The sequence below is a fragment of the Mycobacterium sp. WUMAC-067 genome (assembly GCF_020217485.1).
Classification (GTDB): domain Bacteria; phylum Actinomycetota; class Actinomycetes; order Mycobacteriales; family Mycobacteriaceae; genus Mycobacterium.
In genome coordinates, this window is record NZ_JAEKMI010000006.1 from 1 (window position 1) to 115,343 (window position 115,343).

Annotated in this window: 98 protein-coding genes and 2 pseudogenes (1 of these 100 running past the window's edge); 53 read left to right on the forward strand and 47 right to left on the reverse strand. The window is 68.8% G+C overall.

The annotated features are described in order from the left end of the window. Positions 1–42: 42 nt before the first annotated feature. A complete protein-coding gene (locus JF781_RS05600; protein WP_225329204.1) occupies positions 43–1,239 on the reverse strand; it encodes a cysteine desulfurase-like protein in 1,197 nt (398 codons plus the stop codon). A gap of 129 nt (positions 1,240–1,368) precedes the next feature. On the opposite strand from JF781_RS05600, the gene JF781_RS05605 reads away from it, so the two are divergent. From JF781_RS05605 to JF781_RS05635, 6 genes and pseudogenes are all read left to right on the forward strand, one after another. After that, positions 1,369–3,342 (forward strand): DUF6541 family protein, encoded by a 1,974-nt coding sequence (locus JF781_RS05605; protein ID WP_225329203.1) that lies wholly within the window; start codon positions 1,369–1,371, stop codon positions 3,340–3,342. An 81-nt stretch (positions 3,343–3,423) separates the two neighbouring features. Then, positions 3,424–3,873, forward strand: a complete 450-nt coding sequence (locus JF781_RS05610) for a bacterial proteasome activator family protein (RefSeq protein WP_225329209.1) — start codon at positions 3,424–3,426, stop codon at positions 3,871–3,873. Between the two features lie 20 nt (positions 3,874–3,893). After that, entirely contained in the window at positions 3,894–4,691 is a 798-nt protein-coding gene (locus JF781_RS05615) for an ABC transporter ATP-binding protein (protein ID WP_225329202.1), read from the forward strand. Continuing rightward, positions 4,688–5,593 (forward strand): annotated as a pseudogene (locus JF781_RS05620) (glycosyltransferase); the annotation flags it as partial. The gene JF781_RS05615 and the pseudogene JF781_RS05620, both read left to right, overlap by 4 nt. A gap of 176 nt (positions 5,594–5,769) precedes the next feature. Then, the gene (locus JF781_RS05630; protein ID WP_225329201.1) at positions 5,770–6,600 is read left to right on the forward strand and encodes an ABC transporter permease; all 831 of its coding nucleotides are present in this window, start codon (positions 5,770–5,772) and stop codon (positions 6,598–6,600) included. Positions 6,601–6,642: 42 nt separating this feature from the next. Continuing rightward, a complete protein-coding gene (locus tag JF781_RS05635; protein WP_225329200.1) occupies positions 6,643–8,103 on the forward strand; it encodes an HNH endonuclease signature motif containing protein in 1,461 nt (486 codons plus the stop codon). A 12-nt stretch (positions 8,104–8,115) separates the two neighbouring features. Here the strand turns inward: JF781_RS05635 and JF781_RS05640 are convergent, their stop codons facing one another. Together JF781_RS05640 and JF781_RS05645 are read right to left on the reverse strand one after the other, a co-directional pair. After that, the gene (locus JF781_RS05640; protein WP_225329199.1) at positions 8,116–9,789 is read right to left on the reverse strand and encodes a YhgE/Pip family protein; all 1,674 of its coding nucleotides are present in this window, start codon (positions 9,787–9,789) and stop codon (positions 8,116–8,118) included. Beyond that, on the reverse strand, positions 9,786–10,484 hold the full coding sequence (locus JF781_RS05645; protein ID WP_225329198.1) for an ATP-binding cassette domain-containing protein: 699 nt from the start codon (positions 10,482–10,484) through the stop codon (positions 9,786–9,788). The genes JF781_RS05640 and JF781_RS05645 overlap by 4 nt, the downstream gene beginning before the upstream one ends. 124 nt (positions 10,485–10,608) lie before the next feature. Here JF781_RS05645 and JF781_RS05650 point away from each other — a divergent pair, with 124 nt between their 5' ends. From JF781_RS05650 to JF781_RS05720, 15 genes are all read left to right on the forward strand, one after another. Beyond that, complete coding sequence (locus JF781_RS05650) at positions 10,609–11,088, forward strand: GreA/GreB family elongation factor (protein ID WP_225329197.1); 480 nt, start codon at positions 10,609–10,611, stop codon at positions 11,086–11,088. A gap of 41 nt (positions 11,089–11,129) precedes the next feature. Beyond that, the gene (locus tag JF781_RS05655; RefSeq protein ID WP_225329196.1) at positions 11,130–11,552 is read left to right on the forward strand and encodes a GtrA family protein; all 423 of its coding nucleotides are present in this window, start codon (positions 11,130–11,132) and stop codon (positions 11,550–11,552) included. A gap of 32 nt (positions 11,553–11,584) precedes the next feature. After that, positions 11,585–12,967, forward strand: coding sequence for an FAD-binding oxidoreductase (locus JF781_RS05660; protein WP_225329195.1), 1,383 nt, complete (start codon positions 11,585–11,587; stop codon positions 12,965–12,967). Positions 12,968–12,978: 11 nt separating this feature from the next. Then, on the forward strand, positions 12,979–13,743 hold the full coding sequence (locus tag JF781_RS05665; protein WP_008263064.1) for a decaprenylphospho-beta-D-erythro-pentofuranosid-2-ulose 2-reductase: 765 nt from the start codon (positions 12,979–12,981) through the stop codon (positions 13,741–13,743). Between the two features lie 2 nt (positions 13,744–13,745). Continuing rightward, positions 13,746–15,626, forward strand: a complete 1,881-nt coding sequence (locus tag JF781_RS05670; RefSeq protein WP_225329194.1) for a galactan 5-O-arabinofuranosyltransferase — start codon at positions 13,746–13,748, stop codon at positions 15,624–15,626. Between the two features lie 6 nt (positions 15,627–15,632). Continuing rightward, positions 15,633–18,911, forward strand: coding sequence for an arabinosyltransferase domain-containing protein (locus JF781_RS05675; protein ID WP_225329193.1), 3,279 nt, complete (start codon positions 15,633–15,635; stop codon positions 18,909–18,911). A 57-nt stretch (positions 18,912–18,968) separates the two neighbouring features. Then, a complete protein-coding gene (locus JF781_RS05680) occupies positions 18,969–19,292 on the forward strand; it encodes a helix-turn-helix transcriptional regulator (RefSeq protein WP_225329192.1) in 324 nt (107 codons plus the stop codon). Further along, entirely contained in the window at positions 19,289–19,777 is a 489-nt protein-coding gene (locus tag JF781_RS05685; RefSeq protein ID WP_225329191.1) for an SRPBCC family protein, read from the forward strand. The genes JF781_RS05680 and JF781_RS05685 overlap by 4 nt, the downstream gene beginning before the upstream one ends. Next, complete coding sequence (locus tag JF781_RS05690; RefSeq protein WP_225329190.1) at positions 19,774–20,397, forward strand: maleylpyruvate isomerase family mycothiol-dependent enzyme; 624 nt, start codon at positions 19,774–19,776, stop codon at positions 20,395–20,397. Before JF781_RS05685 ends, JF781_RS05690 begins: the two co-directional genes overlap by 4 nt. A 57-nt stretch (positions 20,398–20,454) precedes the next feature. Further along, positions 20,455–23,781, forward strand: coding sequence for an arabinosyltransferase domain-containing protein (locus JF781_RS05695; RefSeq protein ID WP_225329189.1), 3,327 nt, complete (start codon positions 20,455–20,457; stop codon positions 23,779–23,781). Continuing rightward, positions 23,778–26,987: an arabinosyltransferase domain-containing protein gene (locus JF781_RS05700; RefSeq protein ID WP_225329188.1), complete on the forward strand. Its 3,210-nt coding sequence runs from the start codon at positions 23,778–23,780 to the stop codon at positions 26,985–26,987. Before JF781_RS05695 ends, JF781_RS05700 begins: the two co-directional genes overlap by 4 nt. 183 nt (positions 26,988–27,170) lie before the next feature. Continuing rightward, complete coding sequence (locus tag JF781_RS05705) at positions 27,171–27,686, forward strand: hypothetical protein (RefSeq protein ID WP_225329187.1); 516 nt, start codon at positions 27,171–27,173, stop codon at positions 27,684–27,686. Between the two features lie 18 nt (positions 27,687–27,704). Beyond that, entirely contained in the window at positions 27,705–28,163 is a 459-nt protein-coding gene (locus JF781_RS05710; RefSeq protein ID WP_225329186.1) for an FHA domain-containing protein, read from the forward strand. Positions 28,164–28,169: 6 nt separating this feature from the next. Then, positions 28,170–28,811 carry a Crp/Fnr family transcriptional regulator gene (locus JF781_RS05715; RefSeq protein ID WP_225329185.1) on the forward strand — a complete coding sequence of 214 codons (642 nt, stop codon included), beginning with the start codon at positions 28,170–28,172 and terminating at the stop codon, positions 28,809–28,811. 10 nt (positions 28,812–28,821) lie between these two features. Next, positions 28,822–30,600 carry an acyl-CoA dehydrogenase family protein gene (locus JF781_RS05720; protein WP_225329184.1) on the forward strand — a complete coding sequence of 593 codons (1,779 nt, stop codon included), beginning with the start codon at positions 28,822–28,824 and terminating at the stop codon, positions 30,598–30,600. Here JF781_RS05720 and JF781_RS05725 read toward each other — a convergent pair. The 11 genes from JF781_RS05725 to glf all read right to left on the reverse strand — a co-directional run bounded on the left by JF781_RS05725 (position 30,597) and on the right by glf (position 49,951). Then, positions 30,597–32,162, reverse strand: coding sequence for an acyl-CoA carboxylase subunit beta (locus JF781_RS05725; protein WP_225329208.1), 1,566 nt, complete (start codon positions 32,160–32,162; stop codon positions 30,597–30,599). The genes JF781_RS05720 and JF781_RS05725 overlap by 4 nt on opposite strands. Before the next feature lie 8 nt (positions 32,163–32,170). Beyond that, positions 32,171–37,468: a polyketide synthase Pks13 gene (gene pks13 / locus JF781_RS05730; protein WP_225329207.1), complete on the reverse strand. Its 5,298-nt coding sequence runs from the start codon at positions 37,466–37,468 to the stop codon at positions 32,171–32,173. Positions 37,469–37,571: 103 nt separating this feature from the next. Further along, on the reverse strand, positions 37,572–39,470 hold the full coding sequence (gene fadD32, locus JF781_RS05735) for a long-chain-fatty-acid--AMP ligase FadD32 (RefSeq protein WP_225329183.1): 1,899 nt from the start codon (positions 39,468–39,470) through the stop codon (positions 37,572–37,574). A gap of 303 nt (positions 39,471–39,773) precedes the next feature. Beyond that, complete coding sequence (locus JF781_RS05740) at positions 39,774–40,784, reverse strand: cutinase family protein (protein ID WP_225329182.1); 1,011 nt, start codon at positions 40,782–40,784, stop codon at positions 39,774–39,776. 96 nt (positions 40,785–40,880) lie between these two features. Next, on the reverse strand, positions 40,881–41,783 hold the full coding sequence (locus tag JF781_RS05745) for an esterase family protein (protein ID WP_225329206.1): 903 nt from the start codon (positions 41,781–41,783) through the stop codon (positions 40,881–40,883). 163 nt (positions 41,784–41,946) lie between these two features. Further along, on the reverse strand, positions 41,947–42,990 hold the full coding sequence (ag85A, locus tag JF781_RS05750; protein WP_225329181.1) for a diacylglycerol acyltransferase/mycolyltransferase Ag85A: 1,044 nt from the start codon (positions 42,988–42,990) through the stop codon (positions 41,947–41,949). A gap of 392 nt (positions 42,991–43,382) precedes the next feature. Beyond that, on the reverse strand, positions 43,383–45,365 hold the full coding sequence (aftB, locus tag JF781_RS05755; protein ID WP_275254019.1) for a terminal beta-(1->2)-arabinofuranosyltransferase: 1,983 nt from the start codon (positions 45,363–45,365) through the stop codon (positions 43,383–43,385). After that, positions 45,352–46,269, reverse strand: a complete 918-nt coding sequence (locus tag JF781_RS05760) for a decaprenyl-phosphate phosphoribosyltransferase (protein WP_225329179.1) — start codon at positions 46,267–46,269, stop codon at positions 45,352–45,354. The genes aftB and JF781_RS05760 overlap by 14 nt, the downstream gene beginning before the upstream one ends. Continuing rightward, a complete protein-coding gene (locus JF781_RS05765; protein ID WP_225329178.1) occupies positions 46,266–46,814 on the reverse strand; it encodes a phosphatase PAP2 family protein in 549 nt (182 codons plus the stop codon). Before JF781_RS05765 ends, JF781_RS05760 begins: the two co-directional genes overlap by 4 nt. Further along, positions 46,807–48,693: a glycosyltransferase gene (locus JF781_RS05770; protein ID WP_225329177.1), complete on the reverse strand. Its 1,887-nt coding sequence runs from the start codon at positions 48,691–48,693 to the stop codon at positions 46,807–46,809. Before JF781_RS05770 ends, JF781_RS05765 begins: the two co-directional genes overlap by 8 nt. Positions 48,694–48,742: 49 nt before the next feature. Then, on the reverse strand, positions 48,743–49,951 hold the full coding sequence (gene glf, locus JF781_RS05775; protein ID WP_225329176.1) for a UDP-galactopyranose mutase: 1,209 nt from the start codon (positions 49,949–49,951) through the stop codon (positions 48,743–48,745). Positions 49,952–50,202: 251 nt separating this feature from the next. On the opposite strand from glf, the gene JF781_RS05785 reads away from it, so the two are divergent. Together JF781_RS05785 and JF781_RS05790 are read left to right on the forward strand one after the other, a co-directional pair. Further along, the gene (locus JF781_RS05785; protein ID WP_308014220.1) at positions 50,203–51,237 is read left to right on the forward strand and encodes a PirG; all 1,035 of its coding nucleotides are present in this window, start codon (positions 50,203–50,205) and stop codon (positions 51,235–51,237) included. Positions 51,238–51,369: 132 nt separating this feature from the next. Beyond that, complete coding sequence (locus tag JF781_RS05790) at positions 51,370–53,013, forward strand: N-acetylmuramoyl-L-alanine amidase (protein ID WP_374109670.1); 1,644 nt, start codon at positions 51,370–51,372, stop codon at positions 53,011–53,013. Positions 53,014–53,031: 18 nt separating this feature from the next. Here JF781_RS05790 and JF781_RS05795 read toward each other — a convergent pair whose 3' ends face one another. Genes JF781_RS05795 through JF781_RS05810 form a run of 4 tightly spaced genes read right to left on the reverse strand, consistent with a single transcriptional unit; the run spans position 53,032 to position 56,216 of the window. After that, a complete protein-coding gene (locus tag JF781_RS05795; protein ID WP_225329656.1) occupies positions 53,032–53,844 on the reverse strand; it encodes an HAD family hydrolase in 813 nt (270 codons plus the stop codon). Positions 53,845–53,863: 19 nt separating this feature from the next. After that, positions 53,864–54,649, reverse strand: a complete 786-nt coding sequence (locus tag JF781_RS05800; RefSeq protein WP_225329623.1) for a 1-acyl-sn-glycerol-3-phosphate acyltransferase — start codon at positions 54,647–54,649, stop codon at positions 53,864–53,866. A gap of 13 nt (positions 54,650–54,662) precedes the next feature. Next, on the reverse strand, positions 54,663–55,442 hold the full coding sequence (locus JF781_RS05805) for a 1-acyl-sn-glycerol-3-phosphate acyltransferase (RefSeq protein WP_225329624.1): 780 nt from the start codon (positions 55,440–55,442) through the stop codon (positions 54,663–54,665). A gap of 3 nt (positions 55,443–55,445) precedes the next feature. After that, the gene (locus JF781_RS05810) at positions 55,446–56,216 is read right to left on the reverse strand and encodes a 1-acyl-sn-glycerol-3-phosphate acyltransferase (RefSeq protein ID WP_225329625.1); all 771 of its coding nucleotides are present in this window, start codon (positions 56,214–56,216) and stop codon (positions 55,446–55,448) included. 131 nt (positions 56,217–56,347) lie between these two features. Here JF781_RS05810 and JF781_RS05815 point away from each other — a divergent pair, with 131 nt between their 5' ends. Together JF781_RS05815 and JF781_RS05820 are read left to right on the forward strand one after the other, a co-directional pair. Beyond that, positions 56,348–57,898, forward strand: a complete 1,551-nt coding sequence (locus tag JF781_RS05815; RefSeq protein WP_225329626.1) for an MBL fold metallo-hydrolase — start codon at positions 56,348–56,350, stop codon at positions 57,896–57,898. Then, positions 57,895–58,236 (forward strand): hypothetical protein, encoded by a 342-nt coding sequence (locus tag JF781_RS05820; protein WP_225329627.1) that lies wholly within the window; start codon positions 57,895–57,897, stop codon positions 58,234–58,236. Before JF781_RS05815 ends, JF781_RS05820 begins: the two co-directional genes overlap by 4 nt. Here the strand turns inward: JF781_RS05820 and JF781_RS05825 are convergent. Beyond that, positions 58,233–59,795: an NAD(P)/FAD-dependent oxidoreductase gene (locus JF781_RS05825; protein WP_225329628.1), complete on the reverse strand. Its 1,563-nt coding sequence runs from the start codon at positions 59,793–59,795 to the stop codon at positions 58,233–58,235. The two genes, JF781_RS05820 and JF781_RS05825, sit on opposite strands and share 4 nt — an antisense overlap. A 49-nt stretch (positions 59,796–59,844) precedes the next feature. Next, positions 59,845–60,492, reverse strand: coding sequence for a TetR/AcrR family transcriptional regulator (locus tag JF781_RS05830; protein WP_225329629.1), 648 nt, complete (start codon positions 60,490–60,492; stop codon positions 59,845–59,847). Positions 60,493–60,579: 87 nt separating this feature from the next. On the opposite strand from JF781_RS05830, the gene JF781_RS05835 reads away from it, so the two are divergent. Further along, complete coding sequence (locus JF781_RS05835) at positions 60,580–61,077, forward strand: DUF2834 domain-containing protein (RefSeq protein ID WP_225329630.1); 498 nt, start codon at positions 60,580–60,582, stop codon at positions 61,075–61,077. On the opposite strand, the gene JF781_RS05840 is transcribed toward JF781_RS05835, so the two are convergent. After that, positions 61,074–61,643, reverse strand: a complete 570-nt coding sequence (locus JF781_RS05840; RefSeq protein WP_225329631.1) for a class I SAM-dependent methyltransferase — start codon at positions 61,641–61,643, stop codon at positions 61,074–61,076. The genes JF781_RS05835 and JF781_RS05840 overlap by 4 nt on opposite strands. A 55-nt stretch (positions 61,644–61,698) precedes the next feature. On the opposite strand from JF781_RS05840, the gene JF781_RS05845 reads away from it, so the two are divergent. Then, positions 61,699–62,448: a helix-turn-helix transcriptional regulator gene (locus JF781_RS05845; RefSeq protein WP_225329632.1), complete on the forward strand. Its 750-nt coding sequence runs from the start codon at positions 61,699–61,701 to the stop codon at positions 62,446–62,448. On the opposite strand, the gene serS is transcribed toward JF781_RS05845, so the two are convergent. Continuing rightward, complete coding sequence (serS, locus tag JF781_RS05850) at positions 62,449–63,708, reverse strand: serine--tRNA ligase (RefSeq protein WP_225329633.1); 1,260 nt, start codon at positions 63,706–63,708, stop codon at positions 62,449–62,451. Positions 63,709–63,819: 111 nt separating this feature from the next. Here serS and JF781_RS05855 point away from each other — a divergent pair, with 111 nt between their 5' ends. From JF781_RS05855 to JF781_RS05865, 3 genes and pseudogenes are all read left to right on the forward strand, one after another. After that, the gene (locus tag JF781_RS05855) at positions 63,820–65,178 is read left to right on the forward strand and encodes a septum formation family protein (RefSeq protein ID WP_225329634.1); all 1,359 of its coding nucleotides are present in this window, start codon (positions 63,820–63,822) and stop codon (positions 65,176–65,178) included. A gap of 3 nt (positions 65,179–65,181) precedes the next feature. Next, positions 65,182–65,584 (forward strand): annotated as a pseudogene (locus tag JF781_RS05860) (metallopeptidase family protein). Beyond that, positions 65,581–65,772 carry a hypothetical protein gene (locus JF781_RS05865; protein ID WP_008262971.1) on the forward strand — a complete coding sequence of 64 codons (192 nt, stop codon included), beginning with the start codon at positions 65,581–65,583 and terminating at the stop codon, positions 65,770–65,772. Before JF781_RS05860 ends, JF781_RS05865 begins: the two are co-directional and overlap by 4 nt. 8 nt (positions 65,773–65,780) lie before the next feature. On the opposite strand, the gene JF781_RS05870 is transcribed toward JF781_RS05865, so the two are convergent. Next, a complete protein-coding gene (locus JF781_RS05870) occupies positions 65,781–66,467 on the reverse strand; it encodes a histidine phosphatase family protein (RefSeq protein WP_225329635.1) in 687 nt (228 codons plus the stop codon). Then, on the reverse strand, positions 66,464–67,414 hold the full coding sequence (gene pheA / locus JF781_RS05875; RefSeq protein ID WP_225329636.1) for a prephenate dehydratase: 951 nt from the start codon (positions 67,412–67,414) through the stop codon (positions 66,464–66,466). The genes JF781_RS05870 and pheA overlap by 4 nt, the downstream gene beginning before the upstream one ends. 90 nt (positions 67,415–67,504) lie before the next feature. On the opposite strand from pheA, the gene JF781_RS05880 reads away from it, so the two are divergent. Both JF781_RS05880 and JF781_RS05885 read left to right on the forward strand, forming a co-directional pair. Beyond that, positions 67,505–68,293, forward strand: a complete 789-nt coding sequence (locus JF781_RS05880) for a DUF2470 domain-containing protein (protein ID WP_225329637.1) — start codon at positions 67,505–67,507, stop codon at positions 68,291–68,293. A 281-nt stretch (positions 68,294–68,574) separates the two neighbouring features. Next, positions 68,575–69,516: an LCP family protein gene (locus tag JF781_RS05885; RefSeq protein WP_308011590.1), complete on the forward strand. Its 942-nt coding sequence runs from the start codon at positions 68,575–68,577 to the stop codon at positions 69,514–69,516. A gap of 11 nt (positions 69,517–69,527) precedes the next feature. On the opposite strand, the gene JF781_RS05890 is transcribed toward JF781_RS05885, so the two are convergent. Further along, positions 69,528–70,352, reverse strand: a complete 825-nt coding sequence (locus tag JF781_RS05890) for a glycerophosphodiester phosphodiesterase (protein WP_225329639.1) — start codon at positions 70,350–70,352, stop codon at positions 69,528–69,530. 4 nt (positions 70,353–70,356) lie between these two features. Continuing rightward, entirely contained in the window at positions 70,357–71,406 is a 1,050-nt protein-coding gene (locus JF781_RS05895) for a DUF4328 domain-containing protein (RefSeq protein ID WP_225329640.1), read from the reverse strand. Between the two features lie 449 nt (positions 71,407–71,855). On the opposite strand from JF781_RS05895, the gene JF781_RS05900 reads away from it, so the two are divergent. The 9 genes from JF781_RS05900 to rraA all read left to right on the forward strand — a co-directional run bounded on the left by JF781_RS05900 (position 71,856) and on the right by rraA (position 77,542). Then, positions 71,856–72,011: a hypothetical protein gene (locus tag JF781_RS05900; protein ID WP_008262955.1), complete on the forward strand. Its 156-nt coding sequence runs from the start codon at positions 71,856–71,858 to the stop codon at positions 72,009–72,011. 148 nt (positions 72,012–72,159) lie between these two features. Then, on the forward strand, positions 72,160–72,783 hold the full coding sequence (locus tag JF781_RS05905) for a superoxide dismutase (protein WP_008262954.1): 624 nt from the start codon (positions 72,160–72,162) through the stop codon (positions 72,781–72,783). Positions 72,784–72,977: 194 nt separating this feature from the next. After that, positions 72,978–73,511, forward strand: coding sequence for a peptidase (locus JF781_RS05910; protein ID WP_225329641.1), 534 nt, complete (start codon positions 72,978–72,980; stop codon positions 73,509–73,511). A gap of 594 nt (positions 73,512–74,105) precedes the next feature. Continuing rightward, positions 74,106–74,504, forward strand: a complete 399-nt coding sequence (locus JF781_RS05915) for a secretion protein EspR (RefSeq protein ID WP_008262950.1) — start codon at positions 74,106–74,108, stop codon at positions 74,502–74,504. A gap of 152 nt (positions 74,505–74,656) precedes the next feature. Next, complete coding sequence (locus JF781_RS05920; protein WP_225329642.1) at positions 74,657–75,313, forward strand: DUF6474 family protein; 657 nt, start codon at positions 74,657–74,659, stop codon at positions 75,311–75,313. 28 nt (positions 75,314–75,341) lie between these two features. Next, the gene (locus JF781_RS05925; RefSeq protein ID WP_225329643.1) at positions 75,342–76,004 is read left to right on the forward strand and encodes a YcnI family protein; all 663 of its coding nucleotides are present in this window, start codon (positions 75,342–75,344) and stop codon (positions 76,002–76,004) included. Continuing rightward, complete coding sequence (locus JF781_RS05930; protein ID WP_225329644.1) at positions 76,001–76,501, forward strand: copper resistance CopC family protein; 501 nt, start codon at positions 76,001–76,003, stop codon at positions 76,499–76,501. The genes JF781_RS05925 and JF781_RS05930 overlap by 4 nt, the downstream gene beginning before the upstream one ends. An 88-nt stretch (positions 76,502–76,589) precedes the next feature. Beyond that, the gene (locus JF781_RS28535) at positions 76,590–77,030 is read left to right on the forward strand and encodes a nucleoid-structuring protein H-NS (RefSeq protein WP_275254017.1); all 441 of its coding nucleotides are present in this window, start codon (positions 76,590–76,592) and stop codon (positions 77,028–77,030) included. A 26-nt stretch (positions 77,031–77,056) separates the two neighbouring features. Continuing rightward, the gene (gene rraA / locus JF781_RS05940; RefSeq protein ID WP_225329645.1) at positions 77,057–77,542 is read left to right on the forward strand and encodes a ribonuclease E activity regulator RraA; all 486 of its coding nucleotides are present in this window, start codon (positions 77,057–77,059) and stop codon (positions 77,540–77,542) included. On the opposite strand, the gene JF781_RS05945 is transcribed toward rraA, so the two are convergent. Further along, positions 77,539–79,008 (reverse strand): NAD(P)/FAD-dependent oxidoreductase, encoded by a 1,470-nt coding sequence (locus JF781_RS05945; protein WP_225329646.1) that lies wholly within the window; start codon positions 79,006–79,008, stop codon positions 77,539–77,541. The two genes, rraA and JF781_RS05945, sit on opposite strands and share 4 nt — an antisense overlap. Positions 79,009–79,084: 76 nt before the next feature. Between JF781_RS05945 and JF781_RS05950 the strand changes: the two genes are divergently transcribed. The 3 genes from JF781_RS05950 (at position 79,085) to JF781_RS05960 (ending at position 81,883) form a co-directional block, all read left to right on the forward strand. Continuing rightward, positions 79,085–79,723: a TetR/AcrR family transcriptional regulator gene (locus JF781_RS05950; protein ID WP_225329647.1), complete on the forward strand. Its 639-nt coding sequence runs from the start codon at positions 79,085–79,087 to the stop codon at positions 79,721–79,723. A gap of 30 nt (positions 79,724–79,753) precedes the next feature. Beyond that, positions 79,754–80,968, forward strand: a complete 1,215-nt coding sequence (gene dinB / locus JF781_RS05955) for a DNA polymerase IV (RefSeq protein ID WP_225329648.1) — start codon at positions 79,754–79,756, stop codon at positions 80,966–80,968. A gap of 159 nt (positions 80,969–81,127) precedes the next feature. Further along, entirely contained in the window at positions 81,128–81,883 is a 756-nt protein-coding gene (locus tag JF781_RS05960; RefSeq protein WP_225329649.1) for a YoaK family protein, read from the forward strand. Positions 81,884–81,891: 8 nt separating this feature from the next. Here JF781_RS05960 and JF781_RS05965 read toward each other — a convergent pair whose 3' ends face one another. Continuing rightward, entirely contained in the window at positions 81,892–82,899 is a 1,008-nt protein-coding gene (locus tag JF781_RS05965) for a PHP domain-containing protein (protein WP_225329650.1), read from the reverse strand. Between the two features lie 23 nt (positions 82,900–82,922). Next, on the reverse strand, positions 82,923–83,363 hold the full coding sequence (locus tag JF781_RS05970) for a hypothetical protein (RefSeq protein WP_225329651.1): 441 nt from the start codon (positions 83,361–83,363) through the stop codon (positions 82,923–82,925). 51 nt (positions 83,364–83,414) lie between these two features. On the opposite strand from JF781_RS05970, the gene JF781_RS05975 reads away from it, so the two are divergent. Beyond that, positions 83,415–84,266 carry an LLM class F420-dependent oxidoreductase gene (locus tag JF781_RS05975; RefSeq protein ID WP_225329652.1) on the forward strand — a complete coding sequence of 284 codons (852 nt, stop codon included), beginning with the start codon at positions 83,415–83,417 and terminating at the stop codon, positions 84,264–84,266. A 392-nt stretch (positions 84,267–84,658) separates the two neighbouring features. Here JF781_RS05975 and JF781_RS05980 read toward each other — a convergent pair whose 3' ends face one another. Both JF781_RS05980 and gltB read right to left on the reverse strand, forming a co-directional pair. Then, positions 84,659–86,134 (reverse strand): glutamate synthase subunit beta, encoded by a 1,476-nt coding sequence (locus tag JF781_RS05980; protein WP_225329653.1) that lies wholly within the window; start codon positions 86,132–86,134, stop codon positions 84,659–84,661. Next, positions 86,127–90,710, reverse strand: coding sequence for a glutamate synthase large subunit (gene gltB, locus JF781_RS05985; RefSeq protein ID WP_225329654.1), 4,584 nt, complete (start codon positions 90,708–90,710; stop codon positions 86,127–86,129). The genes JF781_RS05980 and gltB overlap by 8 nt, the downstream gene beginning before the upstream one ends. A gap of 624 nt (positions 90,711–91,334) precedes the next feature. On the opposite strand from gltB, the gene JF781_RS05990 reads away from it, so the two are divergent. Beyond that, positions 91,335–92,510: a MinD/ParA family protein gene (locus JF781_RS05990; RefSeq protein ID WP_225341150.1), complete on the forward strand. Its 1,176-nt coding sequence runs from the start codon at positions 91,335–91,337 to the stop codon at positions 92,508–92,510. Here JF781_RS05990 and sigI read toward each other — a convergent pair. Beyond that, on the reverse strand, positions 92,507–93,385 hold the full coding sequence (sigI, locus tag JF781_RS05995) for an RNA polymerase sigma factor SigI (protein WP_225330569.1): 879 nt from the start codon (positions 93,383–93,385) through the stop codon (positions 92,507–92,509). The two genes, JF781_RS05990 and sigI, sit on opposite strands and share 4 nt — an antisense overlap. Positions 93,386–93,493: 108 nt before the next feature. Between sigI and JF781_RS06000 the strand changes: the two genes are divergently transcribed. Both JF781_RS06000 and JF781_RS06005 read left to right on the forward strand, forming a co-directional pair. Continuing rightward, on the forward strand, positions 93,494–94,345 hold the full coding sequence (locus tag JF781_RS06000; RefSeq protein ID WP_225330570.1) for an NAD(P)H-binding protein: 852 nt from the start codon (positions 93,494–93,496) through the stop codon (positions 94,343–94,345). Between the two features lies 1 nt (position 94,346). Then, positions 94,347–94,787 (forward strand): nitroreductase family deazaflavin-dependent oxidoreductase, encoded by a 441-nt coding sequence (locus tag JF781_RS06005; protein ID WP_225330571.1) that lies wholly within the window; start codon positions 94,347–94,349, stop codon positions 94,785–94,787. 8 nt (positions 94,788–94,795) lie between these two features. Here the strand turns inward: JF781_RS06005 and eccA2 are convergent, their stop codons facing one another. The 14 genes from eccA2 to JF781_RS06075 all read right to left on the reverse strand — a co-directional run bounded on the left by eccA2 (position 94,796) and on the right by JF781_RS06075 (position 109,471). Beyond that, complete coding sequence (gene eccA2, locus JF781_RS06010) at positions 94,796–96,646, reverse strand: type VII secretion system ESX-2 AAA family ATPase EccA2 (RefSeq protein ID WP_225330574.1); 1,851 nt, start codon at positions 96,644–96,646, stop codon at positions 94,796–94,798. A 112-nt stretch (positions 96,647–96,758) separates the two neighbouring features. Continuing rightward, a complete protein-coding gene (gene eccE, locus JF781_RS06015) occupies positions 96,759–98,381 on the reverse strand; it encodes a type VII secretion protein EccE (protein WP_225330572.1) in 1,623 nt (540 codons plus the stop codon). Then, complete coding sequence (mycP2, locus tag JF781_RS06020; RefSeq protein ID WP_225341151.1) at positions 98,378–100,039, reverse strand: type VII secretion system ESX-2 serine protease mycosin MycP2; 1,662 nt, start codon at positions 100,037–100,039, stop codon at positions 98,378–98,380. Before mycP2 ends, eccE begins: the two co-directional genes overlap by 4 nt. Next, a complete protein-coding gene (gene eccD / locus JF781_RS06025) occupies positions 100,024–101,553 on the reverse strand; it encodes a type VII secretion integral membrane protein EccD (RefSeq protein ID WP_225327812.1) in 1,530 nt (509 codons plus the stop codon). Before eccD ends, mycP2 begins: the two co-directional genes overlap by 16 nt. After that, positions 101,550–102,575 (reverse strand): MinD/ParA family protein, encoded by a 1,026-nt coding sequence (locus JF781_RS06030; protein ID WP_008262890.1) that lies wholly within the window; start codon positions 102,573–102,575, stop codon positions 101,550–101,552. Before JF781_RS06030 ends, eccD begins: the two co-directional genes overlap by 4 nt. 122 nt (positions 102,576–102,697) lie before the next feature. Further along, positions 102,698–103,528, reverse strand: coding sequence for an ESX secretion-associated protein EspG (locus JF781_RS06035; protein WP_225327811.1), 831 nt, complete (start codon positions 103,526–103,528; stop codon positions 102,698–102,700). Between the two features lie 114 nt (positions 103,529–103,642). Beyond that, positions 103,643–103,930 (reverse strand): WXG100 family type VII secretion target, encoded by a 288-nt coding sequence (locus JF781_RS06040; RefSeq protein ID WP_008262888.1) that lies wholly within the window; start codon positions 103,928–103,930, stop codon positions 103,643–103,645. Between the two features lie 51 nt (positions 103,931–103,981). Next, the gene (locus JF781_RS06045) at positions 103,982–104,296 is read right to left on the reverse strand and encodes a WXG100 family type VII secretion target (RefSeq protein WP_008262887.1); all 315 of its coding nucleotides are present in this window, start codon (positions 104,294–104,296) and stop codon (positions 103,982–103,984) included. A gap of 102 nt (positions 104,297–104,398) precedes the next feature. Next, positions 104,399–105,571 (reverse strand): PPE family protein, encoded by a 1,173-nt coding sequence (locus JF781_RS06050; protein ID WP_225327810.1) that lies wholly within the window; start codon positions 105,569–105,571, stop codon positions 104,399–104,401. A 31-nt stretch (positions 105,572–105,602) separates the two neighbouring features. After that, on the reverse strand, positions 105,603–105,908 hold the full coding sequence (locus JF781_RS06055; protein ID WP_255641170.1) for a PE domain-containing protein: 306 nt from the start codon (positions 105,906–105,908) through the stop codon (positions 105,603–105,605). 264 nt (positions 105,909–106,172) lie between these two features. After that, positions 106,173–106,571, reverse strand: a complete 399-nt coding sequence (locus tag JF781_RS06060; protein WP_225327809.1) for a VOC family protein — start codon at positions 106,569–106,571, stop codon at positions 106,173–106,175. A 39-nt stretch (positions 106,572–106,610) separates the two neighbouring features. Next, positions 106,611–107,207, reverse strand: a complete 597-nt coding sequence (locus JF781_RS06065; protein WP_225327808.1) for a TetR/AcrR family transcriptional regulator — start codon at positions 107,205–107,207, stop codon at positions 106,611–106,613. Further along, entirely contained in the window at positions 107,204–108,025 is an 822-nt protein-coding gene (locus tag JF781_RS06070) for an enoyl-CoA hydratase/isomerase family protein (protein WP_225327807.1), read from the reverse strand. The genes JF781_RS06065 and JF781_RS06070 overlap by 4 nt, the downstream gene beginning before the upstream one ends. 117 nt (positions 108,026–108,142) lie before the next feature. Next, entirely contained in the window at positions 108,143–109,471 is a 1,329-nt protein-coding gene (locus JF781_RS06075; RefSeq protein WP_225327806.1) for a HAMP domain-containing sensor histidine kinase, read from the reverse strand. A 219-nt stretch (positions 109,472–109,690) separates the two neighbouring features. On the opposite strand from JF781_RS06075, the gene JF781_RS06080 reads away from it, so the two are divergent. The 4 genes from JF781_RS06080 (at position 109,691) to JF781_RS06095 (ending at position 113,800) form a co-directional block, all read left to right on the forward strand. Further along, positions 109,691–110,341, forward strand: coding sequence for a TetR/AcrR family transcriptional regulator (locus JF781_RS06080; RefSeq protein WP_225327805.1), 651 nt, complete (start codon positions 109,691–109,693; stop codon positions 110,339–110,341). Continuing rightward, positions 110,338–111,549, forward strand: a complete 1,212-nt coding sequence (locus JF781_RS06085; protein ID WP_225327804.1) for an acyl-CoA dehydrogenase family protein — start codon at positions 110,338–110,340, stop codon at positions 111,547–111,549. The genes JF781_RS06080 and JF781_RS06085 overlap by 4 nt, the downstream gene beginning before the upstream one ends. Before the next feature lie 68 nt (positions 111,550–111,617). Then, positions 111,618–112,835, forward strand: coding sequence for a GNAT family N-acetyltransferase (locus JF781_RS06090; RefSeq protein ID WP_225327803.1), 1,218 nt, complete (start codon positions 111,618–111,620; stop codon positions 112,833–112,835). A 17-nt stretch (positions 112,836–112,852) separates the two neighbouring features. Beyond that, on the forward strand, positions 112,853–113,800 hold the full coding sequence (locus tag JF781_RS06095) for an FAD-binding oxidoreductase (protein WP_225327802.1): 948 nt from the start codon (positions 112,853–112,855) through the stop codon (positions 113,798–113,800). A gap of 85 nt (positions 113,801–113,885) precedes the next feature. On the opposite strand, the gene JF781_RS06100 is transcribed toward JF781_RS06095, so the two are convergent. Then, complete coding sequence (locus JF781_RS06100) at positions 113,886–114,164, reverse strand: hypothetical protein (protein WP_225327801.1); 279 nt, start codon at positions 114,162–114,164, stop codon at positions 113,886–113,888. A 183-nt stretch (positions 114,165–114,347) separates the two neighbouring features. Between JF781_RS06100 and JF781_RS06105 the strand changes: the two genes are divergently transcribed. Next, a protein-coding gene (locus JF781_RS06105) for an MFS transporter (protein ID WP_225327800.1) crosses the window boundary here: on the forward strand, positions 114,348–115,343 show its 5' portion. It continues 222 nt past the right edge of the window; the window shows 996 of its 1,218 coding nt (coding positions 1–996); its start codon is at positions 114,348–114,350; the stop codon falls past the right edge of the window.

The window sequence follows — 115,343 nt, forward strand, 5'->3', positions numbered from 1 at the left end:
GGCCGTATTTTCGCCGTGGCGTTACGCTCGCGGCCAAAAGGGTCAGCCCAGGGACGCCAGCGCGCGCACCAACTGGTCGACCTCGGCCGTCGTCGAATAGTGCGCCAGCCCGACGGTGACCGCGCCGCCGATGTCGTTGACCCCCAGCACGTCGAGCGCGCGGGAGCTTTCGTTGGTGACGGCCAGAATCCCGTTGTCCGCCAACCGCTGCACCACTCGTTCGGCGGGCACGCCGTTCAGGGCGAAACTGACCACCGGGATCCGCACCTCGGGACGGCCGATGACCATCACCAACGGCAACGAGCGCAACGACACCATCAGGTAGTCGTAGATCCGGTTCAGATACGAGGTGGCGGATTGCATCGAGACCGCCAGGCGTTCGCGCCGGGTGCCGCGGGCGGATTCGTCGAGCGACGCCAGGTACTCGATGCTGGCGACCACCCCGGCCAGGAGTCCGAACTGGTGCGCGCCGATCTCCAGGCGCGCCGCGCCCGTCGCTTTGGGGTCGGTCGGGATGGAACTGAACGAGTTGAGCAGCGCCGGATCGCGGAACACGATCGCCCCGATCGGCGGGCCGCCCCACGCGGCGGCGTTCACCGCCACCACGTCGGCGTCGGTTTCCTTCATGTCGAGCAGCCGGTAGGGCGCCGCGGCGGAATGATCGACGACCACGAGGCCGCCGACGTCGTGCACCAGCTTGGTCATCGCGCGCAGGTCGGTGACCGTGCCCATCGTCGCGGACGCCGAGGCGACGGCGACCAGCCGAGTGGACTTACCGATCAGGCCCTCCCACTGCCACGTCGGCAGTTCGCCCGTCTCGATGTCGATCTCGGCCCACTTGACCTTGGCCCCGTACCGGTGCGCCGCCCGCAGCCACGGGGCGATGTTGGCCTCGTCGTCGAGGCGGCTGACGACGACCTCGTAGCCCAGGCCGGCCCGCGACGACGACGCCTCGGCCAGCGCGGACAGCAAGATCGCGCGATCGGCGCCCAGGACCACGCCCGCGGGCTCGACGTTGAACAGATCGGCCACCGCCGCCCGGGCCGCCTCCAAGATGGCGGCGCTGCGCTGCGCCGACGGGTGCGCCCCCACGGTGGTGGGGCCGGACCTGCGGAAAGCCGTCGACACCGTCGTCGCGACGGAGTCGGGAATCAGCATCCCGGCGGGAGCGTCGAAGTGTACCCATCCGTCACCCAGTGACGGATGCAGTCCGCGCACCCGGGCGACGTCGTATGCCATGTGGGCCACCTTAGGCTTCCGCGTTTTTTGCGAAACTGTGACGGTAGCGGGTGCCCTGAATGGCTCCAAGCCGTGCCGGTCAATCGGTGGCCTCCCGAGCCAGGGCACCCGGCCAGCCATACTAGTCGAGTGGGGCTCTGGTTCGGAACGCTCATTGCATTGTTTTTGCTGATAGCGCCCGGGGCGATCATCGCACGTATCAGTCAGCTGTCGTGGCCGGTCGCTGTTGCGGTGGGTCCGGCGCTGACCTACGGCGTGGTGGCGCTCGCCATTATTCCGTTTGGTGCCATCGGAATACCGTGGAACGGCTGGACCGCGCTGGCGGCGCTGGCCGTGATGTGCCTGGTGATGATCGGTTTCCAGCTGCTGCTCGGCCGCTACCGCGACCGCGACGCCGAGACCCGCAGGGTCGGCCGCTGGCCGGCGATCACGGTGGCCGCCGGGGTGGCGCTGGGGGCCCTGCTCATCATGTGGGCCGCCTACCGCGGCCTGGACGGCCATTGGCAGACCATCCCGAGCACCTGGGATGCGGTCTGGCACGCCAATGAGGTGCGGTTCATCCTCGACACCGGCCAGGCGTCGTCCACCCACATGGGCGAGCTGCGCAACGTCGAGACACACCACACGCTGTACTACCCGTCGGTGTTCCACGCCCTGGCCGCGGTGTTCTGCCAGCTGACCGGGGCGGCGCCCACCACCGGCTACACGTTGAGCTCGGTCGCCGCCTCGGTGTGGCTGTTTCCGACCGGCGCGGCGATGCTCACCTGGCGCCTGCTCCGCCCGACCTGGGGCGAATGGCGCTCCGCGGGAGCCGCCGCGACCGCCGCCACGCTGGCGGCATCGTTCACCGCGGTCCCCTACGTCGAGTTCGCCGTCGCCGCGATGCCCAACCTGGCGGCCTACGGCGCCGCGGTGCCGGCGTTCGTGTTGATCACCTCCACGCTGCGCCACCGCGACCGCATCCCCGCGGCCGTGCTGGCGCTGGTGGGCGTCATGTCGGTGCACATCACCGGCGGTGTGATCGTGCTGTTGCTGCTGCTGGCCTGGTGGCTCCTGGACGCGCTGTGGCACCCGGTGCGCGGCAGGCTGGCCGACGTGGCGGCCCTGGCCTGCGTCGCGGTGGTGTCCGGGTTGATCCTGTTGCCGCAGTTCATCAGCGTGCAGGAGCAGGAAGACATCATCGCCGGGCACTCCTTTCTCACCTACCTCAGCAAGAAGCGGGGGCTTTTCGACGCCGTCTTCCAGCACTCCCGCCACCTCAACGACTTCCCGGTCCAGTACGGGCTGATCGGGCTGGCCGCCATCGGCGGCGTCATCCTGCTGGTCAAGCGGATCTGGTGGCCGCTGGCCCTGTGGCTGCTGCTGATCGTGGTGAACGTCGACGCCGGAAATCCGATCGGCGGCCCGATCGGCGCGGTGGCAGGAATGTTCGGCGAATTCTTCTACAAGGATCCGCGCCGGATCGCGGCCGCCACCACCTTGCTGCTGGAGCCGATGGCCGGCATCGCGTTGTTCGCGATCGTGCTGGGCGTCGTCGCCGCGGCCCGACGGGTGTCGGGCCGGTACAAACCGTTGCCGGCCCCGGTCTGGGTGTCGGCCACCGCCGTTCTGCTGGTGGCGACCACGCTGCTCAGCGCGCGCCACTACCTCTACCGGCATCTGTGGTTGTTCGGCGACAAATACGACTCGGTGATGATCGACCAACGCGACCTGATGGCCATGGCTTACCTGGCCAAGCTGCCGGGGGCCCGCGAGACCCTGATCGGCAACGCCAACACCGACGGCACCGCGTGGATGTACGCCGTCGCCGACCTGCACCCGCTATGGACGCACTACGACTACCCGCAACAGATGGGCCCGGGCCCCAACCGGTATATCTTCTGGACCTCGGCGCGCCGGGGCGATTCCGATCCGAGGGTCCTCGCGGCAATCAAAGCGCTCAATATCCGGTACATCTACACGAGCTCGCCGACTGTCCGGGGGTTCGCCGTACCCGAAGGACTAGTGTCACTGGATAAGTCGAAGTCGTGGGCGCTGATCTACGACAATGGCGGTGCCCGAATTTATGAATGGCGACCAAGCGGCACGCCGCCACACCCATAGTCCACAAAGGATGGTGAAGTATTGAGTACCCGCAACGATGATGACGACGTCGAAGTCATCGGCGGTGTCGACCCGCGGATCATGGCGATCGCCGACGACGACTCCGACGAGCGCTCCCTGACCGATCTGGTCGAGCAGCCCGCAAAGGTGATGCGGATCGGAACCATGATCAAGCAACTGCTCGAGGAAGTGCGCGCCGCGCCGCTGGACGACGCCAGCCGCAACCGGCTGCGCGAAATCCACGCGACCAGCATCCGGGAACTGGAAGAGGGCTTGGCGCCGGAACTGCGTGAGGAACTCGACCGCCTCACCCTGCCCTTCAACGAGGACGCCGCGCCGTCGGACGCCGAATTGCGCATCGCCCAAGCGCAGTTGGTCGGCTGGCTGGAAGGACTCTTCCACGGCATCCAGACCGCGCTGTTCGCCCAGCAGATGGCCGCCCGCGCCCAGCTGGAGAAGATGCGCCAGGGCGCGCTTCCCCCGGGCGTGGGTAAGCCGGGCGGGGCGCCCGGGCACGGCCAGTACCTGTAAGCGACCTCGGGTAGTTCACGGTGTCGGGTCCTCACATCAAGACGCACAACGCGTGGGTGGAATTTCCCATCTTCGACGCGAAGTCGCGCTCGTTGAAGAAGGCAGTCTTGGGCAGGGCGGGCGGCACGATCGGACGCAACAACTCCAACGTGGTCGTCGTCGAAGCGTTGCGGGACATCACCATGTCCCTCGAGCTGGGCGACCGGGTCGGTCTGGTCGGGCACAATGGGGCGGGGAAATCGACTCTGCTGCGCCTACTTTCGGGCATCTACGAGCCCACCCGGGGCTGGGCGCAGGTCACCGGGAGGGTGGCGCCGATCTTCGACCTCGGCGTGGGGATGGACCCGGAGATCTCCGGCTACGAGAACATCATCATCCGGGGCCTGTTCCTCGGGCAGACCCGAAAGCAGATGCAGTCCAAGGTCGACGAGATCGCCGAGTTCACCGAGCTGGGCGACTACCTGTCGATGCCGCTGCGGACCTATTCCACCGGCATGCGGGTCCGGCTGGCGATGGGCGTGGTCACCAGCATCGATCCCGAGATCCTGTTGCTCGACGAGGGCCTGGGCGCGGTGGACGCCGACTTCATGAAGAAGGCCCAGTCGCGGCTGCAGGGCCTGGTGGAGCGGTCTGGAATCCTGGTGTTCGCCAGCCATTCCAACGAATTCCTGGCCCGGCTGTGCAAGACGGCGATGTGGATCGACCACGGTGTCATCCGCATGACCGGTGGCATCGAGGACGTCGTGCGGGCGTATGAGGGGGAGGACGCGGCCCGGCACGTGCGCGAGGTGCTGGCCGAGACGGCCGGACAGCCATGAGCGACACCGTCGTCGCCGTCGTCGTCACTCACCGGCGCCCCGACGAGCTGGCCAAGTCCCTCGATGTGCTGAGCACGCAGACCCGGCTACCCGACCACCTCATCGTCGTGGACAACGATTTCTCGGGCGATGACCTGGTCCGCGAACTGGTTGCGGGACAACCCATTCCAACCACCTATCTGGGATCACGCCGCAACCTCGGCGGCGCCGGCGGCTTCGCGCTGGGCATGCTGCACGCGTTGGCCCAGGGCGCCGATTGGGTGTGGCTGGCCGACGACGACGGACGCCCGCAGGATTCCCACGTTCTGGCCACCCTGCTGGCGTGCGCGGAAAAGCACGGCCTGGCCGAGGTGTCACCGATGGTGTGCAATATGGACGATGCCGAGCGGCTGGCGTTTCCGTTGCGCCGCGGCTTGGAATGGCGCAGGCGCGCAAGCGAATTGCGCACTGAAACTGGGCAGGACCTGCTGCGCGGCATCGCGTCGTTGTTCAACGGCGCGCTGTTCCGGGCGGCCACGCTGGAATCGGTCGGCGTCCCGGATCTGCGGCTGTTCATCCGCGGCGACGAGGTGGAGATGCACCGACGGCTGGTGCGTTCGGGCCTGCCGTTCGGAACCTGCCTGGACGCGGTCTACCTGCATCCGTGCGGAACCGACGAATTCCGCCCGATTCTCGGTGGACGCATGCACACCCAGTATCCCGACAATGCCACCAAGCGATTCTTCACCTACCGCAACCGCGGTTACCTGCAGTCACAACCGGGACTGCGCAAGCTGGTGGTGCAGGAATGGGTTCGGTTCGGCTGGTTCTTTCTGGTGACCCGTCGCGACCCCCGTGGTCTGGCCGAGTGGATCCGCTTGCGGCGCTTGGGACGTCGTGAACAGTTCGGCCGGCCCAGTGGCGATCGCGAGCGCGGCGGAGCCGGGCGAAGCGGGTCGCCACCATCCCGGCCCAGTGGCGATCGCGAGCGCGGCGCAGCCGGGCGAAGCGGGTCGCCACCATCCCAGCCCAGTGGCGATCGCGAGCGCGGCGCAGCCGGGCGAAGCGGGTCGCCACCATTTAGACCGGGAGGACCCCGATGACGTTCCTTGACGCGGCCGCACAGTCGCGGACATTCACCCGCGCCCGCGGCGATCTGGTCGACGGCTTCCGTCGTCACGAGCTCTGGCTGCACCTGGGCTGGCAGGACATCAAGCAGCGCTACCGGCGCTCGGTGCTGGGTCCCTTCTGGATCACCATCGCGACGGGGACCACCGCCGTCGCCATGGGCGGCCTGTACTCCAAGCTGTTTCACCTCGAGCTGTCCGTGCATCTGCCGTATGTGACGCTGGGCCTGATCATTTGGAACCTGATCAACGCCGCCATTCTGGAGGGCGCCGACGTCTTCGTCGCCAACGAGGGGCTGATCAAGCAGTTGCCCACCCCGCTGAGCGTGCACGTCTACCGGCTGGTGTGGCGGCAGGTCATCTTGTTCGCGCACAACATCGTCATCTACGTCGTGATCGCGGTGATCTATCCGAAGCCGTGGTCGTGGGCCGACCTTGCGGTGATTCCGGCGCTGGCGCTGATCGTGCTCAATTGCATATGGGTGTCACTGTGTTTCGGCATCCTGGCGACCCGCTACCGCGACATCGGTCCGCTGCTCTTTTCCGTCGTGCAGTTGCTGTTCTTCATGACGCCGATCATCTGGAACGACGACACCCTGCGCCAGCAGGGCGCCGGACGGTGGTCCCGCATCGTCGAGCTCAACCCGCTGCTGCACTACCTCGACATCGTTCGCGCGCCGCTGCTCGGGGCGCACCAGGAGCTGCGGCACTGGGCGGTGGTGCTGGTGTTGACGGCCGTCGGTTGGGTGTTCGCGGCCATCGCGATGCGCCAATACCGCGCCCGGGTGCCCTACTGGGTTTAGCGTCTCCCCGCCTTGTCACAGGGCGGTACTACTATCGAACACATGTTCGCATTGGTGCCGCGTGTCCTCGCATTTCACGGCGTCGACGACGCCGGCGTGCTGGACCGGGTCACCGCGGCAGCCCGGGCGCAGAACGCGCAGTGCGCGCGGGAGCTGGAGGCGATCGGGGAGTTGTATGCCCGCCGGGCTCCCGCCGACGACGCCGAGCGTTTCAACTGGGCCGTCGACGGACACGAGAACGTGGTCGCGGAGGTGGCGGCCGCACTGGGCATCAGCCGCGGCCGGGCGTCGGGGCGCTTGCGCTACGCGATCGCGTTGCGTGAGCGGCTGCCCCGGGTCGCGGAGGTCTTCGCCCGGGGCGCCATCGATTTCCGGCTGATGGCGGCAGTGGTGTACCGCACCGAGCTGATCGAGGACCCCGAGCTGATCGCCCGGCTGGACGCCGCCGTGGCCCGGCACGCCCCGAAGTGGATGCGGTTGTCGGACCCGAAAATGGCTGAGCGCATTGACATGTGGGTGACGCGATTCGATCCCGCGGGGGTGCGCGTGCCGGGGATGCGCAGTCAAGATCGCCGTGTCGAGATCGGGCCCATCAGCCCGGGGCTGGCGGAGATCTCGGCGAGGGTGCATTCCACCGATGCGGCCGCAGTGGACCGCGCGCTTGACGCGCTGGCCGATTCGGTGTGCCGGAATGATTCACGCACCAAGGCTCAGCGTCGCGCCGACGCGATGGGCGCGATGGCCGCCGGGCTGACCGCTCTGCGCTGCGACTGTGGCAGCCCGGAATGCCCTGCGGCGCAGCGGGTCCCGGGCACCAATGTCGTGATCCATGTGCTGGCCGAGCCGACCGCGGTCGGCGGCGAGGTGAGCGCGCCGGCATATCTGCCGGGGTTCGGCGCATTGCCGACACCGTCGCTGCGCGAGGTGGCCGCCGTCGCGAAGACCAAGCCGCTTTCGCTGCCGCCGGACCGCGCGGAAGCCGGGTATCGGCCGTCAACCGCGCTGGCCGAGTTCATCCGGTTTCGCGATCTGACGTGCCGGTTCCCCGGTTGCGACGCCCCGGCCGACGTTTGCGACATCGACCACACGGTGCCGTTTCCGCTCGGCCCCACGCATCCGTCGAACCTCAAGCTGCTCTGCCGCCACCATCATCTGCTCAAGACCTTCTATACGGGCCCCGACGGCTGGCGGGATCGCCAGCGACCAGACGGCACGGTGGTGTGGACGTCGCCGACGGGACATACCTACACCACCAAACCCGTTGGCAGCCTTTATTTTCCGGCGCTGGCCATCCCGACCGGGACGCTGACACTGCCGGACTTCACGCCCGCGCCCTGGCAGAACCGCGGTGTCATGATGCCGGTCCGGCAGCGGACCCGGGCCCAGGATCACGCCGCCCGAGTCCGCTGGGAGCGCGGCATCAACGAGGCACGCATCAGCGCCGAGGCGGCGCGCCACGCCGAGCGGTCGGCGCCCAACAACAACGACCCACCGCCCTTCTAGTTCGCGCTGAGATCAGACTTCGATCTGGGGATGCAACCGGCTGATCGTCCAGATACGTTGCCGGCGCGCCATGAACGCCGCCGCTGCGATGAATGCGATCGAGAACCCCGTGAGCACCAGGGCGTCGCGAATCAGGTTGCCGCTCAGGCCGCCTGAAACGGTGACGCGCAGACCGTCGACCAGATAGGTCATGGGCACCACCGGGTGGGCGGCCCGAAACGGCGCCGGGGTGGTCTCCACCGGATAGAGGCCACCGCAGCAGGTCAACTGCACGATGAGCAAGGCCAGCGACAGCGCTGATCCGATGACGCCGAACGCGATCCGCAAGAAATGGTCGATCGACACGAAGGCGCCGGCGGCCAGGATCAACAACCCGGCCATCCAGACCGGCCGCTGGGGGTCGAGGCCCAGGCCCAGCCACACCACGCCGAACAGGATGAGGCCACCGACGGCGGTGACCGCGGTGACCGGCAGCCACCCCGCGACGGCGACGGTGAGCGCACTGACCCGTCCGGCGAACGCCCGCAGGTTGATCGGCCGGAAGAACAGGTACGCCAGCAGCCCGACCACCCACAACGCGATCGCGAAGAAAAACGGGGCGAACCCGCGCCCGTACTCGCGGGCCGGGTTCAGGTTGTCCATCGTGATGCCGACGGGTGAGCCGAGCACGTTGGCGGCCGTCGCGGTCTGCGCAGGGTTGACGTCGGGAACCTTGTGCAGGGTGTCGTCGATGACCTTGGCGATGTCGACGGCGCCGCTGTTCGACTGGTCGGCGCCGGTTTGCAGGGTCCTGCTGCCCGAGTCCAGTGCCTGCAGCGACACCGAGATCTGCTTGGCGCCGTCGGCGACTTGGCCCGCTCCCGTCGTCAGGGTGTGGGATAGATTCTTCGCCGCGAGCAACGCCTTCTTGATCTCGTCGGCTCGTGGCTGATTGTCCGGGACGAGCGCCAGCACCATGTCGATGACTCGTTCGAACGCCGCGTCGGCGGCGGCGTTGACGCTTTGCACCCGCTGCGCCCCGGCGCCGACGCTGGCCGCCCCCGATTGCAGCGCCTCGATGCCTTGGGTCAGCGCGGCACTGCCCTGCTGTGCGAGCACCGTGCCGTCGACCAGCCGGTGGGCGCCGTCCGAGGCGGTCTTGAGTTGCTGCTTGACCTGCGCGAGGTCGCTGTAAAGCGTGCTGGCATAAGCGGAATGGGCCGCGCTGTTGATCTTCTCCTGCAGTTCGGCCTTGGCCGCCTGCGCCACAATGCCCGCGACGAAGTTGTTCGCGTCGTTGAGGGTGATCGTCATGCCCGCCCGCTCGGGGACGGGATTTTGCGCGCTGACCAGCTTTTGGGTGAAGTCCGGCGGGACCGTGATCGTGAAGTAGTAGCGACCGTGTTCCAGGCCGTCATGCGCGGTGCGGGCATCGGTGAAGTGCCACTGGAACGCATTCGACGCCCGGAGTTGTTGGCTGAACTGCTCGCCGGCATCGATCAGCTGGCCGTTGGCCACGGCCGGCCGGTCCTGATCGACAACGGCGACGGGAATCTGGCTCGTCCTGCCGTACGGATCCCAGTTCGCCCACAGATAGAGCGACCCGTAGAGCAGCGGGATGAGCGAAAGCCCCGCCGGCACCAGCCAACGCACCGGGCCGCGGAAGCGACGAAATTCGAGGACGGCCAGACGCAGGGCGGTGATCAATGTGCTTCTCCATCGGGGACGGGAATGCGGTCACGGTCGATCGGGTGACGCAACCGTGTGACGACGATGTCGGTCGAGTCGAAACCATCGGGGATCTGCGTGCCGCCGGCGACGACGGTGCAGCCACGCTCGCGCAGTGCGCTCAACCCGGCCCACACCCGGCGGCTTTCTTCGGGTCCGCAGCCGCGATCAACGTCGTCGATGACCATCGCGCCGGGGCGCTCCGCCACGGCCAGGGCCGCGGCCAACAGCACACGGTCGTCGGGCTTCAGCTCACCGATCGGTAATTTGCGTGGTGTTTCGAGCCCGACAATGTCGAACGCCTCGGCCACCGCGGCGCGCGTCGAGCGCCCGCGGCTGGTGAAGAAGCGCTCGGCGACATGCTCTTCCACGGTCAGATGTTCGTCGAGCTCGACCGCGGGCGACGCCGCCGCGACCGCGACCAGTTGCTGCACCTGCCTCGAATCGCCGGGCAGTCGATAACCGCCGACCGCGACGGTCCCCGTCACCAGCCGCATGCGCCCGGCCAATGCGAGCAGCATGGATGTGCGTCCCGAGCCCGCGGGCCCGGCGATCACCCCCAGCTGTCCCGCCGCGATGTCCGTTGACACGTTCGCGACCGCGCATCCCTGCGGACCGCGAACGCTGATGCCGCGCGCGACGATCTGCACACCCTGGAATTCCACTGACCGCATTTACCCCAGGCATGAGCGCTCAAACAAGGGCCGCACGGTTCCTCACGAGAATGGTGGCGGGCCGGCTCATCGTGGTGTCACACTGGTACGCCACCTGAGCACACTGGGCGAAAGGTCCACGGACGTGAGCAAGAAAGCCCCATCCGCGGCGGACGCCGCGCGGAACAACCTCGAGGCGGAGCTGGGCCGGCTGCGACAGCGGCGCGACCGCCTCGAGGCCGAAGTCAAGAACGACCGTGGGATGGTGGGCGATCACGGCGACGCGGCCGAGGCCATCCAGCGCGCCGACGAACTCGTCGTCCTGTCCGACCGGATCAACGAACTGGACCGGCGTCTGCGGGCCGGGCCGCCGGACTCCGACTCCTCCGCGACGCTGCCCGGCGGCACCGAAGTGACCCTGCGGTTCGCCGACGGCGAGGTGGTCACGATGCACGTGATCTCGATCGTCGAGGAGACGCCCGTCGGCCGGGAGGCCGAGACGCTGACCGCGCGCAGCCCGCTGGCCCAGGCCCTGGCCGGGCGCAAGCCGGGCGACACGGTGACCTACTCGACGCCGCAGGGCGAGAACCAGGTCGAGTTGATCGCGGTCAAACTGCCCCGCTGACGATGCCCGCCACTGCCCGGCGGCCCCGTTAGACTCCCCCAATGCTTCCCCCCGAGTCCTCAACCGCGCCGGCGCGCCTGAGCCTGACGACGCAGGTCACGCGCTTCGTCGTCACGGGCGGCCTGGCCGGCATCGTGGACTTCGGGCTCTACCTGATGCTGTTCAAGGCGGTGCACCTACAGGTCGACGTGGCCAAGTCCATCAGCTTCATCGTCGGCACCATCACCGCCTACCTGATCAACCGCCGGTGGACCTTCCAGGCTCCCCCCAGCACCGCCCGGTTCGTCGCGGTCATGGTTCTCTACGCCATCACCTTCGCCGTGCAGGTCGGACTGAACCACCTGTGCCTGGCTTTCCTGCACTACCAGGCGTGGGCGATCCCGGTCGCGTTCGTGATCGCGCAGGGCACCGCGACGGTGATCAACTTCGTCGTGCAGCGGGCCGTAATCTTCCGCATCCACTGAGCCGCCTTCGGCAGGCGGTACCCTCTTTGACGATGTCGAGCACCGATCCCGTGACCAAGCCCACCCGGTTGATGGGCTTTGGGCGCACCGCACCGTCGGTGGCCCAGGTGCTCTCCACCCGCGATCCCGAGGTGATCGCCAAGGCGGTGGCCCGGGTGGCCGACTCCGGCGGCCGGGGCGTGATCGCCCGCGGGCTGGGCCGGTCCTACGGCGACAACGCGCAAAACGGCGGCGGCCTGGTGATCGACATGACCGGGCTCAACCGCATCCACTCGATCAGCGCCGACACCCAGCTGGTCGATGTCGACGCCGGCGTCAGCCTGGACCAATTGATGAAGGCGGCGCTGCCGTTCGGCCTCTGGGTTCCGGTGCTGCCGGGCACCCGCCAGGTCACCGTCGGCGGGGCGATCGCCTGCGACATCCACGGCAAGAACCATCACAGCGCGGGCAGCTTCGGCAACCACGTGCGGTCGATGGAACTGCTCATGGCCGACGGCTCCGTGCGCACCATCACCCCCGACGGCGACGACGCCGAGCTGTTCTGGGCCACCGTCGGCGGCAACGGCCTGACCGGGATCGTGCTGCGCGCCACCATCGCCATGACGCCGACAGAGACGGCGTACTTCATCGCCGACGGCGTGGCCACCAGGGATCTCGACGAGACGGTCGCCGTTCACCTCGACGGCAGCGAGGCCAACTACACCTACTCCAGCGCCTGGTTCGACCTGATCAGTCCGCCACCGAAGCTCGGCCGAGCCGCGGTCAGCCGCGGCAGCCTGGCGAAGCTGGATCAATTGCCGAAGAAGCTCGCCAAGAACCCGCTGAAATTCGATGCGCCGCAGCTCTTGACGGTGCCGAACGTGTTTCCGGTCAGCGCGATGAACAAGCTGTCGTTCATGGCGATCGGCGAGACGTACTACCGCCTCGGCGGAACCTACTCGGGCAAGATCCAGAATCTGTCGCAGTTCTACCACATGCTGGATCTGGTCAGCGGCTGGAATAACGCTTACGGCCCAAGAGGTTTCGCCCAGCATCAGTTCCTGGTTCCGCCGGACGCGATGGACGAGTTCAAGGCCATCATCCGCTGGATCCAGACCACCGGCCACTACTCGGCGCTGAACGTGTTCAAGCTTTTCGGCCCGGGCAACCGCGCGCCCCTGAGTTTCCCCATGGCCGGTTGGAACGTCGCGATGGACTTCCCCAACAAGCCGGGGATCAACGAGTTCCTCAACGAGCTCGACCGGCGCGCACTGGAATTCGGCGGACGGGTCTATACCGCCAAGGACTCCCGTGTCAGCGCGGAAACGTTTCACGCCATGTATCCGCGCATCGACGAATGGATCGCGGTACGCCGCAAGGTCGACCCCTTGCGGGTGTTCGCCTCGGACATGGCCCGACGTTTGGAGCTGCTCTAGATGGTGTGCCAATGGTTTTAGACGCCGTGGGAAACCCGCAGACCATCCTGCTGCTCGGCGGCACCTCCGAGATCGGGCTGGCCATCTGCGAACGCTACCTGCAGAACGCGCACGCGCGAATCGTGCTGGCCGCCATGCCCAACGACCCCGGCCGCGACGCCGCCGTGGCGCAGATGAAGGCCGCCGGGGCGCGGTCGGTGGAGCTGATCGACTTCGAGGCCACCGACCCCGACACCCACCCGAAGATGATCGACCAGGCGTTCGCCAACGGTGATGTCGACGTCGCGATCGTCGCCTTCGGCATCCTCGGCGACGCCGAGGAGCTGTGGCAGAACCAGCACAAGGCCGTGCTGGCCGCCGAGATCAACTACACCGCAGCGGTTTCGGTGGGCGTGCTGCTGGCCGAGAAGATGCGCGCCCAGGGCTTCGGCCAGATCATCGCGATGAGTTCGGCCGCCGGCGAGCGGGTGCGACGGTCCAACTTCGTCTACGGCTCCACCAAGGCCGGGCTGGACGGATTCTACCTGGGGTTGGGAGAAGCGTTGCGCGAGTTCGGGGTTCGCGTCCTGGTGATTCGTCCCGGCCAGGTGCGTACCCGGATGAGCGCGCACGTCAAGGAAGCGCCTCTGACCGTCGACAAGGAGTACGTCGCCAACCTCGCGGTCACCGCTGCCGCAAAAGGTAAGGAATTGGTTTGGGCACCAGCAGCATTCCGTTACGTGATGATGGTGTTGCGACACGTCCCGCGCCCCATCTTCCGCAAGCTGCCAATCTGATCATGCGCAACGCGCTGGCCACCCTCGGCCAGATGGCCTTGGCGGTGCTCGTCGCGGTGGCGGTCGCGGTGGTGTCGCTGATCGCCATCTCTCGCGTGCAGTGGCCGGCCTTTCCCTCGTCCAATCAACTGCACGCCCTGACCACCGTCGGGCAGGTCGGCTGCCTGGCCGGCCTGGTCGCCACCGGATGGGTGTGGCGGCGCGGACACCGGCTGCTCGCCCAAGTGGGCGGGCTGGTGTTCGTCTCCGCGTTCACCGTCGTCACCCTCGGCATGCCGCTGGGGGCCACCAAGCTGTATCTGTTCGGCATCTCCGTCGACCAGCAGTTCCGCACCGAATACGTCACCCGGCTCGCCGACAGCCCCGCCCTGCGCGACATGACCTACCTCGGGCTGCCGCCGTTCTACCCGCCCGGCTGGTTCTGGATCGGCGGCCGTGCGGCGGCGCTGTCCGGGGCACCGGCCTGGGAAGTCTTCAAACCGTGGGCCATCACCTCGATCGCCATCGCCGTCGCGGTCGCGCTGGTGCTGTGGTGGCGGATGGTCCGGTTCGAGTACGCGCTGATCGTCACCGCCGCGACGGCCGCGGTCACGCTGGCCTACGGCTCGCCCGAGCCTTACTCGGCGATGATCACCGTGCTGTTACCGCCGGTGCTGGTGCTGACCTGGTCGGGCCTGCGTGCCGCGGACCGACCGGACGCGAGCCGCCGCGCGGGCTGGGGCGCGGTGATCGGCGCCGGGATTTTCCTGGGGTGGACGGCCACCTGGTACACGCTGCTGTTCGGGTTCACCGCGTTCGCGCTCGCGCTGATGGCGCTGTGGCTGGCCGGCGTGCGCTGGCACCGGGACGGCGCGAAAGCCGCGCTCGATCCGCTGCGGCGCGTGGCCGTCATCGCCGGCATCGCCGTGGTGATCGGGTGCATCACCTGGCTGCCGTTCCTCGTGCGAGCGGCCCGCAGCCCGATCAGCAACACCGGAGGCGCCGCCCACTACCTGCCCGCCGACGGGGCCGAGCTGACCTTCCCGATGCTGCAGTTCACGCTGCTCGGCGTCGTGGCCATGATCGGCACCCTGTGGCTGGTGGTGCGCGCCCGCTCCTCGGTGCGGGCGGGTGCGCTGGCCATCGGGGTGCTGGCGGTCTACCTGTGGTCGCTGCTGTCGATGCTCAGCACCCTGGCGCGCATCACGCTGTTGTCGTTCCGGCTGCAGCCGACGCTGAGCGTGTTGCTGGTCGCCGCCGGGGCGTTCGGTTTCGTCGAGGCGACGCTGGCGCTCAAGCACCGCGGCCGCGCGATCGTCCCGGTCGCCGGCGCCATCGGCCTGGCCGCCGCGATCGCGTTCAGCCAGGACATACCCGACGTGCTGCGGCCCGACCTGACCATCGCCTACACCGACACCGACGGCAACGGGCAACGCGGCGACCGGCGGCCGCCCAGCGCCGAAAAGTTCTACGCGACAATCGATCACGACATCACGCAGGTGACCGGCAAGCCCCGCGACCAGACCGTGGTGATGACGGCCGACTACAGCTTCCTGTCCTTCTACCCCTACTGGGGCTTTCAGGGGCTCACCTCGCACTACGCCAACCCGCTCGCGCAATTCGATCTGCGGGCCGCGCAGATCACCAAGTGGTCCAAGCTCAAGACCGCCGACGAGCTGATCCACGCCCTGGACACCTGCCCCTGGCCGGCGCCGACGGTCTTTTTGATGCGCCGCGGCGCGAACGGCAACTACACCCTGCGGCTGGCCGAGGACGTCTATCCCAACCAGCCCAACGTGCGGCGTTACACCGTCGATCTGCGCGGCGCCCTGTTCGACAGCCCGCGTTTTGACGTCCGCAGCGTCGGGCCCTTCGTGCTGGCCGTCCGCAAGCCGACGGCGTAACGGCTGATGAGCACCGAGACCACGCCTCAAACGGGGCCGCACACCGCGGAAGAACTAGCATCTAGCACCGTGCAAGCCACGGAAGCCAATCACCGGATCGCCCGGCTGATTGCTTCCGTCGCCGGGCTGCTCGGCGTGCTGCTGGCGATCGCCACCCCGCTGCTGCCGGTCGACCAGACGACCGCCCAGCTGAACTGGCCCCAGAACGGCACCTTCGGCAGCGTCGAGGCGCCCCTGATCGGCTATGTGGCCACCGATCTGAACATCACCGTCCCGTGCCAGGCCGCCGCCGGGCTGACCGGTGGGGGCAACGCCGGCAAGACGGTGTTGCTGTCGACGGTGCCCAAGCAGGCGCCCACGGCCGTCGACCGCGGTCTGCTGATCGTGCGCGCCAACGACGAGCTGGTGCTGGTCGTGCGCAACGTCCCGGTGGTGAGCGCCCCGCTGAGCCAGGTGCTCGGCCCGGCCTGCCAGCGGCTGACGTTCACCGCGCACGCCGATCGGGTCACCGCCGAGTTCGTCGGGCTGACCCAGGGACCCAACAGCGAGCATCCCGGCTCGCCGCTGCGCGGCGAGAAGAGCGGCTACGACTTCCGGCCGCAGATCGTCGGCGTCTTCACCGATCTGAGCGGACCGACGCCCCCCGGGCTGAGCTTCTCGGCGACCGTCGACACCCGCTACAGCAGCAGCCCCACCCCGCTGAAGATGGCGGCGATGATCCTGGGGCTGGTGCTGACCGCCGCCTCCCTGGTCGCGCTGCACCGGCTCGACACCGCCGACGGCACCCGGCACCGCCGCTTCCTGCCCGCGCGCTGGTGGTCGCTCGGCGGGCTGGACGCCCTGGTCATCGCGGTGCTGGTGTGGTGGCATTTCGTCGGCGCCAACACCTCCGACGACGGCTACATCCTGACCATGGCCCGGGTGTCCGAGCACGCCGGCTACATGGCCAACTACTACCGCTGGTTCGGCACGCCCGAGGCCCCCTTCGGCTGGTACTACGACCTGCTGGCGCTGTGGGCTCATGTGAGCACCACCAGCATCTGGATGCGGTTGCCGACCCTGGTGATGGCGCTGACGTGCTGGTGGGTGATCAGCCGGGAGGTCATGCCCCGCCTGGGTCATGCGGTCAAGCAGAACCGCGCGGCGGCCTGGACCGCGGCGGGCACGTTCCTGGCCGTCTGGCTCCCGCTCGACAACGGTTTGCGCCCCGAGCCGATCATCGCCCTGGGCATCTTGCTGACGTGGTGTTCGGTGGAGCGCGCGGTGGCCACCAGCCGGCTGCTGCCGGTGGCGATCGCGTGCATCATCGGGGCGCTGACCCTGTTCTCCGGGCCGACGGGCATCGCCTCGATCGGCGCCCTGCTGGTCGCGATCGGGCCGCTGCGCACCATCCTGCACCGCAGGATCAAGCGGTTCGGCGCGCTACCGCTGGCGCTGCCGTTGCTGGCCGCGGTCACCGTCACCGCCATCCTGATCTTCCGCGACCAGACGCTGGCCGGTGAGGTCCAGGCCACCATGCTCAAGCGCGCCGTCGGCCCCAGCCTGAGTTGGTTCGACGAACACATCCGCTACGAGCGGCTGTTCATGGCCAGCCCCGACGGGTCGGTGGCCCGCCGCTTCGCCGTCCTCGCGCTGGTGCTCGCGCTCGGGGTCACGGTCGCAATGTCGTTGCGCAAGGGGCGAATTCCGGGCACCGCCGCCGGGCCGAGCCGCCGCATCGTCGGGATCACCATCATCTCCTTCGTCGCGATGATGTTCACCCCCACCAAGTGGACCCACCACTTCGGCGTGTTCGCCGGACTGGCCGGGCCGCTGGGCGCGCTGGCCGCGGTCGCGGTGACGGCGGTGGCCATGCGGTCGCGGCGCAACCGCACCGTGTACGCGGCCGTGGTGTTGTTCTTGGTGGCGCTGTCCTTCGCCAGCGTCAACGGCTGGTGGTACGTCTCGAATTTCGGTGTGCCGTGGTCGAATGCGTTCCCGGCGTGGCATTACGCCTTCGCCACCGCGCTGCTCGGGCTGACCGTGGTGGTGCTGCTGCTGGCCGCATGGTTCCACTTCGTCGCCCCCGAGAACGGGCCGGCCAAGACCCGACTGGGCGCGCGCGTGGCGGGAATCATCCAGTCCCCGTTGGCAATTGCGACGTGGGTGCTGGTGGTGTTCGAGGTGGCGTCGCTGACCCTGGCGATGACCGATCAATATCCGGCGTGGTCGGTCGGTCGCTCCAACCTGCAAGCGCTGACCGGCAAGACGTGCGGACTGGCCGAGGACGTGCTGGTGGAGCAGGACCCTAACGCGGGCATGCTGTCGCCGGTGGGCGCCTCGGCGGCCGACGCCCTCGGGGCCGGCCTGTCGGAAGCCTTCACGCCCAACGGAATTCCCGCCGATGTCCGCGCCGACCCGGTGATGGAACGGCCGGGTGACCGCAGCTTCGTCAACGACGAGGAGAAGACCGGCAGCAACCAGGCGGGCACCGAGGGCGGCACCACCCCCGCGCCGGGAATCAACGGATCGTCGGCCCAGCTGCCCTTCAGCCTCGACCCCGCGCGCACACCGGTGCTCGGCAGCTGGCGTGCGGGCATCCAGATTCCCGCGCACCTGCGGTCCGGCTGGTATCGGCTGCCCGCGCGCGACCAGGCCGGACCGCTGCTGGTGGTGAGCGCGTCCGGGCGCTTCGACCCGCGCGAGGTCCAGGTGCAGTGGGCCACCGACGAGCAGGCGGCCAGCGGGCGTCCCGGCGGCTCGTTCCAATTCGCCGACGTGGGCGCGTCCCCGGCCTGGCGCAACCTGCGCCTGGCGCTCTCGGCAATCCCGCGTAACGCCACCCAGATTCGGTTGGTCGCCGACGACGAGGACCTGGCGCCACAGCACTGGATCGCGCTGACACCGCCGCGCATCCCGCGGCTGCGCACGCTGCAGGACGTGGTGGGCTCCGCCGACCCGGTGTTCTTGGACTGGCTCGTCGGGCTGGCGTTCCCGTGTCAGCGACCGTTCGGCCACCAGAACGGCGTCGACGAGACACCGAAATGGCGCATCCTGCCCGACCGGTTCGGCGCCGAGGCCAACTCGCCCGTGATGGACAACAACGGCGGCGGCCCGCTGGGCGTAACCGAGCTGCTGGCGAAGGCGACCACGATGGCCACCTATTTGAAGGACGACTGGTCCCGCGACTGGGGCTCGCTGCAGCGGTTGACGCCGTATTACCCCGGCGCGCAACCCGCCGACCTGCTCCTGGGGACGGCGACGCGCAGCGGCCTGTGGAACCCGGCGCCGCTGCGCAAGACCTAGATCCCGCGCGAGCACGGCCCTTGTGCGGCACCATCGGTAAGTCTATGCTTACGGTTCGTGAGCACTTACCAAACCGCTGACGCGTGGCTGGCGTTGGCGGACGGGACGCGGCGGGCGATCGTGGAACGGCTCGCGCACGGCCCGTCGGCGGTCGGTGAGTTGGCGCGCGACCTGCCGGTCAGCAGACCCGCCGTGTCACAACACCTCAAGGTGCTCAAGTCCGCCGGGCTGGTGCGCGACCGGGCCGCGGGAACCCGCCGCGTCTATCAGCTCGACCCCACCGGTCTCGAGGCGCTCCGCGCCGACCTCGACCGGTTCTGGACCCAAGCGCTCGCCGGCTATGCGCGGACCATCGACGAGACCAGCGAAGGATCGACATGACACTCCAGCGGACGCCCAACGTCACCCACCACGTCGTCGTCAACGCCGCCATCGAGCGCGCGTTCACGGTCTTCACCCAGCAATTCGGCGCGTTCAAGCCGCGCGAGCACAACCTGCTCGCCGTCCCGATCGCCGAGACCGTGTTCGAGCCCCGCGTGGGCGGCCACATCTACGACCGCGGCGTGGACGGCAGCGTCTGCCGGTGGGCGCGCATCCTGGCCTACGAGCCGCCGCATCGCGTGGTGTTCAGCTGGGACATCGGCCCGACGTGGCAGCTGGAAGCCGACCCGGCCAAGACCAGCGAGGTCGAAGTCCGCTTCACCGCGCAGGCCGACCAGCGCACCCGGGTGGACGTCGAACACCGCCATCTCGACCGCCACGGGCCGGGCTGGCCCTCGGTGGCCGACGGTGTCGACGGCGACGCGGGCTGGCCGCTCTACCTGGGCCGCTACGCCGACCTGTTGAGCGGCGGTGACCCGCGATGACCGCCGACCTGATGCCCATGGCCCGCGCCGAGCGGGCGGACCTGGCCGACTTCCTGGCCACGCTTGAGCCGCAGGACTGGGAGGCGCCCAGCCTGTGCACGCGGTGGAGCGTGAAAGACGTTGTCGCGCATGTGATCAGCTACGAGGAGCTCGGCCCCCTGGGGCTGCTGAAACGCTTTGCGAAGGGCCGGGTGGTGCGGGCCAACCAGGTGGGCGTCGACGAATTCGCGAAACTGACCCCGCAACAATTGCTGGAATTCCTGCGCGGCCACCTCCAACCACGCGGCCTGACAGCGGGTTTCGGGGGAATGATCGCGCTCGTCGACGGCACGATCCATCACCAGGACATCCGCCGCGCGCTGGACCGGCCGCGCGAGGTGCCGCCCGAGCGGCTCGCGCGGATCCTTCCCCTGGTGCCGGGCAACCCCAGGCTCGGCGCGGGACGACGGATCAGGGGTCTGCGCCTGCGCGCCACCGACCTCGAGTGGACGCACGGCGACGGGCCCGAAGTGACCGGCCCCGCCGAGGCGCTACTCATGGCGATGTCCGGGCACCCGGCCGCACTCGCCGACCTCGGCGGACCCGGGCACGCGACGCTGGCGGACCGGCTCGGCGGATAACGATTCGCGGCCCCGCGTCCCGATGGCGCAAAGCCGCGTCGCTTACGATCGAGCCTCGTGCCCCACGACCGTAATGAGCGATCGCAGCGGATCCCACGATCGGTGGCCGCGGTCGCGGGAGTCGTGGGTCTGTTCCTGTGTCTTCTGGTCCCGGTGCTTCCGGCGACGCAGACCACGGCGACGGTGCTGTGGCCGCAGGGCACCGTGGACGGGCACGTCAGCCAGATCACCGCGCCCCTGGTGTCGGGGGCGCCGCGCGCCCTGGACATCTCCATTCCCTGCCCGGACATCGCCACCCTGCCCGCCAACGGGGGTTTGGTGGTCTCGACCCTGCCGCCCGGCGGGATGGACGCCGGGAAGAACGGGCTGTTCGTGCGGGCCAACAAGGACGTCGTCGTGGTGGCGTTCCGCGACACCGTCGCGGCGGTGGCGCAGCGCTCGGCCATCGCCGCCGGGGCCTGCACCGTGCTGCACGCCTGGGCCGGCGTCGGGGCGGCCGGCGCCGAATTCGTCGGCATACCCGGCGCCTCCGGGGTCCTGCCGGCCGAGAAGAAGCCACAGGTCGGCGGGATCTTCACCGACCTGAAGGTGCCGGCCGGGCCCGGGCTGTCGGCCCGGGTCGACATCGACACCCGATTCATCACCGCGCCCACCGCCGTCAAGAAGATCGTGATGGTGCTGGGCCTGCTCTCCGTGCTGACGGCCGTCATCGCGCTCGCGGTGCTGGACCGCCGCAGCCGCGGCGGCGGCACGCTGCTCAACTGGCGCTCCCCCATCGCCTGGCTCTCCAGGTACCGGCCCGGCACCCACCTGGGCAACTGGCGGCGCGTCGGGCTGGCGACCTGGATCGCCGACGCCGGGGTGATCGCGACCCTGTTGCTGTGGCACGTCATCGGCGCCACCACCTCGGACGACGGCTACAACCTGACCATCGCCCGCGTCGCCCCCCGCGCCGGTTACGTCGCCAACTACTACCGCTACTTCGGCACCACCGACGCCCCCTTCGACTGGTATCTCGGGGTGCTGTCCAAGCTCGCCTCGGTGAGCACGGCCGGCGTCTGGATGCGGCTACCCGCCACCCTGGCCGGGATCGGCTGCTGGATGATCATCAGCCATTGGATGCTGCGCCGGCTGGGCCCCGGCCGGGGCGGCCTCGCGGCCAACCGCGTCGCCGTCTTCACCGCGGGCGCGGTGTTCGTCGCGGCCTGGCTGCCGTTCAACAACGGGCTGCGGCCCGAACCGCTGATCGCCCTCGGGGTCCTGATCACTTGGATGCTGGTGGAACGCGCGATCGCGCTGCGCCGGCTCGCCCCGGCGGCGGTGGCCATCGTCGTGGCGCTGCTGAGCGCGACGCTGGCGCCGCAGGGATTGATCGCCGTCGCCGCCCTGCTGACCGGGGCCCGGGCCGTCGCCCAGACGATCCGGCGCCGCCGGGCGACCGACGGACTGCTGGCTCCGCTGGCGGTGCTCGGGGCGTCGCTCTCGGTGATCCTCGTGGTGGTGTTCCGCAGCCAGACGCTGGCCACGGTGCTGGAGTCGGCCCGCATCAAATACAAGGTCGGGCCGACGATCGCCTGGTACCAGGACTGGCTGCGCTATTACTTCCTCACCGTCGAGTCCAACCCCGACGGGTCGATGGCGCGGCGGTTCGCGGTGCTGATCCTGCTGCTGTGCCTGTTCGGGATGCTCGTCATCCTGCTGCGCCGCGGCCACGTGCCCGGCGTGGCCAGCGGCCCGGCCTGGCGGCTGATCGGCACCACGGCGATCGGCCTGCTGCTCGTGACGTTCACCCCGACGAAGTGGGCGATTCAGTTCGGCGCCTTCGCGGGACTGGCCGGGGCGCTGGGCGCGGTCACCGCGTTCGCCTGCTCGCGGATCGGCCTGCACAACCGCCGCAACCTGACGCTGTACGTGACGGCGCTGCTGTTCGTGCTGGCCTGGGCCACCTCGGGCATCAACGGCTGGTTCTACGTCGGCAACTACGGGGTGCCGTGGTACGACATCCAACCGGTCATCGCCAGCCACCCGGTGACCTCGATGTTCCTGACGCTGTCGATCATCACCGGGCTGCTGGCCGCCTGGCAGCACTTCCGGATGGACTACGCCGGGCACACCGAGGTCAAGGACAACCGGCGCAACCGCGTCCTGGCGTCGACCCCGCTGCTGGTGGTCGCGACCATCATGGTCGTCGGCGAGGTCGCCTCGCTGACCAAGGGCGCGGTGTTCCGCTACCCGCTCTACACCGCCGGCAAGGCCAACCTCGCCGCGATCAGCTCGGGGCTGTCCCCCAGCAGCTGCGCGATGGCCGACGACGTGCTGGCCGAACCCGACCCCAACGCCGGCATGTTGCCGCCGGCGCCGGGCCAGACCTTCGGCCCCGACGGTCCGCTCGGCGGCGTGAATCCGGTGGGCTTCAAACCCGAAGGCGTGGGCGAGGATCTGCAATCCGACCCGGTAGTGACCAAGCCGGGGCTGGTCAACTCCGACGCCTCCCCGAACAAGCCCAACGTCGCCTACAGCGATTCCGCGGGCACCGCCGGCGGCAAGGGCCCGGTCGGGGTCAACGGCTCCCACGCGGCGCTGCCGTTCGGGCTGGACCCGGCCCGCACCCCGGTGATGGGCAGCTACGGCGAAAACTCGCTGGCCGCCACGGCCACCTCGGCCTGGTACCAGCTGCCCGCCCGTACCGCCGACCGGCCGTTGGTGGTGGTCTCCGCCGCCGGCGCGATCTGGTCCTACAAAGAGGACGGCACCTTCACCTACGGCCAATCCCTGAAGCTGCAATGGGGCGTCACCCGCCCGGACGGCACCACCCAGCCGCTGGCCGAGGTGCAACCGATCGACATCGGCCCCCAGCCGGCATGGCGCAACCTGCGCTTCCCACTGACCTGGGCGCCGCCGGAGGCGAACGTGGCGCGCATCGTCGCCTACGACCCGAACCTGAGCTCCGACCAATGGTTCGCGTTCACACCGCCGCGGGTGCCGGTGCTGGAAACCCTGCAGCAGCTGGTCGGGTCGCAGACGCCGGTGTTGATGGACATCGCGACCGCGGCCAACTTCCCGTGCCAGCGGCCGTTCGCCGAACACCTTGGCGTTGCCGAACTTCCGGGGTACCGCATCCTTCCCGACCGCAAGCAGACGGCGGCGTCGTCGAACCTGTGGCAGTCCAGCGAGGCGGGCGGGCCGTTCCTGTTCGCCCAGGCGTTGCTGCGCACCTCGACGATCTCGACGTACCTGCGCGGCGACTGGTATCGCGACTGGGGATCCGTGGAGCAGTACTTCCGGTTGGTGCCGGCTGATCAAGCGCCGGACGCCGTGATCGAACAGGGTGTGATGACAGTGCACGGCTGGAGCCGGCAGGGACCGATTCGGGCACTGCCATGAGCGCGCCGAGGATGCGCGACGACGTGCGAATGACGCGCTGGGTGGCGACGATTGCCGGCCTGATCGGGTTCGTGCTGTCCGTCGCCACCCCGCTGCTGCCCGTCGTGCAGACCACCGCGGCGCTGAACTGGCCCCAGAACGGACAGCTGAACAGCGTTACGGCCCCGCTGATTTCGCTGACCCCGGTCGACATGACCGCCACCGTGCCCTGCGCGCTGGTGCGCGACCTGCCGCCCGAAGGCGGGGTGATCCTGGGCACCGGGCCCAAGAAGGGCAAGGACGCCGCGCTCAACGCGCTGTTCGTCGTCGTCAACGGCAAGCGCGTCGACGTCACCGACCGCAATGTGGTGATCGCCAGCGTGTCTCGGGAGCAGGCAAGCTCTGACCAATGCCGGCGCATCGAGATCACTTCGACAAAAGCCGGCACCTTCGCCGCCTTTGTCGGACTCAATGATTCGGCGGGCAGACCGATCGGCGGCGGATTTCCCGACCCGAACCTGCGCCCACAGATCGTCGGGGTGTTCACCGACCTGAGCGGCCCGGCGCCGGCCGGGTTGAAGCTGTCGGCGACCATCGACACCCGGTTCTCCACCACCCCAACCACTTTGAAGCTGGTCGCGATGGTGGCGGCGATCGTGGCGACCATCGTTGCGCTGGTCGCGTTGTGGCGACTCGACCAGCTGGATGGACGTCGGATGCGCCGGCTCATTCCGGCGAACTGGCGCACGTTCACGCTCGCCGATGTCGCGGTGATCTTCGGGTTCGTGCTCTGGCACGTGATCGGGGCGAACTCGTCCGACGACGGCTACATCCTCGGCATGGCCCGGGTGGCCGACCGCGCCGGCTACATGTCGAACTACTTCCGCTGGTTCGGCAGCCCCGAGGACCCGTTCGGCTGGTACTACAACCTCCTGGCGCTGATGACCCACGTCAGCGACGCCAGCCTGTGGATGCGGTTGCCGGACCTGGTCGCCGGAATTGTGTGCTGGCTGTTGCTTTCCCGTGAGGTGCTGCCGCGACTGGGGCCCGCGGTGGCCGCCAGCAAGCCGGCGAACTGGGCGGCGGGCATGGTGTTGCTGACGGCGTGGATGCCGTTCGACAACGGCCTGCGTCCCGAACCGATCATCGCGCTCGGCTCGCTGGTCACCTACGTCCTGATCGAACGCTCCATGCGGTACAGCCGGCTGACTCCCGCGGCGCTGGCGGTCATCACCGCCGCCTTCACGCTCGGTGTGCAGCCCACCGGCCTGATCGCCGTGGCCGCCTTGGTCGCCGGTGGCCGTCCGATCCTGCGCATCTTGGTCCGACGTCATCGCCTGGTGGGCACGTGGCCTCTGGTGGCGCCCATGCTGGCCGCCGGCACGGTCATCCTGACCGTCGTGTTCGCCGACCAGACCCTGCGGGCGGTGTTGGAAGCCACCAGGATTCGGACCGCGATCGGGCCCAGCCAGGCGTGGTACACGGAGAACCTGCGCTACTACTATCTGATCCTGCCCACCGTCGACGGCTCGCTGTCGCGCCGGTTCGGCTTCCTGATCACCGCGCTGTGCCTGTTCACGGCCGTGTTCATCATGTTGCGGCGCAAGCGTGTTCCCGGCGTGGCCCGCGGCCCGGCGTGGCGGCTGATGGGCGTCATCTTCGGCACCATGTTCTTCCTGATGTTCACGCCCACCAAGTGGGTGCACCACTTCGGCCTGTTCGCCGCGGTCGGGGCCGCGATGGCCGCGCTGACCACCGTGCTGGTGTCGCCGGCGGTGCTGCGGTGGTCGCGGAACCGGATGGCGTTCCTGGCGGCGGTGCTGTTCCTGATGGCGCTGTGCTTCGCCACCACCAACGGCTGGTGGTACGTCTCCAGCTACGGCGTCCCGTTCAACAGCACCATGCCGAAGATCGGCGGAATCTCGGTCAGCACAATATTTTTCGCGTTGTTCGTGCTCGCCGTGCTGTACGCGATCTGGTTGCATTTCGCGGCGCGCAGCCACGGGGAGGGCCGGCTGGCCCGGGCACTGACGGCCGCGCCGGTGCCCATCGCGGCGGGATTCATGGCGCTGGTGTTCATCGCGTCGATGGTGGCCGGCATCGTGCGCCAGTACCCGACCTACTCAAACGCCTGGGATAACCTGCGCGAGTTCAGCGGGGGCTGCGGGCTGGCCGACGACGTCCTCGTCGAGCCGGACAGCAACGTCGGCTATATGGCGCCGCTACCCGGCAACTACGGACCGTTGGGGCCGCTGGGCGGTGAGCACCCGGTGGGATTCAGCCCGAACGGGGTGCCCGAACACATTGTCGCCGAGGCGGTTCGGATCACCCCGAACCAACCCGGGACCGACTACGACTGGGACGCACCGACCAGGCTGAGCGCGCCGGGCGTCAACGGTTCGAAGGTGCCGCTGCCCTACGGCCTCGATCCCGATCGGGTTCCGCTGGCCGGCAGCTACACCACCGCGGCGCAACAGGAGAGCAGGCTCACCTCGGCGTGGTACCGGTTGCCCAAACCCGATGCCGGCCATCCGCTGGTCGTGGTGTCCGCCGCCGGCAAGATCGACGGCAACAGCGTGCTGCACCACCACACCGACGGCCAGAAGGTGGTGCTCGAGTACGGGCGTCCCGGGCCCGCGGGTGACACCGGAGCCGGCATCGTGCCCGCCGGGCGGCTGGTGCCCTACGACCTGAACGGCGAGCAGCCGAAGGCCTGGCGCAACCTGCGGTTCGCCCGCTCCGACATGCCCGCGGACGCGATCGCCGTGCGGGTGGTGGCCGAGGACCTGTCCCTGACGCCGGAGGACTGGATCGCGGTGACCCCGCCGCGGGTGCCGGAGATGCGCTCGCTGCAGGAGTACGTCGGCTCGACGCAGCCGGTGCTGATGGACTGGGCGGTCGGATTGGCATTCCCCTGCCAGCAGCCGATGCTGCACGTCAACGGCGTCACCGAGATCCCCAAATTCCGCATCACGCCGGACTACACGGCCAAGAAGATGGACACCGACACCTGGGAAGACGGCACCAACGGCGGGCTGCTGGGTATCACGGATCTGCTGCTGCGGGCCCACGTGATGTCGACGTACCTGTCCCACGACTGGGGCCGCGACTGGGGATCGCTGCGCAAGTTCGACACCATCGCCGACGCGCGTCCGGCGCAGCTCGATCTGCGCACCGCGACCCGCACCGGATGGTGGTCGCCGGGCCAGATCCGCATCAAGCCTTAACCGCGGCGCAAAAGGTTATTGTCGGCGACGTTAAATGGCGTGCCGCGGCCGTTTCTGATTGGTCGAATAGCCCACCGAATTAACGCCCGAGTAATTGTCGACCGAGGGTTTGAATCGGCCAATTGCGGGACAATACTCATTCCGTATGTGATCCAGTTCACACTACGGAAAAGGGTGGCCCCCATGGACACGCTGACACGGCTGAAAACCTGCGCCACCGCGGCCACGGTGCTGGTTTGGCCGGCCGCGACGTTCGCCATCGGCACGGCGGACGCCGAAGGCGCCGGCACCACCGTGGTTTTCGACGCCAAACTTCGGCGTTGCGATTTCAGTCTGGTGAGTTTCGCGGTGCAGCAGCCCCACCCGTCGCTGGGGACGGGTTACGCCGTCGTCCACACGGCCGGGTCGAGGGTGGTCGCGGACGTCCATTTGGTGGACGCGCCGGAGCCCGGCACCCATTTCGACGTGGGGCTGATCCAGATGCCCCGCCCGGCCTCCGCCACGTGCGGGCCCGGCGATCCCGGGACCGCCTTCACCGGCCTGGACACCGACGGCGCGGGCAGTGCGAACGCGACCGTACAAGACAGCGTTCGGCCCGGCACGACCGGCGTTTGGGTGATCATCGAACAACCCAACCCCCACTCGCAGAGCCCGGCGGAGTTCTACACCTCCGAGTTCGTCGTGCCGGTGAGGGCGTAGGTCGGATGAGGGGCGACGGTGTCGGCATCACAACGGGACACGCGGCAGCAGCGAATCGCGGCCGATGACGCCACCGGCGACCTGTCCGCGCTCCGCGGCTCCGCGCTGCCTGCCGAAGCTGCCCCCGAGGAAATCGACACGACGGCGGCGGTGGCCGAGGCGGCGGCGCTGGAGCGCGGCTCGGCCATGCTCGTGGTCAAGCGGGGTCCCAACGTCGGTTCGACGTTCGTCCTGAACCGGCCCCTGATGACCGCCGGACGCCACCCGGCCAGCGACATCTATCTCGACGACATCACGGTCAGCCGTCGGCATGCCGAAATCCGCAACGAGAACGGCGAATTCCTCCTCGTCGACCTCGGCAGCCTCAACGGCACCTATCGCAACCGTGAACCCGTCGACTCTGCGGTGCTGGCCGACGGCGACGTGCTGCAGGTCGGCAATTTCCGGCTCGTTTTCCTGACCGCCCCGACGCCGTGATCCACGATGTACACCTCCGAATTCCGGCCCGGCCAAACGATTTTCGCCCAGGGCGATCCGGGCGACCGGCTCTATGTGATCGTCGAAGGCATGGTGAAGATCAGCCTCCGTGGCCCCGCGGGCCGCACCAGCGTGCAGGCGATCCTCGGGCCCACAGACATCTTCGGTGAGCTGGCCGTGTTCGACCCCGCCCCCCGCGCGTGCACCGCCACGGCGCTCACGGACGTGCGGGCGCAATGGCTGGACCGCGCGGCCCTGCGCGCGACGGTGGCGCGGCGGCCGGCGCTGGCCGAAGAGCTGTTGCGGGCGCTGACCCAGCGGTTGCAGGCCGCCGAACGGCAACTCGTCGAACTGGTTTCCAGCGACGTCGCCGCCCGCGTGGCCCGCCAGCTGTTGACGCTGGCCAGGCGGTTCGGCGCCCGCGAGGGGGTCGCGCTGCGCCTGGCCCACGAACTCAGCCAGGACGAGCTGGCCCAGCTCGTCGGCGCCGACCGGGTATCGGTGAACAAGGCGCTGCGCAGCTTCACGACACGCGGCTGGATCTCGTTGAAAGGCAAGACCGTTCTGATCCTCAACCCCGACGCGCTGGCCCGCCGCGCCGGGGCCGTCGACTGCGCGCTACCGCATGACGATCGGCTCGGCGCGTAGCGTCTCCCCCATGAGCGACTACGCCGTAGAGGCGGTGGACAGGCTGCCGTTCTCCACCGAGGAAAAATCGCAGCGCTACGCGACGGAGAACTACCGCGGCGCCGTCGGTCTCAATTGGTACAGCACCGATCCCACGCTGCAGTTCACCATGGCGTACTACCTGCAGCCCGACGAGCTGACGTTGGCCGAGCGCCATCTGACCCGCATCGGCGAGCTGATGGGCGGCCCGGTGGCGCGGTGGGCCGAGGAGACCGACCGCAACCCGCCACGGCTGGAGCGCTACGACCGATGGGGTCACGACATCAGCCAGGTGGTCATGCCGCCGTCGTTCACGCAGTCCAAGCGGGCCGTCCTGGACGCCCAGCGGGCGCTGCGGACCGAGGCGCGCGAGGCGAAGATGAGCTCGTCGCTGACGCTGTTCGCGTCGAATTATCTGCTCAATCAAGCCGATATCGGGATGGGGTGCGCGTTGGGCACCGGCGGCGGCATGGTGCAGTCCCTGGTGGCGGCCTACGCGCCGCCCGACGTGGCCGAACACGTGCTGGCCAAATTCGCCTCCGGCGAGTGGGCCGGGGAGACGGCGCAGCTGCTCACCGAGCGCACCGGCGGCTCCGACCTGGGCGCGCTCGAGACCACCGCCACACGCCACGGCGACTCGTGGCTGCTCAACGGGTTCAAGTGGTTTGCGTCCAACTGCGCCGGGGAGGCGTTCGTCGTCCTGGCCAAACCCGAAGGCGCGCCGGACTCTTCGCGGGGCGTCGCCAATTTCCTGGTGCTGCGCACCCGCCGCGACGGCTCCCGCAACGGCGTGCGGGTCCGGCGCCTGAAGGACAAACTCGGCACCCGTTCGGTGGCCTCGGGCGAGGTCGAGTTCGTCGACGCCGAGGCGTTCCTGCTGTCCGGCGAACCCAACCCCGAATCCGGCCCCTCCGACGGCAAGGGGCTGGGCCGCATGATGGAGCTGACCAACGCCGCGCGGCTGGGCATCGCGTTGTTCGGGCTCGGCAACGCCCGCCGGGCCCTGGTCGAGTCGCTGTGCTACGCGCGGCAGCGGCGGGCCTTCGGCGGGGCGCTGATCGACAAGCCGTTGATGCGGCGCAAGCTCGCGGAGCTGATCGTCGATGTCGAAGCCGCCCAGGCGCTGGTGTTCGACGGCACCGGCGCCACCAACCATCGCCAGCCGCGCAGCCTGCGGCAGCGCATCGCCGTGCCGGTCACCAAGCTGAAGGTGTGCCGGCTGGGGATCACCGCGGCGTCGGACGCCATCGAGATCCACGGCGGCAACGGCTATATCGAGACCTGGCCGGTGGCAAGGCTTTTGCGCGACGCGCAGGTCAACACCATCTGGGAGGGCCCGGACAACATCCTGTGCCTGGACGTGCGCCGCGGGATCGAGCAGACCCGCGCGCACGAGACGCTGCTGGCGCGGCTACGCGATGCCGTGTCCGTCGCCGACGACGACGAAGCCACCCGGTTGGTCGCCGGCCGGATCGAGGACCTCGACGCGGCGATCACCGCGTGGTCCAAACTCGACAGCGAGCTGGCCGAGGCGCGGCTGTTCGGGCTGGCCCAGTTCATGGGCGACGTCTACGGGGGCGCGTTGCTCGTCGAGCAGGCCGCCTGGGAGCGCGCCACCCGCGGCGGCGGGCGCAAGGCGCTGGTCGCGCGGCTCTACGCGCAGCGGTATCTCGCCGATCGCGGGGCGCTGCGCGGGATCGACGCCGACTCCGACGAGGCGCTGGAGCGCTTCGACGAACTCGTCGACGGCGCGCTGCGGCTCGAGGACTAGATCGGGATGAGCCCGTGCTTGCGTGCGGTGCGGAACCACAGTTGCTTGTCCCGCAGCAGCTTCATCGACTTGCGCAGCAGCAGCCGCGTCTGGTGCGGGTCGATGACCGCGTCGATGAAGCCGCGTTCGGCCGCGGTCCACGGGATCGCCATGTTGAGGTTGTAGCCCTCGATGAAGTCCTTCTTGATCTGCTGCGCCTCGGGGGTGGTCGGGTCGGGGAAGCGCTTCATCAGCAGCTGCGCGGCCCCCTCGGCGCCGATCACCGCGATGCGCGCGGTGGGCCAGGCGAAGTTGAAGTCGGCGGTCAGCTGTCTCGAGCCCATCACGGCGTAGGCGCCGCCGTAGGACTTGCGGACGGTGATCGTCACCTTGGGCACGTCGGCCTCCACCACGGAGTAGAGGAACCGCCCGCCGCGCTTGATGATGCCCCGCTTCTCCTCCTCGGCACCCGGCAGGAATCCGGGCGTGTCCACCACGAAAACCAGCGGGATGTTGAACGCGTCGCAGAACCGGATGAACCGCGCGGCCTTGTCGGAGGCCTCGTTGTCGATCGACCCGGACATGTACATGGGCTGGTTGGCGATCACGCCCACGGGGTGGCCGTCGACCCGGGCGTAGCCGGTGATGATGGCCGGCCCGTGCTGCGCGGCGACGTCGAGGAAGTCGCCGTCATCGAAGATCCGCAGCAGGATCTCGTGCATGTCGTAGGCCATGTTGTCCGAGTCGGGCACGATCGAGTCGAGCTCCAGGTCGGTCGGGGTGATCTCCGGCTCCAGGCCGGGGTTGACCACCGGCGGCTTGCCGAAGGTGCTCGACGGCAGGAACGACAGGAAGTCGCGCACGTATGCGAACGCCTCGGCCTCGGAGTTCACCACCTGGTGGATGTTGCCGTAGCGGGCCTGCGCGTCGGAGCCACCGAGCTCGTCGAGGGTGACCTCCTCGCCGGTGACCTCGCGGATCACGTCGGGGCCGGTGACGAAGAAGTAGCCCTGGTCGCGCACCGAGACGAGCAGATCGTCCTGGATCGGCGAATACACCGCTCCCCCAGCGCATTTGCCGAAGATCAGGGAGATCTGCGGCACCAGGCCGGACAGCGCCTCGTGCCGGCGACCCAGCTCGGCGTACCACGCCAGCGAGGTGACCGCGTCCTGGATCCGGGCGCCACCGGAGTCCTGGATGCCGATGATCGGGCACCCGATCATCGCGCACCACTCCATCAGCCGCGCGACCTTGCGGCCGAACATCTCGCCGACGGTGCCCTGGAAGACCGTCTGGTCATGGGAGAACACCCCGACCGGCCGGCCGTCGATCATGGCGTGCCCGGTGACGCACCCGTCGCCGTAGAGCGCGTTCGGGTCGTTCGGCGTCTTGGCCAGCGCACCGGTCTCCAGGAAGGTGCCCGGGTCGACCAGCGCGTGCACGCGGGCGCGGGCGCTGGGGATGCCCTTCTTGTCGCGCTTGGCGACGGCCTTCTCGCCGCCGGGCTCTTGCGCCAGTTCCAGGCGGCGATGGAGCTCGGCCAGCTTCTCGGCTGTGGTGTGCTGGATGGGAGCCGGCGCCATCTCCGTCACTACTTGCCTACCTCACTTGTCTGGGTGGTTTCCGCGTCCACCTTATTCAGCACCTCGGCCAGGTGCGCGCCCACCTTGCCGATGATCGGCTCGTCGATGGCCTGGATGTGCTCGCCGCCGATCGGAACCACCTCCAGGTCCGCGACGAACTCGCCCCAGCCGCCGTCGGGCTGACGGATCGCATAGCGCGGCTCGAACTCGATGACGTCATCGTGGTAGCGGTCGGCCATGTAGAGGGTCACGTGGCCGTCGTACGGCTCGATCACGACGGTCTCGAGCGCCCGGTTGTCCAGGTACGACGTCCGCTGGTGCTCGACGATGCCGCCCGGGATCTGCACGCCGCTCTGCTGCACGATGTCCAAGACGAACTTGACCTGCCCCTCGTCGTCGAGCTCTTCGAGCTGCTCGTAGGGAATCGCGGGGATCTCGACGTTGAAGGTGCGCTCGGCGAACTTCGCGTAACGGTCCCAGCGCTTGCGGGTTTCCTCCTTGGTCTGCGGGATCTCCTCGCCGGGGCGCACGGTGTCGATCATCCCGACGAACCGCACGTCGGCGCCCGCCCGCTTCAACCCGATCGCGCACGCATACGCCAGGGCACCGCCGAGCGACCACCCGGCCAGGATGAACGGCTTGCCGTCGTTCATTTCCAGCAGCTTCGGCACGTACTGCGCGGCCCGCTCCTGGATGGTGCCCTCCACCCGCTCCAACCCGTACATCGGGGTGTTCGCGGGCAGCCGGTTGAGCAGCGGCTCGTAGACCACGGTCGACCCGCCGGCCGGGTGGAACACGAACACCGGTACCTGCGAGTCGTTCTCGGGCGCCCGGATGGTGCGGACGAAGCCGTCGATGGTGCCGGCCTCCAGATAGTCGCGCACCTTCTCGGCCAACGCCTCGATGGTCTCCGACGTCAGCACGTCCTCGGCGGTGATGGTGCCCTCGGCGCGCTCCGAGAGTCGTTGCGCCATCTTGGCCGCGGTGTCCTCGTCGAGCTTGGGCAGCGGGTTGAAGATGCCGCCCGGCGACTTGCCCGTCACGATCGCCCAGGTGGCGAAGGTGACCCGCTCGGCGGCATCGCGCGGCGGCACATCGGAATTCAGCGCCTTGGCCACCGCCTCCTGGCTGAGCGCTCCCGCCAGGTTCGGCTGGCCACCGTTGGTCGCCGCGGCCGGGCCGGACGGATCCGTCGGCGGCGGCGGGATCGGCGCATCCGGGGACGACGCTGGCGCCGGCTGAGTCTCGGGCTCGGCCTGCGGGTCGGGCGCGGGCGCGGCGACCGACGCCGGGGTCGCCCCGCTGAGCAGCTGGGCCTGCTCTTTGGCGATCTCCTCGGGCGTCAGCGTCTTCTGGTGCTCGTGCAGCTGCTGGACCTCGTCACGGTGCTCGACCGCGTACTCGATCAGCTTCTCGACGGCATACAGGTTGGCGTCGCGCACCGCCGTCAATTGGATTGGCGGCATGTCGAAGTCGTATTCGACGCGGTTCTTGATCCGCACCGCCATCAGCGAGTCGAGGCCGAGCTCGATCAGCGGCACCTCCCACGGCAGGTCCTCGGGCTCGTAGCCCATGGCCGCCGAGACGATCAGGCCCAGCCGCTCGCCGATGGTCTCACCGGAGTCCGGCGACCACCGGCCCACGGTGGACGGCAGGTAGCGGTTGGTCAGGCTGTCCGACAGCGTCTCGGCGTCGGTCTCCTCGGCCTCGGGAGCCGCCGGCTCGGGCGCGGCAATCGTGCTGGGGGCGGCCGCAATTGCCGCACCCGCGCCCACCGCGGTCGGCAACGCGGCCACGCTCTGCCCGGCCCGCGACACCAGCGCGTCGTAGACCAGGGTGAAGGACTCGTCGATGCGGGCGTGCACCTGAACCGAGGCGCCACCCGGATGCCGGGTCATCGTCGTCACCAGCCGGGCGCCCGCGCCGGGCACCGCGCGCTGCTCGGAGGCCACCAACTGGGCATCCGAAAGGACTTGTGTCGCAGCCGATCTCACCAACGCGGCCAGGTCCGTCTCACCGTTGCGCGGCGCGTACTCCCAGACGTGCCGGCCGTCCGGCAGCGCGACATGGGTCCCCGGCATGATCACCGAGCCGTCGCCGGAGAAGTGCACGTCCAGCCAGTGCTCTTTGCGCTTGAACCGCGTCGGCGGGATGTTCGCGTAATCCTCGGGCCCTTGCGCCCTCGTGAACAGCGTCCGGATGTCCAGGTCGTGGCCGTGGACGTAGAGCTGGGCCATGGCCGAGGTCATCGACTCGACGTCGTCCTGCTTCTTGGCCAGCGTCGGAATCAATTGGGCGTCATGCAAACCCGCGGCCGCGGTGGTCAAGCCGATCTGCATCAGCGCCACCGGGTTGGGCGCCAGTTCGAGGAACGTGGTGTGGCCGCTGTCGACGGCGTTGCGGACGCCGTGCGTGAAGTAGACCGAATGCCGCATTCCCTTGACCCAGTACGCGACGTCGTGGATCGGCTCGCCGCCGGGCTTGATGTAGCTGCCCTCGTGCACCGTCGAGAAGATCCCGACGGTGGGGCTCATCGGCTTGATGCCCTGCAGTTCCGCGGAGAACTCGCCGAGCAGCGGATCCATCTGCGAGGTGTGGCCGGCGCCCTTGGTCTGCAGCTTGCGGGCGAAGCGGCCCTCGGCCTCGCAGCGGGCGACGATCGCGTCGATCTGCTCGGGCGGACCACCGATCACGGTCTGACTGGGTGCGGCGTAGACGCACACCTCCAGGCCGGGGAAGTCGCCGAAGACCGTCTTCAGCTCGTCGGCGGAGTACTCCACCAACGCCATCAGGCGGATGTATTCGCCGAACAGCATGGCCTCGCCCTCGCCCATCAGGTGCGAGCGCGAGGCGATCACCCGGGCGGCGTCCCGCAGCGACAGGCCGCCGGAGAAGTAGGCCGACGCGGGCTCACCGAGCGACTGACCCACCACCGCAGCGGGTTTCGCGCCGTGATGCTTGAGCAGCTCGCCCAGCGCGATCTGGATGGCGAAGATGACGACGTTGGAAGTCTCGATGCCGTATTCGTGCGAGTCGTCGAGGATCAACTCGAGCACCGAGTAGCCGCGCTCGTCCTGGATCAGCGCGTCGACCTTTTCGATCCACTCGGCGAAGACCTCGTTGCGCAGGTAGAGGTTCTTGCCCATCTTGCGGTGCTGCGCACCGAAACCGGCCATCGCCCAGACCGGGCCGCTGGTCACCGGGCCGTCGACGCTGAACACGTTCGGCCGCTGCTTGCCCTCGGCGACCGCCCGCAGGCCCTTGACGGCCTCTTCGTGATCGTGGGCCAGCACCACCGCGCGCGAGCGGCCGTGGTTGCGCCGCGACAGCGCCCGGCCGATCGATTCCAGCGACGACGCCTGCCCCTCCGGGCTTTCCATCCAGTCCGCGAGCTCGGCGGCCGCGGCCTTCTTGCGCGAGGTCAAAAAGCCCGACACCGCGAGCGGGATCAGCGGCTTGGTCGGCTCCGACTCCTCTTGCGCGGCAAGCTCTTCCAGCGCGATCGCCTTGAGGCGCAGGGCCTCTTCGGTCACGCCCGGCAGCTCGTATTCTTCCTCTTCGTCGGGCGCGTCGGCGTCGGGGATGATGTTGCCGAAGTCGTCGAACCGCAGCGAGTGGGCTTCGAGCGTGGGGGCCTCGGCCGCTTCGGCGGCTTTGGCGGCTTCGGCCTGCGGGGCGGCTTCGGCCTGCGGGGCGGGTTCGGGCTCGCGCTCCACCACGTCGCGCGGCAGGACCTCGCGCACGACCAGGTGCGCGTTGGCCCCACCGAAGCCGAAGCTGGACACCCCGGCCAGCGCGTAGCCGCCGTAGCGCGGCCAATCCGTCGCGCTGTCAACGAATTTCAAGCGCATGCCGTCGAAGTCGATGTAGGGGCTGGGACCGGCGAAGTTGATCGACGGCGGCAGCTTGTCGTGCTGCAGCGCCAGCACTACCTTGGCCAGGCTGGCCGCGCCGGCGGCCGACTCCAGGTGTCCCACATTGGTTTTCACCGCGCCCAGCAGCGCCGGACGGTCGGCGGGACGGCCGCGCCCGACGATGCGGCCCAGCGCCTCGGCCTCGATCGGGTCACCCAGGACGGTGCCGGTGCCGTGCGCCTCGATGTAGTCGACGGTGCGCGGATCGATGCCGGCGTCCTTGTAGGCCCGGCGCAGCACCTCGGCCTGGGCGTCCTGGTTGGGCGCGATCAGGCCGTTGGACCGGCCGTCGTGGTTGACGGCGCTGCCGGCGATCACGGCCAGGATCTGGTCGCCGTCGCGGCGGGCGTCGTCGACCCGCTTGAGCACGAACATGCCGCCGCCCTCGGAGCGGGTGTAGCCGTCGGCGTCCGACGAGAAGGACTTGATCCGGCCGTCGGGGGAAAGCACCTGACCGATCTCGTCGAAACCGAGCGTCACCAACGGGGTGAGCAGCGCGTTGACGCCACCGGCGACCGCGACGTCGCACTCGCCGTTGCGCAGCGCCTGCACCGCCTGGTGCGTCGCCACCAACGAGCTCGAGCAGGCGGTGTCCAGCGCGACCGACGGGCCGCGGAAGTCGTAGAAGTAGGACACCCGGTTGGCGATGATCGAGCTGGCGGTGCCGGTGATCGCGTACGGGTGCGCGACGGTCGGGTCGGAGACCGCCAGGAATTGGTAGTCGTTGTTGGAGAAGCCCACGTACACGCCGACGGCCTCGCCGCGCAGGGACGACGCGGGGATCCGGGCGTGCTCGAGCGCCTCCCAGGTCAGCTCCAGCGCCATCCGCTGCTGCGGGTCGATGTTGTCGGCCTCGGTCTTGGCGACCGCGAAGAACTCGGAGTCGAAGCCCTTGACGTCCTTCAGGTAGCCGCCGCGGGTGCGAGCCGTCGCGACCCGCGCGGCGATGCGCGGCTCCTCGAGGAATTCCGACCAGCGGCCCTCGGGCAGGTCGGTGATGGCGTCGCGGCCCTCCATCAGCGCTTGCCAGGTTTCGTAGGGGCTGTTCATGTCGCCGGGCAGCCGGGTGGACAGGCCCACGATCGCGATGTCGACGCGCTCGGCCGGACCGGTGCGGGTCCAGTCCGCGCCGGCCAGGTCGTCATCGGGCATCTCGGGCTCGCCCTCGATGATGCGGGTGGCCAGCGACTCGATCGTCGGGTGCTGGAAGGCCACCGCGACCGACAGCGTGACTCCGGTCATGTCCTCGATGTCGGCGGCCATCGCCACCGCGTCGCGCGAGGACAGGCCCAGCTCGACCATCGGCACCGACTCGTCGATGTCGTCCGGTGACCGTCCGACCGCCCTGCCCACCCAGTTGCGCAGCCACTGGCGCATCTCGGGGACGGTCATCTCGGCCTTGTTGGCGGCCTCAGTGGCGGGCGCGGGCACCTCCCCGTCAGGGCCCGGGGTTTCGTGTTCGGGGTGCTCAGTGTCAGCCATGGTCCTCAGAAATTCAGTCCGTCGAGTTGGCGAAGGCCGTCGGGGATCCGACTCCGCTCCGCAGACTGCCGTCGAGGTAGGCGGCGCGGCAGGCGCGGTGCCCGATCTTGCCGCTGGAGGTCCGCGGGATGGTCCCCGCCTGCACCAGCAGCAGGTCGCGGACCGTGACGCCGTGGCGCACGGCGATGGCCGCCCGGATGTCGTCGGCGATGGGCTGGTAGTCCAGCTTGTGCGAGCCGGCGGCGCGCTCGGCGACGATCACCAGCTGCTCGGAGCTGTCATCCGGGTCGTACTTGAGCCCGGTGTGCGGGTTGTCGAACACTTCCTGCGGCAGTTGGTTCGCCGGCACCGAGAACGCGGCCACGTAGCCGGTGCGCAGCGCCTTGCTGGCTTCCTGCGCCGAGTACTCGAGGTCCTGCGGGTAGTGGTTGCGGCCGTCGATGATGACCAGGTCCTTGATGCGACCCGCGATATAGAGGTGGCCCTTGTGGTAGGTGCCGTAGTCGCCGGTCTTGACCCACATCCCGTCGTCGGGGGCGCCCTCGGCGTGCGACTGGCTGATCCGCGACTTGAGGATGTTCCGGAAGACGTCGTTGGTCTCTTCTTCCTTGCCCCAGTAGCCGATGCCCAGGTTGTTCCCGTGCAACCAGATCTCGCCGATCTGACCGTCCGGCAGCTCGCTGGCGGTCTCGGGGTCGACGATGACGGCCCATTCGTCGACGCCGATGACGCCGGCCGAAACCTGCGCCACCGCGTTGGGGGCGTCGGCGGCGACTTCGACGAAACGCTGCTTGTTCAGCTCGTCGCGGTCGACGTGGATGACCGTGGGCGGCTCGTCCATCGGCGTGGTGGAGACGAACAGCGTCGCCTCGGCCAGCCCGTAGGAGGGCTTGATCGCGGTCTCGCGCAGGCCGTACGGGGAGAACGCCTCGTAGAACTTGCGCATCGACGCCGGGGACACCGGCTCGCTGCCGTTGAGGATCCCCTTGACGTTGCTCAGGTCCAGCGGCGGCTCGCCTTCCTTGGGCACACCGCGCACCGCGGCGTGCTCGAACGCGAAGTTCGGGGCGACGGTGAAGACCTCGCAGTCCGGGGCGTCGTCGGGCTTGCGCGCCATCTCCCGGATCCACCGGCCGGGCCGGCGCACGAAGGCGGCCGGCGTCATGAAGGTGAAGTTGTGGCCGAGCACCGGCGACAGCAGCGCCGTGATCAGACCCATGTCGTGGAAGAACGGCAGCCAGGACAGGCCGCGGTCGCCCTCCTTGCCCTCCAGGCCGTTGAGCACCTGCAGCACGTTGGTGGGCAGGTTCAGGTGGGTGATCTCCACACCGGTCGGGGTGCGGGTGGAGCCGGAGGTGTACTGCAGGTAGGCGATGGTGTTCTCGTCGGCCTCGGGCGCCTCCCAGGTGGACGCGACCTCGCTGGGCACCGCGTCGACGGCGATGACGCGGGGCCGCTCCTTGGCCGCGCGGGCGCGGATGAACTTGCGGACACCCTCGGCGGCCTCGGTGGTGGTCAGGATGGTCGAGGGGGTGCAGTCGTCGAGCACGGCGTGCAGGCGGCCGACGTGGCCCGGCTCGCTCGGGTCGAACAGCGGCACCGCGATCCGCCCGGCGTACAGCGCGCCGAAGAGCGCGATGAGGTAATCCAGGTTCTGCGGGCACAGCACGGCGATGCGGTCACCGGGCTGGGTGACTTGCTGCAGCCGGGCGCCCACGGCGCGGTTGCGGGCGCTGAACTCCGACCAGGAGATGTCGCAGGCGACGCCGTCGCGCTCGGTGGAAAAGTCCAGGAACCGGTAGGCGAGCTTGTCGCCACGCACCCGCGCCCACTTCTCAACGTGTTTGACCAAGTTCGTGTTCTCGGGGAACTTGATCTTTCCATTCACGATGAACGGGTTGTGGTACGCCATGCCGCTCTCCTGTCACACCTGTTATCTGGTCGGCTACGCCGACGTTTGTTGTCTAGGTCGGCTCCGCCGACATTTCGTTCTCTAGGCCGGCTCCCGCCAACCGTTACATGTCTACGCGCGGGCCAGAACGCCGGTCACGTGCCAGTCCCAGCCGGCAACGACCACGACCCGGGTCCGCGACAAAGCCTGGTAGCTCTTAAATTCCTCTTAATGTTACGGGCCTGCCCACGGCAGACCAAATCACAAGGTACCGCTGATCGCCACCGGCAACCGCCACCTAAAGCCTGTGTCCCACCACCCCGGTCATCCGTGTTTCGGTTGTGGCGCATTCGCAATCAGCCCGTGAGCCCAGTTCAACGTCCAGTCGGTCGCCGGGGCGCCGTCGACGCTCCAGCACTGCGTCGTCGCATAGAGCGCGTGGACCGGTTGCGCGGCGCCGCCGGCCAACGTGTTCAGTGTGCTCGGCAGGTTGGCGATGCTGAAGGCCTCTTCCGGTGCGGCACAGATGAGGTCGCCCGGCGCGCAGATCTCGTTGGTCTTGCCGTTGAGGTCACCGAAGCCACCGGGGCGCGCACCGGTCATGGTCAGACCCATCCCGGACAGGATGGGCACCTCGTGCAACGTGACCTCGGCGCCCTGGCCCGGCGGGTTGGGGCCGATGTCGTTGCCGACCCCGAGCTGGCGACGCCCGTCAGCGATCAACGTCACACCCAACACCAGGTCGTCGTCGACGGGCCCGCGGCCATTGCCGATATCGCTGGCGATGTCGCCCATGATCACCGCGCCCTGCGAAAAGCCCATCAGCACGTAGCTGGTGAGCGGGCACTTGGTGTTCATGTCGGTCATCGCCGCGACGGTGGCGCGGGTGCCTTCGGCCCGGCTGGCGTTGTAGGACATCTGCGTGTCGCCGCTCAACGGATTGTGGAACTGTGCGGTGTACGGGGTGGTGTAGGCCTGCACCCGCGACGCCGGGAAATCCTGGGTGATGCTCGCGGTCACCTTGTGCAGCAACGCGTTCGGGAATTGCATCGGGTTGGCGGGGTCGTCCTGCGGGGCGGACTCCCACGTGCCGGGGACGTTGACCAGCAGCACGTCGGGACACGAGGAGTCCTGGGATGCGGGTCGCGGCTTGTGCGGGTGCGACGTCGTCGAAGACGGGGGCAACACCCCGGGCGGCACCGCGCTGGGCTGCGACTCGCGCCCGCGCAGCACGGTGACGACGCCCACGATGACCAACAAGACGACGCCGGCGACCGAAAGGGCCGCAATCCAGGCGAGGGTGCGGCGGCGCTTGCGCCGGGCGCTGTTAGCCATGTTCTCCTGCCAGCAGAGTCGGTGGATCGCAGCTCGGATCCGGGCAAGCGGCCCTGGAACCCCGGCTGCACTCCTACACGGTACCGGCTCGCAGAGCTAGCGGATGGCGCCGACGATGTCGCCCGACATGGCCCCCAACTGCCCCGACCACGAGCCCCAGCCGTTGTCGCCGCCGCCCGGGAAGTCGAAGTGGCCGTTGTGCCCGCCGTTGCTGCGGTACTGCTGATAGAACTCCCGCGAACTGCCCATCGCCGCGGACGCCTGCCCGATCATCGCGGCGTCGTCGCCGCCCATGTTGGTCGGGCTGTAGACCCACACCCGGGTGTTGTTCTGCGCGAGCAGCGCCGCGTGCACGTACGGGTCGTGCCACTTCCACCGGCCCAGCTGCGGCGCCCCCCACATGCCGTTGCCGTCCACGCCGCCGAACTGCTGCAGCCCGGCCAGGATGGCGCCGTTGTAGTTGGTGCTCGACGGGTACAGGAAGCCCGACAGCGAGCCGGCGAAGCCGAAGCGGTCGGGGTGGAAGGCGGCCAGCGCCATCGCGCCGTAGCCGCCCTGCGAGGCGCCGACGGCGCCGTGGCCACCGGGCGCGAGGCCCTTGTTGGCGGCCAGCCAGTCCGGCAGCTCGCTGGACAGGAAGGTGTCCCACTGCTTGCTGCCGTCCTGCTCCCAGTTGGTGTACATGCTCCAGGCGCCGCCGGCCGGGGCCACCACCGAGATGCCCTTGCCGCCCAGCGTGTTCATCGCGTTGCCGGCGGTGACCCAGTTGCTCACGTCGGGCGCCGCGTTGAAGGCGTCCAGCAGGTACACCGCGTGCGGACCACCGGCGAGGAAGGCCACCGGGATGTCGCGGCCCATGGCCGCCGACGGAACCATCAGGCTTTCGTAGCCCGCGGCCCTGGCTTTGCCGACGGTCCCGGCCGCCGGCGAAACGAAGACCAACCCGACCGCTAGCGCGGCAAAACAGAACGCCCGAAGAAGCGCTGGCACACCCCGCACGACCGTCATGTCCACCCTCCATCGTGTAGTCGCTGAATGCACAGTAGCCAGCGGCTCAGTACCCGCGCTCGCCGGGTAGTGAAACAGGTCACACGTGGGCGCGAAAGACTAACGGCGGAAACCTCGAAGGGTTCCCGCCGTCAGTCGTGATGCTTGGCGTGTTTTAGGTGCCCTGGCCGGTTGCGTTACCGGCAGCCGCGGCCGTGGCCGGGCCCGCACCCGGGGTGGCCCCCAGCACCGACTGCATGTCAGGCTTCATCGCCTGCAGCTGCGCGCCCCAGTAGGGCCAGTCGTGGGTGCCGTTGGCGTCGAAGTTCCAGAAGGCGTTGTGACCGCCGGCGCCGTTGTAGGCCTCTTGGAACTTCAGGTTGCTGGTCCGCACGAAGCCCTCGAGGAACTTCGCGGGCAGGTTGTCGCCACCGAGGTCGGACGGCTTGCCGTTACCGCAGTACACCCAGATGCGGGTGTTGTTGGCGACCAGCTTGCCGACCTGAAGCGACGGGTCGTTGCGCGCCCAGGCCGGGTCTTCCTTCGGCCCCCACATGTCGGCGGCCTTGTAGCCACCGGCGTCACCCATGGCCAGACCGATCAGCGACGGGCCCATGCCCTGGGACGGGTCCAGCAGCGCCGACAGCGAGCCGGCGTAGACGAACTGCTCCGGGTGGTAGGCGGCGAGGATCAGCGCCGACGATCCCGCCATCGACAGGCCGACGACGGCGCTGCCGGTCGGCTTGACCTGCTTCTGGCTCTGCAGGTAGGCCGGGAGCTCGCTGGTCAGGAAGGTCTCCCACTTGTAAGTGGTGCAGCCGGCCTTACCGCAGGCGGGCTTGTACCAGTCGGAGTAGAAGCTGGACTGGCCACCCACCGGCATGGCGACCGAGATGCCCGACTGGTTGTACCACTCGAACGCCGGGGTGTTGATGTCCCACCCGTTGAAGTCGTCTTGCGCACGCATACCGTCGAGCAGGTACAGCGCCGGCGAGTTCGCACCACCGCTTTGGAACTGAACCTTGATGTCGCGGCCCATTCCGGCGGACGGAACCTGCAGGTACTCCACGGGCAGACCCGGGCGCGAGAAGGCACCGGCGGTCGCCGAGCCTCCGACGGCGCCAATCAGACCCGTCAGCAGCGCCGCGCTGGCGGCCCCCACCACGAGCCGGCGCGGCATACCCGCCGCGGCGCCGCGCAATCTGTCGACAAGCGTCATCCTTGCTTCCTCATCCTTCTTGCGGCCTCCCGGCGCATTCGTCCGATTGGGCGCTTTCCTGATTGGGTCAAACTGCCTGCGCGTACCCACCTGCACGGCTCCTCCTCAGGCCATCGTCGGCCCGCATCGTCGCCGCGCGAAGCGCAGGAGTGCCCGTGTAGTCAACCACACCTTGCCCCATTCGTTCGCATCGAGGCGAGCCGCCGAACGTCGAGCGGCCCACCTACCCAGCGGTTTTCATGTCAAACATGTGTCAAAGAGGCGATATCCGCACATGTGCTTGCCCGCCGATGCCAGCTGGTGAGGGGCCAAATGTGATGTTGCTGCCATTTTTTCGCGGCGGACCGGTGGTAATGGGGCCGGATTTTGCCGAAATTTCTTCTGCGCAGCGCTTACTCGCGAGGCGGGGGTGGGGCTTGTTCGGGTATCGGTAGCCCGCACCGTGCCAGTTCGTAAAGCGGGACCCGGTCGATCCGGTACTTGGTGAATTGGAAGGAGTGCAACACGTTGGACAGGAACCGATGCGGGTTCATCGGAGCGCGCACCGAGCCGAGCACCGCCTGGGTGTCGGGGCATTTCAGCGCCGCGACGGCGTCGGCGACCCACTGCGCGTCCAGGTAGCCCGGAATCCCCGGATACACCTTCACCCAGGGGCCGTCGGCGATCACCCAGTCCGGGAAGAGGTTCTTGTCGTGCCCGATGCGGCCGTGTTTCAGCCGCTCGGTGTGCTGCGCCAGGGGGTTGGCCAAACCGATCTGATCGATGACCCGCACGTCGAGCCCGACGTTCATGCCGACCATGCCGAGGTTGGTGAAAAACACCGCGTGCTGGGGCTTTTGCGGCGACTTGTCGGCGGGGCCGCCGGGCGGCGGCTGGGCCATCGGCACCAGGTCCCATTGGATGTAGTTGCCCGACGGCAGCAGCAACGCGCCGTCGGGGGTGTCGTTCAGGGCCGTCAGGATGGCGGCCATCCGCGGATAGCCCAGGTAGTCCGCGGCGGTCAGCGGATGCGCGTGACCGGTGGCCTGGGCGTAGAAGCGCCGTTCGTCGACGATGCCGGAGTAGGTGACGTGGGTGGCGTCATCGCCCATGCCGGATGAATTCGCCGCCCACAGCGCCCATCCGGCCACCCCGAGCCACAGCGCGGCGGCCGCGCCCGCCACCCAGTTGCCGGTCTCGCGCGAATAGTCCTGCCCGTCGGGGATGGCGACGGGGACGACGGCCACCGGGGCCAGCAGGCAGAACAGCGGCGCCAGCAGCACCCGCGCATGCATGAAGTCGCCGCCTTGGCGGATCCAGTACAGGGCCTGCAGCAGGCCGCTGATCAGGACCCACGCCACCACCGCCGGCGGGCTGTGCACCGCGCGGGCCAGCCGCCCGTAGTCGGGCGCCAGCGCGGGCCGCAGGAACGACGGGCGCCGCCGGGCGGCGAACAGCAGCGCTCCCAGCGGCACGAGCAGCACCACGGGGATCCACACCGCGTAGGGGCCGTCGAAGTTCGAGAGGTAGATCATGCCCTGGGACCACTTGTCGCCGGCCGCGTCCTTGGCCAGGGCGGTCCCCGGCACCAGCAGGCCGTAATAGCCCATCCGGAAGATCTCGTAGGCGACCGGCAGGAAACCGCCGGCCGCCACGATCAACGCGCGGCGCCGCCAGGTCCGGGCCGCGATCAGCATCATGATCAGCGCCAGCCCACCCATGAGGGCCAGCTCGGGCCGGACCAGGACGCTGAACCCGGCGACGAACGCCAGCGCGCCGACGAACACCTGCTTGTCCGCGCGGTTGCGCACCGGCTGCGCCCAGCAGACCATCATCCACCACAGCAGCCCGAGGTAGGCCAGGGCCAAACCGCTTTCCAGGCCGGAGGTGGCGAAGTCACGCGCCGGCGGCAGCGCGATGTACACCAACGCCCCCGCGGGCAACATGATCGCTTTGCGACCGCGCAGGCTGGGCGCGTACAACCGCGCGGCGCCCAGCATCAGCAGCGCCACACCGAGCACCGAAAGCACCAGCGCCAGAGCCAAAGCCACGTACTCCATGCGCAGTGGGCCGCCGACCCAGCCGCCCGCGTACATCAGGTACGTCCAGGCGGTGGAGGTGTTGGCCTCCACCCGCTCGCCCTGGTTGAAAACCGGTCCGTTGCCGGCGAGCAGGTTGCGCACGGTGCGCAACACGATGAGCCCGTCGTCGGCGATCCACCGCCGCTGCCAGGCGCCCCACGCGAACAGGGCGGCGACCACCGCAACGCCGATCCAGAGGCTGGTCCGCACCATGGTCGTGTACGGGAACACCGGCCAGCCGGGCCGCCTGATCACCGGCCGGCTGCGCATCATGCGCGCCTTGAGCGCCTGCAGCTCGGGGCTAACCGAAGGCAACGGCGGCTCCAATGGTCGCGATCCACGCCACCGCCAGCAGCTGCAACACACGGTCCCGCAACGCGATGTCTTCGGGTTCCCCGGCCAGACCGCCGTCCACGTCGACCGCGTAGCGCAGGATCGCGATGGTGAACGGGACCATGGAGACCGCGAACCAGGACCCCGAGTGGCGGTCGCGCTCGAACGCCCACAAGCCGTAACAGACCACCACCGCGGTGGCCGACAAGGTCCAGACGAACCTCAGGTAAGTACTGGTGTAGCTCTCGAGCGACTTGCGGATCTTGGCGCCGGTGCGTTCGGCCAATTGCAGTTCGGCGTAACGCTTGCCGGCCACCATGAACAGCGACGCGAACGCCGCCGAGAGCAAAAACCATTGGGACAGTGGGATTTCGGTGGCCACACCACCGGCGATGGCACGGAGCAGATAGGCCGAAGACACGATGCAAATGTCAAGCACCGCTTGGTGTTTGAGACCGAAGCAATACGCCAGTTGCATGCCCAGGTAGACGGCCATCACCAGCGCGAGGTTCGGGGTCACCACCCAGGCGATGCCCAGCGAGGCCGTACCCAACAGCACCGCCAGGGCGTAGGCAAGCCACTCGGGCACCACGCCCGCCGCGATCGGGCGGAACCTCTTGGTGGGGTGCTCGCGGTCGGCCTCGACGTCGCGCACATCGTTGACCAAATAGATCGACGACGCGGCCAGGCTGAACACCACGAACGCCAACCCAACCTGGGTGAGCATCTGCCCGTAGTCGTATCGAATCCCGCTGCCCAGCCCCGCCACCGGCGCGGCCAGCACCAAGACGTTCTTGACCCATTGGCGGGGGCGCAGCGCCTTGATCACCCCGGCGACCAGGTTGCTGGGCGGTCCGGCCACCGCTTCCTTGGTTTCCTCGGTCATTCGTCACCTCTTACAACCTCTTGCACCTGTCCTGCGCGGCGCGCGATCGCCGCGATGACGGCACCCAGGGCGATGCCGCAGGCCACGTCGCTGGGGTAGTGCACGCCCAGCAACATTCGCGACAACGCCATCGGCGGCACCAGGACCGCCGGTAGCGGCAGACCGGTGGTCCGGCCCATCAGGATCGCGGCGGCTGTGGTGGAAGTGGCATGTGCGGACGGAAAACTCAACTTGCTGGGCGTGCCGACGTTGACCACGACGGCGGGATCGTGGGGCCGTTTGCGGCGCACGATCCGCTTGACGATCACGGCGGCGGCGTGGGCAACGAAGGCTCCCGCCCCGGCGACCAGCCAGTCCGCGCGCCGCCTCGGCGACAGGACCGCGCCGAGCAGGGCCACGGCCACCCAGCCGATGCTGTGCTCGCCGAAGTGGGACAGCGCGCGCGCCACCGTTAATGCCCCGGGGCGATCGGCCAGTGCAGCCTGGACGACGACCAGCGCGGCCACCTCACCGCGCGGAGCCTGCGCAGCAGAGGCGTCAGGCATGTTCAGCAGCTGGCAGCAACGCCGTCTCCCACTTCTGCTTGCTGGACAACACCGGCAGCGCGTCGCGGTACACCCTGCGCATCTCGTCGAAGCGGCTGAGCAGCTGACGCTGGCGGCGCAGCGATTTGAACAACAGCGAGAACATCTTTCGCCGGTCCCGCTGCCGGTAGACCACGCCACACCCGTCGGCCGTCGTGACCGTCACGCCGTCCACCGTGCACAACCGGAACCAGCGCGCATCCTGGGTCGCCACGTTGTACTCCGGACACCGGTGGGCGTCGGGGTCCGCCTTGGTCGCGTTGTGCAGGATCCCGCGGGCCAGCCGGTAGCCGATCGACGCCGGGTTCACCGGCGGGTTCATCGCCTTGCTCTGGTAGCGCGGCTGCGGCAGTTCGCTGGCCGCCGGGAGCACCACCGCGTCCGGGTATTCCTTGCGCAGGCGATGCACCTCCGGCAGCGCGGATTCCAGGATCGAGAAGATGTGCTCGGGTCCGGCGAGAAAGTCGTCGATGGCCTTGTTCTGGATGGCCACCGTCGAATACTCAAGGCAGGCAAGGTGTTTCAGCGTCGCCTTGAGGTGGCTGCGCACCAGCCCGGTGATGTCGCCGTCCCAGTGCAGCGCGGCGACCACCAGCCGGTTGCGCAGGTGGAAGTAGGCCTGCCAGTCGATGGCGTCGTCCTTGTCGCTCCACGCCATGTGCCAGATCGCGGCGCCGGGCAGCGTGACGGTCGGATATCCGTGCTCGCCGGCGCGCAGACCGTATTCGGCGTCGTCCCATTTGATGAACAGCGGCAGCGGCTGGCCCAGCTCCTCGGCGACCTGCCGCGGGATCATGCACGTCCACCAGCCGTTGAAGTCGACGTCGATGCGGCGGTGCAGCAGGGCGCTCCGAGAGTTCTTGTCGCTCAACGGGAATTCGGCGAAGTCGTGGTCGTATTCGGCGTGCGGGGCGGCGGTCCACATGAAGTTGGCCTGGTTGACGACCTCGCCCATGATGTGCAGGTGTGACGGCTCCTGCAGGTTGAGCATCTGCCCGCCGACGAGCATCGGCGTCTTGGCGAAGCGGTGCATCGCCAGCACCCGCAGGATCGAGTCCGGCTCGATGCGGATGTCGTCGTCCATGAACAGGATCTGTTGGCAGTCGGTGTTTTTCAGCGCCTCGTACATCACCCGGCTGTAGCCACCGGAGCCGCCGAGGTTGGGCTGGTCGTGAATCGACAGCCGATCGCCCAGGCCCGCGGCCGCCGCCGGAAAGTCCGGGTGATCGCGCACCTTGCGGACGCCCTGGTCCGGGACGATCACCGCGCCGATCACCTCGTCCACCAAGGGATCCGCGGTGAGGTCGGCCAGGGCGTTGACGCAGTCGGCGGGTCGATTGAAGGTGGGGATGCCGACGGCGATGTTGGCCGGGACCGGGGCGGGCTCGGTCGCATACCAGCCGCCGCTGATCAAGTTGACCGCGCTGTCGGTGGTGATGTCGAACCAGATCCAGCCGCCGTCCTCGAACGGCTTGAGCGGCACCTCGATCTCGACGACCGCCGGCTGTTCGTCGGTGCCGACAAATTGACGGCCCTCCACCGAGATTCGCACCCCGGTGGCCTTCGTCCGGTACACGTCGACCCGCCCGGTTCCGGTCAGCTCCACCCGCAGCACCACCGAAGAGCAGATGGACCAGCGCCGCCAGTAGCTGGCCGGGAACGCGTTGAAGTAGGTGGCGAACGACACCTCGGACTCTTTGCCGATCTCCAGCGAGGTGCGGCTCGTCGCGTGCGCCCGCCGGGCGTTGGTCGTCGACTCCTCCAGATACAGCTTGCGCACGTCCAGCGGCTCGCCGGGGCGCGGCAGGATGATTCGGGACAGCAGGCTCACGGCGGACATCAGGCGCCACTCCTCCTCATCGCTTCGCTCTGCATCGTCGTAGCACGCATCATCGCGCGCCTTCCTCTTTGTTCTGGGCTTCGCTCAGGGATGCGCCGTCGCGCAGGTGCGGCGCGAGGACGTTGTCGTACATGCTTAGTGCGCTGGCGATGGCCATGTGCATGTCCAGATACTGGTAGGTGCCCAGCCGGCCGCCGAAAAGCACCTTCGCCGAGGCGGTTTCGGACTTGGCCCTGGCCCGGTAGGCGGCCAGCACGGCGCGGTCGGACTCGGTGTTGATCGGGTAGTAGGGCTCGTCGTCGTCCTCGGCGAACCGCGAGTATTCGCGCATGATCACGGTCTTGTCGGCCGGATAGTCGCGCTCGGTGTGGAAGTGGCGGAACTCGTGGATGCGGGTGTAGGGCACGTCGGCGTCGTTGTAGTTCATCACCGGGGTGCCCTGGAAATCCCCGATCGGAAGCACTTCCAGCTCGAAGTCCAGCGTGCGCCAGCCCAACCGCCCCTCCGCGTAGTCGAAGTAGCGGTCCAGCGGGCCGGTGTAGACGACCGGCGCGTCGGGGCTGTCCGCGCGCAGTTGGTCGCGCACATCGAACCAGTCGGTGTCCAGCCGGACCTCGATGCGGTCGTCGGCGGCCATGTTCTGCAGCCACGCCGTGTACCCGTCGACGGGCAGGCCCTCGTAGGTGTCGCTGAAGTAGCGGTTGTCGAAGGTGTAGCGCACCGGCAGCCGGGTGATGTTCGACGCGGGCAGCTCCTTGGGGTCGGTCTGCCACTGCTTGGCGGTGTAGTTCTTGAGGAAGGCCTCGTAGAGCGGCCGGCCGACCAGGGAGATGGCCTTCTCCTCGAAGTTCTGCGCGTCCTCGGTTTTGATCTCGGCGGCCTGCTCGGCGATGAGCTTGCGCGCCTCGTCGGGGGTGAAGTACTTGCCGAAGAACTGCGACACCAGGCCCAGCCCCATCGGGAACTGGTAGGCCTGCCCGTTGTGCATGGCGAAGACCCGGTGCCGGTAGTCGGTGAACTCGGTGAACTGCCGCACGTAGTCCCAGACCCTCTTGTTAGAGGTGTGGAACAGGTGGGCGCCGTACTTGTGCACCTCGATGCCGGTGTGCGGCTCGGCTTCCGAATAGGCGTTGCCACCGATGTGCGGACGGCGGTCCACCACGAGTACACGCTTCCCGAGCTGGGTAGCCACGCGCTCGGCAATGGTCAGTCCGAAGAATCCAGAGCCGACGACGAAAAGATCGAAACGAGCTGTCATCGGTTGCTTAGGGTATCCGACCGCGGGGCCCTAACCCATTTGGCGAGGCCACGCAGAGGGCCGGCCGTTCAACCACGGCCGTCGGGACGGCCGGGATCCGCGATCACAGTCCTGGTCGCAATTGCCTCACGATTCAATATCACCACTCTAGTAACAGGGTCCCCACTCGTACCATCGACTGTGTGTGATTCCAGCCAGATAGGACCGGCGGGACCGCAAACACAACACATAGTCAGATTGAGGAGACTTCCGTGCCGAACCGACGCCGACGCAAGCTCTCGACAGCCATGAGCGCGGTTGCCGCCCTGGCAGTGGCGAGTCCGTGCGCTTACTTCCTTGTCTACGAATCGACGGCCGACAACAAGGCGCCCGAGCATCACGACTTCAAGCAGGCCGCGGTGATGAGCGACCTGCCCGGCGAGCTGATGGGCGCGCTGTCGCAGGGGCTGTCGCAATTCGGGATCAACATGCCTCCGGTGCCCGCCTTGAGCGGGGGCGCGACCACACCGGGTCTCGCCAGCCCGGGCCTGGGCACTCCCGGCCTGGGATCCCCCGGACTGGGGACGACGGGCCTGACCAATCCGGGCTTGACGAGCCCCGGCTTGACCAGCCCCGGCCTCACGAACCCCGGTTTGACCAGCCCCGGGCTGGCGAGCCCGGGCCTCACGAGCCCCGGCGCGGCACCCACGACGCCCGGGCTCACCGCGCCGGGTGCGCTGCCGGCCACCCCGGGCACGGGCATCGCGACCCCGGGCGCCGGGCTCAACCCGGCGCTGTCCAACCCCGGGCTGACCAGCCCGGCCGGGGTGGCACCGGGGCTGGGCAGCCCCACCCTGTCGCCGAGCGAAGTTCCCATCGACTCCGGGGCCGGACTGGACCCGGGCGTCGGTGGCACCTACCCGATCCTCGGCGACCCGTCGACCTTCGGTAACGCCTCGCCCATCGGCGGCGGCACCGGACTGGGCGGTGGCTCCGGGTCCGGCGCCAGCGGCGGCCTGGTCAACGACGTCATGCAAGCGGCCAACCAGTTGGGCGCCGGCCAGGCGATTGACCTGCTCAAGGGCCTGGTGATGCCGGCCATCACGCAGGGCATGCAGGGCGGCGGGGCCGCGGGCGCCCTCCCGGGTGCCGCCGCGGGCGCCCTCCCGGGTGCGGCCGCGGGCGCTCTGCCGGGCGCCGCGGGTGCCCTGCCCGGCGCCGCGGCGGGAGCTCTTCCGGCCGCCGCGGGTGCTGCCGGTGCGCTGCCGGCGGCCGCGGGCGCGGTACCGGCTCTGCCCCCGGTCTGACCTTTATTCAAACCCTCCACCAGACGGCACCGCAGAATCTTCTGCGGTGCCGTCGATTTTGGTGCGGATTCAGCCGCGCTCAACCTCGTGTCGTCTCATAGATAACATTAGAAACACACGTAACATCGCCTGGTGTCCCGCAGTCGTGCACCGACGATGATGCTCACCGCCATCGCGGCGACCGTCGTCATCGTCTCGTGGGTGGGGGACGCGACACGGGGCCGCGGCGCCTCCGGGCCGGCGCCGGCGCGCGGCACCCAACTCGTCGAGCAGCCGCTGATCGGGCTGGGCGCCGGGGTCACGGTTCGCGAAATCGGCCAGGACACTCCGTTCTCGTTGGTGGCGCTGACCGGCGACCTGGCCGGCACGTCGACCCGCGTGCGCGCCAGGCGTCCCGACGGTTCGTGGGGTCCCTGGTATCAGACCGAGTACGAAACCGCGGCCCCCGACCCGGTGGGGGCCGCCCATCCGGCCGGAGTTGCCGAGGGGCCGCGCGGCACGGATCCGGTGTTCGTCGGCACCACGACGACCGTCCAGATCGCGGTGACCCGGCCGCTCGACGCGAAGGCGACGCAGCCGCCGCCCGCACCCCCGGGTGGCCCGACGGATCTGGGATACAAGCCGGCGTCGAGGGAACAGCCCTTCGGGCAGAACATCTCCGCCGTCCTCATCTCCCCGCCGCTGGCGCCGTCGCAAAACCAGTGGACACCGCCGTCCGGGGTGGTGATGCCCGGGCAGGCGCCCCCCATCATCAGCCGGGCGGAATGGGGTGCCGACGAATCGCTGCGCTGCGGTAGTCCGCAGTACGACAACGGGATTCGCGCCGCGGTGGTCCATCACACCGCGGGCAGCAACGACTATTCGCCGCTGGAATCGGCCGGGATCGTCAAGGCCATCTACACCTACCACAGCAAGACGCTGGGCTGGTGCGACATCGCCTACAACGCGCTGGTCGACAAGTACGGCCAGGTGTTCGAGGGCAGCGCCGGCGGGCTCACCAAAGCGGTCGAGGCCTTCCACACGGGCGGATTCAACCGCAACACCTGGGGTGTGTCGATGATCGGCAACTTCGACGACGTGCCCCCCACGCCGATCCAGCTGCGCACCGTCGGCCGCCTGCTCGGCTGGCGGCTCGGCCTGGACGGCGTCGACCCCAAGGGCACGGTGCAGCTGGAGTCCGCCGGCAGTCACTACACCACCTTTCCGGCCGGCTCCATCGCGACGCTGCCGACCATCTTCACCCACCGCGACGTCGGCAACACCGATTGCCCGGGCAACGCCGCCTACGCGCTGATGGACGAAATACGGGATATCGCGGCACATTTCAATGACCCGCCGGAGGAGCTGATCAAGGCGCTGCAGGGCGGGGCGATCTACGATCACTGGCAGGCGATCGGCGGGATGAGCAGCGTGTTGGGCGCGCCGACCTCGCCGGAAGACAGCGCGGCCGGCGACGCCCGCTTCGTCACCTTCGCCCGGGGCGCGATGTATTGGTCACCCGAGACCGGCCCCCAGCCGGTCACGGGCGCCATCTACGACGCCTGGGGTTCTCAGAGCTACGAACGCGGCCCGCTCGGATTGCCGACCAGCGCGGAAATACAAGAGCCGCTGCAGATTACGCAGAATTTCCAGCACGGGACGCTGAACTTCGAGCGGCTGACCGGCAACGTCGCCGAAGTCGTGGACGGCATCACGACGCCGCTGGCCACCCAATTGCCAAGCGGCCCAACGGTTCCGGCCGAACACTTCTCGCTACCGGCGCACCCGGCCCCTTAGGGCCGGGCCAACGCGCCGCTAGGCCCACCAGCGTTCCAGCACCCGTCCCACGCCGTCGTCGTTGTTGGCGGCGGTGACCTCGTCGGCGGCGGCCTGCACGTCGGGATGGGCGTTGCCCATGGCGACGCCGTGACCCGCCCAGCGCAGGATCGGCAGGTCGTTGGGCATGTCACCGAACGCCACCACCTCCTCGCGGGCGATCTCACGCGGCCCGGCGATCTCGTCGACACCGGTGGCCTTGCTGATCCCCAGCGGCACGATCTCGATCAGGCCGTTGTTGGTGGAGTAGGTGATGTCGCCCTCGATGCCGACGTGCTTGGACAGTTCGGCGGCCATGTCCGAGCTGCGGGCCCCGGCCCGGCGAATGAGCAGCTTGATGGCCGGGGCGCTGAGCAGGTCCTCGATCGACACCTCGGTGTTGTCCGGGTTCAGCCAGGCATGCTCGTAGCCCGGCGAGCTGACGAACTGAGGGGTCGCGGTGTCGTGGGCGCGTTCGCCGATCCGCTCGACGGCCAGCCCCGCGCCGGGGATGACGCGAGTCGCCAGCTCCGCCAACTGGGCCAGGGTGTCGACGGACAGCGTGCGCGTCGACAACACCCGGTCGGTCGCGGAGTCATAGATCACGGCGCCGTTGGCGCACACCGCAATTGGCGCGAAGCCAAGCGCGTCGACCACGGGCCGTATCCACCGGGGCGGGCGACCGGTCGCCACGACGAATTGCGCACCGGAGTCCACCGCGGCGCGAATGGCGTCGCGGGTGCGCGGGGTGATCTTCTCGTCGTCGTCGAACAGGGTGCCGTCGACGTCGCAGGCGATGAGCGTCGGCTTCATCGTCATCGGGTCCGACCGCTCAATGCAGTCCGCTTTGGGTCTGCCCCGGTCGCGTGATGCCGTCGGTTCCGTATTTCCGCATCCGGTCCTGCAACTCCGACAACCGGATGGCGCGGGAATCCTCCTGGGTGGGTGCGCCGCCCCCCAGCCGGCGCGGCACCCAGAATTCGTCCTTCGGGTGCGGATATTCCTCCTGCACCCGGTACAGCAGGGTATTCATCGCCTCACGCAACACCGCATTGAGTTGCTCGGGCGTGCCCCGCGGCGGCAGCGGGCGCCCGGCGACCACGGTGATCGGGACTTTGTTGCGCAGCACCTTCTTCGGATGGTCCTTGGGCCAGATCCGGTGGGCGCCCCACACGATGATCGGCACGATCGGCACCTGGGCCTCCAGCGCCATGCGCGCGGCCCCGGTCTTGAACTCCCGCAGTTCGAAACTGCGGCTGATGGTGGCCTCGGGATGCGTCCCGATCAGCTCACCCTCGCGCATGCGCTGCACCGCCGCGTCGAATGCGTCGTGTCCCGACCTGCGATCCACCGGGATCAGCCGGGCGTGCTTGATGACGTAGTTGACGGCCTTCACGTCGGCCATCTCCGCCTTGATCATGAAATACGCGCGCCGCCGGCGCTCCCGGACGGCCATCAGCGTGGGAAGCCAGTCCAGGTAGCTGGTGTGGTTTTGGGCCAGCAGCGCGCCACCCCGCTCGGGGATGTTCTCGAGACCCTGATAGGTGAACGTTGTCCCCTGCATGGCGACCATCGGCGGCACGATCCACTCCGCCAGCCGGTAGAACCCCTCGGGCATGTCGTCTCCTTGCCTACTGCGACGGGCGTTCGGCCCGGTTGGCGGCCTTCTTGGCCGCTCGACCGGCCGATCGGGCCGCCGCCTCGTCGGCCTCGATGCGCGCGGCCTCCGCGCGGGTCGGGGCCGTGCCGCCCAGCCGGTGCGGCACCCAGTACGCCCCGGGCTCGTGCGGATAGTCCCGTTGCGCCTGATGCAGCAGCGTCGTCATCGAGTCGCGCAGGGCAGCGTCGGTCTGCGCAATGTCGTCGCGCACCTGCAACGGCGCGCCCACCTGCACGGTGACAGGAATTTTGGCCCGGCCCAGTTTACGCGGGTGGTCCTTGGTCCAGATGCGCTGCGCCCCCCAGACGATCACCGGGACGATCGGGACGCCGGCCTCGAGGGCCATCCGGGCGGCGCCGGTCTTGAACTCCTTGAGCTCGAAGCTGCGGCTGATCGTGGCTTCGGGATAGACGCCCACCAGCTCACCTTCGCGCAGGCGCTGCACGGCCACGGCGTAGGCGCCCGCCCCGGCCCCGCGGTCCACCGGGATGGTGCGGGTGTGCTTGATCAGGAAATTGACCACCCGCACCTGCTGCATCTCGGCTTTGATCATGAACCGCAGGCGTCGCCCCCGGCGGTGCACGACCAGGCCGGCGGGCAAGAAGTCGACATAGCTGGTGTGGTTGATCGCCACCACGGCGCCGCCCCGCTCAGGGATGTGCTGCTCGCCGCGATACGTGATGTTGGTGCCGGTGGCCGTCACCGCCAGTTGGGCCAGAAGCTCCAGCGCGCGGAAGGTCGGCTCCACCATCGATCACTGCTCCGGCGCCCCTGCGGGGCGCGCCCGGCGTGCCGCCCGAGCGGCCGCCTCCTCGGCTTCCAACCGGGCCGCTTCGGCGAGCGATGGGGCGCCCCCACCCAATCGGTGCGGCACCCAGAACTCCCCGGCGGGATGGGCGCCGTAGAGTTCCTGCGCGCGTTCCAGCAGGTGCTGCATCCGGGAATGCAGGAGGCCCTTCAGTTCCTCGATGCCCAGCGTCGGCTCGATCGGCTCCCCCACGACGACGACGATCGGTACCTTCGGCCGCCAGAGCTTCTTGGGGTGGTCCTTGGTCCAGATGCGCTGGGCGCCCCAGACGATGTGCGGAACGATCGGCACCCCGGCCTCGACCGCCATGCGGGCCGCGCCCGATTTGAACTCCTTGATCTCGAAGCTGCGGCTGATGGTGGCTTCGGGATAAACCCCGACCAGCTCACCGTCTTTCAGGTGCCGCACGGCGGCCTCGTAGGAGGCGGCGCCGTCCTGCCGGTTCACGGAGATGTGGCGCAGGCTGCGCATGATGGGCCCGGTGACCTTGTGGTCGAAGACCTCCTGCTTGGCCATGAACCGCACCTTGCGACCCAGGCCCTGCTTGTAGGCGGGCAACCCCGCGAACGTGAAGTCCAGGTAGCCGGTGTGGTTGATCGCGATGACCGCACCGCCGCTTTTGGGTAGGTTCTCCACGCCCGTGACCGTGATCTTCAGGCCCTGTGCGCGCCAGACCAAGCGGGCTAGCGCAATGACCGTCCCGTAAACCGGTTCCACAGCTCATCAGCCTAGTGCTCCGGGCTGTGCGGCGCCCCCGGATGTCGCCTCGCGCTAAGCTCGGGGGCGCAAAAGCCGCCGTCGCCGGCCGGCACCGAATCGGTCCCCCAGCGTCCCCCGGAAAGGTATTAGTGCAGGTCACCAGCGTAGGCCACGCCGGATTTCTGATCGAGACCCAAGCGGGCAGCATCCTCTGCGACCCCTGGGTCAATCCCGCCTACTTCGCATCCTGGTTCCCGTTCCCGGACAACAGCGCGCTGGACTGGGACACATTGGGTGCCTGCGACTACCTGTACGTCTCGCACCTACACAAGGATCATTTCGACGCGAAGAACCTGGCCGAGCACGTCAACAAGGACGCGACGGTGCTGCTGCCGGACTTCCCCGTGCCCGACCTGCGAAACGCGTTGCAGGAATTGGGATTTCACCGATTCTTCGAGACCAGCGATTCGGTCAAGCATCGGATCGAGGGCCCCCGGGGCGGCCTCGACGTCATGATCATCGCCCTGCGGGCGCCCGCCGACGGCCCGATCGGCGACTCGGCGCTACTGGTCTGCGACGGCGCCACAACGGTTTTCAACATGAACGACGCGCGCCCGGTCGACCTGGACGTGGTGGCCTGCGAGTTCGGGCACATCGACGTGCACCTGCTGCAGTACTCCGGAGCGATCTGGTACCCGATGGTCTACGACATGCCGGCCCGCGCCAAGGAATCCTTCGGCGTCCAAAAGCGGCAACGGCAGATGGACCGTGCCCGGCAATACCTCGCCCAGGTCGGGGCGACGTGGGTGGTCCCGTCGGCGGGCCCGCCCTGCTTCCTGGATCCCGAGCTACGCCACCTCAACGACGACCACGCGGACCCGGCGAACATCTTCCCGGATCAAATGGTGTTCCTGGACCAGATGCGCACGCACGGCCACGACGGCGGCTTGCTGATGATCCCCGGGTCGACCGCCGACTTCACCGGCTCCACCCTCACTTCGCTGCGCCACCCGCTGCCCACCGACGAGGTCGAGGCCATCTTCACCACGGGCAAGGCCGACTACATCGCCGAGTACGCCGAGCGGATGGCGCCCGTCGTCGCGGCCGAGCGAGCCGGCTGGGCCCCCGCGGCCGGGGAGCCGCTGCTGGAGCCGCTGCGCGCGTTGTTCGAGCCGATCATGTCGCAGAGCGACGAGATCTGCGACGGCATCGGCTACCCCGTCGAACTCGTGCTCGGGCCGGAGACCGTGATCCTGGACTTCCCGAAACGGGCGGTGCGGGAACGGATTCCGGACGAGAAAGTCCGCTACGGCTTCGAGATCGCGCCGGAGCTGGTGCGCACCGTGCTGCGCGACCGCGAACCGGACTGGGTCAACACCATCTTCTTGTCCACCCGCTTCCGGGCATGGCGCGTCGGCGGCTACAACGAGTACCTCTACACCTTCTTCAAGTGCCTGACCGACGAACGGATCGCCTACGCCGACGGCTGGTTCGCCGAAACCCACGACAACTCGGCGTCCGTCACTCTGGACGGCTGGGAGATCCAGCGCCGCTGTCCCCACCTCAAGGCCGACCTGTCGAAATTCGGTGTGGTAGAAGGAAACACGTTGACCTGCAACCTGCACGGCTGGCAGTGGCGATTGGACGACGGGCGCTGCCTGACCGCGCGGGGCCACCAGCTGCGGAGCCGCCGGGCGTGAACAATCCCTACGACTCCTACGACGACGGGCTGGTTCAGCTCGATCGCGCGGCGATCACGCTGCGCCGCTACCACTTTCCGTCGGGCACATCGAAGGTCATCGCACTCGAGGCGATCCGCGGGTACAAAGCCGAAAAGCTGGGGCTTTTCACGCAGCGGTTCCGGATCTGGGGCAGCTCGGACTTCCGCCGCTGGCTGCCGCTGGACGTGCAACGGCCGTTCCGGTCGACGTTGATCACCCTGGACGTGCCGGGCACCTGGCCCAGCCCCGCGTTCACGCCGGCGCGCGCCGACGAGTTCACCGCCCTGCTCGACGAATTGCTGAGCGCGCGCGGCTAGCGGCCCCGGTCGGCGAGCGCCTGTCGCGCCGCGTTGTAGCCGGGGATGAACGTGATTCCCGGTCCGCCGTGGCAGCCCGCGCTGCCCAGATACAGTCCCTCGATCGGGATCGGCTGGCCCAAAAAGCCCCTCGGGCCCGGACGGTTGGGGCCGATCTGATTCGCGTTCAGCAGACCGTGGCAGTAGTCGCCGCCCGGCGCGCCGAACATCACCCCCATGTGCTTGGGCGTGAAGGTGGTGTGGCGAATGATGCTGCGCTCGAAATTCGGTGCGAGCCGGGTGATCTTGTCGATCACCCGCTGACCCATTTCGACTTTGGCCTGCCCGTAATCGACATCGCCCTCGATCGGGAAGAACAACGCGAACGCCGACGCGGCGTGCTTGCCCGCCGGCGCGAGGTCCGGGTCGTTCTGCGAGGGGATCTGCAAGACCACGGTGGGGTCGGCCGGAACGATCCCGCGCCGGGCGTCCTCCCACTGCTGCTGGACTTCCTCCGGCGTGCAGAACAGGCCGATCGAGGCCTGCATGGCCGGCTCATTGAGGGCCTCGTACGGCGGGGCGAAGGCGGGGGCCTCGTCCAGCGCGAAGTGCATCTGCAAGTAGCTGCCGCGGTGGTCGATGCGCGCATAGCGCGCCCGGATGTCGGCGGGCAGCGCGGCGGGATCGATCATGTCGTTGAGCGTGGTGTCCGGGGCGATGCCCGAGACGACGATCGGGGCGTGCAAGGTCTCCCCCGCCTCGGTGCGCACCCCGCTCACCCGGCCGTCCGCGACGAGGATCTCGGTCACCTTGGTGCGCAACCGAAGTTCGCCGCCGTGGCTTTGCAGCACGTCGCACAAATGCGAGGTGAGCGCGCCGATGCCGCCGCGCAGCTTCTTCATCTGCATCGTGTCGCCGTCGGGAACGCCGAGGCCGAAGGCGAGCGCGGCGGCGCTGCCCGGCGTGGACGGACCCCGGTAGAGCGTGTTGACCGCCAGCACGGTCATCGACCCGCGCAGCGCGCCGTGCTTCTCACGGTCCGGCAGGTACCGGTCCAACACGTCGGTGACCGAGCCGAAAAGCATGTCGTCGATCGCCGAGCGCTCGAATTCGTTTGTGGCGCAGGCGTACATCTCGTCGATGCTTTTGGGTGGTGTTCCGGCTTCGAACCGGCCCAGCGCGCGGGTGGGGCCCTGGCTCCACGCCATCAGCCCCGCCATTCCGTTGACGGCGTCGGCGCCGTGCACCTCGTTGAGGTGGGTGAACAGCTTGACCGGGTCGCTGTACTGAACCAGCGGATCGTCCCCGACGCCGCGGACCGCCACCGACATCACGTCCAGGTCGATCGTCGGCATGGTGTCCAGGCCCAGCTCGTCGACCACCACCTGTGACGTCGGGAACTGCACCGAGCCGGCGATTTCGAACTGATACCCGTCGAAAAGCTCGACGGTGGAAGCCATCCCGCCCGCGTAGATTTTGGGATCCAGGCACACCGTCCGCAGCCCGGCCTTCTGTAGCAGCACGGCGGCGGTCAGCCCGTTGTGCCCCGCGCCGATAACGATCGCGTCATAACCAGTCATGTCGTTGCCCTCCGCAAAGGAGGCTCGCACGACCCCAAAGTTTTGTCAATTATGACGAAACTTTGCGGGCGGTAGCGGTGATCCAGGAGTCGGTGATTCCCGCTCGCAGCGACTCCAGCGCCGCGTGGCACAGCCGCGCGAGCTCGCCGAGAGACCGGTCGTCGCCGACCATCCAGACCTCCATCGCGCCGAAGACGGCGGCCGCGATGCACCGCGCGGTCACCGCGGTGCGCACCCGCTGATCGGCCGTCGGCTCCGCGGCACCCGTGGTCCCACGACCACGCCGTTGCAACTGTGCCGCAATGGCGTCGGCGAAATCGGCCTGGACGTCGCGGATGTGGCGGACGATGCGGCCAGGGTCGAGCTCGTCCTGGCGCAGCGCGGCGATCTTGGTGACCGCGTCGACGTCGTACGGGAACGAGAAGATCGCCGACTGCACCGAGTCGATGATCGGCTCGTCGGCAGGCCTGGCGTCCAGGGCCGCGCGAAACCAGTGCAGCCCGGTGTAATCGGCGAACAACAGATCGTGCTTCGAGCTGAAGTGGCGATAGAACGTCCGCAGCGACACCCCGGCATCGGCGGCGATCTGTTCGGCCGACGTGTCCTCGACGCCCTGGGCCAGGAATCGCACCAGGGCGGCCTGGCGCAACGCTTCGCGGGTGCGTTCGCTGCGCGCCGTCTGAGCGGGCCTGACCATTGCAGCAAGATACCAAGAGGTCGGATTTGCCATTCGCTTGTTGTGTCAATATTGACAAAACTTTGCGGCGCGGGTGAGACTGCGGCCATGGTCTCGCTACTCACTCACGCGGTGCTCGGACTGGCGGTCATCAGTTGGATCGTCACGTCGAACTCGAAGGTCTTCGCCCGGCCGGCCAACGGCCCCCTGTTTTCGCCGATGGAAATCGTCTACTACGTCGTCGGCATCGTGTCCGTCGCGCTCGGCTGGTACTTCAACATCACCTTCGTGCAGGAGTACTCGCACGGCTCCACCAATCCGCTGTGGGGCGAACACGGGAGCTGGGCCGAATACATCAGGTTGATGTTCACCAACCCGGCCGCCAGCTCGGCCAGCCAGGACTACACGATCGCGAATGTGATTCTGCTGCCGATCTTTACGATCGTCGACGGCTACCGGCGCGGACTGCGCCACCCCTGGCTGTACTTCGTGTCCAGCCTGTTCACCAGCTTCGCGTTCGCGTTCGCCTTCTACTTCGCGACGATGGAACGCCAGCGCCGGCACGCGCAGGTGGCCGGCGAGCCGGCGCCGAAGATCACCGCCTAGCCCGGTTTGGTGGCCCGCCACCGCTGCCGGCCCCGCCTGACGTCGGTGTGGATGTCGGCGAATCCCGCGGCGCGCAGCCGGCCGGGGAGGTCCTGCGGCGCGATCGGGTTGTAGGTGTCGGCGACGTGGAGCAGGCGGAACGCCAGCGACGGGACGCCGTCGCTACCGGCGAAAACCCCGCCGGGCCGCAGCAGCCTGAACGCCTCGGCGAAGAGCTGGTCCTGCAACGCGGCGGTGGGAACGTGGTGCAGCATCGTGAAGCACACGACCGACGTGAAATCCTCGGCGGGCAGCCCGGTTTCGGTACCGCTTGCCTGGATGATGCGGGCCCGCTCGCCGTAGCGGTGCTGCAGACGATCGGCCATCGCGCCGTCGAGTTCAACGGCCGTGAGCGAGTCCGTGCGATCCAGCAGGGCGCGCAGGGTCGCGCCGTACCCGGGACCGATTTCCACGGTGCGCGTGCCCAATTCGACATCTTGCAACGCCCACGGCAGCAGCTGATCGGCCACCTCCCTTTCCCATGATGGGGAGCTGCAGCATCGTCGGTGGAGGAGATTCATCGCCATACCGCCCACGCTAGGCGGGCACGCCGGCTGCGGGCTTCCGATATCCTGCCGAGATATGTCGGAAATCAGCCACGACGGACTGGTCACGTCGGCGCAGACGCTGCCGCCGGGAGCGCGGATCGAGCGACACCGCCATCCGCAACATCAGATCGTCTACCCGTCCTCGGGCGCGGTGTCGGTGACCACCCCGGCGGGAACCTGGATCACGCCGGCGAATCGCGCCATCTGGATACCGGCCGGGTGCTGGCACGAACACAAGTTCCACGGCACCACGCAATTTCACGGCGTCGCACTGGATCCCGGCCGTTACCGCCGCGGGCCGGCGGCGCCGGCAGTGCTGGCGGTCAGTCCGTTGATGCGCGAACTGATCATCGCGTGTTCGCGGGCCGACGGCACCGAAACCGCCGAGCATCACCGGATGCTGGCGGTCCTGCACGACCAGTTGCAAGCGACCAGCGTCGCGGAGCCGCTGTGGATTCCCACCCCCGTCGACCCCCGGCTGCGGAAAGCGTGCGCCTTGATCGCCGACAACCTGCGCGAGCCGTTGACGCTGCAACAGATCGGCCGCCGCGTCGGCGTCGGCCAGCGCACGCTGAGCCGATTGTTCAGCGACGAGCTGGCGATGACGTTCCCCCAATGGCGCACCCAAATCCGGCTGCAACACGCCCTCGTGTTGCTCGCCGATCGGCGCGATGTCACGTCCGTGGCATCCGAATGCGGTTGGGCCACAACCAGTTCCTTCATCGACACCTTCCGGCGGGCCTTCGGGCACACCCCGGGCCAGCTGGCCGGCAAGGCGCTCTAGCTACTTGGCGGGCTCGAGCACCTCGGCGCCGACGAACGGCACCAGCGCCTCGGGCACCCGCACACTGCCGTCGGGCCGCTGGTGGTTCTCCAGGATCGCCACCAGCCAGCGGGTGGTCCCCAGCGTGCCGTTGAGCGTGGCCGCGGTCTGCGGCTTGCCGTTCTCGTCGCGGTAGCGGGTGGACAGCCGGCGCGCCTGGAACGTGGTGCAGTTCGACGTCGACGTCAGCTCGCGATAGGTGCCCTGCGTGGGAACCCACGCCTCGCAGTCGAACTTGCGGGCGGCCGACGAGCCGAGATCGCCTGCGGCCACGTCGATCACCCGATACGGCACCTCGATGCGGGCCAGCATCTCGCGTTGCCAGCCCAGCAGCCGCTGGTGCTCGGCCTCGGCGTCGGCGGGCGTGCAGTAGACGAAGCCCTCGACCTTGTCGAACTGATGCACCCGGATGATGCCGCGGGTGTCCTTCCCATAGCTACCGGCCTCGCGGCGGAAACACGACGACCAGCCCGCGTACCGCAACGGGCCGGCGGACAGGTCCAGGATCTCGTTCCAGTGGTAGCCGGCCAACGGCACCTCCGAGGTGCCCACCAGGTAGAGGTCGTCAGCCTCGATGCGGTAGATCTCGTCGGCGTGGGCGCCCAGGAAGCCGGTGCCGGCCATCACCTCGGGGCGCACCAGCACCGGCGGGATCATCGGGGTGAAGCCGTTCTCGACGGCCACCCGCAGCGCCAGCTGCAGCAGGCCGAGCTGCAGCAGCGCGCCCTGACCGGTCAGGAAGTAGAACCGCGAGCCCGACACCTTGGCGCCGCGCTGCATGTCGATCAGACCCAGCGACTCGCCCAGTTCGAGGTGATCCCTGGGGTTTTCGAGCGCCGGGGGCTCGCCGACGATGTCGAGCACGGCGAAGTCGTCCTCCCCGCCGGCCGGGACCCCGTCGATGACGACGTTCGAGATGGCCATGTGCGCCGCGGTGAACGCCGTCTCCGCCTCGCTCTGGGCGACCTCGGCGGCCTTCACCTGCTCGGCCAGCTCCTTCGCGCGCGCCAGCAGCGCGGGCCGCTCGTCGGGCGACGCGGCGCCCACGCTCTTGCTGGCGGACTTCTGGTCGGCCCGCAGCGCGTCGGCGGAGGAGATGGCGGCCCGGCGCGCGGCGTCGGCCGACAGCAGCGCGTCTACCAGCGTCGGGTCTTCACCGCGGCTGAGCTGGGAGCGGCGCACGACGTCGGGGTCTTCCCGGAGCAGCTTCAGGTCGATCACGGCCCTGAGACTACTTTCACCGGCACCGGCCGACGGGCGCAGCATCCGCACCGGTCGGCTCAGGACTCACATCCGTAACTTTTGTCACGCACCACAGGTGGTCCTGTCAGAATGGACCCGATGTCGCAAGCGCCCGAGAAGGACCTTTCGGAAGCCCCCGCAGTCGAGACGCCCGCCGCCTCGACCGGTGAGCCGTCCGACCAGGCGTCCGCCTTCTTGTGGCCGCGCAGCCTGCAGGCCCGGGCGACCAGGCGGGCGCTGCTGCTGACCGCGCTCGGCGGCCTGTTGATCGCCGGGCTGGTCACCGCGATCCCGGTGAGCACCGAATCGGGACGGCTCCTCGACAGCAGCCCCGTGCGCAGCACCGGGGCCAAGAGCGACGCCGCCCTCAACCGCGCCTCCCGCGGGGAATGCCTGATGTGGCCCGACGCCACGCCGGAGTCGGCGAAGATCGTCAACTGCGGCGACGACCACAAGTTCGAGGTGGCCGATTCCATCGATATGCGGACGTTCCCGGGCTCCGAGTACGGGCCCAACGCCGCACCCCCGACACCGGCCCGCATCCAGCAGATCACCCAGGAGCAATGCGAGGCTTCCGTCCGTAACTACCTCGGGCTCAAGTTCGATCCGAACAGCAAGTTCACCGTCAGCCTGCTGTGGCCCGGCGACCGGGCGTGGCGCCAGTCCGGCGATCGCCGCATGCTGTGCGGCCTGCAACTGCCCGCCACGAACAACCAGCAGCAGGCGTTCAAGGGCAAGGTCGCCGACGTCGACCAGTCCAAGGTCTGGCCGGCCGGCACCTGCCTGGGTATCGATCCGGCGACCAATCAGCCGACCGATGTGCCGGTCGACTGCGCGGCCCCGCATGCGATGGAGGTCACCGGCACGGTCAACCTCGCCGAGAAGTTCCCCGACGCCCTGCCCGCCGAGCCGGATCAGGACGGCTTCATCAAGGATTCGTGCACCAAGATGACCGACGCGTACCTGGCGCCGGTGAAGCTGCGCACCACCACGCTGACGCTGATCTACCCCACGGTGCCGCTGTCCAGCTGGACGGCCGGCAGCCGCGAGGTGGCCTGCAGCATCGGCGCGACGCTGGGCAACGGGGGCTGGGCCACGCTGCTGAACAGCGCCAAGGGTCAGCTGCTGATCAACGGTCAGCCGCCGGTGCCGCCCCCCGACATCCCCGAAGAGCGGCTCACGATGCCGCCGATTCCGCTGCAGGTCCCGGCGCAGGCGCCGTCCAACCAGTCCACGACCGCGCCGGAGATCCCGCCGAACAATCAGCACCTGCCCGGGCAGCAACCCGTGGTGACGCAACCCCAGCAAGCGCCGCAACCCCAGCAGCCTCCCGCGCAGCAAGCCCCGCCGCCGGCGGACAACGGGGCACCGCCCGCCAACCCGGCGCCCGAGGCGCCACCGCCGCCGCCCCCGCCCGCCGCGCCTGCCGAGCCCCCGCCGGGGGGCTAGCCGGTGCCCGTGCGGATGGACCCGCGGCGCTTCGACGAACTGGTCTCCGACGCCCTCGACCTGATACCGCCCGGGCTGGCCGCGGCGATGGACAACGTCGTGGTGCTGGTCGAAGACCGCCATCCCGAGGACGCCGAACTGCTCGGGCTCTACGAAGGGGTGGCGCTGACCGAGCGCGACTCCGACTACGCCGGCGCGCTTCCGGACACCATCACCATCTACCGCGGGGCGCTGCTGGACGCGTGCGAGTCCGAGGCCGAGGTGGTCGAGGAGGTGGCGATCACGGTGATCCACGAAATCGCCCACCACTTCGGGATCGACGACGACCGGCTGCACGAACTGGGCTGGGCCTGACGGGCGCGGCGTCCCGGATTTGTCGGCGCCGGGTGCTATGAACGGCGTATGAGCACTGACTGCCGCGACTGCCGGGCAGGCTTAGATCACTGTCACGGCACCATCATTCACCACGCGCTGCACCGGTCGGAGTGCACGGAGCCGGACTGCTTTAGCCCCGAATTGTTGCCGCACGCCTTCGTCATCGACTGCGACGCCGTGGGCTGCGCCTGCACCGAAGTGATCGCGCTGGCCGTCTGATCGACGCCTCAGCCCATCGGGTCGGTGCTTGACCGCACCGCGTCCGCGACCGGGGTCGCCTCGGCCTCCGGATAAAAGGGCGGAGTCAACGTTCCCCAGCGCACGCAACTCCACCGGCCGTCGGTGATCGGGGTCAAGGCCACCGACTGGGCGTTGTCGAGGTGATTGTCGAGCGCGAAGTCGGCCTCCACGCCCGCCAGCACCGCGGCGGCCAGCCGGATCGCCGCGCCGTGGCTGACGACGACGATGTCGCCGTGGAAGTCGTGGTCGTCGAGGTAGCGCAGGCGCAGGTCGGTGAGCACCGGCACGTAGCGGTCCAACACGTCGTTGCCGGTCTCGCCGCCGGGTAGCGGCACGTCAAGCTCGCCGCGATGCCAGCGGTCGTAGATCGCGTTGAACTCCGCGACCGCCTCGTCGTCGTTGCGGTCTTCCAGCCGGCCGACCTGCACCTCGTGGATGCCGGGGACTTCGACGGCGGACATCGCGAGCTGGCCCGCGATCACCGCCGCGGTCTGCGAGGCCCGGGTGGCCACCGAGTGCGCGAGCATCGCCGGCCGGGCCGACCCGCGGGCGAACGCCCGGGCCTGGTCGCGGCCCAACGGAGTCAGCTCCGCCCCGGGCGGGCGTGTGTCGAGCCGGCGCTCGACGTTTCCGTAGGACTGGCCGTGACGCACCAAGATCAGGCGACCGCTCACCGTTGCGACCCCCCGGCGGGCTGTTCGGGCTTTCCGTCCCGGACCCGCTCCAGCCAGCGCAACGCCTCGTCGGCGGATGGCGGCAGCGCCCCGGCGGGTGAACCGGTCGGCCAAGATCCCAGGTATCGCACATCGGCACAACGACGGTGCAGCGCCTTGAGTGCCTCGGCGACGGCGTCGTCGTCGATGTGCCCCACGCAATCGGCGAAAAACCGGTAGGTGCCGAGTCCGGTTCTGGTCGGCCGGGATTCGATTCGGGTCAGGTCGATGCCACGGACGGCGAACTCGGCGAGCGCGGCCAGCAATGCGCCCGGCGCGTTGTCGATGCGCAAGACCACCGACGTCCGATCGGCTCCAGTGCGGGCCGGCGGGGGCCCCGGCAGCCCGACCAGCACGAAGCGGGTGCGGGCGTTGGGTTCGTCGATCACGCCGTCGGCCAGGGTGTCCAGCCCCCAGTGGGCGGCGGCCAGCGGCGAGGTCACCGCGGCGTCGACCCGACCCTCGGCCACCTGCTGGGCGGCGTCGGCGTTGGAGTAGGCCGGCCGCAGTTCGGCATCGGCCAGGTGGGCGGCCAGCCACTGCCGCACCTGGGCGGCCGCGACTCCGAAGGCGGCCAAGGTGCGCACGTCGGCGGCGCGGCATCCCCGTTTGACGACGATGCTGAACGCGACGTCCAGCGTCGTCTCGGCGAAAACCTGCAGCCGCGAGCCCATGGCCAGGCTGTCCAGCGTCGGCGTCACCGATCCGTCGATCGAGTTCTCGATCGGGACGCACGCGTAGTCCGCGGCGCCGCCGCGCACCGCGTCCAGGGCCGCGGAGGTGCTGTCGACCGGCAACGGCTGCACCCCGCCGGACCCCGGCGCGGGAACCAGCCCGGCGGCGGTGATCTGTCGCAGCGCCGCCTCGGTGAAGGTCCCTTCCGGACCGAGGTAAGCGATGCGGGCCACGTCCCAACCCTAGCGGCGCGCCCGACAGAAAACCCTTGCGACGCCAACCGACGTAAGTTAACTTAGGCTTACCTAAGCATAAGGATGAGAATGGTGTTACCGCAGAGCTGCCACGCCCCGACCACCGCCGAACGGATTCGCAGCGCGTGCGTGCGCGCCGGCGGCGCGCTCCTGGCGATCGAGCACGACGACCCGGTCCCCACGCCCGTGCATCACCTGATGGACGATGGCTTCTTCGCGCTGGCGCTGCCCGTCGACCGGGAGCGCGGGCGGCCCGCCGCGGGATCGCAGGCTCTGCTGGAGCTGACCGATTACGCGCCGCTTCCGCTGCGCGAACCGGTCCGTTCGCTGGTGTGGGTGCGCGGGCGCCTGCAGGAGGTGCCCCCGGGGGAGATCCTCACCACGCTCGACGCGATCGCCGCCGAATGCCCGAATCCGGCGTTGCTGGGCGTCGACACCCCGAGGTGTGCGCCCGCCGGCGGGCAAGAGCAGCGGTACACGCTGCTGCGGCTCGAGATCGCCTCGGTCGTGGTCACCGACGCGACCGGCGCGGAGCCGGTGGCCGTGGACGACCTCCTTGCGGCCCGGCCCGACCCGTTCTGCGAGCTCGAGTCGGGCCTGCTGCGGCACCTCGACGCCGCCCACAGCGACGTCATGGCGCGGCTGGTGTCCCGGCTGCCGGCGCCCCTGCGCCGCGGGCACGTGCGACCGCTGGGGCTCGACCGCTACGGCGTGCGGTTCCGCGTCGAGGGCAACGACCGAGACCACGACGTCCGGCTGCCGTTCCACAAACCGGTGGACGACATGATCGGCCTGCGCCAGGCGATTCGGGTGCTGATGGGGTGCCCGTTCATCAACGGGCTGCGGGCGCGCGGCTAGCCGTCCTGACCTAGCCGACCGCGGCGTAGCGGCGCGGCGGGTCGCCGGCCACGTACGTTAACCGGGTGAACGGCGACCGCTCACCGCAGCGTCGGTGGCCCGCACGGCCGGGGCCGCCGGTCCCACCGCGCCCCGAGCCGCCGCAGGTGATGCGCCGCGACGGTGCCCCGCCGCCGTCGCCGACCACGCAGACCCAGCCGCTGCGCCGGGCGGTGCCCCCACCCCCGCCACGACCACGCGCGCCGAGCGCGCCCCGGAAGCGGCGCCGCTGGATCCGGACGGTGCTGTCGGCGCTGCTGGTGGGCGTGCTGCTGATCGGCGCGGGCGTCGTCGCCGGCGCCGTCTGGTTCGACACCAAGCTGCACCGCGAGCGGGTGCTCGCCGACTATGCCGAACGTCCCGGGCCCGGCCGCGGCACCAACTGGCTCATCGTCGGCTCGGACAGCCGCCAGAGCCTGAGCGCCGCGCAACAACAGGATTTGGCCACGGGCGGCGACATCGGTGACGGCCGCACCGACACGATCCTGCTGGTTCACGTGCCGGGCGTCGGGTCCGGGGTGCCGACGACGATGGTGTCGATACCCCGCGATTCCTTGGTGCCGATCCCGGACCACGGCAAGGACAAGATCAACGCGGCGTTCTCGATGGGTGGCGCGCGGTTGCTGGTGCGCACCGTGGAACAGGCGACCGGGTTGCGCCTCGATCACTACGCCGAGATCGGATTCGGCGGGTTCGCCGCGCTGGTGGACGCGCTCGGCGGGGTGACGGTGTGCCCGACGACCCCGATCGATGACCCGTTGGCCGGCATCGACCTGCCGGCCGGCTGCCAGACGCTCGACGGCCGGCACGCCCTCGGATACGTCAGGACGCGCGACACCCCGAGGGCGGATCTGGACCGGATGGTCAATCAGCGCCAGTTCATGGCCGAACTGCTGCATCGCGCCGCCAGCCCGGCGGTGTGGCTCAACCCTTGGCGTTGGTATTCGGTGCCGCGCGCGGCCGCCGGCGCCCTGACCGTCGACCAGGACGACCACGCGTGGGATCTGGCCCGGCTGGGGTGGGCGTTGCACGGGCCCACCGCCACCATGACCGTCCCGATCGGGGAGTTCACCACCGGTGACGCCGGCGCGGTGGTGGTGTGGAATCACGGGGAGGCCGGCCGGTTGTTCGACGCGTTGGCCGCCGACGCGCCGTTGCCGCCCCCCACGGCGGATGGCCAGTAGCAGCGGTCGAACTAGATGCTGACCTGCCCCGCCGAATCGCCCCGCAGCCACGCCTTGGTGCGGCCCGGGTGGTGGGTGGCCAGCCAGGCCACGCCGACGTCGCGGCAGAAATCGATGTCGTCGTAGTCGTCGACGTTCCAGCAGTAGACGGCCCTGCCCTGGGCGATGGCGCGGTCGGCCAGTTGCGGATATTCCTTCAACGTCGGCAGCGACGGCCCGACGGCGGTGGCGCCGACGGCGGTGGGCGCGCCGCTGGTCAGGTAGCGCGCGGTTTTGCCCAGCAGCACGGTGGGCAGTAGCGGCGCGGCCCGCCGGATCCGCCAGATCGCGGACGCCGAGAACGACATCACCACGGCGCGGGACCGATCGGCGGAGGCGGGCGCGGCGATGCCGAAACGGTGCAGCAGGGCCAGCAGCTTGGTCTCCACCAGCGAGCCGTACCGGACGGGGTGCTTGGTTTCGATGAAGAGCTTCACCGGCCGATGCCAATCCAGCACCAGCGAGACCAGCGCGTCGAGCGTCAGCAAACTGGTGTCGCCGTGGGCGCCGTCCTCGCGCCAGCTGTCGTGCCACGCCCCGTACTCGAGCTCGCGCAACTGAGCCAGTGTCATCGTGCTGACCAGGCCGGCTCCGGTCGAGGTGCGATCCAGCCGGCGGTCGTGCACACACACCAGATGCCCGTCGCGGGTCAACCGCACGTCACATTCGACGCCGTCGGCGCCCTCTTTGAGCGCGAGGTCGTAGGCGGCCAGCGTGTGTTCGGGGAGCGCGGCCGAAGCGCCGCGGTGGGCGACGACATACGGATGCCCGGCGAGCACCTCGTCGGCCCACGTCATATCCCTATGCTGCCGGTTCCTGCCCCTTGAACTCAACTGGGTCGGCCGAAGCCGGTGCGGCGGCACCGTCGTCGGGAACCATGACCCAGCGATGCGCGGGCCGCGCCACGGGTTTGCGATGGAAGCCTTCGAAAATGCGGGCGGTGGCGGCCAGGGTGGCGGCCGCGAGCAGGTAGGCGACGACCATCAGGACGGTGTTGTTGGCGATGCCCTGGGCGTCGGTGGCGAAGCTGGTCGCGATGGCGGCGATCGAGACGGCGTAGCTGCAGATCCACGCGAGCCACCACTGCAGGACGGGTCGGCGTAGCCGGGCCCAGTGGTCCTCGAGCAGGGCCAGCTCGATCACGTACACCGGGGCCCACAGCAGATTGGCCAGCGGCACGACGCAGCCGGCCCACAGTGCCCGCGTGGAGCGCGGTTCGGGCAGCCCGTGATGGGCGAACACGGCGGCACGCCGCGCGATCATCCAACGGATCAACAGCACGCCCGACGCGATCACCGCCGCGCCCGCGCCCACGCTGGCGAGCACGCCGAGCCAGTCGGCGGCGAGGGCCACCCACGAGTTCAGCAAGGTGTTCCGGTTGATGACCAGCAGCACGTAGCGGACGACGTAAACCAGGGCGGCGATGCTGAGGACCAGCACGCTCACGAATGAGGTGGTGCGGATGATCTGCCCCGACGGGCCCGGCGGCGCGCCGGCTTCGGCGACGGCGGGCGCCTGTTCAACGCGGTCCGCCAAGCCCCAACGCGGTATCACCGCGTAGCGCGGCGTGGGCCCGAGGGGGCGCCGGCCGTGTCTGGCCGGTGGCGCGGCGCCGGGACGCACCGCTATCCAGCGATAGCCGGGCGGCAGCCGCGGCGGGGTGCGCTGCCACCCGGGAGACCGTTGCGGTTGTCCGGCCGGGGGCGGGGCGCCCGCCGAGCCCCATCGCGGGTCGGTGGGCGCGGACTGCGGCAGGGGCGCCATGAGGGCGCCGTGGCAGCGGGGGCACCACTCGCGTTGCCGGTCGCGCACGTTCCAGCGGGTGCCGCACTGGGAGCACACCTGGATCACCGGACCAGACTAGCGCCGCGACGATGCGGGCCGCGGAACGCGGGCCGTTGAGGAGCGGCGCAATCCAGCCCCGCCGCCGCGTGGGCAACGTCATCGGCCGCCGCTGGCTATCCACAGTTTCCACAGGTTTATCCACATACACCCAGGGGGTACAGGAAACCATCGCTACTGCCTCTGGCGCCGAGCCGCGCAGCCACTGTGGATAACGTCGCGGTGTTCTACGCATGTCACAGACGGCTCAAATCCGCCGCCGAGCGAAATGGATTGCCTCGCTAAGCATCGGCGCGCAGCCCCGCCTATTGCGGCCACAGACCTCCCGACTATCGATAACCCGCAGCTCAGAGCCTTATTTTCGCAACACCGTCACAAAGCGCTATGATCGCGTTCGCGAAAGTGTTTGTGACTCACCTCACTCACAGCGAGGTGAACCGGGGGGTGGAAGGCGATTGATGGCCACGCATTCGTTCGGTCCGGGCTCACCGGCCGCGTCGAAGTCGTATTGCGGCTCGCCCGCGTGGAATCACAGCTACACCATCGCGGCGCTGCGCGCGGGATTGATCGCGTTGGCGCTACTGGCGGTGCTCGCGGTCATCGTCTTGTTCTGAACTGAATCCGAGCGGGTATTCGCCTTGCGGCTCAACAAGGGTCATTCTTGCGGTGCGCGCGCTCATGGAGCAGGGTTGATAACGGCCGGCCGCCGTGAGGCGGCCCGCGCGACTGAGCGTCAAGACGATAATCGAAGAAAGGAACGCCGTGGCTGAATACACCCTGCCCGACTTGGACTGGGACTATGCAGCGTTGGAACCGCACATCTCAGGTCAGATCAACGAGATCCACCACAGTAAGCACCACGCCACCTACGTCAAAGGCGTGAACGACGCTCTGTCCAAGCTCGAAGAGGCCCGTGCCAACGAGGATCACGCTGCGATCTTCCTGAACGAAAAGAACCTGGCCTTTCACCTGGGCGGCCACGTCAACCACTCCATCTGGTGGAAGAACCTGTCGCCGGACGGTGGGGACAAGCCGACCGGCGAATTGGCCGCCGCGATCGACGACGCCTTCGGATCCTTCGACCGGTTCCGCGCGCAGTTCAGCGCGGCGGCCAACGGCCTGCAGGGGTCGGGCTGGGCGGTGCTGGGCTACGACACCCTCGGCAGCCGGCTGCTGACCTTCCAGCTCTACGACCAGCAGGCCAACGTTCCGCTGGGCATCATTCCGCTGCTGCAGGTCGACATGTGGGAGCACGCCTTCTACCTGCAGTACAAGAACGTCAAGGCGGACTACGTCAAGGCGTTCTGGAACGTGGTCAACTGGGCCGACGTGCAGAAGCGGTACGCCGCCGCGACCTCGAAAACCCAGGGCCTGATCTTCGGCTGACTTTCATTTCGATCGGCAGGGGCGTCGCGCGGATTGCGCGGCGCCCCAGTCGTTTGTCCGGCCCGAATCGGCCGGGTGTGAAGATCTGCGACGCTGACCGTGTCGTGTTGCACGGCGCCTAATCCGCAGGCATTCTTAATTATTCGGACTACCAGTGTGGTTATTCCCAACGGAGGCGTCGCGCGGAGGTCGAGATGGAGACTGGGTCGGACCGACCTATCGGGGTTTCCCCGTTCCATTCCCGCGGCGCCCTGAAGGGGTTCCTGATCTCCGGACGTTGGCCGGACTCGACGAAAGAGTGGGCCCAGCTCCTCATGGTCGCGGTCAGGATCGCGTCCTTGCCCGGATTGCTGTCCACCACAACGGTGTTCGGCGCCCGCGAGGAACTGCCCGACGAACCCGAGCCGGACACCGTCGGCCTGGTGCTGGCCGAGGGCACGGTTTTTGGTGAATCAGCTATCCAGCCGGGCTATTTCGCCGACCATCAGCCCCCCGCGCTGCTCATGCTGCACCCGCCGTCGGAAACCACGCCGTCGCTGCCCGAATGCACGGGGGCGGCATCGGGATGCGTATTGCTGCCCGGATTGCCCTACCTCGGCCTGGAACACCGGGCGGCTTGGGTGGAAGCAGAAGCCGACGGCACCATCACCTCGATGGTGAGCCGGGTCGGCATCGACCCGATCAGCCATCCCGACACGGCAATCCTGGCGATGCTTCTCGCCGCATAGCGCCAACGCCGGGCACACCGCGGCGGCGCGAATCGCGATTCACCCTTCCGGTGGGGGCGTCGTCCTTCGCGCTCGCGGCGATGCGCGACCACCCCGGCCTCTCGACCGTCACGTCGGGCCGCGGTCACCGGTGGACGGGCCCCGGATGACCGCCACCTTGGCGGCGCCGGCTAAGTTAACGACCCCTCGACCATCGGTGTCCGCCAGGCGACCGACGGGTTTCGGCGCGTCCTCGACGGTCTCGTTTCGCGCCCGGCAGCAAATGACGTGCCAGATCGGGCCGGCGCGTGGGCCCGTTGCGGTGCAATCGCCCAGCACAGCTCGGGTGTTCACCGTGACTCCCGCGAGGCGGCCCGCCCGCCACTTCGGGACGGGTGTCCGATTCTGCGGATAACCTGTGAGTTCCGTGGATTTTGTGGACACCCCAGCGAATCAGTTAGACGCTCGTCAAGTGGGGAGTTGGTGAGCGTCAGCTGTGCCGTTCGGGAATCCTTCGGGGTTTGCACCTGGTTAGCCTTACCAAGCCTCGCTACCATGATCAGCAAATACACCTAGGTAATCGTTAGCTTCTACAGCCCAGTGGAGGTCATATCAATGAGCACGACGTTCGCTGCTCGCCTGAACCGCCTGTTCGACACGGTGTATCCGCCTGGACGCGGTGCGCACACCTCCGCGGAAGTGATCGCGGCGCTCAAGGCGGAGGGCATAACGATGTCGGCTCCGTACCTGTCCCAGCTGCGTTCCGGCAACCGCACCAACCCGTCCTCGGCGACGATGGCCGCCCTGGCCAACTTCTTCCGCATCAAGCCGGCCTACTTCACCGACGACGAGTACTACGAGAAGCTCGACAAGGAATTGTCGTGGCTGGCCACGGCGCGCGACGACAATGTGCGTCGCATCGCGATGCGCACGGCGGAGTTGTCCCCGGAGGCGCAGCGCGAGGTCATGGAGCGGGTCAACGAGCTGCGCCGCGCGGAGCACCTGGACGCATAGCCGCCGCCCGGGCCTCACATCGACCGGCCGGGGCCCGGCGGCCAGCCCTGGGGAGCTGACGCCCGCCCATTCCGATTAGGGTTGGCAAACGGATCGCGAACGCGACAGCGTGAGACGACGATTGCCAGCGAGATACCGGGAGGCGGCCGGGAATGGGCCTGTTCGGCAAGCGAAAGAGCCGCGCGACGCGTCGCGCCGAAGCCCGCGCGATCAAGGCCCGCGCGAAGCTCGAGGCCAAGCTGGCCGCCAAGAACGAGGTGCGGCGCGCCAAATCCGCGCAGCGGGCCGAGAATAAGGCGCTGCGGGCTCAGATCAAGGCGCAACGCGACAGCGACCGCAATGCGCTGAAAGTCGCTGAGGCCCAACTCAAGGCGGCCCGGGAGGGCAAGATCTTCTCTCCGGCACGGATCCGCCGCGTGCTCACGGTGGCGCGGCTGCTCGCGCCGATCCTCACCCCGGTGATCTACCGGTTGGCCGTCTCGGCGCGCGCGCTGATCGATCAGCGCCGCGCGGACCAGCTCGGGATCCCGCTGGCACAGATCGGCCAGTTCTCCGGACCCGGAGCCCAGCTGTCGGCTCGAATCGCCGGGGCGGAAAAGTCGCTGCGGACGGTGCAGGACAAGAAACCCAAGGACGCCGAGACCAAGGCGTTCGTGGCGGCCATCTCCGAGCGGCTCGCCGATCTGCCGGCGGCGATCACCGCCGCGGAGAATCTGCCCGCCGCCCGTCGTCGGGCGGCCCACGCCGCGATCTCGTCGCAGCTCGAAGGCATCGAGGCCGACCTGATGGCCCGCCTCGGGTTGAGCTGACCGACCGCACGAAAGGCAACCTCCTCCCATGTCCATCCACGGCAGGTGGATCTCGCGCATCCTGATCGCGGTCGGCGTCATCGTCGTCCTGGCTTTCGGGTCGGCCCTGCAGACCCCGACCGCGTGGGCGCACGTCCACGCCAGCAGCGACAACGCGGTGCGCGGTGCCATGGCCCTCGTGACCTTCCAGGTGCCCAACGAGTCGAACACCGGGGCCGCCACCACCGCCCTGAGCGTCGCCCTCCCCGACGTCGCATCGGCGCGCACCGAAAGCATGCCGGGCTGGACCGCCAGGCTCGACCGTGACGCGGCATCCGGTGCCGTCCGCTCGGTGACCTGGACGGCCGCGCCCGGCGGGGGAATCGCCCCCGACCAATTCGCGCTGTTCCGGTTGTCGGTGAAGCTGCCGGACACCGACACCGTCAGCTTCCCGGCCACCCAGTCCTACGCCGACGGGACCGTCGTGAAATGGGATCAGGCGCCGGTGCCCGACGGCGGCGAGCCGGAACACCCGGCGCCCATGCTCACCCTGGCCGCGGCGGCACCCCACCACCATCACGCGACGCCCAACCCGGTGACCGAACCCGCGCGGCCCCACGCGGCCGACAACACCGCGCGGTGGCTGGGTGGCGCCGCGCTGGTGGTCGCGGCGCTGGGTGTCGCGATCGCCGTGATCCGCCGACGCCCATGAAACGGCTGGCGGTCGGCGCGAGCGTCAGCGCCCTGTTGGCGGTTGCCCTGCTCACCGCCCCGGTGGCGTCGGCGCACGCCACGCGGGTGGCCACCGACCCCGCGGCCAATGCGGTGCTGGCGTCCGGTCCGCAGCGGGTCAGCGCGACCTTCAACGAGCAGTTGCAGACCACGTTCGCCGCGATGACGGTGGTCGGGCCGGACGGCAATGTGTGGTCCGACGGCCAGCCCACCGTGGCGGGTGCGGTGGTCAGCGTCGCCCTGCGCCCGCTGGGACCGTCCGGGACGTACACGGTGAACTACCGGGTGACCTCGGCGGACGGCCACGTGGTGTCGGGGTCCTGGTCGTTTCAGCTCACGGTGTCGGGCACCGGCACGCCCGGGCCGCCCGCCGCCGGCGGCGGTGACGGCGGTGTCGTCCCCGTCTGGCCGTTCGTGGCGGCCGCGGTGGCGCTCGTTGCGGGCGGCGCGTGGTGGGCGGTGCGGCACAGGCGGTGATCGAGGCGCCGGGACGCGTGCTGGCATGATGGGGTCGAGATCCCTGAGCTAGGGAAACGACGACAGAGGAAGCTCAAGGAGCGGCCGCATGGCAGACCCGCAGGACCCCACCGACAGCGCGCCCGACGGCGCCGGCAATCCGCCGGAAAAGAAACCGCCCGCCAAGGCGGCGAAAAAGACCGCGAAGGCGCCGGCCAAGAAGGCACCTGCGAAAAAGGCGCCCGCCAAGAAAGCGCCCGCGAAGAAGTTGCCCGCGAAGAAAGCGCCGGCCCAGAAAGCCGAACCCACACCCCCGAAACCGCCCGAGCCGCCATCCGGCGTGCAGCAGCGAGCGGAAACCAACGGCGACCTCACGGCCGCCGCTAAAGACGCTGCGGCACAGGCGAAGTCCACCGTGGAAGCCGCCAACAACCCGGTCTCGCCCGCTGCCGCGGGCCCCGCGGTGGCGCAATCCCCGGTGCCGCTGATCGTGGCGCTGGCCGTCAGCCTGCTGGCCATCCTGCTCATCCGCCAGCTGCGCCGCCGCTGAGCACGCAGGCGGCTAACGTGTCAGAAGTGACGGTGTCGTTCCAACCGACCGCCGACCTCGTCGACAGCATCGGTCCCGACGTGCGCAGCTGCGATACCCAGTTCCGCCAGCTCGGCGGGCGGGCCGAGTTCGCGGGGCCGATCAGCACCGTGCGCTGCTTTCAAGACAACGCGCTGCTCAAGTCGGTGCTCTCGGAGCCGGGTGACGGCGGCATCTTGGTGATCGACGGCGGCGGCTCGCTGCACACCGCGCTGGTCGGCGACGTCATCGCCGAGCTCGCCCGCTCCAACGGCTGGGCCGGGCTCATCGTCAACGGCGCGGTGCGGGACTCCGCCGCGCTGCGGGGGATGGACATCGGCATCAAGGCGTTGGGCACCAATCCCCGCAAGAGCACCAAGACCGGCGCCGGAGAACGCGACGTCGAAGTCGCCCTGGGCGGTGTGACGTTCGTGCCGGGCGAGATCGCCTACAGCGACGACGACGGGATCGTCGTCGTCGCCGCAGACCGCTAAACCGCTACCGGCGCACGCTTTTTCGCGAACTCCAGACCCTCGTCGTCGACCTTGCCGCGCCGGATCGTGCGCATGTCGACGAAGTAGTTCTGCTTGAGCCGCCACGGCGCCCGCGACCCCGACTTGGGCAGCAGATGCATCGAACGCCGGAAGTAGCCGGGGGTGAAGTCCATGAACGGCAGCTCGTCGACCGCGTCGCCCGGGTGCTGCGGCTCGACGAAGTCAAAGCCCTTGGCGTCCATGTAGTTCAGCAAGCGGCAGACGAATTCGGAGACCAGGTCGGCCTTCAGCGTCCAGGACGCGTTCGTGTAGCCGAAGGTGATCGCGAAGTTGGGCACGCCGGAGAACATCAGGCCCTTGTAGGTCATCAACGAGGTCAGGTCGATGTCCTCGCCGTTGCGGGTCGGCTTCACCCCGCCCAGCAACTGCATGTTCAATCCCGTTGCGGTGACGATGATGTCGGCCGCCAACTCCTCACCCGAGGTGAGCTTGATGCCGGTCTTGGTGAACCGGTCGATGGTGTCGGTCACGACATCGGCCTTGCCATGCCGGATGGTCCGGAAGAAGTCCCCGTCGGGCGCCAGGCACAGCCGCTCGTCCCAGACGTTGTAGCGCGGCCCGAAGTGCTTCTCGACGTCGTAGCCCTGCGGCAGGCGCCGCTGCGCCATCGTCATCAACGTCTTGCGCATGTAGGCCGGGGCCTTGCGGGACAGCTGGTACTGGAAGGTGCTGAACGCGATGGCTTTCCAGCGGTTGGCCATGTGCGCGAGGCGCTCGGGCAGCAGCCGGTTGGCCTTCTCGGCGAAGGGATCGACCCCGGGCAGCGACCCGATGTAGGTCGGCGAGCGCTGCAGCATCGTCACGTGCCCCGCGCCCGAGTTCACCAGGGCGGGAATCAGGGTGATCGCGGTCGCACCGGATCCGATGACGACGATGCGCTTGCCCGCGTAGTCGAGGTCCTCGGGCCAGTGCTGCGGATGCACGATGGTGCCGCCGAAGTCGTCCGAGCCTTCGAAGGTGGGCGAGAACCCCTCGTCGTAGTTGTAGTAGCCGGTGCAGGCGAACAGGAACGAACAGGTCATCTCGCTCGTGCCGCCGTCGTTCTCGACGGTCAGCGTCCAGCGGTTGTCGTCGTCGGACCAGTCGGCGGCCACCACCCGGTGGTTGTAGCGGATGTGCGACTCGATGCGGTTCTCGACCGCGGCCTCCTTGATGTAGGCCTTGATCGACGCGCCGTCGGCGATCGACTTCGCCGAACGCCAGGGCTTGAACCGGAAGCCGAGGGTGAACATGTCCGAGTCGGATCGGATGCCCGGGTACTTGAAGAGGTCCCAGGTGCCGCCGAGGTCGGCGCGGCGCTCCAGGATGGCGTAGCTCTTGGTCGGGCAGCGTTCCTGCAGGTGCCAGGCCGCGCTCACGCCGGAGATGCCGGCGCCCACGATGAGGACGTCAAGGTGCTCAGTCATACGGCCACGTTATCAACACCGTGTTGAATCGGTCAACACCGTGTCGAAACTCTCGACGCCGTGTAAAGTAGCGGCCGTGACTACCGTCGGTTCCGCCCGCACCCACCGGGGCAGGCGCTCGGCGCGCCCGTCCGGCGACGACCGTGAACTGGCCATTTTGACCACCGCCGAACGGTTGCTGCAGGAACGCGCGCTCGCCGACATCTCCGTCGACGACCTCGCCAAGGGGGCCGGGCTGTCCCGGCCGACGTTCTACTTCTATTTCCCGTCCAAGGACGCGGTGCTGTTCACCCTGTTCGAGCGGGTGATCATGGAGGCAGACTCCGCGCTGGAGTCGCTGGTCGCCAGCCCGCCCGCCGACCTGAAAGCGTTGTGGCGCATCGGGATCAACGTGTTCGTCGAGACCTTCGGCACACATCGCGCGGTGTCGCTGGCCGCCGATGCCGCGCGCACCAACAAGGACGTCGGCGAACTGTGGTCACGCTTCATGCAGAAATGGGTCGACCACATCACCACCGTGATCGAAGCCGAGCGCGCCCGCGGCGCGGCGCCGGTGACACTGCCGGCGCGCAACCTGTCCGCGGCACTGAACCTGCTCAACGAAAAGGTCATGCTCAGCGCGTTCGCCGACGGGCGACCGTCGGTGCCCAGCGAGCAACTGCTCGACACGCTGGTGCACATCTGGGTCAGCAGCGTCTACGGCGAGGCCTGCTGAAACGGGCTTGTCGGCGCCTCGTGCGAACATATGTTCGTGCGGTGCGATGCGTCCATCCTGCACGCGGACCTGGATTCCTTCTACGCGTCCGTCGAACAGCGCGACGACCCGACCCTGCGCGGCCGCCCGGTGATCGTCGGCGGCGGGGTGGTGCTGGCCGCGAGCTACGAGGCCAAGGCCTACGGCGTGCGCACGGCCATGGGCGGGGCGCAGGCGCGGCGGCTGTGCCCGGCCGCCGTGGTGGTGCCGCCGCGGATGAACGCCTACAGCCGCGCCAGTGACGCCGTCTTCGAGGTGTTCCGTGATTGCACCCCGATCGTGGAGGCGCTGTCGGTGGACGAGGCCTTCCTCGACGTCGGCGGGCTGCGCCGGGCCAGGGGCACGCCGGTGGCGATCGCCGAGCGGTTGCGCGCCGACGTGCGCGAGCGGGTCGGGCTGCCGATCACCGTCGGGATCGCTCGGACGAAGTTCCTCGCCAAGGTCGCCAGCCAGGAGGCCAAGCCCGACGGGCTGCTGCTGGTGCCGCCCGATCAGGAGCTGACGTTTCTGCGGCCGCTGCCGGTGCGCCGGCTGTGGGGCGTGGGCGCGGTGACGGCCGAGAAGCTGCACGCGCACGGCATCGTGACCGTCGCCGACGTCGCCGAGCTCAGCGAGTCGACGCTGGGCTCGATGGTGGGCGGCGCGATGGGCCGTCAGCTGTATGCGCTGTCCCGCAACATCGACCGTCGGCGAGTCACCACCGGCGTTCGCCGCCGCTCCGTCGGCGCTCAGCGGGCGCTGGGCCGCTCCGGTAACACTATGTCGCCCAACGAGATCGACGCCGTGGTGGTCAACTTGATCGACCGCATCACCGGCCGCATGCGCGCGGCCGGGCGCACCGGGCGCACGGTGGTGCTGCGGCTGCGCTTCGACGACTTCACCCGCGCGACCCGGTCACACACCCTGCCGTGGGCCACGTCGTCCACCGCCCCCATCCTGGCCGCCGCCCGGCGGCTGGTAGCGGGCGCCGCACCGATGATCGCGCAACGCGGCCTGACGCTGGTGGGCTTCGCGGTGTCGGGCATCGACCGCAGCGGCGCCCAGCAGCTGATGCTGCCGTTCGGCGACTCGAACCGCCGCACGGCCGGCGACGACATCGACGCGGCCATCGACCGGGTGCGGGATCGGTACGGCAAGTCCGCCCTGACGCCCGCGGTTTTGGTCGGCCGCGATCCGGGCTTCGAGATGCCGCACCTGCCCGACTGACGGGTTGTCGGTGTTTTCACTAATAATTCAATTATTCTTTGCCACATGCCTTTTCGATGATTTGAGGTTGATTTGAATCAGCCTCGCGACGCCGCCTGTGCGGCGGCCCGCTTGTTAGGTTGGCGAAAACCCGACCTCGAAAGTGAGCAACTGAATCCGATGCCGCCGCACCAATCCCGCGACACCGGCCTGCCCCGCGAGGGTCTCCTGCTCGGTTACAGCGCGTTACTCGCCCTATCCGCGGGCTTCGTCAACTCCGTGGCGCTGCTGATCTTGGCGGTGCCCGTCGGCAATCTGACCGGGATCACCACCCAGCTGGGCATGAACACGGCCAACCCCTGGCTGTACGAAGGACACGTGCTCGGCGCGATCTTTCTGGGCTTCCTGATGGGAGCGACCATAGCGGGGGCGATCCTCGCACCCACCGATGCTCTTGCGGGCCCGCGCCACGCCGCCGTGCTCTTCCTCGAGGCAGGCTTGCTCGTGCTAGCCGCGGTCGGGGTCGAGGAGACCGCCGTCAGGGCACAGATCGACGCCCTGGGCATCGAGCAGACCGCGGTGCAGGCGCTGTTCGCCGCCGCGGCGCTCGGCCTGCAAAACGGGATGACATCGAGCTTTCGCGGAATGGCGATCCGCACCACGCATTTCACCGGAACCATTACCGACCTCGGGCTGATCCTCGGTCGCAGCCGGGTACACGGAATCAAGAACTGGAAAACGGCGATCCTGGCGACCACCCTGGTGTTATTCCTCGGCGGCGGTGTGGCCGGGATCATGTTCGGGGCCCAGTTGGGGGGTTACGCGTTGCTCATCCCGGCCGCGATTTGCGCGACCGTCGGCGCCGCCAACCTGCTGCAGGGCGCCGGCCGCAGCGACGCACCGGTTCCCGAGCGCGCCGAACCGGTGCAGGTCTGAGTGGCGTCTCAATTCGCGCCGGTCCACTCCAGCAGCCGCTCGGCCGGCCAGGTGTTCACGATGCGGTCGGCGGGAACCCCCGCATCCAGCGCGCGCTGGGCGCCGTAACCGAGGAAGTCCAGTTGGCCGGGCGCGTGGGCGTCGGTGTCGATGCTGAACACGCAACCGATCTCCAGCGCCAGGTTGAGCAGGCGGGTCGGCGGGTCGCGCCGCTCGGGCCGCGAGTTGATCTCCACCGCGGTGCCGGACTCGCGGCAGGCCGTGAACACGGCCTCGGCGTCGAACTTGGACTCCGGCCGGATGCCGCGGTTTCCGGACACCAGCCGACCGGTGCAGTGGCCGAGCACGTCGGCGTGCGGGTTTTCGACCGCGCGCACCATGCGCCGGGTCATCGCGGCCGAATCCATCGACAACTTGGAGTGCACGCTGGCCACCACGACGTCGAGGCGTTCCAGCAGTTCGGGTTCCTGGTCCAGGCTGCCGTCGTCGAGGATGTCGACCTCGATCCCGGTGAGGATGCGCATCGGCGCGAACTTCTCCCGCAGCCGGTCGATCACGTCGAGCTGCTTGCGTAACCGCTCCGGCGACAGACCGTTGGCGATGGTCAGCCGCGGCGAATGGTCGGTCAGCGCACAGTATTCGTGGCCCAGCGCCGCCGCCGCGGCCATCATCTCGTCGATGGGCGCCGAGCCGTCCGACCAGTTGGAGTGCAGGTGCAGATCGCCGCGCAGGGCGGCACGAATGTCACCGCCACCGAGATCTTGTGCGGTGGAACGCAATTCGACCAGCAGGTCGGGTTCTCGGCCGGACCACGCCTGGTCGATGACCTTGGCGGTTTTGGGGCCGATTCCCGGCAGCGACTGCCAGCTGTTGGCCTGACCGTGGCGTTCCCGCGCCGCGTCGTCGAGGCCCTCGATGATGTCGGCCGCGTTGCGGTAAGCCATCACGCGTCGGGGGTCGTGACGGCTCCGGTCCTTGTAGTAGGCGATCTGCCGCAGGGCCGCTACCGGATCCATGACTCCAGTGTGCCCCGCGGTGGCTACAGCAGTTGGCCGACGACGAACCCGGCGAGCAGCACACCGAACCCGCCGATCTCGCCGACGATGAGTGCGGCCATCGCCAGTTCGGTGCGCCGGTCGGCGTTTTCGAACTGGTTGACGGTGTCGCGCCGGGCCCCGTGGGTGATGTAGGCGGCGATGGCCGCCACGAAGAAGAAGACGACGACCCCCGCCGCCACCAGGTTCACCCACACCGGCCAGGCGCTCAGTTGCACGAAGACGGCGAGCAGCAGCGTCGCGAACGAATACAGCAGCGCCGCGCGGTGCGCGATGTCGACGTAGGGATGCGCAAGGTGATTCTCGGAGGTCATCATCCCGCGGTATTTCCAGATGCCGAGCACGAGCGCGAGCAGAAAGATCAGGCCCGCCGCCAGCAGGGTGACCTTGGTGTCGATTCCCAAGGAGCAACAAGGACAGTTCATAGCGTGGCTGAGTTTAGTTGCCCTTCATAAACGACGACTAACGTCGTCGGCATGCGTTTCGCGTTCAAGACTTCCCCGCAGAGCACCACCTGGGCACAGATGCTGGCCGTCTGGCAGGCGGCCGACGACATCGACGTCTACGAGTCCGGGTGGACGTTCGACCACTTCTATCCCATCTTTTCCGACAGCAGCGGGCCCTGCCTGGAGGGTTGGACGACGCTGACGGCGCTGGCGCAGGCCACCACGCGGTTGCGGCTGGGCACCCTGGTCACCGGCATCCACTACCGCCACCCCGCGGTGCTGGCCAACATGGCGGCCGCCCTCGACATCATTTCGAACGGGCGACTCGAGCTGGGTATCGGCGCCGGCTGGAACGAAGAGGAATCCGGCGCCTACGGCATCGAGCTGGGCAGCATCAAGGAACGCTTCGACCGCTTCGAGGAGGCGTGCGAGGTGCTGACCAGCCTTTTGACCACCGACTGCACCGATTTTCAAGGCAGGTTCTACCAGCTCAAGGGCGCCCGCAACGAGCCCAAGGGGCCGCAGCGCCCGCACCCCCCGATCTGCATCGGCGGCAGCGGAGAGAAGCGCACCCTGCGGATCACCGCCCGCTACGCCCAGCACTGGAACTTCGTCGGCGGTCCGCCCGACGTTTTCGCGCACAAGCGTGACGTCCTCGCCGCGCACTGCGCGGACATCGGTCGCGATCCGAAGGAGATCACGCTCTCGGCCCACCTGCGCCTGGAGCCGGATCTCGACTACGGGAAGGTTGTCGAGGACGCGGCCGGACTCGCCGCCGAAGGGCTCGACCTCGGGATCGTCTATCTGCCCCCGCCGCACGACCCCGCCGTGCTGGAACCGCTCGCCGAGGCGATCCGCGACTCGGGGTTGCTGGACCGATAACACCGATTGTGGGGCAGTCCGCGGTGCTCAGGCGAAAAATCCCGGCGACGGCCGTCGAGCAAACCCGCCGAGCGCCCTCGGGCGCGCCGGCTGGGCGCTCACGCGCCGAAGAGCAGCAGATCCTGGGCGGTTACCAGCCGCTCGTGCTTGGCTGGGAACTCGCGACTTTTTACCGGGTGACGCAACCATGACCAGGCCATTCGCCCCATCCGCGTCCGGGGTACTGGGTGGATATGCACAAGAACCACTCCTGCGATCGGTCCGTCCATCCGGGAAACAGTGTGACCCCCCTGTGAGCGGGCTCACAGAGGATTATTAGACACCCGCCGCCTGGCAAACTGAAGCAGACGCGCCGAACGAACCCGGCCGTGTTTCTGGTGTGGCTGGTGTTACTACTGAAGCGGTACCGCGGTGGGCTTGATGGGCGCCGGCAGCGCGGTGGAACCCATCATGAAGCGGTCGGCCGCGGCCGCGGCCGCCCTGCCCTCAGCAATCGCCCAGACGATCAATGACTGGCCGCGACCCATGTCCCCGGCTACGAAGACGCCCGGAACCGACGTCTCGAAGTCGGCGCCGCGCGCGACGTTGCCGCGCTCGGTGAGCTTGACCCCGAGTTCGGTGAGCAGCCCCTCCTTCTCGGGCCCCACGAATCCCATCGCCAGCAACACCAGATCGGCCTCGAGTTCGAACTCGGAACCCTCCACCTTGACGAACTTGCCGTCCTCCATGGTGACCTCGTGCGCCTTGAGCGCCTTCACGCGACCGTCGTGGCCGACGAACTCCTCGGTGTTGACGGAGAACACCCGCTCGCCGCCCTCTTCGTGCGCCGCGGAGACCCGGTACATCAGCGGGTAGGTCGGCCACGGGGTGGACGGGGCGCGCGTCTCGGGTGGGCGCGGCATGATCTCGAACTGGTGCACCTCGGTGGCGCCCTGCCGGTGCACGGTGCCCAGGCAGTCGGCGCCGGTGTCACCGCCGCCGATGATGATGACCTTCTTGCCTCTGGCGGTCAGCGGCGGTTGCCCGTCGGCATCGACCTCGCCCTCGCCGAGGTCGCCCGACGCCTGCCGGTTGCCCCAGGGCAGGAACTCCATCGCCTGGTGGATGCCGTCCAATTCCCGTCCGGGAACGGGCAGATCGCGCCAGGCGGTCGCACCGCCGGCCAGCACCACCGCGTCGAAGTCGGAGCGCAGCTGCTCGGCGGTGATGTCGACCCCGACGTTGACGCCCGCCCGGAATTCGGTTCCCTCGGCCCGCATTTGGTCCAGCCGGCGGTCGAGGACTCGCTTCTCCATCTTGAATTCCGGGATGCCGTAGCGCAGCAGCCCGCCGATACGGTCGGCCCGCTCGAAGACGGTGACGCTGTGGCCCGCGCGGGTCAGCTGCTGGGCGGCGGCCAGGCCCGCGGGTCCGGAACCGACGACGGCGACCTTCTTCCCGGTCAGCTTCTCCGGCGGCAACGGCCGCACCCAGCCCTCGTCGAAGGCCTTGTCGATGATCTCCAGCTCGATCTGCTTGATCGTCACCGGATCCTGGTTGATGCCGAGCACACAGGCCGGCTCACAGGGCGCCGGGCACAACCGACCGGTGAAGTCCGGGAAGTTGTTGGTGGCGTGCAGCCGTTCGATCGCCGCCTGCCACTGGTCCCTGCGGACCAGGTCATTCCACTCCGGAATCAGGTTGCCCAGCGGGCAACCGTTGTGACAGAACGGAATACCGCAGTCCATGCAACGGGTCGCCTGCTCGCGCAGGGTCTCGTTGTCGAATTCCTCGTAGACCTCACGCCAGTCGCGCAACCGCAGCGGGACGGGCCGGCGCTTCGGCAATTCCCGGTGCGTGTATTTCAGGAAGCCGCTCGGATCAGCCATGGGCGGCCGCCATGATCGCCTTGTCGACATCGGCGCCGTCGCGTTCCGCGTCGGCGATGGCCTGCAGCACCCGCTTGTAGTCGCGCGGCATCACCTTGGCGAAATGCCGCCGCTGTTGCGGCCAGTCACCCAGAATGCGCTGGCCCACAGCGGAGTCGGTGGCATCCACGTGTGCCTGGATCATGCCTTGCAACCACTCGTTGTCATCGTCATCCAAGCTCTCGAGCTCGACCATCTCTTCGTTGAGATTTCCTGGCAATTCGCCGTGCGGGTCGTAGATGTACGCCACACCGCCGGACATGCCGGCCGCGAAGTTGCGGCCGGTGCGTCCGAGGACGACGACCTTGCCGCCGGTCATGTATTCACACCCGTGGTCCCCGACGCCCTCGACGACGGCGTGCGCCCCGGAGTTGCGGACCGCGAATCGTTCGCCGACGACACCGCGCAGGTACGCCTCGCCGCTGGTGGCGCCGAACAGGATGACGTTGCCGCCGATGATGTTGTCCTCGGCCACGTAGTCCTGCGGCGCGTCGTCCGACGGCCGGACCACGATCCGGCCACCGGACAGACCCTTGCCGACGTAGTCGTTGGCGTCGCCGTAGACGCGCAAGGTGATGCCGCGCGGGACGAACGCGCCGAAGCTGTTGCCCGCCGAACCGTCGAAGGTGATGTCGATGGTCCCGTCCGGCAACCCTTGCCCGCCATAGGCTTTGGTGACCTCATGGCCGAGCATGGTGCCCACCGTGCGGTTGACGTTGCTGATCGTGGTGGAGAAGCGCACCGGCTTGCCGGAATCCAGCGCCTCGCGGCTCATCACGATCAACTGCTGGTCGAGCGCCTTGTCCAGGCCGTGGTCCTGACGCGAGGTGCAGTACAGGTCCTGGTTCATGAACGCCGACTCCGGCTCGTGCAGGACCGGGTCCAGGTCGAGCCGGTGCGCCTTCCAGTGGGCGCGCGCCAGCGTGGTGTCCAACGCCTTGACCTGGCCGACGGCCTCGTTGAGGGTGCGGAATCCCAACTGCGCCATGTATTCGCGGACTTCTTCGGCGATGAACATGAAGAAGTTCTCGACGAACTCGGGCTTGCCGGTGAAACGTTCGCGCAGCACCGGGTTCTGGGTGGCCACGCCGACGGGGCAGGTGTCGAGGTGGCAGACGCGCATCATGATGCAGCCGGACACCACCAACGGCGCGGTGGCGAAGCCGAATTCCTCGGCGCCGAGCAGCGCCGCGATCATCACGTCGCGACCCGTCTTGAGCTGGCCGTCGACCTGGACCACGATCCGGTCGCGTAACCCGTTGAGCAGCAACGTCTGCTGCGTCTCGGCCAGCCCCAGCTCCCAGGGCGCCCCGGCGTGCTTCATCGAGGTCATCGGGGTCGCACCGGTGCCGCCGTCGTGCCCGGAGATCAGGACCACATCGGCGTGGGCCTTGGACACACCCGCGGCCACCGTGCCGACGCCGTTCTCGGAGACCAGCTTGACGTGCACGCGCGCCGCCGGGTTGGCGTTCTTCAGGTCGTGGATCAGCTGGGCTAGATCCTCGATGGAGTAGATGTCGTGGTGCGGCGGCGGCGAGATCAGGCCGACACCGGGGGTGGAATGGCGGACTTCGGCAACCCACGGGTACACCTTGTGCCCCGGAAGCTGGCCTCCCTCACCGGGTTTCGCACCCTGCGCCATCTTGATCTGGATGTCGGTGCAGTTGGTCAGGTAATGCGAGGTGACACCGAACCGGCCGGAGGCGACCTGCTTGATCGCGCTGCGCCGCCAGGCCCCGTCGGGGTCGCGGTCGAAGCGCTTGACGTCCTCGCCGCCCTCGCCGCTGTTGGACCGTCCGCCCAACCGGTTCATGGCGATGGCCAGCGTCTCGTGCGCCTCCGCCGAGATCGAGCCGTAGCTCATCGCCCCGGTGGAGAAGCGTTTGACGATTTCGCTGGCGGGCTCGACCTCTTCGAGCGGGATCGGTTGCCGCACACCGGCGCGGAACTTGAGCAGGCCGCGCAGGGACGCCATGCGCTCGCTCTGGTCGTCGACCAGGCGGGTGTAGTCCTTGAACACCTTGTACTGGCCGGTGCGCGTCGCGTGCTGCAGCTTGAAGACGGTCTCCGGGTTGAACAGGTGGTACTCGCCCTCGCGGCGCCACTGGTATTCCCCGCCCACCTCGAGCTCGCGGTGGGCGCGTTCGCCCGGACGGTCCAGGTAGGCCAGCGCGTGGCGGGCGGCGACGTCGGCGGCGATGTCGTCGAGCGTGATCCCGCCGATGGGACAGCTCAAGCCGGTGAAGTATTCGCTGAGCACATCCTCGGAAATCCCGACCGCCTGGAACAACTGCGCACCGGTGTAGGAGGCCAGCGTCGAAATGCCCATCTTGGACATCACTTTCAGCACACCCTTGCCGGCGGCCTTGATGTAGTTGTTCAGCGCCGTCTTGCGGTCGATGCCCTCGATGACACCCCGGTCGAGCATGTCCTCGATCGACTCGAACGCCAGGTACGGGTTGATCGCCGCGGCGCCGAAGCTGACCAGCGCCGCCATGTGGTGCACCTCGCGGGCGTCACCGGTCTCCACCACCAGGCCGACGTGGGTGCGGGTCCGGTCGCGCACCAGGTGGTGGTGCACCCCCGCCACCGCGAGCAGCGACGGAATGGGCGCCATCTGTTCGTCGGATTCGCGGTCGGACAAGATGATCACTCGTGCGCCGTCGGCGATCGCCGCCGACGCCTGCGCCCGCACGTCCTCGAGGGCGGCGGCCAGCCCGGCGCCCCCTTCGGCCACCGGGTACAGACAGCGAATCACCTTGGAACGCATGCCATGCGGGCGGCCGTTGACCTCGTCATCGGGGTTGAGGTTGATCAGCTTCGCCAGCTCTCGATTGCGCAGGATCGGCTGCGGCAGCGCGATCTGGTGACACGACAGCTCGGTCGGCGTCAGCAGGTCGCGCTCGCCGCCGGTGGTGCCCTGCAGGCTGGTCACCACCTCCTCACGGATGGCGTCCAGCGGCGGGTTGGTCACCTGCGCGAAGAGCTGCTGGAAGTAGTCGTAGAGGATCCGGGGTCGCTGCGAGAGCACCGCGACCGGGGTGTCGGTGCCCATCGACCCGATCGGTTCGGCGCCGCTGCGCACCATCGGCGCCACCAGCAGGCTGAGTTCCTCGTAGGTGTAGCCGAATGTCTGCTGGCGCTTGACCAGTCGGTCATGCGGCATCCGCTTGTAGTGGCCCTGCGGCAGGTCGTCGAGGGGGACCAGATTCTTGTCCAGCCACTCCTGATAGGGGTGTTCGGCGGCCAGCTCCGCTTTGATCTCCTCGTCGGAGACGATGCGGCCCTGCGCGGTGTCCACCAGGAACATGCGGCCGGGCTGCAGCCGCATCCGGCGCACCACCTTGGCCGGGTCCAGGTCCAGCACGCCGGCCTCGGACGCCATCACCACCAAACCGTCTTCGGTGACCCAGATCCGCGAGGGGCGCAAGCCATTACGGTCGAGCACCGCGCCGATGATGGTGCCGTCGGTGAAGGTGATCGACGCCGGCCCGTCCCACGGCTCCATCAGGGAGGCGTGGTAGCGGTAGAACGCGCGGCGCGCGGGGTCCATCGACTCGTTGCGCTCCCACGCCTCGGGAATCATCATCAACACGGCGTGGGCCAGGCTGCGCCCACCCAGGTGGAGCAGCTCGAGCGCCTCGTCGAAGCGCGCGGTGTCGGAGGCGCCCGGGGTGCAGATCGGGAACAACTTCTCGACGTCGGCTTCCGAGCCGAAGACGTCGGTCTTGATCAACGCCTCGCGGGCCCGCATCCAATTCTCGTTGCCGGTGACGGTGTTGATCTCGCCGTTGTGGGCGACGCGGCGGAACGGATGCGCCAGCGGCCACGACGGAAAAGTGTTGGTGGAGAACCGGGAGTGCACGATTCCCAGCGCGCTGGTAAGCCGATTGTCTTGCAGGTCAAGGTAAAACGCCTTGAGCTGCGGGGTGGTCAGCATGCCCTTGTACACCAGGGTCTGGCCCGAAAGGCTTGGGAAGTAAACGGTTTCGCGGCCGGGGCCGTCCTGGCCCGGGCCCTTGGTGCCCAGCTCGTGCTCGGCGCGCTTGCGGACCACGTAGGCGCGGCGCTCCAGCGTCATGCCGGATTCCCCCGCCATGAACACCTGCCGGAAGGTGGGCATGGCGTCGCGGGAGAGCGCACCCAGCGACGAGTCGTCGGTGGGGACGTTGCGCCAGCCCAGCACGGTCAGGCCCTCGGCTTCGGCGATCTTCTCCACCGCGGCACATGCGGTCGCGGCGTCCTTGGACGATTGCGGCAAGAAGGCGATGCCGGTGGCGTAGCTGCCCGCCGGCGGCAACTCGAAGTCCACGACTTCGCGCAGGAAGGCATCGGGGACCTGGAGCATGATGCCGGCACCGTCGCCGCTGCGCGGCTCGGCGCCCTGGGCACCCCGGTGTTCGAGGTTGAGCAGCGCGGTGATTGCCTTATCGACGATGTCGCGGCTGCGACGGCCGTGCATATCGACGACCATGGCTACCCCGCACGCGTCGTGCTCGAACGCGGGGTTGTATAACCCGACGCGCTTGGGCGTCATATGCACCTGACCCTTCACCTGAACGTTCTGCGCGGCCGTTAGCAGCGGCCCCGATGAGGTCGCACCCGGACGTTGCGGGCTAAAACCCCTTCGGTCTTGTCTCGATAGGCTGTGCCCCAGGCGGAGATGATCCTGTTCGGGATGTCCGTGCAGCTCTGAACGGTGGCCTGGAACCGGTCTCGACAAGTCGTAAAACGATATGACAATACCCGCCTGACATGCCAACTTCGTCAAGTCTAAACCGTCGGCGGGCACCCTCATAAATTTCGCGGTCGCCGCGGATCGGCCATAGCCCGACGCCGCCGTTCGGGGCCGTGATTTGCCGCCGTCGCGGGGCCTCGCCCGGCATATCACCGCCCCGGGGCCGCCGCCCGTGATTAGTTTGCTGGAGGCACTTTCAGGCGCGGCGGCCGGGGCGCCGCGGGCGGGGATGAACGTGCTCAGCGCCGGGCTCGCGGGGGCGCAACGCTCCGGCCGCGGGCCGATCCGAGTTTGCAGGTTTCCACACCGGCCGGGTGAGGAGATACTGGACCGATGTTGGTCACCTCCGGCGGCGCACGCCGGACCGTGGCGCTTATCACGTAACACGGCGCGACGATCGACCGTCCGGCACCTGAGGAGCCCATGAACGAGCGCGACGAATTCCTGCGGGACCGTCTGCGGCCCGAGCGGGAAACCACCGCGGCGGCACGCCCGCCTGGTCCCCCTCCGCACGGGCCCCATCCCGCCCCTCGGCCACCGGCTCCGCCTCCCCCTGCGCCCCGGCCGTCCGCGCCGCCGCAGGGCAGGGCGCCCGCACCCCCGCCATCGGCTCCCGCCGCCCCGCCGTCCTTCCGGCCACCACCCGCGCCGCAGCCACCGGCCCCCGCGCCGGCGCCGCCCCCGGAACTCCCCGACCGCGGTTGGCGACGGGCCGTGCGGATCGCCACCTTCGGCCTGATCGCCCTGGGCCCGTCGCCCACCCAACGGCAGGAAGCTCAGTTCAAGGCGGCGATCCAGACCCTCCTGTACGGGCACTACAAGGTCGGCGTGCTGGGCAAGGGCGGCGTGGGCAAGACGTCGGTGGCGGCCAGCGTCGGCTCGCTGTTCGCCCAACTCCGCCGGCAAGACCACGTGGTGGCGATCGACGCCGACACCGCCTTCGGGCGACTCAGCAGCCGCATCGATCCGGGATCGACGCGCTCGTTCTGGGAGCTCACCGCCGACAAAAACCTGCGGTCCTTCGACGATGTGGTGGCGCGGCTGGGCCGCAATTCCGCCGGCCTGCACGTGCTCGCCGGCGAACCGGCGTCCGGCCCGCGCCGCGTGCTCGACCCCGCGATCTACCGGGAAGCCGCGCTGCGACTGGATCGCCATTTCACGATCTCGGTCATCGACTGCGGTTCGACGATGGACGCGCCCCTCACCCAGGAGGTGCTGCGGGATCTGGACGCGCTGATCGTGGTGTCCTCACCCTGGGCCGACGGCGCGTCCGCCGCCGCGCGAACCATGGAGTGGCTGGCGGATCAGGGCCTGACGACGCTGCTGGCGCACAGCATCGTCGTGCTCAACGATTCCGACGGCCATGCCGACAAACGCACCCGCGCGTTGCTGGCCCGCGAGTTCACCGATCACGGGCGGCCGGTCATCGAGGTGCCGTTCGACCCGCACCTGCGCCCCGGCGGGGTCATCGACGTGGCCCGCGAAATGGCCCCGGCCACGCGGCGCAAGTTCCTCGAGATCACGGCGACGGTCGCCGGGTACTTCGCGGCGCGCCCCCACGGCTCTGGTGACCGAGGGCCGAAAGACCCACAGAGCTAGGACTTCTCGGCGGCGTCCCCCATCCGCGCCGACGGGTCGGCGATCGCCTCGATCTTGGCCACGCGCGTGCCGCGGATCGTCAGCACGATGACGGCGAACAGGCGGCGGTCGCTGAAGGCCAGCAGCACCGGCGCCCCGACGGGGCCGCCGACCAGCGTCACACCCGGCCACAGGTACCGCAGCAGGTTGGTGGCCACCGCGTCGGGCCCGTGGTTGACCTGTTGTGGCGGCGGCGGGTCGCCGAGAATCGTGCCCACGCCCCAGACCGTCGGATCGAGGACGGCGGCCAGCCCGGCGAGGTCGCCGTTCGAGCAGGCGGTAATGAATTTCTCCGTGACGAGCTGATGCTCGGCCGCGGCCACATCGTTCATATTCGGTTGCGCCGCAACGAATTTCGCCCGCGCCCGCCGCGCGAGCTGGCGGCAGGTGCCGGCCGGACGGCCCACCGCCTCCGAAATCGAGTCGAAGGGAATGCCGAACACGTCGTGCAGCACGAAGCTGACCCGCTCACCGGGGCTGAGCCTGCGCAGGACCTCCAGCAGCGCGCTGCGGATCTCGTCGTCGAGGGTGATCCGGTCGGCCGGGTCGGAGCGGCGCGGCGCCGGGCGCTCCTCGACGTCGCCGGGACGTTCGTAACGGGCGCGGGCCGAGCGCACCTGGTCGAGGCAGAGCCGGCTCGCCACCACGGTCAGCCAGCCCCGGACGTCCTCGATGCCGCTGACCTCGGCGCGGGAGAGCCGCAGGAATGCCTCCTGCGCAACGTCTTCCGCGTCGCCGATGTCGCCCAGCATCTGGTAGGCGAGGTTGACCAGATACGGGCGGTGACGACGCCAGGCCTCGGCGACCTGGTCGCCGGCTGACTGCGACTGGTTCATGACTCTTCGACGATATGGCGCCGCAAAAAGTTACCCGTTCTGCGGTGTAACTTTCCCACCTTTTGCCCCGTCCTTGCAGCAGTACAAATCCACGAAAGGAACCATCCCATGGCAATCGTCGTCACCGGCGCGACCGGTAACGTCGGGCGCCCGCTCGTCGCGGACCTGCGTGCCGCGGGAGCGCGCGTGCGCGCGGTCACCCGACAGCCGGCACCGGCCGGATTTCCCCCCGACGTCGAGGTGTTCGATTCGGCCACCGACGCGCTCTCGGGCGCGTCAGCGGTCTTCCTGAACTCCCGCGCGCTCGGCGGGCGGCTCGAAGAAGTGGTGGCCGAATGCGCGCGCGCCGGCGTCGCCAAGCTGGTCGCCTTGTCGGCGATCAACGCCGACGATGACGTCTCGCGTCAGCCGTCGCGATTTCGCGGTGACCGCAACAGGGAGGTCGAACAGCTCGCCGTCGGCTCCGGACTGGCCTGGGTGAGCCTGCGGCCCACCGTGTTCGCGACGAATTTCGCCGGCATGTGGTCCGCGCAGCTCCGCGCCGGCGACGTGGTCGCGGGGCCATACGCCGCGGCGTCGACGGCGCCGATCGTCGAGACGGACATCGCGGCGGTCGCGGCGCAGGCGTTGCTCACCGATGAGCTTGTCGGACAGCGGATCCCGCTGACCGGCCCGCAGGCGTTCACCGACTCGGAGCTGGTGGAGGTCATCGGCACCGTGCTGGGACGGCCGCTGCATTACCTGGAGGTGCCCACGGCCGCTGTGCGGCAACGCTTCCTGGGTCTGGGATTCAGCGCCGGATTCGCCGACGCCTACATTGCCATGCTCGCCGAATCGCTCGACAAGCCCGCGCTGGTCACCCACGACGTCGAGAAGATCCTTGGCCGCCCGGCACTTCCGTTCAGCCACTGGGTCGCCGAGCACCGCGACGTCTTCACCGGCGAGAACGAGGGGGCCTGACATGACCGAACCGCGTCCCCCGCGTTACCTCAAACCCATGAACAAGTTCATGATGGCGGTCCAACGGCTGGGCATTCCGACCGGGCCGGCCATGGTGCTCACCGTGCCCGGACGTAAGTCCGGTCAACCGCGCAGCACGCCGATGACGCCGTTCGACTTCCGCGGCGGGCTCTATGTGGTGGCCGGCTATCCCGGCGCCGACTGGGCGGCGAACGCCAGGGCGGCGGGCGCCGGCACGCTGCGCCGCGGCCGCCGCTCACGCCGGGTCCGGATCGTCGAACTGTCCGCCGACGAGGCCCGGCCGGTGCTGCGGGAGTTCCCCGCCAAAGTCCCGGTCGGCGTGGCGTTCGCGAAACGCTCGGGCATGGTGCGCGACGGGACGGCCGACGAATTCGAAGCCCTGGCCGGCCGTCTCGCCGTGTTCCGCTTCGAGTCGACGTAGGGTTCGCGTCACCAGACGATGGCGGCCATGTCGCGGTTGTCCGAACACACGCTGCGCACCGCCGCCTCGATATCGGCGGCGGAGATGATCTGCAGGTCCTCGACCGTCACCGGTTGGCCCGCCCGCTTCTGCGCGACCACCCGGGTGTCGCGGAAGCCTTCGGCACGTTCGACGACATTGCGGGCGAACCGGCCGTTCTGCATGGCATCGATGCCGTGGCGCCCACCGGGAGTGGTGTAGTTGCGGATGGTCGTGGCCGCGTCCAGGAGCTTCTCGCGTGCGCCGTCGTCGAGCAGGCTGGCGCGCGGCGTCGCGTAGCGGTGTGCGATCTCGACGATCTCCGAAGGTGAGTAGGACTCGAAGCGCAGCTTGCGGTTGAACCGGCCGGCCAAACCCGGGTTCACGGTGAGGAATTGGTCCACCTGGTCTTCATAGCCCGCACCGATGAAACAGAAGTCGAATCGGTGCGCTTCCAGCGCGACGAGGAGCTGGTTGACGGCCTCCATGCCGATCATGTCGGGCGTGCCGTCCTGATGGCGTTCGATCAGGGAGTAGAACTCGTCCATGAAAATGATTCGGCCGAGCGACTTTTCGATCAGCTCGTTGGTCTTGGGTCCCGACTCCCCGATGAAGTGGCCGCAGAAGTCCGAACGGCGCACCTCCCGGATCTCGGGGTGGCGCACGATCCCCATGCCGGCGTAGATCTTGCCCAGCGCCTCGGCGGTGGTCGTCTTACCGGTGCCCGGCGGCCCGACCAGCAGCATGTGGTTGGTCTGCCCCTCCACCGGCAGGCCGTGCTCGAGGCGCATCATCCGCACTTCGAGTTGGTCTTCCAGCGCCGCGACGGCCTGCTTGACGGCGGCGAGCCCCACTTGCTTCGCCAGCAGCTTGCGTCCCTCGGCCAGCAGCTCGGCCCGCCGCCCGGCGGTGGCGTCCTCGTCGAGTTCGTCGCGGCTCTTGGCCGAGGACGCGTCCCAACGATCGGTGCGACTCTCGATGGTCTCTTCGTCGGTGACCACCAGGTGCAGGTTCGGGTCGGCCAGCGCTTCTTTGGCCGCCTCGGTGAGGACCCCGTTGATGGTGGCCTTGGACAGCCAGATCTGGGCCTTGTCCTCCTCGCGCAGCTGGCGGTGCACCATCCCGCGCACGTACGCCAGATCGGCAACGAGCAGCGGGATGTCGGCCGGGCCGATCGATGCGGTCAACACGTCGGCGTCGAAGCGCGACGACGACTGGGTGTGCCCGATCACGTCGACGCGGTCCAGCCAGTCCAGCGCGACCCGGCCCTGCCCGAGGTGGGCGGCGGCGTGCGCGGCCAGCGCGCAGATCGACGCCGTCACGGCCGACATGACGATCGCCTGCGCGGGCAGCTCCTCGGCGGCCGCCAGCAGCACGTCCGGCCAGCGTTGCGTCCGGTACATCAGGAAGGTGCGGGCCAGCTGGTGCCACTGGTAGTTGGTCCAGGAGTCCAGCAGGTCGCGGTTGGCCAGCAGTTTGTCGGCCTCGGCGTACTCGCCGGCGATCGTCAATGCGGACGAGAGCGCCAGCCCCACCTGCGATGCGTCGGTGACGGTGATGCCGATGTAGGGGCCCAGCTGGATCTCCGCGGCCAGCGTCTGCCCGATGCGAGTGGTCTCGCGGTGCAGCCATTCGCTGGTGGCGTAGAGACGCCGCAACGAGGCCAGGTCGCTGTCGCCGCACGCGATGCGGCCCAGCCACGCGTCGGCCATCGACGCGTCGGCGTCGGTGGCGGCCACGAACTCCGGTAAGGCCGCCGCCCGGCCCTGCCGGCCCATGATCCCCATCGCCCGGTCGAAATGCCTTCGGGCCGTTTGTAAATCACCCATCACATCCCCCATCACGAGCGCCGCCGCCGTGGTCATCGGGGTTGCGGTCAGCCGCCCCCGGTCGGAGCGAACCGCCGCCCAACGCGCTCATCAAACTGTGCCTCAAACTCGTCTTACCGAACTGCTACGTGCCGACCGACATGGTGACCGGATCCAGGCTGACATAGCGGTGCTCGGCACGGAACATGTCCATCTCGGCAAGCCAATTCTTCCCCGCAGCAGTGACATTCACCACCGTGGGGCCGACTTGCTCGATGATCACCTCGAAGCCGTGGCGCTGTCCCTCGGAGAGCCTGACGCCCGCGGGCGCGATGGTGATCACGGTCGCCGGGCGCGGGTTGGGCGAGATCGCGGCGTCCCGAATATCCGCGGCCCCGCCGTCGGGCGCCCCGTTGCCGTCCCTGCCCCGTCGCGCGGCGTATTCCACCACGCTGACGGTGGTGCGCGGTGCCGGGCGCGAGCCGTTGACGACGCTGATCTCCGGCATCCGAACGCTGAGCCAGCGCGACATGTCACGGGTGTGCACGCAGACGCGTTCCCCGGCGCCCGCGGTGCGGATCACGATCCGCTTGGCGATCGGGTCGTCGGCGGCGACGAACACCCGCGACAGTTCACCGGCGTCGGTGACCGGCACCAGCAGCCGATCGCCGTTGCTGAGTTTCCCGATCAGCACGCCCGAGGGCCCGATCTCGGTGACCAGCTCCGCGGGCAGCGGGCTGCGCCGGATTCCGCGCAGGTGTGGTCGGGGGCCGCACATGTTGGCCGACGCCGCCGCGGCCTGCTCGCCGTTGAGGCGGCGCAGGATCACGCTGGGCGGGGTGGGCGCGGGCGTGGGGGTGCGCACGGTGATGGTCGCGGTGCACTGCGAATCCGGATACACCGTCACGTTCTGGATGACCTCGTCGGCGCGCAGCGTCCACGCCTGGGACAGGTTGCGCGACGTGATCGCCCCGGGCGGATACGCATAGGTGGTCAGCCAGCCCGCTTCCCCGCGGATGGCTTTCCACCGCTGCGCCGGTCCCGACACCGCGTCCCAGCCGAGCCGGCGATCGAGTTCGACCAAATCGGTGGCGTTGGCCACCTTGGCCCGCAGGCCTTCGCAGCGCAGCAGACCCGCGATGCGCTGGGCGACCGAAATCGCCGCTACGCCAACGGTCGTGCGCCACACCAACGCGTGGGCGTTATCGAACACCGCCAGCCGCATGATCAGCCACGTTTCGCGCCGGCCCGCGTAGGGCGGGGTGCCGATCTCCGAGTCATACACCCGCGGATAGTCGCCGACGGTTCCGTGCCGGGACCCGATGCTGACGACGCTGATCGAGTCGAGTTGCAGGCCGAGGGCTTGGTCCAGCATCGGCACCAATTCGACGACATCGAGCACGTTGTCGGTCTCGACGGTCACCGATCCGGTCACCATGGTGGCCTGATGCGCTCTGCCCAGCAGCTGCACCGCGACCACGGCGACACCGTCCTGCACCCGCACGCCGCCACCGGATCGGTTGTTGGCCACGGTGATTGGGGCCGACCAGTCGATCGGGCGCCGACCGCGCCGCCACAGCACGGCCCACGACCACGCCGGCTGGCCCCACCAGCGCACGAACACCAGCGCGACGCCCACAATCACGGCGACCGCGGCGCCGATGTAGCCGGCCAGCAGCCAACTCGCGAGCGCCAGCAGGAACACCACCCACACCCCGACCACCCGGCGATTGCTGCCGCGGCTGAACCCGGTGAGGTTGGGCCTCATCGGGCCCTCCGCAAGCGCGCGGCGATCGCGAGGACGAGCACACCGGCGGCCACCACCCCCAGGAATCCGATCGCGACGTTGCGCGCCCGATGGTCGGGCGGCGGGGGCGGCGCCGCCGGGGTGATGACCCGACTCTGTGCGCCCGGCGCCAACCGCTCACCCGGCGGGATGTTGAACGTCAGCGCCGCGACCGGGTCCACCAGCCCGTAGCCGACCTTGTTGTCGACCCCCGCGGGCGGATTGTGGGCCGACTGCACGATCCGATTGATCACCTGGTGCGCACTGAGATCCGGGTACTTCGCCCGCACCAACGCCGCGACACCGCTGACGTAGGCCGCCGAGAAACTGGTTCCCCAGAACGGCATGTTCTTCTCGCCCGGCCTCGACGGTGGGTAGGCGTTGACCGGGATACCGCCGAACTGGGGCGAGAGACCCATGATGTGGGTCCCCGGTGCGGCAACGCCGACCCACGGTCCCGACATGCTCTTGTCCAGCGCGGCGCCACTTGCATCGACGGCGCCCACCGACAGGACGTAATCGGAAAACCACGACGGCGCCGAGACGACCTTGACCTGATGCCAGTCCCGCGGATCCGACGGGTCCAGCGGGTCGTACATCGGGTTGTTGTTGCACCCGGCCTCCCCGTCGTTGCCGGCGGCCGCCACAATCACGGCGTCCTTCACGGTGGCCGCGTACCACAGCGCCGCGCCCAGGGCCCGCTGGTCGGCCGGGGCCGCCGCGGGCAGGCAGGCGGTGACCGAGATGTTGATCACCTTCGCGCCCATGTTCGCGGCGTGAACCACCGCGCGCGCAACCGAATTCAGCGTGCCGGCCTTGACCTTCTCGTCGGAGTTGGGATCGCCCGGCGGCGGGTTGACCGGTTCGAACGCCCGCGACGATTGCCGGATCGAGATGATCGTCGCGTGCGGGGCCACCCCCACCACCCCGTCGGGCGCCCCCGGGGGAAGCGGCGGCACCGCGGGTTCTTCCTCGGTCTGCGGATCGGGCGGCCCGTTCGATGCGGCGGTGGCGCCGCCGCCCTCCGGTGGCGGGGGCGGCGGTGGCGGCGGGGGAAGGACCTGGGTGATCGTCACCGGAGGCGGCGGGGGCGGGGGCGCCATCGGGGGCGGCACCTCGACCGGCGGCGGGGGCGCCCCGGCGACCGGCGGCGGCCCGGCCGGCGGCGGGAACGCCGGAGTGGCCGGCATCGGCCGCGGCATCGGCAAAATCCCTTGGGGCGCAGCGCCGATGATCGAGCTGACGATGGTGCCGTGCGCGTCGCAGTCCGTCAGGCCGTCCTCACCCATGATGTAGTCACCACCGGGCACCACCGGCAGCCGCGGGTTCGGTGTCACCCCGGTGTCGATGACCGCGACGGGCACGCCGTTGCCGGTGCTGTATTGCCAGGCCTTGGTGATGTTGAGCAGGTTGAACCCCGGAGCCAGCTGCGCCACGTCGGGGTTTCGCACGATAATCGGCGACGAGCAGCTGTTGGCGCGGCGCATCGGCTGATCGGGCCGCGGCGGCCCGTCCGGTGGCACCATCCCCGGATCCACCGATGGCGGTGTGATCGCTTGTGCGGCAGGGATATTGGCGGACAACGCGACCAGGGTCAGGGTGACGGTCAACGCCGCCGCGGTTCTCAGTGGCGAATCCACGTGAAGAGCCCTCCCAGGGCCGCCGCCGCCGGCAGCAGAACGATGAATGCGAGCACTTCCACCCACTCCACGGTCAGCCGGATGAACGGCCTGAACCGCATGGCCGGCACCAAAAGCGCTGCGGCCAAACCCAATGCGGCGAACGTCGCCACCGCCACCACCGGCCACAGCAGTCCCGCCATCGCGTCGTGGGACCCGGCGACGGCGTATTTGACCACTCCGGCGCACACCGCCGCCGACGCCCCGCACACCAGCGCGACGGCCTGGTATTTGGCGGCGAATCCTCGGCCCTGGGTGATGAAGATCCCCACCACCAGGCCGGCGACCACCAGCGCCAGCCACGCCCACGGGCGCCCCGGCGTCAACACGCCCCACACCGCCGCGGGCAGCACGATCGAAACCCCGACGCACAGCCCCACCTGGACCGCGTTGACCAAGCGCGCCGAGGCGGCGATCGCGGCGCCGCGCGCCGTGATGTCGGTGAGTTCGTTGTCTTGTTCCTCGGATTCGTCCTCGCTGACCGGGGACACGGTGTCGACCGGCATCCCCTCGCGCCGGGCGAACAGGTCCCGTCCGGTGATCGATCCGAAATGCGGCGGCCTGACCCGGGCCACCCACAACGCGATCAGCGGGGTCATCCGGACCAGGACCAGCAGTCCGACCAACACACACACGGCCAACACCTGCGCCGTGGCCGGCCGGAACATCCGGACGGCGGCGACGACGGCCAGGACGCCGCAGACCGTCACCACGGCGGTGACCACCGCGGTCTGCCACCGGTTGCGCGCCGTCACCCCGATGGCGACGGCACCCAGGATCACCACCACGGCGCCGATCAGCCCGTGCGCCGCGCCGAGTACACCCGGCGGCGCGCAGGCGCCGGCGGTGGCCAGCGAGACCACCGCAAGCCAGGCGAACCCGCTGAACAGATCGCGCCGCTCCCGCCAGCCGTTCCGCACCACCAGGGTCGCGATGACCAACAGGACACCGACCCCGCCCGCCACCGCCGCCGGGATCGGGCCGTCGGTGAATGTCCGTGCCCGCAGCGTCAGCGCCACCACCACCGAGACGGCCATCGCGATGACCGCGACGGCCGTGTGCGCGGCCGTCAGCGGCGTCACCGGCGCGAACATCCGATCGCCGCCGTCGCGGCCCAGCCACTTGCCCATGGCGGCCAGCCCGGTCGACAGCGACTCGTACTGCGGTTCGAACGACTCCCCGTCGACCCTGGGCACCAGCACCAGGGTGTCGCCGTCCTGGACGCCCAGCTCGTCGAGGCTCTTATTGATATCGAGGCGGACCCCATTGATCTTGTGAAGTTCGTAGCTGCCCGCCGGCAATGAAATGCCGTCAAAACCTTTGCGCTTCAGGTCCGCGTCGAACAGCTCGACCATTCCCTCGAAGAATCCCTCCATCGGAATTCCGGCGGGGAAAACCTGGGAGCACAGATGCTTCTCGTAAGAAATGTTGACCGCACAACGCGCTGGAAAAGCGACCTTATGCGGCGAGGTCACGGTACCGCCCGCTCGGCATCCGGAATGTATTTGTCGGCCAGCCCCGCGGTGATTTCGAAGAGGCGCAATCGCGTCTTTTTCTTCAGCTCGTGAACCGTATCGATGATGCCGCCTTTGGCGAGGTGCGGATCGAACGGCAGCGCTTCGACGGTCGCCCCGACCTTGGTGAACCGCTCGGTCAGGTAAGCCAGCGCGTCCTTGTCGGTGATCTGGTCGGTGTGGTTCACGATCACGGTGCTGCGCGAGACCAACTCGTGGTAGCCCTGCGACCGCAGGTAATCCACCGCCCGCAGCACCGGACGCGAGCGGTCGGCGGTGATCCCCGAAACGAACACGAGGGTATCGGTGTTCTCCAATACCGGCTTCATCACTTCGTGTTCGAGATCGGGGGAGGTGTCGACGATCATCACCGTGTGGGTGCGCCGCAATCGCGACAGCACCCCGGAGAACATCGCCGGCACCAACGGCCTGGGTTGGTCCGAGGTCCGGTTACCGGCCAGCACATCGAGACCGATTGCGTTCTGCCCCAGATGTTCTCGGATATCGGCGTAGCCCTGGACATCGGTGTCGTTGATGATGGCGGTGTAGTCGCCGGGCGGGGAATCGTCGATGCGGTCGGCCAGCGTGCCGAAACCGGGAACGGCGTCGATCGCAATCACGTTCTGCGGGCGGCATTCCCGGAAGACGCCACCGAGGCAGGCGGTGAGCGTCGTGACCCCGACGCCGCCCTTGCCGGACACCACGGTGATCACATACTGCCGCCGGATATGCCGGCGTATGCGGTTTTGTAAATCACGATAGTGTCGTTCTCGGGGAGATTCACCGAGATTTATTTGTCGAAATGAGATGGCGTAAATGAATTTACGCCAGCCCGACCCCGGTGGAATCTTTCGTGGCGCGGCCAGATCGGTAATTCGCATCGTGTCGGATACCGAATCCGGGAAGTTGCTGCCCCCTGACGGATCCCCCCGTCTGAGCGCTCCTTCGTCCGACATATTCGGGTCATTCCAAGGGCTCGTCACGACGAGATGCTAACACGGTTCGCGATACCGCGTTTACCCGTTCAGAAACCCATCAAGTGCGACAGGCGTTGTTATTACAAGGCTTTGGTTAACTAAGTTACTTCGGCATCCGATAACACCGTCTACACCACCCGCCGATACGAGTGCCACTCGTCGCCCGCGGGCAGCCGGCGGATGAGCCGTTGCACCGCTCCGCCGATGTCGCTGCGCGAACCCGGCGAGAGAATCTGATAGCGGCGCTGCCCCGAGGTGACGCTTTCGATGCAGACCCGGCCCCCGGGGGTGTCCACGATGGAGACCGTCGAATCGCCGACGGCGACGCGCGCCAATTCGTCCGGCCCGACACCGGCCTGCAGCGCGACGATGTTCGCGTGCGCGGACCGGGCGGGGTCGGCGGCCGTGAGAACCACCTGCAGCTGGTCGGCGTCCAGGCGCTGTTCGAGCAGGAACGCCCGCAGGCTGGCGGTGTCGCGCACCGAGTTCAGCAGTTGCTCGGTGTCCAGGGTGATCGGCCGCAGCGGCGCGGCCTCGGCCACGCCGCACAGCCGCTCGATCTGACCGACCACGAGCTCGCTGGCCGAGGATTCGTTGCCGGCCGTGCCGGCGGGGTACAGACGCACCATGTCGCCGTGCCGCTCCAAGACCACCCACCAGGTCGCGAAGCGGTTGATCGACGCGCGCGTGGGCTCGCGACCCGGCACGCCCATCATGACGACCAGCCCCAGGTCGCGCCGCAGCAGGACGGTGAGCCATTCGCGGATCATCGGGTCGACGTTGCCGGCCTCATCCAGTGCGCCGGCGGCTATCAAGTCCGCGGCCGCGGGGTGGCCCAGCGCGCGCTCGGGGGTGTCGAGCCGCGGCAGCATCGGCCGCAGCCCCAGCTCAGGGCAGGTTTGCTCCACCCCGGTGATCGCCTGCAGCACCCACAGGCCATCGACCGTCGTCGTCAGCATGTCGCCCCGCCGTTAATCAGCGACTCCCTCGATCGGCGAAGAAGACACCGGAGGTGGGGCACATACGCTCGGCGCATCTGCCCCACCTTCGCTTGTCCCGGTGGTTGAGCGGGCTCAGAACAGGCCGGCGATGTGCTGGTCGGTGCTGAGCGCGCTGTCGAGCACGTGCGAGGTCGTCTGGCCGTGCTGACGGATGGTGTCGATGAGGCCCTGCAGCCCCGACAGCATCTGCGCCTGCGCCTCGAAGAAGCCCGACGCGCCGTGGCCGGCGAAGAATTCCTGCAGGGCGTGCGTCCGGTTGGAGGTGTCGTCGAAAATGGACTGCAGCTGGCCGGCGCGGGAAGCGACATCGGTGGCGAAGTCGGCTACGGCGCCCGGGTTGTAAGTGATCGGGTCGGACATGGTGAATTTCCTTTCAAAAGACCTTTATGAATTGACGAATGAGTGGACGGGTCAGGAGCCGTGGCCGCCGAATAGCGCGGTAAAGGCGTGTGAGGAATCCGCCTCGTGGCCTTCCATCAGTGCCGCCGCCTTCGTGAGGCCCTCAGCCAGACGCGTGCCGCCGGTCAAGACTTTGTTCAAGTCGTTTTGCACCTCGATGGCGGTCGCGTGCGACGCGGCGACCGCGTCACCGGACCAGGTGGCCGGGTTCATCACATTTTCCTGATTTGCGACGTATCCCTGACCGATCCCGATCGCATGTTCCATGTTCGCCTGAATCGCGTTTGAAGTATCGCGAAGCATTTGCGGGGTCACCTTGATTGTCACGGAATTCTCCTTCTGCGGTTGGCCGCCCCCCGTAAGGGCATGAAGCGAAGTGTATGGCGGCTGTTTGGACCTGTCGATTCACCTTTCACCAGGGGGTGTGCTTCAGACTCTCGCGTCGACAACCCGCACGGTCGCGGGCTGTTCGGCTTTGTCACGGGATCCGCGGTCGCCTCCCGCCCCGTGCCCCACGGGCATACCGCCCATCGGGGCACCACCCATCGTCGTGGTCTGCGGTCGCATGGCCTCGGCGCCTAATGCCCCGGCCGGCCGCAGCCCCACCGGCCGGCCACTGGTGGCGGGCTCGAAGGCGCTGACCGGACGGGTGAAACTGCTCGCGGGGACGCCCGCGCTGCCCAGGGACGCGCCCCCGCCGGCTTCCGCTGCCGAAAGCCCGGTGGCCGACACCGCCGAGACGGCGGGCGTCGCCCCGCCCATGCCCATGGCGCCGGGATTGGCGAACATGCCCATCAGCGGCTGCATCATCTGCATCGGCGCCTGCATCGCCTGCATGGGAGCCTGCATCATCTGGGGGGCCGCGCCCATCATCTGTTGCACGGGCTGCATGAACGTGCCGGCCTGACCCATGAAGTCCTGGGCGCCCGAGGTCGCCTGCCCCGCGCCCTGCGTCCCCGTCTGGGCGCCCTGCATGGCGGCGCGCATGCCGTCGCCGGCGCCCATTTGCGCGGCGGACTCGCCCACCGCCGCCGCGGCCTGCGCCGGCGCCGCCGGCGAGGCGCCCATGGTGGCGATCGGCGGCGGAATGGTCAGGCTCGAGGACAGGGCCGTGAGGATCGATCCGTAGCTGGCCCCGACCGCGGAGTTGTTCGGCCACATCGACCCGAAGTACTCGAGCTCGAGCGACGTGATCCGTGGGGTCAACGCGCCCAGTACCAGCGGGTTGATGCCGTAGTCGGTCGCGGTCTCGGTGCGGTTTTCGATGCACTCGGGCGCGGGACGCATCGAGCCGTACGCCATCTGATACGCCGAGACCGCGGTCGAAACCACCGCCGGCTTGACATCGACCCAGCCGGCAAGCCCGTGCAGCGACGCGTTCAGCGCGGTGGCGTTGGCCGCCGAGGCCAACGAACCGGCGCCCGTCCAGCTCGCCGAGGTCGCGACGGTGTTGATCGTCGAGGCAATGCTGGAGCCGTGATGGGTCGCCGCCAGCGCGGTCCAGGCGGCCTGATTCGCCAAATGAGTGACGACGCCCGCACCCGCCTTGAGCAGCAGGTCGTTTTCCTCAGGCGTACGCGCAGCCCACCCAGGATCGGCCATGCGCACTTCCCCCTTTGAACGTCGCCAGCGACTAAGCGCCGATAGCCAGCGTCAGGCTGCGCATGAGCTCGGTGACCACGTAGGTGCCCGAGGCGAGGGTCTGCGTGCCGGAGAACAAGCCGCGCTGGGCGGCGTGCTCGGACACCACGCCCAGGTAGCTCGCGCCGCACGCGTTCAATGCCGCCGCGAACATCGCCGAGTCGGGGTCGCCGCCCATCGGCAGCACTCCCAGCAGGACCGGCGACGCCGCCGAGGCCGCCGACTCGGTCTCCGCGCTGATCGCCGACTCCGCGGCTGCCGACGCCAGAACCGCCTCTGACTGCACCGAAACAACCATGATTCCCTCCGAACGCTCAACGCCAAAGCCACGTGCTTGGGGCCTACTTGGGGCCTTAGTGTAGTGCGGTTTCGTTGATCTTGTATTCGGTCCCTATCGGCCGGATGCGCGGCCCTGGTTTTCGGTAATTAATGCTGGTCCCAAGCGCGAAACTGGTGATTTCCCCAGAAGGTGTCGCTGATAAACCTCAATCGCCACTCAAGACCCGGCAGCCACAAAAGCGCCGCAGTTGGCCCGCGATAGCCACTGTTCGAGCACGTTTGCCTAGTCGCGGTCGTGATGGCATACCGCTTCGAGTTTGATGCCGAACGGGTCATACCAAAAGGTGGCGTAATAATGGCCGGGATATTGCGGGAAATGGCGCGGCGGGTGGATGACGGTGCCACCGTTTCGAACAACATGATCGTGTACCGCGCGCACCGATGATCGGCGCCGCACCATGAAGGCCAGGTGTTGCAGACCCGTCCGGTGCGCGGAGTACTCGCCCGGCTCGTCCGTAGGATAGAAGAACAGGTAGGTGCCCGGCTTGTTTCCGGCGGGCTTGTACGAAAATTCGTCTTCGGCCGCAAAGAACGGCTCGAATCCGACTAACGGCATCAGGGCGTCGTAAAACCGTTTGGCGGCCGGCAGATCCGGCACGTTGATGCCGAGGTGGCCCAGCATCGCGTTAGCCTCGCCGCCGACACCGCAGGGCGCTGCGGTTCATGAAATTGCCTCGTCTCGAGGAAGGCCGGTTGCCGTACGGAGCGTTTCGGCAACGACGCGACCCGTGTCCCGAAGCGGCCGGGTGCTCCGTTGCACCCGGCCGAGCATGATCGCCCCTTCCAGACTGGCCACCGCGAACGTCGCGAGTCGGCGGGCACGGGCGCTCGAGACGCCGGCGTCAATCAGCTGGGCGGCCACCCGTGACTCCCAGGAATCGAACACCACATGGCTCGCTTCACGCAGGGCTTCGTTGCTGCTGGCGATCTCACATGCCAGCGTGCCGATCGGGCAGCCGTCTGCGAAATCGGTTTCCTCCAGGGCGCGCGCGGCCCAGTTGAACCATTTGACGGCGGCCTGACCGATGTCGGCCGACTCTGAAAACACCCGGTCGAGCAACTGCTGGTAGCGCTCGGCGGTCTGGGAGATGGCCTGCACAGCCAGGTCTTGTTTACCGCCGGGGAAGAAGTGATACAGCGAACCCAACGGGGCCCGGCTTTCGGCGACGATCTGCTTGAGGCCGGTGCCTGAATAGCCCTGGCGCCGAAACAGTCCGGTCGCCGCGGTCAGAAAGCGATCGCGCGTCGGCGTTGTCATGAGGAGGTCTCCGACCGGGCGGTCGCCACACCGCCGGCCGCGGAACCCAGCGGGAGGGCGTCTACGATTCGCCGGGCGCGTTGACGATCGATGGAGTAGGCGTTCATCGCCTCACGCTCGAGTTGATCGTCCAGCGGGCGCCCGATGACATCGAGCACCGTCTCTTTGGCTGACCGAACCGCGGACTGTTCGTGCGCGGCAATGCGATCGGCGAGGGCATAGGCGGAACTCATCAAACCGTCTTGGGCGACCACCCGGGTGACGAGGTTGACCTGCAAGGCACGTTGCGCGTCGATCGGTTCACCGCTGAGCTCCAGATCCAGAGCGACTGCGAGCCCACAGGTATCGACAAGCCGTGAGATTCCCCCGTCGCCGTGATGAAAGCCCAAGCCCACCAATGGCGCACCGAACATCGCCCTGTCAGAGGCGATGCGGATATCGCACGCCAGCGCTAATTCGAGGCCGGCGCCCAGCGCCCAGCCGTTGACCGCCGCGAGCACCGGCTTGGCAATGCGGTGTAGCCCGCGCGTAATCCCGCCGAAGCCAACCCCTTTGGCGTTCCGCCGCACCACGGCCGCATCGGCGTCGAGCCACTGGGTGAACCATGTGTTGCGGTCGGCGCCGGCGCAAAATGCATTCCCTGTCCCCGTCAATATCGCGACGTCGACACCGTCGTCGTCGCGGAACTCCGCCCAGATTTCGCGCAGCCGCTGATCCATCTCAGGATCGATCGCGTTGCGCGCGCTTCGCCGGTCCAAGGTGATCGTCGCCACCCGACCCCGCTTCTGATACCGAACATGCTCAGCGCTGACGTTCATGGAAGCCTCCGCATCCGTTCGGCGTGACGTCACAAGATTATATAGATCGATCTACTAACGCAAGGGCTCAGCAGGCACCCCAACGACTCTCGCGTCGATTTGTCGCGTGGCCGGCAGCTACGCGGGGCCACGCCCGTCGCCGGCCAGCCGCAATAGGAGTCGAGTTCCCCCGAGGGGGCTGGTCTGCAATGCCGCTGTGCCGCCGTGCAATTCGGCCTGCTGGGCGACCAGCGCCAGACCCAGCCCCGACCCCGAACGCGAGGCCGTCGATCCGCGGGCGAAGCGCTCGAACACCGTGGCACGTTCGGATTCCGGGACCCCGGTGCCGTCGTCGTCGATCGCGATCTCCACGCCCTCGCCGGAACTGCTGACGGTCAGCTGGATCTTGCCGGCGTTGCCGTGCTTGACGGCGTTGGCGATGGCGTTGTCGATCACCAGCCGCAGGCCGGTGGGGAGCCCGACCATCAGCACCGTCGGCGACGGCACCAGCGACACCTCGACGTCGGGGTAGATGCGCAGCGCGTCGTGTGCGGCACGGTCGAGAAGCTCGGTGATGTCGAAGGGGACGAAATCGTCGACGGTGGTCAGCTCGCCCTGGGCCAGCCGCTCCAGCGCGGTCAGCGTCCCTTCGATGCGGCTCTGGGTGCGGATGACGTCGCCGATGACCTCGTGCCGCTGCTCGGGCGGCAGGTCCAAGGTGGACAACACCTCGAGGTTGGTGCGCATGGCCGTCAACGGCGTGCGCAGCTCGTGCGAGGCGACGGCGGCGAAGTCGCGCGCCGACTCGAGCGCAGCCTTGGTGCGCTGCTGTTCCTTGCCGATGCGGGCCAGCATTCCCTCCACCGCCTCGGCGATCTCCACCGCCTCGCGCACGCCGCGCACCTGGACCTCGTCGGGGCTGGACTGGGCGTTGATCGCGCGGGCCTGCTGCGCCAGCAGCAGGAACGGATTGACCATGATCAGCGAGATCACCCAGCCCACCACGACCGTGCCGCCGATCACGCTGGCGCAGATCAGCAACACCCGCAGGTGCAGTTCGTTGATCCGGTGCTGGGCCTCGGCCAGCGGCGCGGCCAGCGCGATCGAGGCGGGACCCGCGGTGAACGTGCGAACGCGGTACTGCACCCCGTTGATGGTCGTGTTGGCATAGCCGTCCGGGAGTTGCGGCAACACGATGTTGCTGGGCGCCGACACGGTCACCCCGCCGATGCGCGCGGTGCGCACCAGGTTGCCGTCCGGCATGTGCCGGTCGGGGGTGGCGGGCGGCGCGGTGTTGAGCAGGCTGCTGATGTCTCCCAGGCTGCTGACCGAATCCAGCCGGCGATCGAGCTGGCTGTACTGGTCATTGGTGACGCCCACCCACACCCAGGTGCCCAGCAGGACGACCAGCGTCATCACCGATATGGCGGCGACGATGAGGATGGTGCGCAGCGACAGCACCCGCATCGGCAGCTGTACATGCGGGAAGACGCGGATGTCGGGCTCCTTTGTGGGTTCGTGACGACCAGCCTGAGTACAACCCTCACAGCGGCAGGGGTTCGGCACGTTCAAGCGCGAGGGCGTTTCGCAAGAATTTACCGCTAATCGCGGCGCCGCCCTGCGCGTCACCTATCGGGGACCGACCATCGTTTTGCTCGCCGCGTGGTGAGTGAGTACTCTCTCACCGTGCTGACTGGGCCGGGTCGAGGGCGTGACCGCCTGCTTTCCGCGGCGTTGCGGCTGTTCGCCGCCAAGGGATACGCGGCCACGTCGGTGGCCGACATCCAGCGCGAATCGGGGCTGGCGCCCGGCTCGGGCGCGCTCTACAAGCACTTCGGCTCCAAACGCGAGTTGCTCGAGGCCGCGGTCGCGCACCGGATCGACAGCATCGTGGCCGCGCGAGAGCAGTACGACGCGGGACAGCCGGGCAGCGTCGAGCAAGCGGTGCGCACCGCCGGCCAGCTGATCTGGAGCAACCTCAAACACAGCGAGGATCTGCTCAAGGTCATGCTGCGCGAGCCCGACGAGCTCGGCGACCTCGACGAGAAGACGTGGCAGGTCATCACCGACAACGCCTACCAGCGCTTCGCCGATGAACTGGCCGCGTCGAATCGCTCCGGCCGCACCAGCATCCCCGACCCCGAAGCGGCCGCGGCCGTCGCGATCGGCTCGCTGTCCTACGCGGCGACGCTGCAAGCGCTCACCGGCCGCCTGCCGGGAAACACCGACGAAGAACGGTATTTCGAGGCGTGGGTCAACCAGACGGTCAGCGTCCTGGCCCAGTACGCCAATCCCCGAAATCCTTTGCACACCAATGATTCAGGAGACCAGCTGTGACGTTTTCACTACAACTGTCCGACGACGTGATCGAAGTCCGCGACTGGGTGCACCAGTTCGCCGCCGACGTCGTCCGGCCCGCCGCCGCGGAATGGGACGAGCGCGAGGAAACACCGTGGCCGGTGATCCAGGAGGCCGCCAAGGTCGGGCTGTACTCCCCCGACCTGTTCGCCCAGCAGGCGGCCGAGCCGACGGGCCTGGGCATGCTGACGGTGTTCGAGGAATTGTTCTGGGGCGACGCGGGTATCGCCCTGTCCATCATGGGCACGGGCCTCGCCGCCGCGGCACTGGCGGGCAACGGCACTCCAGAACAGCTGGGCCGCTGGTTGCCCGAGATGTTCGGCACCGCTGACGAACCCAAGTTAGGCGCGTTCTGTTCGTCCGAGCCGGACGCGGGTTCCGACGTCGGCGCCATCCGGACGCGGGCGCGCTACGACGAGGCGACCGGCGAGTGGGTCCTCAACGGCACCAAGACCTGGGCGACCAACGGCGGCATCGCCAACGTGCACATCGTGGTGGCGTCGGTCTACCCCGAGCTCGGCACGCGCGGGCAAGCGACCTTCGTCATCCCGGCGGGCGTCAAGGGCCTGGCGCAGGGCCAGAAATCCAAAAAGCACGGGATCCGCGCCTCCCACACCGCCGAGGTGGTGCTCGACAACGTCCGGCTGCCCGAGGACCACATCCTCGGGGGCCGGGAGAAGTTCGAGGCGCGCATCGCCCGCGTCAAATCGGGTGCGTCCGCCCGCGGGCAGGCCGCGATGAAGACGTTCGAGCGCACCCGGCCCACCGTCGGCGCGATGGCCGTCGGCGTGGCCCGGGCCGCCTACGAGTACGCGCTCGAATATGCCTGCCAGCGTGAGCAATTCGGCCGCAAGATCGGCGAATTCCAGGCCGTGGCCTTCAAGCTGGCGGACATGAAGTGCCGCATCGACGCCGCCCGGCTGCTGGTGTGGCGCGCGGGATGGATGGCCCGCAACAACCAATCCTTCGACTCCGCGGAGGGGTCGATGGCCAAGCTGGTGGCCAGCGAGACCGCGGTCTACGTCACCGATGAGGCGATCCAGATCTTGGGCGGCAACGGGTACACCCGCGACTATCCCGTCGAGCGGATGCACCGCGACGCGAAGATCTTCACCATCTTCGAGGGCACCAGCGAGATCCAGCGCCTGGTGGTCTCCCGGGCGCTGACCGGGTTGCCTATCCGGTGACGGCCGCCGTGTGACGCGCCGCGCGGCCCGCGGCCCGCGCCGGGTGGGGCACGCGACATGATGGCGGCATGGCTACCGAGATCCGGGTGCTCGACAGCGAGGACGACCTCATCGCCGCCGCGAACGTGTTTCGCACCGCCATGGTCGGGTTTCCCCCGCTTGCGGGTCTCGCGCCCGGCCAGATCACCACGCTGCTCGAGGCGGGCCGCACCGTCGGGGCATTCGCCGACGGCCAGCTTGTCGGCACCGCCGACGCCGTGACGAGTTGGTTGACGCTGCCCGGCCCGGCGATCGTGGGGCACGCCGCCGTGACCCACATCGGGGTGCTGCCGTCGCACACCCGGCGTGGCATCGCCACCGAGCTGATACGTCACCAGTTGGGCGACTTCGCGGCGCGCGGTGAGGTGGTGGCGACGCTGCGGGCCTCGGAGGCGACGATCTACGGACGCTACGGCTACGGCGTCGCGAGCTCGTCGCAGTCGGTCGAGGTCCAGACCGCGCGGGCGGCGCTGCGGCGCGATGTCGGGACGGGCGGTCGGGTGCGCTTGCTCGACACCGCGCAGGTGTGGGACGTGCTGCCCCGCATCTACGCCGAGAACCGTCCCGCTCGTCCGGGAACCATCGACCGCCCGCCGGCGTGGTGGCAGGGCGTGCGGCTGCGCACCGAATCCACCGCTGGGGCCGCGTATGTCGCGGTGCACGGCGAGCCGGGATCCGAATCCGGCTTCGTCCGGTACCGCCCGATCGACACCGAGCGGTGGTTTGTCAGCGACCAGCGCACCATCGTGGTCGAGGATTTCTTCGCGCCCACCACCGAGGCCTACCTCGGGCTGCTGCGATTCCTGCTCGGACTCGATCTGGTTGACCGCGTGCTGTTTTGGATGCTGCCGCTCGACGATCCGCTGCCGTGGCTCCTCGACGACCGGCGCGCCGTGCGGGTCACCGCCGTGCACGACGAAACCTGGCTGCGCATCATCGATGCGGAGGCGGCGCTGACCGCCCGTGGCTACGGCGGCGACGGCGCGGTCAGCATCGCGGTCAATGACCCTCTGCTACCGGCCAATTCGGCGCGGTTCGCCATCGCGGGCGGCGGCGCGGCGGTCACCGACCGGCAACCCGACCTCACCGTCGACGTCGAGGGGCTCGCCGCCGTCCTGCTGGGCGGGGCCACGTGGCGCGAGCTCGCCGCGGCCGGGCTGGCCCGCACCGACGATCCGGCGGCGCTGGCGGTGGCCGATCGACTGTTCGCCGTGCCCGAGGCGCCCCACGCCGGGTTCTACTTCTGAGGGCGAGAGTGAAACGCATGATCGTCGTCATCGGCGCGGGGATATGTGGTCTCGCGGCGGCCTACGAGCTCTCTCGGCAGGGTCACGACGTGATCGTGCTGGAGCGCGGGCGTCCCTTCGGGGAGCAATCCGCCGGGCTGGCGCGGATATTCCGGGTCGCGCATCGACGTCCGGCGCTGTGCCGGTTGGCGCTGGCGGCCCGGGCGGGCTGGCAACGTTGGGAATCCGAGTTCGGCGCGGGGCGACTGCTGGGCTCCGAGGGCTTCATCGCCGCCGGCTCCCGCGACGAGATCGCGGCGGCCATGACGTCGGCCGGCGCGCGGTTCTCCCGGCTCGACCGGGCCGAAATCGCGGCACGGCTTCCCTTCGCGGTGGTGCCTTGGGAGACAGGGGTTTTCGATCCGCTGGGCGGCAGCCTGCGCATCCGCCGCGCCCTGGGCGCGTTGGCGCACCGCGTCACCATCCGGAACGCGGAGGCGCAGTCGGTGGCCGACGACGGCGCGACGACGCTCACCGACGGCACCGTGCTGCGCGGTGACCGGGTGCTGATCTGCGCGGGCGCGCACACCCCAGACCTGTTCGGCCCCCTCGGGGTTGACTTCGTCCCGCACACACGGTTCACCTATCGCGGCGCGGACGCGACCGGCGCGGCGTGCCTGTCCGCGCCCGAGGGCTACGGATTGCCGCTCGGCAGTACGGGCCGGTGGGCGTTCGGCCAGGAGGTGGCGGACCCCGCGACCGTGCGCGCGCTGTTCCCGTCGCTTTCGCCGGTCGACCAGGTGGACTGCGTCAGTGTCCGTGCCCCGTGGCTTGATTCGGGCGGCGACGGCTGGACCGTGGCGCGGCGTGGGCGCGTGCTGGCGTTCGTCGGCAGCAACCTGATGAAATTCGGTCCGCTGCTCGGTGAACTGCTGGCGCGGGCCGTGTTGACTGACGAGGTGCCCGCGGAGTTGCTGCTGGATTAGTCCGGCGGCAACCCTGCGGGCCTTGGCATCTGTGGACTCCAAACCGTAAGAGCGGCAATGGAACCCAGACCGGCGGTCGGGCCGGTCAGCCGTGCGGCGCCTCGGAGATCTTGGTGTCCGGCTTTCCGAGCGTCTGGCAGTACGTCGTCACCGACAGCCGCGTTGCGGAAATCTCCACATTGCTCGGGTCGGCGCCGCTCTTGTCCTTGAGCATCTTGCTGACTTCGTCGTTCTGCTTCTTCTCGTCCTGCGTGGTGAAGTCTTTGCACTTTGTGTCGCCGCCGGTGTTGATGACCTGTGAGGCCGAACATGCGCCGGACAACAAGGCGGAGATCGCGATCGTGGCTGCCGCAATGTACTTCATCGTGTGCCTTCCTGGGTGCGAGTAGTGGTATCAGTACACCAAATCCGCTGATTTCAAACCCCTTCACACCGCGAAGTCCGGGCCCGCGGCGGAGGCGTGATCGCGTCCACCGGGAATAACCACCCGGGTGGCGTCGCGTTCTACGATCGTCGGGCGCGCGCACGTTGGAGGGGGAGAAGACCGGTGATCTCGTCGAGCGTGCGCAGCGGCCGCAACCGCCGACTGCGTCCGGGCCGGGAAGCCGCCCCCGCCCGGGCCCTGTTCATCAGCGTGTTGGCCCTGCTGCTGGCGACGGGATGGGTCGCCAATCACTTCGTCGGGTTGATGCCGGTGATCAGCGAGCACGAACACCTCAGCGCCGCCACCCTCGACGGCATCTTCGGCATCTACGCGCTCGGGTTGCTCCCCGGATTGCTGATCGGCGGCCGCACGTCGGACGCGTGGGGCCGTCGCCCGGTGGCGCTGGCGGGGGCGGCCGCCGCCGTGGCGGGGACGGTGGCGATGCTGCTGTCCCAGCACACCGGCGCGCTGCTGTCGGGCCGCCTGGTCGTCGGGCTCGGTGTGGGCCTCGCCATCAGCTCCTGCACCGCGTGGGCTTCCGATCTGAGAGGCCCGGCCGGCGCCGCGACCGCGGGAGCGGTGCTCACCGCCGGCTTCGCCATCGGGCCGTTCGCCGGCGGGGGCTTTGCCTGGGCCGGGCACTCCGGCATTCGGGTGTCGTTCGCCGTCGCCGCCGCCATTGTGGTGCTGGCGTCGTGTGCCGTCATCGTCGCGGCCGAGCCCGGCGAGCTGACCGGGCCGGCACCGGCCGCCGACAGGGCCCCGGCGGCACCGGCCACGCAGGGCGTGTCGCGGGCCCTGAGTTGGGCCATGCCACTCGCACCGTGGGTATACGCCTCGGCGACACTGGGATTCGTCACCATCCCCACCCGGCTACACACCGCGCTCGCGGCTCCGATCGCGGCGGGCACGGCCACCCTGATCGTCAACGGGGTCAGCGGGGTCGTTCAGGTGCTGGCCCGCACGCGCCGCTGGGGCCCACAGACCGGCACCGCCGGTGCGGTTCTGGCCGCACTCGGCTACGTGATGGCCGCGACGGCGCCACCGACCCTGACGCCCGTGCTGGGGCTACCGCTGTTGGTGATCCTGGGGTGCGCGTCGGGCCTGTGCCTGCGCGAA

Coding starts and splice junctions, on each gene's coding strand:
- JF781_RS05685 (WP_225329191.1), top strand. CDS start 19,289: ATGACACTCCAGCGGACGCCCAACGTCACCCACCACGTCGTCGTCAAC.
- JF781_RS05740 (WP_225329182.1), bottom strand. CDS start 40,784: ATGGCTAACAGCGCCCGGCGCAAGCGCCGCCGCACCCTCGCCTGGATT.
- JF781_RS05655 (WP_225329196.1), top strand. CDS start 11,130: ATGCTTCCCCCCGAGTCCTCAACCGCGCCGGCGCGCCTGAGCCTGACG.
- JF781_RS05705 (WP_225329187.1), top strand. CDS start 27,171: ATGGACACGCTGACACGGCTGAAAACCTGCGCCACCGCGGCCACGGTG.
- JF781_RS05890 (WP_225329639.1), bottom strand. CDS start 70,352: ATGACGTGGGCCGACGAGGTGCTCGCCGGGCATCCGTATGTCGTCGCC.
- glf (WP_225329176.1), bottom strand. CDS start 49,951: ATGACAGCTCGTTTCGATCTTTTCGTCGTCGGCTCTGGATTCTTCGGA.
- fadD32 (WP_225329183.1), bottom strand. CDS start 39,470: ATGGCGTACCACAACCCGTTCATCGTGAATGGAAAGATCAAGTTCCCC.
- JF781_RS05610 (WP_225329209.1), top strand. CDS start 3,424: ATGGCGATCGCCGACGACGACTCCGACGAGCGCTCCCTGACCGATCTG.
- JF781_RS05760 (WP_225329179.1), bottom strand. CDS start 46,269: ATGACCGAGGAAACCAAGGAAGCGGTGGCCGGACCGCCCAGCAACCTG.
- JF781_RS06040 (WP_008262888.1), bottom strand. CDS start 103,930: ATGTCCGACCCGATCACTTACAACCCGGGCGCCGTAGCCGACTTCGCC.
- JF781_RS05635 (WP_225329200.1), top strand. CDS start 6,643: ATGTTCGCATTGGTGCCGCGTGTCCTCGCATTTCACGGCGTCGACGAC.
- JF781_RS05700 (WP_225329188.1), top strand. CDS start 23,778: ATGAGCGCGCCGAGGATGCGCGACGACGTGCGAATGACGCGCTGGGTG.
- JF781_RS05855 (WP_225329634.1), top strand. CDS start 63,820: ATGGACCCGATGTCGCAAGCGCCCGAGAAGGACCTTTCGGAAGCCCCC.
- JF781_RS06000 (WP_225330570.1), top strand. CDS start 93,494: ATGGCAATCGTCGTCACCGGCGCGACCGGTAACGTCGGGCGCCCGCTC.
- JF781_RS06100 (WP_225327801.1), bottom strand. CDS start 114,164: ATGAAGTACATTGCGGCAGCCACGATCGCGATCTCCGCCTTGTTGTCC.
- JF781_RS06060 (WP_225327809.1), bottom strand. CDS start 106,571: ATGCTGGGCCACCTCGGCATCAACGTGCCGGATCTGCCGGCCGCCAAA.
- JF781_RS05970 (WP_225329651.1), bottom strand. CDS start 83,363: ATGAACTGTCCTTGTTGCTCCTTGGGAATCGACACCAAGGTCACCCTG.
- JF781_RS05665 (WP_008263064.1), top strand. CDS start 12,979: ATGGTTTTAGACGCCGTGGGAAACCCGCAGACCATCCTGCTGCTCGGC.
- ag85A (WP_225329181.1), bottom strand. CDS start 42,990: ATGACGCTTGTCGACAGATTGCGCGGCGCCGCGGCGGGTATGCCGCGC.
- JF781_RS06035 (WP_225327811.1), bottom strand. CDS start 103,528: ATGCTGACGACGACGGTCGATGGCCTGTGGGTGCTGCAGGCGATCACC.
- JF781_RS05630 (WP_225329201.1), top strand. CDS start 5,770: ATGACGTTCCTTGACGCGGCCGCACAGTCGCGGACATTCACCCGCGCC.
- JF781_RS06095 (WP_225327802.1), top strand. CDS start 112,853: ATGATCGTCGTCATCGGCGCGGGGATATGTGGTCTCGCGGCGGCCTAC.
- JF781_RS05715 (WP_225329185.1), top strand. CDS start 28,170: ATGTACACCTCCGAATTCCGGCCCGGCCAAACGATTTTCGCCCAGGGC.
- JF781_RS05925 (WP_225329643.1), top strand. CDS start 75,342: ATGTCCATCCACGGCAGGTGGATCTCGCGCATCCTGATCGCGGTCGGC.
- JF781_RS05835 (WP_225329630.1), top strand. CDS start 60,580: ATGGTCTCGCTACTCACTCACGCGGTGCTCGGACTGGCGGTCATCAGT.
- JF781_RS06005 (WP_225330571.1), top strand. CDS start 94,347: ATGACCGAACCGCGTCCCCCGCGTTACCTCAAACCCATGAACAAGTTC.
- JF781_RS05720 (WP_225329184.1), top strand. CDS start 28,822: ATGAGCGACTACGCCGTAGAGGCGGTGGACAGGCTGCCGTTCTCCACC.
- JF781_RS05645 (WP_225329198.1), bottom strand. CDS start 10,484: ATGCGGTCAGTGGAATTCCAGGGTGTGCAGATCGTCGCGCGCGGCATC.
- sigI (WP_225330569.1), bottom strand. CDS start 93,385: ATGAACCAGTCGCAGTCAGCCGGCGACCAGGTCGCCGAGGCCTGGCGT.
- JF781_RS06065 (WP_225327808.1), bottom strand. CDS start 107,207: ATGACAACGCCGACGCGCGATCGCTTTCTGACCGCGGCGACCGGACTG.
- JF781_RS05915 (WP_008262950.1), top strand. CDS start 74,106: ATGAGCACGACGTTCGCTGCTCGCCTGAACCGCCTGTTCGACACGGTG.
- JF781_RS05800 (WP_225329623.1), bottom strand. CDS start 54,649: ATGCCCGAGGGGTTCTACCGGCTGGCGGAGTGGATCGTGCCGCCGATG.
- JF781_RS05690 (WP_225329190.1), top strand. CDS start 19,774: ATGACCGCCGACCTGATGCCCATGGCCCGCGCCGAGCGGGCGGACCTG.
- JF781_RS05765 (WP_225329178.1), bottom strand. CDS start 46,814: ATGCCTGACGCCTCTGCTGCGCAGGCTCCGCGCGGTGAGGTGGCCGCG.
- JF781_RS05965 (WP_225329650.1), bottom strand. CDS start 82,899: ATGGATCCGGTAGCGGCCCTGCGGCAGATCGCCTACTACAAGGACCGG.
- dinB (WP_225329648.1), top strand. CDS start 79,754: ATGTTCGTGCGGTGCGATGCGTCCATCCTGCACGCGGACCTGGATTCC.
- JF781_RS05900 (WP_008262955.1), top strand. CDS start 71,856: ATGGCCACGCATTCGTTCGGTCCGGGCTCACCGGCCGCGTCGAAGTCG.
- JF781_RS05845 (WP_225329632.1), top strand. CDS start 61,699: ATGTCGGAAATCAGCCACGACGGACTGGTCACGTCGGCGCAGACGCTG.
- JF781_RS05865 (WP_008262971.1), top strand. CDS start 65,581: ATGAGCACTGACTGCCGCGACTGCCGGGCAGGCTTAGATCACTGTCAC.
- eccE (WP_225330572.1), bottom strand. CDS start 98,381: ATGAGGCCCAACCTCACCGGGTTCAGCCGCGGCAGCAATCGCCGGGTG.
- JF781_RS05670 (WP_225329194.1), top strand. CDS start 13,746: ATGCGCAACGCGCTGGCCACCCTCGGCCAGATGGCCTTGGCGGTGCTC.
- JF781_RS05770 (WP_225329177.1), bottom strand. CDS start 48,693: ATGTCCGCCGTGAGCCTGCTGTCCCGAATCATCCTGCCGCGCCCCGGC.
- JF781_RS05960 (WP_225329649.1), top strand. CDS start 81,128: ATGCCGCCGCACCAATCCCGCGACACCGGCCTGCCCCGCGAGGGTCTC.
- JF781_RS05990 (WP_225341150.1), top strand. CDS start 91,335: ATGAACGAGCGCGACGAATTCCTGCGGGACCGTCTGCGGCCCGAGCGG.
- JF781_RS06070 (WP_225327807.1), bottom strand. CDS start 108,025: ATGAACGTCAGCGCTGAGCATGTTCGGTATCAGAAGCGGGGTCGGGTG.
- JF781_RS05980 (WP_225329653.1), bottom strand. CDS start 86,134: ATGGCTGATCCGAGCGGCTTCCTGAAATACACGCACCGGGAATTGCCG.
- pks13 (WP_225329207.1), bottom strand. CDS start 37,468: ATGACCGTCCCCGAGATGCGCCAGTGGCTGCGCAACTGGGTGGGCAGG.
- JF781_RS05975 (WP_225329652.1), top strand. CDS start 83,415: ATGCGTTTCGCGTTCAAGACTTCCCCGCAGAGCACCACCTGGGCACAG.
- JF781_RS05600 (WP_225329204.1), bottom strand. CDS start 1,239: ATGGCATACGACGTCGCCCGGGTGCGCGGACTGCATCCGTCACTGGGT.
- JF781_RS06075 (WP_225327806.1), bottom strand. CDS start 109,471: ATGCGGGTGCTGTCGCTGCGCACCATCCTCATCGTCGCCGCCATATCG.
- JF781_RS05725 (WP_225329208.1), bottom strand. CDS start 32,162: ATGGCGCCGGCTCCCATCCAGCACACCACAGCCGAGAAGCTGGCCGAG.
- JF781_RS05675 (WP_225329193.1), top strand. CDS start 15,633: ATGAGCACCGAGACCACGCCTCAAACGGGGCCGCACACCGCGGAAGAA.
- JF781_RS05795 (WP_225329656.1), bottom strand. CDS start 53,844: ATGAAGCCGACGCTCATCGCCTGCGACGTCGACGGCACCCTGTTCGAC.
- JF781_RS05830 (WP_225329629.1), bottom strand. CDS start 60,492: ATGGTCAGGCCCGCTCAGACGGCGCGCAGCGAACGCACCCGCGAAGCG.
- JF781_RS05930 (WP_225329644.1), top strand. CDS start 76,001: ATGAAACGGCTGGCGGTCGGCGCGAGCGTCAGCGCCCTGTTGGCGGTT.
- JF781_RS05660 (WP_225329195.1), top strand. CDS start 11,585: ATGTCGAGCACCGATCCCGTGACCAAGCCCACCCGGTTGATGGGCTTT.
- JF781_RS05945 (WP_225329646.1), bottom strand. CDS start 79,008: ATGACTGAGCACCTTGACGTCCTCATCGTGGGCGCCGGCATCTCCGGC.
- eccA2 (WP_225330574.1), bottom strand. CDS start 96,646: ATGGGGGATGTGATGGGTGATTTACAAACGGCCCGAAGGCATTTCGAC.
- JF781_RS06050 (WP_225327810.1), bottom strand. CDS start 105,571: ATGGCCGATCCTGGGTGGGCTGCGCGTACGCCTGAGGAAAACGACCTG.
- JF781_RS05880 (WP_225329637.1), top strand. CDS start 67,505: ATGGTGTTACCGCAGAGCTGCCACGCCCCGACCACCGCCGAACGGATT.
- JF781_RS28535 (WP_275254017.1), top strand. CDS start 76,590: ATGGCAGACCCGCAGGACCCCACCGACAGCGCGCCCGACGGCGCCGGC.
- JF781_RS05825 (WP_225329628.1), bottom strand. CDS start 59,795: ATGACTGGTTATGACGCGATCGTTATCGGCGCGGGGCACAACGGGCTG.
- JF781_RS05840 (WP_225329631.1), bottom strand. CDS start 61,643: ATGGCGATGAATCTCCTCCACCGACGATGCTGCAGCTCCCCATCATGG.
- gltB (WP_225329654.1), bottom strand. CDS start 90,710: ATGACGCCCAAGCGCGTCGGGTTATACAACCCCGCGTTCGAGCACGAC.
- JF781_RS06055 (WP_255641170.1), bottom strand. CDS start 105,908: ATGGTTGTTTCGGTGCAGTCAGAGGCGGTTCTGGCGTCGGCAGCCGCG.
- JF781_RS05920 (WP_225329642.1), top strand. CDS start 74,657: ATGGGCCTGTTCGGCAAGCGAAAGAGCCGCGCGACGCGTCGCGCCGAA.
- JF781_RS05910 (WP_225329641.1), top strand. CDS start 72,978: ATGGAGACTGGGTCGGACCGACCTATCGGGGTTTCCCCGTTCCATTCC.
- JF781_RS05805 (WP_225329624.1), bottom strand. CDS start 55,442: ATGGTGGAGCCGACCTTCCGCGCGCTGGAGCTTCTGGCCCAACTGGCG.
- JF781_RS06090 (WP_225327803.1), top strand. CDS start 111,618: ATGGCTACCGAGATCCGGGTGCTCGACAGCGAGGACGACCTCATCGCC.